General features: G+C 61.8%; 103 protein-coding genes and 5 pseudogenes (1 of these 108 running past the window's edge). 58 read left to right on the forward strand and 50 right to left on the reverse strand.

The annotated features are described in order from the left end of the window. From SO156_RS06395 to SO156_RS06405, 3 genes are all read right to left on the reverse strand, one after another. On the reverse strand, positions 1–436 hold a 436-nt coding region (locus tag SO156_RS06395), incomplete at its 3' end, for an ABC transporter substrate-binding protein (RefSeq protein ID WP_498534214.1). A gap of 505 nt (positions 437–941) precedes the next feature. Continuing rightward, a complete protein-coding gene (locus tag SO156_RS06400; RefSeq protein ID WP_498534215.1) occupies positions 942–1,802 on the reverse strand; it encodes a sugar phosphate isomerase/epimerase family protein in 861 nt (286 codons plus the stop codon). A gap of 261 nt (positions 1,803–2,063) precedes the next feature. Continuing rightward, positions 2,064–3,026 (reverse strand): LysR family transcriptional regulator, encoded by a 963-nt coding sequence (locus SO156_RS06405; RefSeq protein ID WP_498534216.1) that lies wholly within the window; start codon positions 3,024–3,026, stop codon positions 2,064–2,066. 124 nt (positions 3,027–3,150) lie between these two features. On the opposite strand from SO156_RS06405, the gene SO156_RS06410 reads away from it, so the two are divergent. From SO156_RS06410 to SO156_RS06435, 6 genes are all read left to right on the forward strand, one after another. Continuing rightward, the gene (locus SO156_RS06410; protein ID WP_498534217.1) at positions 3,151–3,492 is read left to right on the forward strand and encodes a Dabb family protein; all 342 of its coding nucleotides are present in this window, start codon (positions 3,151–3,153) and stop codon (positions 3,490–3,492) included. Between the two features lie 9 nt (positions 3,493–3,501). Beyond that, positions 3,502–3,789: a YciI family protein gene (locus tag SO156_RS06415; RefSeq protein ID WP_498534218.1), complete on the forward strand. Its 288-nt coding sequence runs from the start codon at positions 3,502–3,504 to the stop codon at positions 3,787–3,789. A gap of 3 nt (positions 3,790–3,792) precedes the next feature. Continuing rightward, positions 3,793–4,869 (forward strand): maleylacetate reductase, encoded by a 1,077-nt coding sequence (locus SO156_RS06420; RefSeq protein WP_498534219.1) that lies wholly within the window; start codon positions 3,793–3,795, stop codon positions 4,867–4,869. Between the two features lie 10 nt (positions 4,870–4,879). Then, entirely contained in the window at positions 4,880–5,665 is a 786-nt protein-coding gene (locus SO156_RS06425; protein WP_498534220.1) for an SDR family NAD(P)-dependent oxidoreductase, read from the forward strand. Positions 5,666–5,686: 21 nt separating this feature from the next. Continuing rightward, a complete protein-coding gene (locus SO156_RS06430) occupies positions 5,687–6,487 on the forward strand; it encodes an SDR family NAD(P)-dependent oxidoreductase (protein ID WP_498534221.1) in 801 nt (266 codons plus the stop codon). A gap of 135 nt (positions 6,488–6,622) precedes the next feature. Further along, entirely contained in the window at positions 6,623–7,663 is a 1,041-nt protein-coding gene (locus SO156_RS06435) for a zinc-binding dehydrogenase (protein ID WP_498534222.1), read from the forward strand. A gap of 70 nt (positions 7,664–7,733) precedes the next feature. Here SO156_RS06435 and SO156_RS06440 read toward each other — a convergent pair whose 3' ends face one another. From SO156_RS06440 to SO156_RS06455, 4 genes are all read right to left on the reverse strand, one after another. Further along, positions 7,734–8,573, reverse strand: a complete 840-nt coding sequence (locus tag SO156_RS06440) for an intradiol ring-cleavage dioxygenase (protein ID WP_498534223.1) — start codon at positions 8,571–8,573, stop codon at positions 7,734–7,736. Between the two features lie 48 nt (positions 8,574–8,621). After that, on the reverse strand, positions 8,622–9,401 hold the full coding sequence (locus tag SO156_RS06445) for an ATP-binding cassette domain-containing protein (protein WP_498534224.1): 780 nt from the start codon (positions 9,399–9,401) through the stop codon (positions 8,622–8,624). Then, complete coding sequence (locus SO156_RS06450) at positions 9,401–10,540, reverse strand: ABC transporter permease (RefSeq protein WP_498534225.1); 1,140 nt, start codon at positions 10,538–10,540, stop codon at positions 9,401–9,403. Before SO156_RS06450 ends, SO156_RS06445 begins: the two co-directional genes overlap by 1 nt. A gap of 61 nt (positions 10,541–10,601) precedes the next feature. Next, positions 10,602–11,555, reverse strand: a complete 954-nt coding sequence (locus tag SO156_RS06455) for a sugar ABC transporter substrate-binding protein (protein WP_498534226.1) — start codon at positions 11,553–11,555, stop codon at positions 10,602–10,604. A 672-nt stretch (positions 11,556–12,227) separates the two neighbouring features. Between SO156_RS06455 and SO156_RS06460 the strand changes: the two genes are divergently transcribed. The 4 genes from SO156_RS06460 to SO156_RS06475 all read left to right on the forward strand — a co-directional run bounded on the left by SO156_RS06460 (position 12,228) and on the right by SO156_RS06475 (position 16,550). Further along, positions 12,228–13,157: a sugar ABC transporter substrate-binding protein gene (locus SO156_RS06460; RefSeq protein ID WP_498534227.1), complete on the forward strand. Its 930-nt coding sequence runs from the start codon at positions 12,228–12,230 to the stop codon at positions 13,155–13,157. Continuing rightward, positions 13,154–14,716, forward strand: coding sequence for a sugar ABC transporter ATP-binding protein (locus SO156_RS06465; protein WP_498534228.1), 1,563 nt, complete (start codon positions 13,154–13,156; stop codon positions 14,714–14,716). The genes SO156_RS06460 and SO156_RS06465 overlap by 4 nt, the downstream gene beginning before the upstream one ends. After that, on the forward strand, positions 14,713–15,747 hold the full coding sequence (locus SO156_RS06470; protein WP_498534229.1) for an ABC transporter permease: 1,035 nt from the start codon (positions 14,713–14,715) through the stop codon (positions 15,745–15,747). The genes SO156_RS06465 and SO156_RS06470 overlap by 4 nt, the downstream gene beginning before the upstream one ends. Positions 15,748–15,827: 80 nt before the next feature. Beyond that, a complete protein-coding gene (locus SO156_RS06475) occupies positions 15,828–16,550 on the forward strand; it encodes an SDR family NAD(P)-dependent oxidoreductase (protein ID WP_498534230.1) in 723 nt (240 codons plus the stop codon). A gap of 59 nt (positions 16,551–16,609) precedes the next feature. Here SO156_RS06475 and SO156_RS06480 read toward each other — a convergent pair whose 3' ends face one another. Beyond that, on the reverse strand, positions 16,610–17,506 hold the full coding sequence (locus tag SO156_RS06480; protein WP_498534370.1) for a LysR family transcriptional regulator: 897 nt from the start codon (positions 17,504–17,506) through the stop codon (positions 16,610–16,612). A gap of 162 nt (positions 17,507–17,668) precedes the next feature. Here SO156_RS06480 and SO156_RS06485 point away from each other — a divergent pair, with 162 nt between their 5' ends. The 3 genes and pseudogenes from SO156_RS06485 to SO156_RS06495 form a co-directional block, all read left to right on the forward strand. Next, the gene (locus SO156_RS06485; RefSeq protein ID WP_498534231.1) at positions 17,669–18,814 is read left to right on the forward strand and encodes a LysR family transcriptional regulator; all 1,146 of its coding nucleotides are present in this window, start codon (positions 17,669–17,671) and stop codon (positions 18,812–18,814) included. Positions 18,815–18,873: 59 nt separating this feature from the next. After that, positions 18,874–19,404 (forward strand): DUF1993 domain-containing protein, encoded by a 531-nt coding sequence (locus SO156_RS06490; protein WP_498534232.1) that lies wholly within the window; start codon positions 18,874–18,876, stop codon positions 19,402–19,404. A gap of 854 nt (positions 19,405–20,258) precedes the next feature. Beyond that, positions 20,259–20,708 (forward strand): annotated as a pseudogene (locus tag SO156_RS06495) (DUF1194 domain-containing protein); the annotation flags it as partial. A 144-nt stretch (positions 20,709–20,852) separates the two neighbouring features. Here the strand turns inward: SO156_RS06495 and SO156_RS06500 are convergent. The 16 genes from SO156_RS06500 to SO156_RS06575 all read right to left on the reverse strand — a co-directional run bounded on the left by SO156_RS06500 (position 20,853) and on the right by SO156_RS06575 (position 39,574). Continuing rightward, entirely contained in the window at positions 20,853–21,017 is a 165-nt protein-coding gene (locus SO156_RS06500) for a DUF2934 domain-containing protein (RefSeq protein WP_498534233.1), read from the reverse strand. A gap of 44 nt (positions 21,018–21,061) precedes the next feature. Continuing rightward, positions 21,062–21,895 (reverse strand): cysteine hydrolase family protein, encoded by an 834-nt coding sequence (locus SO156_RS06505; protein ID WP_498534234.1) that lies wholly within the window; start codon positions 21,893–21,895, stop codon positions 21,062–21,064. A gap of 44 nt (positions 21,896–21,939) precedes the next feature. Continuing rightward, a complete protein-coding gene (locus SO156_RS06510) occupies positions 21,940–22,863 on the reverse strand; it encodes an ABC transporter permease (RefSeq protein ID WP_498534235.1) in 924 nt (307 codons plus the stop codon). Beyond that, on the reverse strand, positions 22,860–23,969 hold the full coding sequence (locus SO156_RS06515; RefSeq protein ID WP_498534236.1) for an ABC transporter permease: 1,110 nt from the start codon (positions 23,967–23,969) through the stop codon (positions 22,860–22,862). The genes SO156_RS06510 and SO156_RS06515 overlap by 4 nt, the downstream gene beginning before the upstream one ends. Then, complete coding sequence (locus tag SO156_RS06520; RefSeq protein WP_498534237.1) at positions 23,962–25,512, reverse strand: ABC transporter ATP-binding protein; 1,551 nt, start codon at positions 25,510–25,512, stop codon at positions 23,962–23,964. The genes SO156_RS06515 and SO156_RS06520 overlap by 8 nt, the downstream gene beginning before the upstream one ends. Positions 25,513–25,514: 2 nt before the next feature. Then, a complete protein-coding gene (locus SO156_RS06525) occupies positions 25,515–26,498 on the reverse strand; it encodes a BMP family protein (RefSeq protein WP_498534238.1) in 984 nt (327 codons plus the stop codon). 107 nt (positions 26,499–26,605) lie between these two features. Then, complete coding sequence (locus SO156_RS06530) at positions 26,606–28,051, reverse strand: YlbE family protein (RefSeq protein WP_498534239.1); 1,446 nt, start codon at positions 28,049–28,051, stop codon at positions 26,606–26,608. Beyond that, entirely contained in the window at positions 28,051–29,649 is a 1,599-nt protein-coding gene (gene fdrA / locus SO156_RS06535) for an acyl-CoA synthetase FdrA (protein WP_498534240.1), read from the reverse strand. The genes SO156_RS06530 and fdrA (SO156_RS06535) overlap by 1 nt, the downstream gene beginning before the upstream one ends. Positions 29,650–29,867: 218 nt before the next feature. Next, positions 29,868–30,827, reverse strand: coding sequence for a carbamate kinase (arcC, locus tag SO156_RS06540; RefSeq protein WP_498534241.1), 960 nt, complete (start codon positions 30,825–30,827; stop codon positions 29,868–29,870). A gap of 4 nt (positions 30,828–30,831) precedes the next feature. Next, positions 30,832–32,340 (reverse strand): acyl-CoA synthetase FdrA, encoded by a 1,509-nt coding sequence (gene fdrA, locus SO156_RS06545; protein WP_498534242.1) that lies wholly within the window; start codon positions 32,338–32,340, stop codon positions 30,832–30,834. Continuing rightward, the gene (locus tag SO156_RS06550) at positions 32,337–33,587 is read right to left on the reverse strand and encodes a YlbE family protein (RefSeq protein WP_498534243.1); all 1,251 of its coding nucleotides are present in this window, start codon (positions 33,585–33,587) and stop codon (positions 32,337–32,339) included. The genes fdrA (SO156_RS06545) and SO156_RS06550 overlap by 4 nt, the downstream gene beginning before the upstream one ends. A 10-nt stretch (positions 33,588–33,597) precedes the next feature. After that, a complete protein-coding gene (locus SO156_RS06555) occupies positions 33,598–33,786 on the reverse strand; it encodes a hypothetical protein (RefSeq protein WP_498534244.1) in 189 nt (62 codons plus the stop codon). A 184-nt stretch (positions 33,787–33,970) separates the two neighbouring features. Further along, on the reverse strand, positions 33,971–34,867 hold the full coding sequence (locus SO156_RS06560; protein ID WP_498534245.1) for an oxamate carbamoyltransferase subunit AllH family protein: 897 nt from the start codon (positions 34,865–34,867) through the stop codon (positions 33,971–33,973). Between the two features lie 60 nt (positions 34,868–34,927). Beyond that, positions 34,928–37,459 carry a branched-chain amino acid ABC transporter ATP-binding protein/permease gene (locus SO156_RS06565; protein WP_498534246.1) on the reverse strand — a complete coding sequence of 844 codons (2,532 nt, stop codon included), beginning with the start codon at positions 37,457–37,459 and terminating at the stop codon, positions 34,928–34,930. Further along, positions 37,456–38,331 (reverse strand): branched-chain amino acid ABC transporter permease, encoded by an 876-nt coding sequence (locus SO156_RS06570; protein ID WP_498534247.1) that lies wholly within the window; start codon positions 38,329–38,331, stop codon positions 37,456–37,458. The genes SO156_RS06565 and SO156_RS06570 overlap by 4 nt, the downstream gene beginning before the upstream one ends. Positions 38,332–38,371: 40 nt before the next feature. Then, positions 38,372–39,574 (reverse strand): ABC transporter substrate-binding protein, encoded by a 1,203-nt coding sequence (locus SO156_RS06575; RefSeq protein WP_498534248.1) that lies wholly within the window; start codon positions 39,572–39,574, stop codon positions 38,372–38,374. Between the two features lie 140 nt (positions 39,575–39,714). Between SO156_RS06575 and SO156_RS06580 the strand changes: the two genes are divergently transcribed. The 3 genes from SO156_RS06580 to SO156_RS06590 all read left to right on the forward strand — a co-directional run bounded on the left by SO156_RS06580 (position 39,715) and on the right by SO156_RS06590 (position 42,817). Next, positions 39,715–40,698 carry a polysaccharide deacetylase family protein gene (locus SO156_RS06580; protein WP_498534249.1) on the forward strand — a complete coding sequence of 328 codons (984 nt, stop codon included), beginning with the start codon at positions 39,715–39,717 and terminating at the stop codon, positions 40,696–40,698. Positions 40,699–40,716: 18 nt separating this feature from the next. Beyond that, complete coding sequence (locus SO156_RS06585; protein WP_498534250.1) at positions 40,717–41,937, forward strand: amidohydrolase family protein; 1,221 nt, start codon at positions 40,717–40,719, stop codon at positions 41,935–41,937. A 142-nt stretch (positions 41,938–42,079) separates the two neighbouring features. Continuing rightward, positions 42,080–42,817 carry a TetR/AcrR family transcriptional regulator gene (locus SO156_RS06590; RefSeq protein ID WP_498534251.1) on the forward strand — a complete coding sequence of 246 codons (738 nt, stop codon included), beginning with the start codon at positions 42,080–42,082 and terminating at the stop codon, positions 42,815–42,817. A gap of 51 nt (positions 42,818–42,868) precedes the next feature. Here the strand turns inward: SO156_RS06590 and SO156_RS06595 are convergent, their stop codons facing one another. Beyond that, positions 42,869–44,461: a gamma-glutamyltransferase family protein gene (locus SO156_RS06595; protein WP_498534252.1), complete on the reverse strand. Its 1,593-nt coding sequence runs from the start codon at positions 44,459–44,461 to the stop codon at positions 42,869–42,871. 253 nt (positions 44,462–44,714) lie between these two features. Here SO156_RS06595 and SO156_RS06600 point away from each other — a divergent pair, with 253 nt between their 5' ends. From SO156_RS06600 to hydA, 5 genes are all read left to right on the forward strand, one after another. After that, positions 44,715–46,019, forward strand: coding sequence for an MFS transporter (locus SO156_RS06600; protein ID WP_498534253.1), 1,305 nt, complete (start codon positions 44,715–44,717; stop codon positions 46,017–46,019). Positions 46,020–46,089: 70 nt separating this feature from the next. Beyond that, positions 46,090–46,866, forward strand: a complete 777-nt coding sequence (locus SO156_RS06605; RefSeq protein ID WP_498534254.1) for a maleate cis-trans isomerase family protein — start codon at positions 46,090–46,092, stop codon at positions 46,864–46,866. Between the two features lie 80 nt (positions 46,867–46,946). Then, positions 46,947–47,720, forward strand: coding sequence for a GntR family transcriptional regulator (locus SO156_RS06610; RefSeq protein ID WP_498534255.1), 774 nt, complete (start codon positions 46,947–46,949; stop codon positions 47,718–47,720). After that, complete coding sequence (locus SO156_RS06615) at positions 47,717–48,502, forward strand: aspartate/glutamate racemase family protein (RefSeq protein ID WP_498534256.1); 786 nt, start codon at positions 47,717–47,719, stop codon at positions 48,500–48,502. Before SO156_RS06610 ends, SO156_RS06615 begins: the two co-directional genes overlap by 4 nt. Next, complete coding sequence (gene hydA, locus SO156_RS06620; protein WP_498534257.1) at positions 48,499–49,953, forward strand: dihydropyrimidinase; 1,455 nt, start codon at positions 48,499–48,501, stop codon at positions 49,951–49,953. The genes SO156_RS06615 and hydA overlap by 4 nt, the downstream gene beginning before the upstream one ends. A gap of 555 nt (positions 49,954–50,508) precedes the next feature. On the opposite strand, the gene SO156_RS06625 is transcribed toward hydA, so the two are convergent. Continuing rightward, positions 50,509–51,423, reverse strand: a complete 915-nt coding sequence (locus SO156_RS06625) for a helix-turn-helix domain-containing protein (RefSeq protein ID WP_498534371.1) — start codon at positions 51,421–51,423, stop codon at positions 50,509–50,511. Between the two features lie 224 nt (positions 51,424–51,647). On the opposite strand from SO156_RS06625, the gene SO156_RS06630 reads away from it, so the two are divergent. Continuing rightward, the gene (locus SO156_RS06630; protein ID WP_458151624.1) at positions 51,648–51,965 is read left to right on the forward strand and encodes a hypothetical protein; all 318 of its coding nucleotides are present in this window, start codon (positions 51,648–51,650) and stop codon (positions 51,963–51,965) included. 80 nt (positions 51,966–52,045) lie between these two features. Beyond that, positions 52,046–52,577: pseudogene (locus SO156_RS06635) on the forward strand (UGSC family (seleno)protein). A 720-nt stretch (positions 52,578–53,297) separates the two neighbouring features. Here the strand turns inward: SO156_RS06635 and SO156_RS06640 are convergent. The 4 genes from SO156_RS06640 to SO156_RS06655 form a co-directional block, all read right to left on the reverse strand. Next, complete coding sequence (locus tag SO156_RS06640) at positions 53,298–54,908, reverse strand: GMC family oxidoreductase (RefSeq protein WP_498534258.1); 1,611 nt, start codon at positions 54,906–54,908, stop codon at positions 53,298–53,300. A 33-nt stretch (positions 54,909–54,941) separates the two neighbouring features. Next, positions 54,942–55,730, reverse strand: coding sequence for an enoyl-CoA hydratase-related protein (locus SO156_RS06645; protein WP_498534259.1), 789 nt, complete (start codon positions 55,728–55,730; stop codon positions 54,942–54,944). A gap of 157 nt (positions 55,731–55,887) precedes the next feature. Next, on the reverse strand, positions 55,888–57,144 hold the full coding sequence (locus SO156_RS06650) for a glycerate kinase type-2 family protein (protein ID WP_498534260.1): 1,257 nt from the start codon (positions 57,142–57,144) through the stop codon (positions 55,888–55,890). Between the two features lie 4 nt (positions 57,145–57,148). Next, positions 57,149–58,105, reverse strand: a complete 957-nt coding sequence (locus tag SO156_RS06655) for a dihydrodipicolinate synthase family protein (protein WP_498534261.1) — start codon at positions 58,103–58,105, stop codon at positions 57,149–57,151. Positions 58,106–58,179: 74 nt separating this feature from the next. On the opposite strand from SO156_RS06655, the gene SO156_RS06660 reads away from it, so the two are divergent. From SO156_RS06660 to SO156_RS06705, 10 genes are all read left to right on the forward strand, one after another. Next, on the forward strand, positions 58,180–59,466 hold the full coding sequence (locus tag SO156_RS06660; protein WP_498534262.1) for a CaiB/BaiF CoA transferase family protein: 1,287 nt from the start codon (positions 58,180–58,182) through the stop codon (positions 59,464–59,466). Continuing rightward, positions 59,463–60,257: a 3-ketoacyl-ACP reductase gene (locus tag SO156_RS06665; RefSeq protein WP_498534263.1), complete on the forward strand. Its 795-nt coding sequence runs from the start codon at positions 59,463–59,465 to the stop codon at positions 60,255–60,257. Before SO156_RS06660 ends, SO156_RS06665 begins: the two co-directional genes overlap by 4 nt. Positions 60,258–60,267: 10 nt before the next feature. Next, on the forward strand, positions 60,268–61,776 hold the full coding sequence (locus SO156_RS06670) for a sugar ABC transporter ATP-binding protein (protein ID WP_498534264.1): 1,509 nt from the start codon (positions 60,268–60,270) through the stop codon (positions 61,774–61,776). Positions 61,777–61,786: 10 nt separating this feature from the next. After that, positions 61,787–63,268 carry an aldehyde dehydrogenase family protein gene (locus tag SO156_RS06675; protein ID WP_498534265.1) on the forward strand — a complete coding sequence of 494 codons (1,482 nt, stop codon included), beginning with the start codon at positions 61,787–61,789 and terminating at the stop codon, positions 63,266–63,268. Further along, a complete protein-coding gene (locus tag SO156_RS06680; protein ID WP_498534266.1) occupies positions 63,268–64,107 on the forward strand; it encodes a Cof-type HAD-IIB family hydrolase in 840 nt (279 codons plus the stop codon). Before SO156_RS06675 ends, SO156_RS06680 begins: the two co-directional genes overlap by 1 nt. Beyond that, positions 64,086–65,117, forward strand: coding sequence for an ABC transporter permease (locus SO156_RS06685; RefSeq protein ID WP_498534267.1), 1,032 nt, complete (start codon positions 64,086–64,088; stop codon positions 65,115–65,117). The genes SO156_RS06680 and SO156_RS06685 overlap by 22 nt, the downstream gene beginning before the upstream one ends. A 52-nt stretch (positions 65,118–65,169) precedes the next feature. Further along, entirely contained in the window at positions 65,170–66,144 is a 975-nt protein-coding gene (locus tag SO156_RS06690) for a substrate-binding domain-containing protein (protein ID WP_498534268.1), read from the forward strand. 79 nt (positions 66,145–66,223) lie between these two features. Further along, on the forward strand, positions 66,224–66,667 hold the full coding sequence (locus tag SO156_RS06695; protein ID WP_498534269.1) for a MaoC/PaaZ C-terminal domain-containing protein: 444 nt from the start codon (positions 66,224–66,226) through the stop codon (positions 66,665–66,667). 21 nt (positions 66,668–66,688) lie between these two features. Then, complete coding sequence (locus tag SO156_RS06700; RefSeq protein ID WP_498534270.1) at positions 66,689–68,287, forward strand: GMC family oxidoreductase; 1,599 nt, start codon at positions 66,689–66,691, stop codon at positions 68,285–68,287. Next, positions 68,287–69,342 (forward strand): LacI family DNA-binding transcriptional regulator, encoded by a 1,056-nt coding sequence (locus SO156_RS06705; protein ID WP_498534271.1) that lies wholly within the window; start codon positions 68,287–68,289, stop codon positions 69,340–69,342. The genes SO156_RS06700 and SO156_RS06705 overlap by 1 nt, the downstream gene beginning before the upstream one ends. Before the next feature lie 1,212 nt (positions 69,343–70,554). Here the strand turns inward: SO156_RS06705 and SO156_RS06710 are convergent. Both SO156_RS06710 and SO156_RS06715 read right to left on the reverse strand, forming a co-directional pair. Continuing rightward, positions 70,555–70,728: pseudogene (locus SO156_RS06710) on the reverse strand (IS110 family transposase); the annotation flags it as partial. Between the two features lie 388 nt (positions 70,729–71,116). Further along, a complete protein-coding gene (locus SO156_RS06715) occupies positions 71,117–71,851 on the reverse strand; it encodes an IclR family transcriptional regulator (RefSeq protein WP_498534272.1) in 735 nt (244 codons plus the stop codon). Between the two features lie 200 nt (positions 71,852–72,051). Here SO156_RS06715 and SO156_RS06720 point away from each other — a divergent pair, with 200 nt between their 5' ends. The 7 genes from SO156_RS06720 to SO156_RS06750 are packed head-to-tail and all read left to right on the forward strand — an operon-like array spanning position 72,052 to position 79,374. After that, complete coding sequence (locus SO156_RS06720; RefSeq protein ID WP_498534273.1) at positions 72,052–73,302, forward strand: 3-isopropylmalate dehydratase large subunit; 1,251 nt, start codon at positions 72,052–72,054, stop codon at positions 73,300–73,302. Beyond that, a complete protein-coding gene (locus SO156_RS06725) occupies positions 73,299–73,796 on the forward strand; it encodes a LeuD/DmdB family oxidoreductase small subunit (protein WP_498534274.1) in 498 nt (165 codons plus the stop codon). The genes SO156_RS06720 and SO156_RS06725 overlap by 4 nt, the downstream gene beginning before the upstream one ends. 29 nt (positions 73,797–73,825) lie before the next feature. Beyond that, complete coding sequence (locus tag SO156_RS06730; RefSeq protein ID WP_498534275.1) at positions 73,826–74,968, forward strand: pyridoxal-phosphate-dependent aminotransferase family protein; 1,143 nt, start codon at positions 73,826–73,828, stop codon at positions 74,966–74,968. 30 nt (positions 74,969–74,998) lie between these two features. Further along, positions 74,999–76,006: an extracellular solute-binding protein gene (locus SO156_RS06735; RefSeq protein WP_498534276.1), complete on the forward strand. Its 1,008-nt coding sequence runs from the start codon at positions 74,999–75,001 to the stop codon at positions 76,004–76,006. A gap of 4 nt (positions 76,007–76,010) precedes the next feature. Beyond that, positions 76,011–77,072 carry an ABC transporter ATP-binding protein gene (locus tag SO156_RS06740; protein WP_498534277.1) on the forward strand — a complete coding sequence of 354 codons (1,062 nt, stop codon included), beginning with the start codon at positions 76,011–76,013 and terminating at the stop codon, positions 77,070–77,072. After that, complete coding sequence (locus SO156_RS06745) at positions 77,069–78,706, forward strand: ABC transporter permease (RefSeq protein ID WP_498534278.1); 1,638 nt, start codon at positions 77,069–77,071, stop codon at positions 78,704–78,706. The genes SO156_RS06740 and SO156_RS06745 overlap by 4 nt, the downstream gene beginning before the upstream one ends. Positions 78,707–78,723: 17 nt before the next feature. Next, a complete protein-coding gene (locus SO156_RS06750) occupies positions 78,724–79,374 on the forward strand; it encodes a threonine aldolase family protein (RefSeq protein ID WP_498534279.1) in 651 nt (216 codons plus the stop codon). Here the strand turns inward: SO156_RS06750 and ku are convergent. Further along, positions 79,337–79,828: pseudogene (gene ku / locus SO156_RS06755) on the reverse strand (non-homologous end joining protein Ku); the annotation flags it as partial. The gene SO156_RS06750 and the pseudogene ku overlap by 38 nt on opposite strands. A gap of 143 nt (positions 79,829–79,971) precedes the next feature. Between ku and SO156_RS06760 the strand changes: the two are divergent. Both SO156_RS06760 and SO156_RS06765 read left to right on the forward strand, forming a co-directional pair. Beyond that, positions 79,972–80,367: a hypothetical protein gene (locus SO156_RS06760; protein WP_498534372.1), complete on the forward strand. Its 396-nt coding sequence runs from the start codon at positions 79,972–79,974 to the stop codon at positions 80,365–80,367. 257 nt (positions 80,368–80,624) lie between these two features. After that, positions 80,625–82,697 carry an ATP-dependent helicase gene (locus SO156_RS06765; protein WP_498534280.1) on the forward strand — a complete coding sequence of 691 codons (2,073 nt, stop codon included), beginning with the start codon at positions 80,625–80,627 and terminating at the stop codon, positions 82,695–82,697. Between the two features lie 50 nt (positions 82,698–82,747). Here the strand turns inward: SO156_RS06765 and SO156_RS06770 are convergent, their stop codons facing one another. The 4 genes from SO156_RS06770 to guaA all read right to left on the reverse strand — a co-directional run bounded on the left by SO156_RS06770 (position 82,748) and on the right by guaA (position 87,785). Next, the gene (locus tag SO156_RS06770; protein ID WP_498534281.1) at positions 82,748–83,686 is read right to left on the reverse strand and encodes a phospholipase D family protein; all 939 of its coding nucleotides are present in this window, start codon (positions 83,684–83,686) and stop codon (positions 82,748–82,750) included. 142 nt (positions 83,687–83,828) lie between these two features. Beyond that, on the reverse strand, positions 83,829–84,563 hold the full coding sequence (locus tag SO156_RS06775; RefSeq protein WP_498534282.1) for a ComEC/Rec2 family competence protein: 735 nt from the start codon (positions 84,561–84,563) through the stop codon (positions 83,829–83,831). A 74-nt stretch (positions 84,564–84,637) separates the two neighbouring features. Next, positions 84,638–85,894: a tyrosine-type recombinase/integrase gene (locus tag SO156_RS06780; protein WP_498534373.1), complete on the reverse strand. Its 1,257-nt coding sequence runs from the start codon at positions 85,892–85,894 to the stop codon at positions 84,638–84,640. A 292-nt stretch (positions 85,895–86,186) separates the two neighbouring features. Next, positions 86,187–87,785: a glutamine-hydrolyzing GMP synthase gene (guaA, locus tag SO156_RS06785; protein WP_498534283.1), complete on the reverse strand. Its 1,599-nt coding sequence runs from the start codon at positions 87,783–87,785 to the stop codon at positions 86,187–86,189. A gap of 153 nt (positions 87,786–87,938) precedes the next feature. Between guaA and SO156_RS06790 the strand changes: the two genes are divergently transcribed. The 3 genes and pseudogenes from SO156_RS06790 (at position 87,939) to SO156_RS06800 (ending at position 89,157) form a co-directional block, all read left to right on the forward strand. Beyond that, on the forward strand, positions 87,939–88,310 hold the full coding sequence (locus SO156_RS06790; protein WP_458143560.1) for a nuclear transport factor 2 family protein: 372 nt from the start codon (positions 87,939–87,941) through the stop codon (positions 88,308–88,310). 178 nt (positions 88,311–88,488) lie between these two features. Next, positions 88,489–88,683: pseudogene (locus SO156_RS06795) on the forward strand (DHCW motif cupin fold protein); the annotation flags it as partial. Between the two features lie 264 nt (positions 88,684–88,947). Then, a complete protein-coding gene (locus SO156_RS06800; RefSeq protein ID WP_027526965.1) occupies positions 88,948–89,157 on the forward strand; it encodes a cold-shock protein in 210 nt (69 codons plus the stop codon). Between the two features lie 334 nt (positions 89,158–89,491). On the opposite strand, the gene SO156_RS06805 is transcribed toward SO156_RS06800, so the two are convergent. Then, the gene (locus SO156_RS06805; protein WP_498534284.1) at positions 89,492–90,793 is read right to left on the reverse strand and encodes an RsmB/NOP family class I SAM-dependent RNA methyltransferase; all 1,302 of its coding nucleotides are present in this window, start codon (positions 90,791–90,793) and stop codon (positions 89,492–89,494) included. A gap of 26 nt (positions 90,794–90,819) precedes the next feature. Beyond that, a complete protein-coding gene (locus SO156_RS06810; protein ID WP_498534285.1) occupies positions 90,820–91,242 on the reverse strand; it encodes an MAPEG family protein in 423 nt (140 codons plus the stop codon). Between the two features lie 198 nt (positions 91,243–91,440). Here SO156_RS06810 and SO156_RS06815 point away from each other — a divergent pair, with 198 nt between their 5' ends. The 9 genes from SO156_RS06815 (at position 91,441) to SO156_RS06855 (ending at position 99,205) form a co-directional block, all read left to right on the forward strand. Continuing rightward, entirely contained in the window at positions 91,441–92,289 is an 849-nt protein-coding gene (locus SO156_RS06815; RefSeq protein WP_498534286.1) for a metallophosphoesterase family protein, read from the forward strand. A 131-nt stretch (positions 92,290–92,420) separates the two neighbouring features. Then, entirely contained in the window at positions 92,421–93,716 is a 1,296-nt protein-coding gene (locus tag SO156_RS06820; RefSeq protein ID WP_498534287.1) for an alanine racemase, read from the forward strand. Positions 93,717–93,723: 7 nt separating this feature from the next. Beyond that, positions 93,724–94,383, forward strand: coding sequence for an amino acid ABC transporter permease (locus SO156_RS06825; protein WP_498534288.1), 660 nt, complete (start codon positions 93,724–93,726; stop codon positions 94,381–94,383). Positions 94,384–94,393: 10 nt separating this feature from the next. Beyond that, positions 94,394–95,044 (forward strand): amino acid ABC transporter permease, encoded by a 651-nt coding sequence (locus SO156_RS06830; RefSeq protein ID WP_498534289.1) that lies wholly within the window; start codon positions 94,394–94,396, stop codon positions 95,042–95,044. Further along, the gene (locus tag SO156_RS06835) at positions 95,031–95,759 is read left to right on the forward strand and encodes an amino acid ABC transporter ATP-binding protein (protein ID WP_458143550.1); all 729 of its coding nucleotides are present in this window, start codon (positions 95,031–95,033) and stop codon (positions 95,757–95,759) included. Before SO156_RS06830 ends, SO156_RS06835 begins: the two co-directional genes overlap by 14 nt. A 47-nt stretch (positions 95,760–95,806) precedes the next feature. Then, on the forward strand, positions 95,807–96,604 hold the full coding sequence (locus tag SO156_RS06840) for a transporter substrate-binding domain-containing protein (protein WP_498534290.1): 798 nt from the start codon (positions 95,807–95,809) through the stop codon (positions 96,602–96,604). 58 nt (positions 96,605–96,662) lie between these two features. Then, positions 96,663–97,007, forward strand: a complete 345-nt coding sequence (locus SO156_RS06845) for a RidA family protein (protein ID WP_458143546.1) — start codon at positions 96,663–96,665, stop codon at positions 97,005–97,007. A 63-nt stretch (positions 97,008–97,070) separates the two neighbouring features. Further along, the gene (locus SO156_RS06850) at positions 97,071–98,099 is read left to right on the forward strand and encodes a succinylglutamate desuccinylase/aspartoacylase family protein (RefSeq protein WP_498534291.1); all 1,029 of its coding nucleotides are present in this window, start codon (positions 97,071–97,073) and stop codon (positions 98,097–98,099) included. A 41-nt stretch (positions 98,100–98,140) separates the two neighbouring features. Further along, positions 98,141–99,205 (forward strand): LacI family DNA-binding transcriptional regulator, encoded by a 1,065-nt coding sequence (locus SO156_RS06855; protein WP_498534292.1) that lies wholly within the window; start codon positions 98,141–98,143, stop codon positions 99,203–99,205. Between the two features lie 3 nt (positions 99,206–99,208). Here SO156_RS06855 and SO156_RS06860 read toward each other — a convergent pair whose 3' ends face one another. The 4 genes from SO156_RS06860 to SO156_RS06875 form a co-directional block, all read right to left on the reverse strand. After that, positions 99,209–99,496, reverse strand: a complete 288-nt coding sequence (locus tag SO156_RS06860) for a hypothetical protein (RefSeq protein ID WP_458143540.1) — start codon at positions 99,494–99,496, stop codon at positions 99,209–99,211. Positions 99,497–99,648: 152 nt separating this feature from the next. Next, the gene (curA, locus tag SO156_RS06865) at positions 99,649–100,671 is read right to left on the reverse strand and encodes an NADPH-dependent curcumin/dihydrocurcumin reductase (protein ID WP_458143538.1); all 1,023 of its coding nucleotides are present in this window, start codon (positions 100,669–100,671) and stop codon (positions 99,649–99,651) included. 252 nt (positions 100,672–100,923) lie between these two features. Continuing rightward, positions 100,924–102,417 (reverse strand): IMP dehydrogenase, encoded by a 1,494-nt coding sequence (gene guaB / locus SO156_RS06870; RefSeq protein ID WP_458143536.1) that lies wholly within the window; start codon positions 102,415–102,417, stop codon positions 100,924–100,926. 186 nt (positions 102,418–102,603) lie between these two features. Further along, positions 102,604–102,852, reverse strand: a complete 249-nt coding sequence (locus tag SO156_RS06875) for a hypothetical protein (RefSeq protein WP_458143534.1) — start codon at positions 102,850–102,852, stop codon at positions 102,604–102,606. Between the two features lie 163 nt (positions 102,853–103,015). Here SO156_RS06875 and SO156_RS06880 point away from each other — a divergent pair, with 163 nt between their 5' ends. Beyond that, complete coding sequence (locus SO156_RS06880) at positions 103,016–104,509, forward strand: MFS transporter (protein WP_458143532.1); 1,494 nt, start codon at positions 103,016–103,018, stop codon at positions 104,507–104,509. A gap of 351 nt (positions 104,510–104,860) precedes the next feature. Here the strand turns inward: SO156_RS06880 and SO156_RS06885 are convergent, their stop codons facing one another. From SO156_RS06885 to SO156_RS06910, 6 genes are all read right to left on the reverse strand, one after another. Beyond that, a complete protein-coding gene (locus SO156_RS06885; protein ID WP_498534293.1) occupies positions 104,861–105,841 on the reverse strand; it encodes a DUF808 domain-containing protein in 981 nt (326 codons plus the stop codon). 77 nt (positions 105,842–105,918) lie between these two features. Continuing rightward, positions 105,919–106,746 carry a potassium channel family protein gene (locus SO156_RS06890; protein ID WP_498534294.1) on the reverse strand — a complete coding sequence of 276 codons (828 nt, stop codon included), beginning with the start codon at positions 106,744–106,746 and terminating at the stop codon, positions 105,919–105,921. Positions 106,747–106,757: 11 nt separating this feature from the next. Beyond that, on the reverse strand, positions 106,758–107,018 hold the full coding sequence (locus tag SO156_RS06895) for a GlsB/YeaQ/YmgE family stress response membrane protein (protein WP_458143526.1): 261 nt from the start codon (positions 107,016–107,018) through the stop codon (positions 106,758–106,760). Positions 107,019–107,041: 23 nt separating this feature from the next. Next, complete coding sequence (locus SO156_RS06900; protein ID WP_458143524.1) at positions 107,042–107,506, reverse strand: YidB family protein; 465 nt, start codon at positions 107,504–107,506, stop codon at positions 107,042–107,044. Positions 107,507–107,756: 250 nt separating this feature from the next. Next, complete coding sequence (locus SO156_RS06905; RefSeq protein ID WP_498534295.1) at positions 107,757–108,437, reverse strand: RlmE family RNA methyltransferase; 681 nt, start codon at positions 108,435–108,437, stop codon at positions 107,757–107,759. A gap of 1 nt (position 108,438) precedes the next feature. Beyond that, positions 108,439–109,515 (reverse strand): Ppx/GppA phosphatase family protein, encoded by a 1,077-nt coding sequence (locus SO156_RS06910; RefSeq protein ID WP_498534296.1) that lies wholly within the window; start codon positions 109,513–109,515, stop codon positions 108,439–108,441. Positions 109,516–109,729: 214 nt separating this feature from the next. Here SO156_RS06910 and SO156_RS06915 point away from each other — a divergent pair, with 214 nt between their 5' ends. After that, a complete protein-coding gene (locus SO156_RS06915; protein ID WP_498534297.1) occupies positions 109,730–112,099 on the forward strand; it encodes a xanthine dehydrogenase family protein molybdopterin-binding subunit in 2,370 nt (789 codons plus the stop codon). A 127-nt stretch (positions 112,100–112,226) separates the two neighbouring features. Here the strand turns inward: SO156_RS06915 and SO156_RS06920 are convergent, their stop codons facing one another. Then, on the reverse strand, positions 112,227–113,027 hold the full coding sequence (locus tag SO156_RS06920) for a hypothetical protein (protein WP_498534298.1): 801 nt from the start codon (positions 113,025–113,027) through the stop codon (positions 112,227–112,229). Positions 113,028–113,137: 110 nt separating this feature from the next. Between SO156_RS06920 and SO156_RS06925 the strand changes: the two genes are divergently transcribed. Next, complete coding sequence (locus tag SO156_RS06925; protein WP_458143514.1) at positions 113,138–113,635, forward strand: YaiI/YqxD family protein; 498 nt, start codon at positions 113,138–113,140, stop codon at positions 113,633–113,635. A 2-nt stretch (positions 113,636–113,637) separates the two neighbouring features. Continuing rightward, on the forward strand, positions 113,638–115,343 hold the 5' portion of the coding sequence (locus tag SO156_RS06930; protein ID WP_498534299.1) for an ABC-F family ATP-binding cassette domain-containing protein. It continues 106 nt past the right edge of the window; only the first 1,706 of its 1,812 coding nucleotides appear in the window; its start codon is at positions 113,638–113,640; its stop codon lies off the right edge, out of view.

Raw genomic sequence — 115,343 nt, forward strand, 5'->3', positions numbered from 1 at the left:
ATTGCTGCGAGGCGGAAGGACCCGTGACGAAGGTCTGCTTGTCGCAGGCACCACCTTCGTAGAGCGATCCATAGAAGTAGGGGATGTTGGCCTTGCGCACGATTGGCCGGATCGCCTCGCGCGACGAGCTGGTGAGACCGGCGAACAGCGCGCTCACGCGATCCCGCAGGATCACCGTGTTCGCGTACTGGGTATATTTGCTCAGCTCCGACTGCGCATCATAGCCGACAACCTCGATCGGCTTCCCGAGCACGCCGCCTTTGGCGTTGATGGTGTCGACGGCCAGCTTCAGGGCATTGTTCTGCTGAATACCGTAGATGTTCAGACCGCCGGTCAGGTCGAAAATGGCACCGATCTTCGTCTGGGCCTGGGCCTGCGCGCCGGCCAGCAGGGCAAGCGCCGCAGAAAGGTAGATACCTAAATAAGCGCGTCTCATGGTGTTCCGCTCCGATATTTTGAGCCGAGCACCAGCCTGGGATTAATTTTGTTCGCTAAAAACGCAAAAACGACGCGCCAAGACCAGATGCCCAGCTACGTCGTTGGAATTTTACGTGCGCGTCCTCGCACGGTGTCACCTGTAAATACTGCACGCCGACTTGTCAATGTGAAAAGAGCGCGCCCCTCGTTGAGCTTTGTGCCTGTTCAACGCGCTCATACCCAGTTGCCGGTCACTTATCACGCATTCTCCGAACGAGAGCCTCTAACGAGCGCACCGTCGACCGCCGAGCCGCAACACCTGGAATATCTTCGCGTACAGGGTGTTCACGTTGGATTTGCGCTGCTGGGCATTTGAAAGCGCTTTCACCGGTCGCTGACGCGAGCCCCGAACCGCCTGTTGCCGATCCCACCGAGAACCGCTGCCGTGAAGGCCCGCAACCCCGCCAGGCGAGCCGAGAACCGACGGCAGACTCCATTTGCAGCGTGCGACTAACAAACCACGCTCAAAGCCTGGCGAACTGAGCCATCGTGCTGTCGAACACCCGCTTCGCCATCTCGTCGAGACCCAGCTTGCGGTGGCGCGCCGACAGAATCTCGGTCCCATAGACGCCCCTGTAACCGGCTGCGCGGATTTCGCGAAGGAATGCGGGAACGTCCAATTCACCCTCGCCACAGAGTTCGCGATGATGAATCGTATCTTCCCACATATCGTCGATGGGCGGTACTTTCAAAGCATCATCTACCTCAACCGCCTTGATATAGCGCGAGGGGATTTTCCGGATATCGGCATAGGGAATGTTCCCGCGCGCGATATGCCAGATGTCGACCAGAAGCCCCCCATTTGGCTGATCGGCGGCGCTCACGATGGCCAAGCCCGTTTCAATGGTCCGCACGTTCGACCACGGCATGATTTCGAGGACGATATCGGCTCCATAGACGGCGGCCTGCTCGCAAAGCTTTGCAAACTCGTCAGCCATGCGCGGAACGTCCGCATGCGTTTCGTGGAATCCGGGACCGACCTTGATATCTCGCATCCCCAATTCTGCTGCGACCTCGAACAGTTGCCGGCGGAACTTGTCCGATTCCACTCGCTTCGCGTCATTCCTGTACCAGTCGAGCAGAAACTCGATTTCCAGATACTTCATTCCGTTGGATTGAAGAATGCGCTTCATTTCTGAAAACCCAATTCGGCTTTCTGTCGCCATCGTGTCTTCGTAGTGAAGACCAAAACCCTTGAACCCGGCGCGCGCTGCCGCCTCCACCCTGTCTTTGAACGGGAATGGGCTGGTCTCAGTCGGCCCCAGCGGGTAAACATCGCCCGAAAGCGCGAAATACGAGATCAGAAGCTCTACGTCGTCAGCCACGGCAAAATCCTCGCGCAAGTTCTAGCGGAAAAGTCAGGTTATGGCAGCCAACGGACCACCAGCTGCCGCTCTGATATCATGACACCAGCCGACATAAAGTGGGCGCCACAGGAAACACTTTTGCGAATTGCGCAAGTAAAAGTCCTCTCGTCGCGTTATCGCGAGAAGCCACCATTGTTGCGCGATTGAGAGGTATGCCGCGGTCATCATGTGCGCTGCCTCGGCAGCGCTCTGCATGAACGCCACGCCGACAGCGAAAATTCAACGACGAAAGCGTCGCGACCGGCTTGATGGGTCACGTCCATCCACGAAGCGGGTCCAGATTTCTTCGTACTTGTGCTCTTGAAACCGCTCGACAAGGAAGTCGATGAATAGCCGGGTACGCGCCGGCAGCTGCGATTTTGTTGGGAAAGCGATGTTCATGGTCAGGCGCGGCAGGTCCCAGTCGTCCAGTACACGCACCAGGCGTCCTGAGTCCAGGTCGTCCTGGATAATGTAGGTCGGTTGCACAAGTATTCCCAACCCTCGCCGAGCGGCCGCGCAAATCAGTTGTCCATCATTGGTGTTGACCATCCCATCGACCTCGACTCTGACTTTGTCGTCACCTTTCGTGAAAGCTAGCTCGTTCCAGCTATCAGCTAACGTATGGAGAATGAGATCATGCCCGCGGAGATCCGCGGGATGCTGTGGAACTCCCCGCTTGCGAAGGTATTCAGGCGATGCCGCCAGCAGCCGACGCGTCTCCGCAAGCCGACGAATCTGGATCGAGCTGTCCGCTTCAACCCGCCGCGTTCTGATCGCCAGATCCAGGCCGTTTTCGATAATGTCGTAGTATCTGTTCGAAGAGACGACCTCGACGCGCACCTCCGGGTAACGAGCGCGAAACTGCTCGACCACGGGCATCAGGTGCAAGAGACAGAAGGAAAGAGATGCTCCCACGCGCAACCGACCGGTCGGAGCCAGCACGCCCGCAGTAACGTTGGCTTCCGCCTCCTGGAGGCTCGTCAGCACGTGACACACATCTTCATAGAATTGCTCGCCTTCGCTCGTGAGAGTGAGACGACGTGTGGACCGCTGCACCAACCGTATTCCAAGTCGGCTCTCAAGGTTCGTTAAATACCTGCTGATTCCCGAAATCGAAAGGCGCAGCCTATCCGCCGCCCTGGTCATGCTCTCACTGTCCGCGATCGCCACGAAGGCCTGCAGTTCCGTCCACCGGTCCATAGCTTTTTGCGTTTCCTGGGAGAGTGTTTTGTCGGCAGCAATCTTTATTCCTCAATCGGCAAATGCAATCTTTTTTTGCGAGCGCGGCTTTTCGATAGCCGACGCGACGCGATGAGAGGATTGAATGAGCTTGTCGAACGGTTCGCTGCCGCGCGAAAGAGAGCGCGTCAAACACATCGTCATGTGGAATCTACTCGGGTCTTCCGAGGAGGAGAAAGCAGCGTCGGTCACTGCGGTGAAGTCTCGCTTTGAACGATTGCGTGGGATTATCCCTGGCATGACTCATCTGGAGATCGGCGTGGATTTCAGCCGGGTCAACTACGCCTGCGATATCGTTCTCTACACAGAATTCGAGAGCCGCGAGGCGCTCACAGCGTACGCAACGCACCCCGCACACCTGAAGATTCGCGACGAGTTGGAAGGGGTGCGGATTGCGCGGCACCAGGTAGACTATGTTTCTGGATAAGGAAGCGAAATGCACTTCGCAGTTCATTGCCTCGATCACAATGAGGCGCTGCTGTTGCGGCTCGAGCATTACGGGGCGCACAAGCGATATCTGGCGGCTGGCGACGTTCGCACCGTGATTTCGGGTCCACTACTTGCCCCGGACGGCGAGACGATGATCGGCTCGCTTTTCGTTTTTGAGGCAGCAACATTGGCCGAAGTGGTGGCGTTTAATGCGAACGATCCGTTCGCGCGGGCAGGTGTGTGGGCCGAGGTGCAGATCCACCCCTTCAGCCTGCGTGTCGACAATCGGTCTTGAGTCATGTCCGATCTTCTACGGACCTTTGTCTACAGTCAGCATCCGTCCCGCGTGATCTTCGGGCGCGGTTCGGTCGCTCGTCTCCCGGAGGAGGTCGACAGGCTCGGGCTAAAGCGAGTTGTGGTTCTTTCCACGCCGCCGCAAGCGTCTGCCGCTGCCCATTTTTCCACGCAGCTCGCGGACAAGTTTGCTGCCGCGTTTTCTGGCGCGGCGATGCATACCCCCGTTGAGGTCACAGAAGCGGCTCTAACGCTCGTGCGAGAGCGCCAGGTCGATGGCCTCGTGGCCTTTGGCGGAGGATCCACCACAGGGTTAAGCAAGGCGCTGGCGCTGCGCACCGACCTGCCGCAGATCGTGGTTCCGACGACCTACGCCGGCTCGGAAATGACTCCCATCCTGGGCGAGACGGCAGCAGGGCAAAAGGTCACGCTCAAATCGCCGAAGGTTCTGCCCGAGGTCGTCATCTACGATGTCGACCTCACCATGTCCCTCCCCTCGTCGCTGTCTGCAACGAGCGGCATCAACGCCATGGCACACGCGGTCGAGGCACTTTATGCCGAAGACAGGAACCCGGTAATCGATCTTCTGGCGATAGACGCCATCGGCGCAATGTTTCGTGCCCTGCCGCGGATATCAGCCAACGGCCAAGATCAAGGCGCGCGAGCAGAAGCGCTTTATGGCGCCTGGCTTTGTGGCATGTGTCTGGGGTCGGTCGGCATGGCGCTGCATCACAAGCTGTGTCACGCCTTGGGCGGATCTTTCAATCTGCCGCACGCCGAGACGCACACCGTCATCTTACCGCATGCGCTTGCCTACAATGCCTCGGCTATCCCTGACGTGATCGCCAAACTGAAGACAGTCTTGACTACGGACGATCCTTCCCGCTCGTTATTCGAGCTCGCTCTCCGAGTGGGAGCACCGTGTGGTCTCAAGGACCTCGGTATGCCGGTCGATGGGATCGATAAGGCGACGGATTTGGTCTTGTCCAGCCCCTACGCAAATCCTCGGCGACCGGAGCGCGAAGCGATCCGGCGATTGTTGCAACGGGCCTATTCCGGACTGCCGCCAGTTATGGAGTGAGGAGAACGCCGTGGCTTCGATCACATTTGCACTTCCTGAAACAGTAATCGTCACCGGGACCGCGTCCGGGCTCGGTCGAGAGATTGCCGCCTTGCTGCTTGAATGCGGGGCGCAGGTGATCGGCGTTGATCTGGCATCTTCCGAGCTCAACGGGAGAGACCGTTTTGCTCAAGTCGTAGGCTCGGTCAGCGAGCAAGCGACGTGGGACCAGGTCACTGTACTGCTCGATGCATCCCGACCGGCGAGCCTTGGCCTCGCCACGTCGGCGGCGATCCTCAACACGGGTACTGTGCCCGATGCGTCGCCCGACCTCATTTCCCGAACGATGTCGGTCAATCTACTCGGTACCGCCCTGGCCATGGCGACGGTTATTCCAAGAATGGAGGCCGACGGCGGCGGCACGATAGTCGCGATCGCCTCCGTCAATGCCGCCGTGGCCGAACAGCAACTGGCGATCTACAATGCGTCGAAGGCAGCGGTGCGCCAACTTGCCCGCACAGCTGCGCTTGACCATGCCCGCACCGGCGTGCGGATCAACGTGCTTAGCCCCGGACCGATGAATGCAGGCCTATTCAAGCGGCATGTCGAGAGTGCCAGAGACGGCGGCAAGTTTCTTCAGACACGCGCAAACCGCCAGCCGCAGGGCCGCATCCTCGAGGCGCATGAGGTTGCACGGGCAGCTCTGTTCCTTCTGTCAACCGGTGCCGGGGCGATCCTGGGGGCGGACTTGATCGCCGACGGAGGCCTAACCGCAGGGTTTGACTTCAGGACCGGCGCGGAAGGTGCCTCAGTCTAATAAAATTGGGAGGAAAGGCGGATGGACACAGGATTGAAGAACCGGATTGCGGTCATTACCGGGGCCGCCAACGGTATCGGGCGCGCTGCGGCCTTGGCGTTCGCCCGCGAAGGCTCACACCTTGGGCTCCTTGATATTAATGCTGCCGAACTGGAGAGCCTTGCTGCCGAGGCGCGCGGACTCGGTGCAACCGTACATACCGCACAGACGGATCTGTCCACCGCTGAGGGCGTGTTGCTTGGGATGCGGTCGGTTCTATCGTCCTTCGAAAACCGGTTGGACATTCTCATCAACAACGTCGGCTCTGGCGCCATTCGCAGCTTCGATGATGTGACTGATCCTGACTGGGAAGCCACCCTCGCGCTAAATTTCATGAGTTATGTCCGTGCGATCCGCTGCGCACTTCCGATCCTGCGCGAGCGCGGTGGCGTGATCATCAACAACGCGTCAGATTTGGCCCGGCAGCCCGAGCCTGTGCCAATTGACTATTCTGTGTCGAAGGCAGCAATCCTGTCGCTGACGAAAGCGCTGGCACGCGCAGAAGGTCCACGCATCCGGGTCAATGCCGTTGCTCCTGGTCCGATCTGGACGCCGTTCTGGACCAAGCCAGGCGGCTTTGCCGAAACAATGGGCAAATACCACAAGATGGAGCCGCAGGCGGCCGTCGAGCATGAGATGAAGCTTCGCCAGCTCCCGCTGCAGCGACTTGGCACGCCTGACGAAGTGGCCAACGTAATCGTTTTCCTCGCCTCTGACCTGGCAAGCTTCGTTACATCCGCGGTGTGGGGTGTCGACGGTGGCTCAATCCGTTCGATCAATTGAACCACCAACGGCCACAAAGAAACACAGTACCAACCTCCTAAACCATCGCGGCATCCTGGGACACACAGGCGTATACCGCGACCAAACTGTGAGGACGCCACCTTGAAAGCTGCAAGATTTCACGCTCGGGAAGATGTGAGGATTGACGACATTCCCAAGCCCGAGGAACCTGGTCCGGACGAGGTTCTCGTCAAGAATCGCTACTGTGGGATTTGCGGAACCGATCTGCACGAGTACGCCGCCGGTCCAATCTTCATTTCATCAGCTCCGAACAGCTTTTCCGGCGCTTCTGTTCCGCAGATCCTTGGCCATGAATTCGGCGGCCGGATCGAGGCCGTCGGACGAGACGTGCGGCATTTGCGTCCGGGTGATCGTGTCGCGATTCAGCCGCATATGGGTCCACCCGACGGCTATTTCGGTACCCGCGGCCTGCATTTCCTCGGCACCAGAGGCGCAGCAACTGGGCTGACCTGGCCCTGGGGAGGCTTTGCAGAATATGCGGTGATGAAGGCTTATGCCACGATCAGGCTCCCCACCAGCCTGTCCTTTGAACAGGCGGCGATGGTCGAGCCAGCTGCCGTCGCAGTTACGGCTGTTGATCGGAGCGGACTAGAACCAGGCGGCTCGATCCTCATCACGGGCGGCGGCCCGATCGGGGCATTGACTGTCATGGCCGCGCACGCCGCCGGCGCTGGCCAGATTTTCCTCAGCGAACCGAACGCCGCACGCCGCAAGCGAGTTGAGGCGCTGGGGCTCCCTGTCATAACCATCGATCCTGCAGCCACTGATCTCACGACCGCCTTGCGCGCAAAGACCTTTGAAGGGCTCGGCTGCGATTCCGCGATCGAGTGTGCCGGCAATCCGCGCGCCATCGTCGACTGCGTCGCTGCCGTTCGCCCTCAAGGCACGGTCGTCCTCGTTGGGTTGACCAATGCGAAAGTGGAACTTTCGCCATTCGACTTGATCGTGCGAGACATCCGTGTTCAGGGATCGCTCTGCTATCCCACGACACTTTGGCCCCGCATCTACGCAATGATTGAAAGCGGCAAGTTGCCGGTCGCCAAACTGATCGACGCGATCATCCCGCTGAACGATCTCGTTGAGGAGGGCTTCAAGCCCCTGCTCGATCCGGCAGGAACGAAGATGAAGATTCTCGTGGATGTCGGCGTCGATTGACAGATGAGATGGACTGAAACAAGGGAGGTGACCCGCAGGGGTCACCTCCCTTCGTCGTCGGTGAGCGATCTCAAACTGATTTCAGCACAAAATCGAAGCTGGCTTTCCACCTCGTGTCCGCGCCCTCGAGAGGTTTGAAATCGACAACGAGGGATTCCTTGACCCCGAAAACCGCATCCGACTCGAGATAGGGATCTCCGGCGACGAAGATGTGCGTGCAGACCCGCTCGCAGCCGTCGGCTCCGACCAGAAAATGCATGTGTGCGGGCCGGTTGGGATGCCTGCCGACCGCCTTGAGCATCTGTCCCACTGGTCCGTCATGGGGGATTGGATAAGAAACCGGCTTGATGCCGCGAAAGCAGTACCGACCGTCCGGCCCGGTGCGGAAAATGCCGCGGTTGTTGAAGGGTGGCTGAATGTCCAGCTGCTGCACATCGTAGTAGCCCTCGTGGTTGTCCGACCACACGTCAAGCGAAGCGCCAGCAATTGGATTGCCGGACATATCCAAGACTCGCCCCTCAAAAAGGCAAGTCTCGCCTTGGCCGTCCAGGTTGATGGAATCGCCCATCGCCCGTTCTGGGGAGCCAGCTACGTGGAACGGACCCAGGACTGTGTTCTCGGTAGCGCCTGCCGGCCGCCGGTGATTGATGGCATCGACAAGCATTGATACGCCGAGAACATCAGACAGCAGAATGAACTCCTGCCGCACATCACTACACATTTGGCCCGTGCGAGTCAGGAATTCGATCGCTGTGAACCACTCTGCTTCATTGAGCTCCACATCGCGGATGAACGCGTGCAGATGCCTAACGAGAGACTCCATGACTTTCCGCAATCGCGGGTCAATGTCTGCGCCGAGGCGCCCACTAACGGCTTCAACGGAGTTGAACTCGTTCAGGTACTTGTTCATTTGCGAGCCTCTGCTCTGGACATTACGCTTCCCAAAGATTCGATGGGCTTAGACCGTTCCTCCCAAGGAAGATTCCAGCTGCGCAAGTTCCTGGCCTCCAGCCATGAGATTCTGAAGCTCGTCCGCCGAAATCTTCCCGCGATCCGCGGTGCCAAGCGTCTTGCCGCGATTGAGAACCGTGAATCGGTCCCCTACGGCCATCGCATGGCGGACGTTGTGAGTGATGAACACGACCCCAATGCCCTTCTTGCGAACCCGGTCGATGGTAGCGAGCACATTCGCGGTTTGGCGTACGCCGAGGGCCGATGTCGGTTCGTCAAGAATGAGAACTTTCGCGCCGAAAAAGACTGCCCGCGCGATCGCGACCGTCTGGCGTTCGCCTCCTGACAATGTACCGACCGCCTGCCCAGGCTCGCGCAGGTTGATGCCCATGTGCGACATCTCTTGCATGGCGACGCCATCTGCCATTTTGAAGTCGATTGTGCGGAAAGGCCAAATCCCCCGCTCTGGTTCGCGCCCCATCCAGAAATTCCGGCTAACGCTCATCAAGGGAATTACCGCGAGGTCCTGATAAACTGTCGCAATTCCGGCGGACATGGCATCGCGCGGGTTGGCAAAGTGAACTGGCTTGCCATTGACCTTCATTTCTCCGTGGGTCGGCGCATGAACGCCAGCCATCGTCTTGATGAAGGTTGATTTGCCTGCGCCGTTGTCCCCCAGCAGGCAGTGGCACTCGCCCGGCATCACATTGAAGGACACGCCGGACAGCGCAATGATGTGCCCGAAATGTTTCTGGATATCGACCATTTCGACGATCGGTACGGCCATCACCTTTCTCCCGTGATCAGTCGGCGGATATAGGTGTTTGCGATCACCGCTCCGAGAAGGATGCTGCCGAGAAAGACGCGGAAGAGTGAGCTTTCGACATTCGTGAAGAACAGTCCCTGCTGCACCACGCCGAATATCACCGCGCCCAACGCCGCGCCGATAACGGATCCATAGCCACCGGTCAGAAGCGCGCCGCCAATCACAACGCAGATAATGGCTTCGAACTCCTTCATCAGGCCTCGATCGGCTGCGGCAGATCCGAATTCGACCACTTGCTCGATGCCGAGCACTGCCGCGCAGAGGGAAGCGAACATGAACATGATGATTTTGACGCGAGTGACCGGCACACCGACGTAGCGCGCGGCCTGCGGATCGCCCCCCGTGGCGAAGATCCAGTTGCCAAACTTGGTTCGTGTGAGCAGCCATTGCCCGAAGATCAACAGACCGATTGCCCACACGATCAGCATGGGAACCCCATCCACGACTGGCTGTCCTGCGCGCGCCCCTCGGGCGAAAGTCGCGATGACGCCGTGATCGCCGAGCCAGTGAAACAAGCCGGTAAGGACCTTACCTCCGAAGAGTTTGGCCAAAGGATCATTCGCAGCAGCATCGCCCATGCCTGAAACGACCGTCTGGCGTGTCAACGAGATCGCGCTCCAGATCGTCAAGCCACGCAGAATGAACATGAACGCAAGCGTCACGATGAACGACGGCAGGCCGGTCCTGACGACGAGAATGCCATTGATCGCACCAAGCGCGCACGCAAGCACCAACGCAAGAAGGATCGACAGCCAGACCGGCAAACCCACAGCGATGGTGAGCAAAGCGAACGTCATGCCAGAAAAGCCCACCATAGAGCCGAGCGACAGATCAAATTCACCAGCGATCATCAAAAGGCAGACACCGACCGCCAGAACGACGAACTGAGCTGACACCGTGCTCCAGCTCATCGCGCCTTCAAGGGTGAACATTGCCGTTCCGCCCGCAAGCACGAAGAAGAACACGAAGACCGCGATCGTTCCACAGATGGCGCCAAGCTCCGGACGGATGATCGCTCGCCGGACTCTCGAGATTTCCTTTATTCGTTCATCTTTTGCCGCGGGCATTTGGTGGGCTGCTGCTTTTGAGGGCGTCGTCATGGTTCAGGATCCCAAAAGAGTGCGGGCTGCGACTGCTCGCAGCCCGCAAGTCACGGGAGGATCAGCGATACTTACCGGCCAGGGATTCGACCAACTGGATATTGTCCTTGGTGACGAAGCCTGGCCCCGACAGAACGGAATTCGCGGGAACCACGCCGTAGCGCAGGTTATTTGTCAGCGTAATGACCGACAGATAGCCCTGCAGGAACGGCTGTTGATCAATGGCGAAGTTAATCACGCCTTCCTTGATCGCTCTTGAGATGTCGGGATTGAGATCGAACGTGGCAAAGAAAATTCGTCCCGCCTGACCGTTCTCCTTCAAGGCTTTAATTGTTGGAATGGCCGTCATCGGCCCTAGCGTCAGAACTGCCTGCGTCTGAGCATTAGCGGCCAGGTAGGCCTTAACCCGGTTGGCGATTTCTGTCGCATCTGTCCCCGAGTCGATCATCTGCTTGCCGAGTTCGACACCGAGGCCGGTTGCAAAGCCTTTGCAGCGCTGCTCGCCGGCCACATTCGGGAAAAGACTGTTGACGCAGAGGAACGACTTGATGCCGGCGGCCTTCGCCTTCTCGCCAGCACCCTTGCCCGCTTCAAATTCGGGCTGGCCGATATGAAGAAGGGCGCCGAGCTTCTTCGACTGCTCGGCCGTTCCGGTGTTCATCGTCACGACCGGAATTCCCTTGTCGACCGCAGCGGATATCTGTCCACCGATGAGATCGAAATCGGGAATAGTGATGATGATTCCGTCCGGGGCCTCCGCAACCGTCTGCTGAATGATCCGCGCCATGTCGGCAAGGTCGCCCGTCGGCGGGTTACGAAACGTCACCGTGGAGCCGGTCTCTTTAGCTGCCAACGTGGCTGCGTTCTTCACGGTATTCCAGAAGGTTTCGCTGTCCGGCGAATGCTCAATCATGACGAATTTCTCGTCTTTCGCGGCGGCAGTCCCCGCCACCCCGAACGCCGCCACCGCAGAAAGAGCAGCGGAAATCAGTGTCAACTTCAGGCTATCGCGCATTCGGCTTCCTCCTTGATAACCGGCTTATCCCGGCATTGCTCTATGATCGACAGCACTCATCGGTGCTGCGGTCCCCTCTTCACGCTTATTCCATGTCGCGCACTGCGGGATAAACAAGGTCAATCGGGAAACACTCTTGCGCACAGCGCAAAAAGCTCGATGCCAACCTGCACGCGCAACGGTGTAGCTGAGTGCGACCGCTCTTGGCGCGAAGGCGCATCGTCGAAGACGTCGATCACGCCCGACGATTTGGTGGCTCTGTACCGGCCCTTCCATCGACGGCCGACGAGCCGAGGTTCGAACGATGTGGCCGGATTCCCGCGGACCGCATGCTGAATAGCGCACGAGCGGCCGACAAGCGGGCTAAAACTGTAAACTCCTGCGCAGCAAAGCCGTGTCTCACGCACGTGACGCCGCAACTGCTCTTTGCGCCACACACAACAGTGTTTCCCGGTCCACCCTCTTTATCCCAAACAACGCAATATCGGATAACCGCTCCCAAGAGGACGGTCGCACATCGATGACGCGTCCGAACAAAAGCAATCACACCGGCATAAGCCGTCAACAAGAGAGGAGCCCATGAATAAGACGCTGAAATTTACACTGGTCTCGACTGTGTTTGCCGCAATGGTGGCACTCGGGGCAACAGGTGCTGCGGCCGCAGATCCAACGATGAAGCTCGGCCTGTCGATGCCAACCCTGAACACGCCGTTCTTCACCGTCCTGGTCAACGCCGCCACCAACGAAGCCAAGGCTGTCGGTGGCAGCGTTGTGCAGACGACCAATGCGAACAGAGACGCAAGTCAACAAGTCACGGACTTCCGTAACCTCATTAATGCGGGAGCCAATGCCATTCTCGCAGGAGTCGTCGATCGCGCCGCCATCAAGCCGGCGCTCGACTTCGCAAAGAGCCGCAACGTGCCTGTAGTCATAGTCGATGACGAACCCTCGGCAGGCGACGTCTACTCAGTCGTCCGTGCCGACAACGTGGCGATGGGCGCCCGGGCAGCCGAAGCACTCGCTGCCGCGATCAACGCAAGGAACGGCCAGGTCCTCGACATTACGGGCGCCTTGACCACAACGAACGGTCGTAACCGCAAGGATGGCTTCAACCAGGAATTCAGGAAGAAGGTTGCAGGTGTCGAAGTCATCGAACAGACGGCTAACTGGGACGGTCCCACCAGCGCAAACGTCGCTTTGACAGTGTTGAGCGGGACTCCCAACATCGTCGGCATCTACCTCGCTACGGACACGCTCTATTACGATCCAGTTGCATCGGCCCTCAAGTCGCGCGGGCGCCTGCTACCCGTTGGCCAACCCGGCCACATTCCCGTGGTTGCCATCGACGGCGGCTCTGGAGCTCTGAAGGCAATCCGCGACGGCTTTCTGGACGCGACTATATCGCAGCCCGTGACCGACTATGCCAAATACGGCGTGCACTACCTCTCCGCTGCCCTCAAAGGCGAGGCGATGAAGGCTGGTCCCACTGACCACAAGAGCACGGTGGTGCAGGACGGCTCTTACTACGTTGATGAGCTGCCCTCGCCGATCGTCACGAAGCAAAACGTCGATGATCCCAACCTGTGGGGCAACGGCCGATGATAACCGCGTCTCGCCCCGCTGCCCCCTCGACAACGGCGAACCCGCTCGCCGCCATCGTGCAGATCGACAGGGCCGTCAAGCGATTTGGGGAGACAGTCGCACTTAATGAACTGTCGCTCACGATCTCGCAGGGCGAGTCGCATGGCCTTGTTGGTCGCAACGGCGCTGGCAAATCGACACTTGTCTCGGTTCTCACAGGCTTGAGAGCCATTGATTCTGGCAGGTTCTTTGTGAACGGCAGTGCCCCGCCAGCACCCAGCGATCGCAACGCCTGGCGAGAGATCGTGTCCTGTGTCTATCAACACCGGACCCTGGTCCCCGACCTGAGCGTCGCGGAGAATCTCTACCTCGGACGGTATCAGGGCAAGCAGACGATCTCCTGGCACGCGTTGAACAAGAAGGCAGCCGCCGAGCTCGATAGCTGGAACATGCCTATCCTGCCGAACGCCAAAGTCAGAGATCTTGGCGTTGGCGAGGCCCAGATGGTCGAGATCGCACGCGCGCTCAGCCAAGGCTCTCGCTTCGTCATTCTCGATGAGCCAACAGCACAATTGATCGCCAGCGAGATCGACCAGTTGATGTTGCGTGTGAACGAACTCCGCCAGCGCGGGGTGACCTTCCTGTTTATTTCTCATCACCTCGATGAGATACCGCAGGTGTGCGACACGGTCACGGTGCTTCGTAACGGTCGTGATGTCCTGCACGGGGACGCGCAAAAGCTCACTACTGCCCAGATCGTAACTGCAATGGTGGGCGACGAGGCGACAGGCATCGCCCTGACCGCGAGCGAGCATGTAGCACGCGCTCCGCTACCGTCTGACGCGCCGGTCGTCCTGGAAGCGCACATCAAAGGCGCAGCGTGCAAGGATACATTCAACCTGTCGCTGCGAGCAGGTGAGGTTGTTGGCCTTGCCGGCCACTCTGGCTCGGGCACTCGCCACCTTGCTCTGGCCCTGGCTGGCCACAATTCGAACTGGACGGGTCAAATTCTTCTTAAGGGCGAGAAGGTACCGCGAGCCTGGAATCCTGGTACCGCAGTACGGACAGGCATCAGCCTGCTCCCAGAGGATCGCATCAAGACCGGCCTGGTCGGCTGCCTTTCCATCGAAGACAACATCACGCTTCCCAGTCTCAAAGCGTTCTCGAGACGTGTGCTCATCGACCGCAAGGCACGGCGTCAGTTTTCGGAAACGAACCGCAGAGACCTCGGGATCGCCTGTCATTCGGTCACCCAGAATGTGAGTGAGCTTAGCGGCGGCAATCAACAAAAGGTTCTGCTGGGTTCCGCCTTGAGTCCGAAACCGACCGTTTTGATTCTGCTGCATCCCACCGCGGGCGTCGACATTGCCTCCAAAGCCACGATCCTGGACATCGTCGAACAGCGCCGTCGGCAGGGTCTGGCCGTGATCCTTGTCAGCGATGAACCGGAAGAACTTGCGTTTTGTGACAGGGTCCAGGTTTGGGTTCGCGGCGAGAACGTCGCTGAGAGAAGCGGTATGAGCGAGGAAGAACTCGTTGCCGCGATGGAGGGTTTCAATCTGCCTTCGGAGAAATCATGAGCAACAGCACACATATCACCCCCCCGGCGCCGACCCTCACAGGCATCAGCGCTGCTCCGAACAGAAGGTCCGTCGGCAATTTGTTTCAGCCTGAATGGGCGATATTGCCGGTGTTGATCGTCGTTATCATCGTCGGCGCGATCTTGAATCCGGCCTTCCTCTCCTTTGACAACATCTACGGCGTCATGCAGCAAGCGAGCGAGCTAGGCGTCCTTACCATGGGCCTAACCCTCGTGCTGATCGCCGGTAAATTCGACCTGTCGCTGGAATCGACCTTTGGGCTCGCTCCAATGCTGGGTGTCTATTGTTTTCTCGACGTCAGCGGCGGCAGCATCGGGCTGACGAACTCGCCAACTTTGGCTCTATTGGCGATCTTCGCCTCTGGTGCCGTGATCGGCGCGTTGAATGGCGTCTTGGTGATATATCTTAGGTTCAACGCTTTCATCGCGACCTTGGCCACACTGATTTTGCTTCGCGGCATCAGCCTCGGTGTGACACACGGCCAGACGCTTTCCGAATTGCCAGCGATGCTGACTGCGCCGGGAGAGGCGAGCATCGGCAACGTGCCGCTGTCGTTCCTCATCGCCTTGAGCCTGCTCGTGATCCTCACGTTGTTTATGTCGCGTCACCGGATCGGGCGGATGCTTTATGCGGTCGGGGGCAATTCCCAGGCTGCGCGTGTAGCCGGAATCCCGGTAGAGCGTGTCCTCATGTGGGTCTTCATTACTGCCGGTGTATTGGCCGCCCTGGCAGGCCTTCTGCAGGCGGGCCGCATCGCCTCAATTCCATCATCGCTCGGGCAAAACCTGATCTTTAACGCCTTCGCAGCTGCCGTGCTCGGCGGCGTCAGCCTTAATGGCGGCCGTGGCACGATGCCTGGCGCCTGCGGCGGGGTACTATTACTCGTGCTCATCCAGGATGTGCTGGTCCTGTCCCAGGTTCCTGCTTACTGGATCAATGCCACGACCGGGGGAATTATCCTGGTTGCACTGCTCATCAGCAAGCTCAGTGGCGCAGACAAAGTTGCTTGAGGTCAATGACTGAGGCAATCGCGCATTTGATAGCGTACTGAATCGGCTCTCACCCGGGCCTGAATTGAGAGGGTAAGGCAATGCGTCTTGCAAACAAGGTAGCGCTGATTACTGGCGGCGCGCGTGGAATCGGTTTGGCAACTGTGAAGCTCTTTGCGAAGGAAGGCGCGAAAGTTCACGCTTGCGATCTCAGCTTCGACGAAGACGTGGCTATAGACGGTGTCGTTCGACATCGATTGGACGTAACCGACTTCGGCAATTGGCAAGCGGTCGTGCGTGAAATCATTGATCAAGATGGCCGCATCGATATTCTCTTCAACAACGCAGGCACCGTCCTGTCCTACGCAGGTATCGAGGAGATCTCCATCGAGGATTGGAACAAGGTCATCGCCGTTAACCAGACCGGACCATTTTACGGAATGAAGATCGTCATTCCGCATATGAAGACGATCGGTGGCGGGTCGATTATCAACACATCATCGATTTGGGGAATTGCTGGTGCGGCGGGTGTTGCAGCGTACGCCGCTTCCAAAGCAGCGGTCAGACATATGAGCAAGAATGCAGCCTTGACCTACGTCGGCGATGGCATTCGCGTCAACTCGATCCACCCCGGCATCATTCGAACGCCGATGATCGATGCGCAGGACGCTCAGATTACCGAATCGATCGTGAACATCACACCAATGAAGCGATTAGGAAAGCCAGAGGAAGTCGCCTATGGCGTGCTGTTCTTGGCGAGTGACGAATCCAGCTACATGACCGGAGCGGAGCTTGTAATCGACGGGGGTTACACCGCGCCGTAGCCAGCAATCGGACGGATCGCAGCGCGAACTGCGATCCAGCGAGCCAAAGGGTCCAAACATCAGTCGAGCGCGCCTGCGTCGGCCTTCGCAATTAGCTCATCGACGACCGCGCGAACCTTCGGGACCAGGTGCCTGGTCCTCGGCCATACGGCGTGAATCTCGACCGTTGCTTTAGAATAGCTTGTGAGGAGAGGAACGATCGCACCTTCGGCGATCGGTTTACGCACAAGTGAGGCAGGCATTTGTGAAAGTCCGCAGCCTGCGATCGTAGCAGCTACGATGGCATCGCCGTCGCCGACCTCATGCGTTGCTGGCGGCGTTACACGCATCAACTCCCCCTGTTCGTCGACAAAAGACCAGGTTGTGCCCCTTCTGTATCCGACGATGCAGTCATGCGATTGCACGTCGTTCGGATACATTGGACTACCATGAGCCTGAAGATAGCGCGGCGAGGCACATAGCAGCAGATTCTGTTCCGTTAACCGCCGTGAGATGAGGCTGCTAGAGTCACGCAGTTCTCCGAACCGGATCGAAAGATCAATCCCCTCTTCCACCGGATCGATAATTCGATCTGTGAAGGTCATCACCAGTCGCAAGGCTGGATACGCCTTGGCTATGTCGAGCAAGAGAGGAAGCAGAACAAGCCTGCCAAAGGCAGCCGGCATATCGATCCGTAACTTCCCGCTTGGCTTGCCATGCTTCGACGTTAATGCACGTTCCGCGTCGCCAATTTCGTCGAGCGCGTGAGAGCAGCTGGCAAAGTAGGCCGCGCCGTCAGGCGTTAAGCTAAGATGGCGGGTGGTCCGATAGAACAACTTTGCGCCCAGCCGCTCCTCGAGCCGGGCAACGCTCTTGCCGACGGCCGATTTTGTTATCCCGAGCTTTTGCGCGGCAATCGTGAAGCTTCCGGAGCGGGCGGCTTCTACGAATGCGGCAACCCCGGCCAATTGCTCCACATGTGCCAATTGGAGACTCCAAGTCTACTATGTTCGGACAACTGAGGCATTTTTCGCATCTTCATTCTACTGTAGCCTTGGCCTTCGTCGCAATCGCCCGCCAGGCGGGATGATGGGCAGAAACAAAAGCGACGTTAGTCGAGGGAGCACCCGGAGGAGACCATGGATCGGTGGAATGAAGTCGAGGTGTTTGTTCATGCCGCCGAACTCGGTAGCCTAACCCGGGCGGCGGAGCAGCTTGCCATTTCTACCTCTGCTGCAAGCCGTCATTTGCTGGCCCTGGAAGAGCGTCTCGACGCTCGCCTGGTCCATCGTACGACACGCCGTCTCCATCTAACTGAAGCGGGAGAGCAGTTCTTTCTGCGGGCCAAAGACCTCCTCTCGAACATGAGAGAGGCCGAAGCCTCCGTGAGCGAGACAGCCATTAACCCAACGGGTACTTTGCGCGTCACCGCTTCGCTGTCCTTCTGTCTGAGGCATCTCGCTCCGTTGATTCCAGAATTCACCCGCCAATATCCAAACATCTCCGTCGATATGGTCGCCGCCAATAGGTACTATGATCTAATCGACAATGGCATCGACCTCGCAATTCGTACCCGGCAATTCGAAGCGGATTCCTCGATAACGATACGAAAACTCGCTGAAACGCGCCGCCTGCTCGCGGCGTCCCCAGGTTATCTGGAAAAGCATGGTGAGCCGCAGACGCCCGCTGATCTCTCCCAACATAAATTCTTGCTCTACACGCTCGCCGACAAGCCATATGAATTTCGCCTTCGCAAGAATGGCGAGGTAGAAGTGGTGCCGGTGCGACCCTTGCTGTCAGCCAACGATGGCCAGATCATTCGCGCCGCCGCGCTTGACGGTCTCGGAATATTGGCGCAGCCAACTTACATTATCCACGACGATCTGAAAGCTGGACGGCTGGTCCGCGTACTGGACGACTGGGATCTTCCAAGGCTCACGATGAATATCGCGTTCCCAACCAAGGCACATCTTCCTGCCAAAGTGCGCCTCTTCATCGAGTTCCTGATCGCTCGTTTCCGGGAGGAAGACTACGAAAGGCACTGGAATGCGACTCAGCTCTCCAAAACACGTGAAGTATCCGACATAGGCGCGGCCCCTCTCCCTCAGACCGCGTCGCTGGACCACGCTTCAGCGACGGAGCTTTCGCATCACCGTGTTCAAGGTCGGGTTCGGCGTTTTCGTGGAGAAGTTACAGGAGTCGCACGCGATCGCAGACTGGCGGTCCAGCCAGACAAGCGCCGCTGTCCAGACCACGATCCGCTTCACCCTCAACGACCTGCCTGAGACAGCGCGGCAATTCCCTCTCCTGTCCTCTTGGAGGCAATCGTCAATGAAAGCAGAGAATGACAGTTTCACTTTACGATCTCAGCGTCTCCAGTTACTTGCAGACCTTGGGAGCCCTTGAAGGCATCTTGAGAAAGGGATTGGCTCACTTCCTGAAGATCGGAATCAATCCCGATTGCATCCTTCAAGAGCGGCTCTACGATGATATGGAGCCTTTCGCTTTTCAGGTGTGGAATACGGTGCACGCTTCGTTGGGCGCCATTCGAGGATTGAGAGAAGGCGCGTTCGGACCGCCGCCGCCCGCTCCGGAGGGTATGGACTTTGCCGGGCTGCAGAAAATTGTTGCTCAAGCACGAGGCGAAATGTTGCAGCTCCAGCGCGACGAGATCGAAACGCTGCAGGGCAAAGACGTCACCTACCGGCTACCGAGCAAGAATATCGTACTGCCATTTACAGCCGAAAGCTTCGTGCTCTCCTTTTCGCTACCCAACTTCTATTTCCATGCGACAACCGCCTACGACATCCTCCGACACAAAGGCGTGCCGTTGGGAAAACGCGATTTTCTCGGCAAGATGCTCATCAAGAGCTGAGAGATGGCAGACTTCTCATTTTTCCTGGAACATCTTTTGAGGTTCTGGGAAATTGATCAACACCCGCCGGAGCGGAGGCCGCAGTCACGAAGTGGGGAGCCTTGCTCCAGGAGGGCCTCATCAGGCTCCAGAGCGGCAGCTTTGCGCCAGGAACTGCCGTAGTTGGAGTCATCCGTAGCTTGTCACCGTAGCTACAAGCGAGCCCCTCTCCAACTCCGATTAAGAAGTTGATTCAACACAACCTGGATATCGCGGTTTGGGGGAGCCCCGTGAGCGATCACAGCCATTGGACAAGATGCTTCTCGCTCCAGTGAACCAGTTCGTTGCCGCTCCCTTGCCTCACGACGTTCTGCCATTCTGCACGCCATAGTGCGCCTGAATACTCTGTCAGCGGAAGGGAAGTGGAATGCCGACTTCCACCGCATTAAGCTCGGCCACAACTTTGGTTAGTCTCTGAATATGAAAGTAACTGGTAACAGCCCCCACCAAAACTACGCTGGGCTGCGCGATTGCACCCGGCCTCACTACTCCCACTCTATCATTTCGAACGACCCTTCGCCGTTGATTTGCAAGGACACATTTTCAAGCCTGACGGACAAATGCCGACGGTATACCCGCCGCAATTTTTTGGTCTTGAATTCACAGTAAACTTTGCGTGGCTGTGAGAGAAGGCTGTTTCGCCAACTATCGAAGTGAATTGATAGAGAATGAGCGCGTGTGCTTAGGAGCGACGGCTAGTCCGGCCTCCCCCTCTCCGTCCGATACCGTCAGCTACTCGTCGTCCAGAGCAAGTCTCGATCGCCGCGAACGTGAACGACAATTGCGACAATTGCATATTTCCGCTTTTCGGGGAGTCCTATTCGATGGATATGGACGAACCTGCCATTCAGCGCGGGGGCTTTGCACATGCCATCGTCTCGAAAGACTTCCTCAGGTGCTGAGGGCCGTTCCGGGCAGCAAGGTGGCCGTGACCTATTTCGAGTGATCGATGTCAGGCGACGAGAAGTCATCATTCCATGGCGCGTGATCGACAGCCCGGAATCGGCGGATGCCGAGGCTGCCGAGATCATGAAAACGCCGGTTCGTCGAGGTTCGAGTACCTCGATTTCCGGCGCGATTTATTTCGTGTGCAGCTGTTTGAAGAGAACCCCTACGCGGGGTTGCAGCGCGTCATCGATATTTCCGGCGATGGGCCGAACAACGACGGAGCCCCCGTAACCGGCGCGCGCGACGCTGCCCTGGAGAAAGGCATCATTATTAATGGCCTCCCGATCATGGTGAAGGAGCCATCCCTCTCGACCATGCACTGCTTGAGATCTCGCGTTTGAGCTACCGACGACCGGCACATCAGCGCTCGCAGTCCTCGTCGAGCAGGCCCGCAAGAGGACGTTTCGAGTTTGGACCGAGCAATCGCTGTTCCATCTCAAAGACGCGCTCAAGCGCCGCGGTTATACGGGATATCGTCCTTCAAGGAGTTCATGTCGAATTATCTCTTCCTTTAACTGATGCTCCGCCTCGAGATACAATTCCCGGTCTCTTCCTTGTGGCATGCCGACTTGTTCCCACAATTGGTAGGCGCGGCGCTCGACGTCCTCCTGTTTCGGACTTAGCATTTGCGCTCCTCCTGGCAAATGAGCGGCAACTGAGGGGCGTGCTCCTATCTGGCATGCTGTTGCGCGAATACCTGGAGCGCATCGATGATGTGCGACGAATGCGTCACGAAACCAAAGCACTTCTTAACGTTGAAGATAGTTGCTTCAACGCAGAAGGTCGGCGACGTCGTTGCGCAGCAGTCTTCGACCAGGAGGCAACCGTAGCCGAGGAAATTTGCGTCGGTGAGCGAATGCAGCACGCATTGATCGGTGTTGACACCGGCAAACAGGATCGTTTTCGTTCCGAGATTGCGCAGAATGCTATCTAGCGGCGTGTCCCAGAAGCCGCTGATCCGGTATTTGTCGACGTGAATGTCCTCGGGCTCCTGTTTCAATTCATCGACAACAGCCGCGGCCCAACTGTCCTTCTGCAACACTCGCGCGCCACTGCCCGGCAACGCCTCGCCAAGACCGATGCCGACGCCCTTTGGTTTGTACAGATGGAGCTGGTTGGGCGCCATGTTCTTGAGATCGGGCCGATTGCCCCAGTTCAGCCAGATGATGTGCACGCCGGCGTTCCTCAACACCGGGAGAAGCTTCTGTAGCGGCCCGATCGGCTCCCGATCGGGCGTGTGATCGACGCCCAGATGGTCGACCCATCCTCCCTTCGCGCAGAAGTCGTTCTGCATATCGACAACGATGAGAACGGTGCGGTGCAGGTCAACCGTCACCGTTTGAGGCTGCGCATCGATCGTAACCACTTTGGGCGGCGGCGGCGCCATCGCCATGTTGACGTTGTTGTTGTCGACCAGCCATTTGTAGCCTGGAGCAGATCCAAGAGGATTTGCGGTGCTGGGCGAAGCGGATTCCGCGGCCCTTGCTAAAGTGGAACTCGTCATCGGACCTTCCTCCCTTGCATATGCTTTCTTGAAGGCTATTACGATCAGCCGCCGCGTTCGAACGGAACGGTCAGGGCTGAGGGCTGTCTACTCTTTCCGACGAAGCCCGCGATGGCGATCAGCGCGAGCAAATATGGCAGCAACAACAGAAGCGCGACCGGCACATCAAGTTGCAGCGCCGGCACCAGGAACTGCAGCGCGGTCGCGAAGCCAAATAGCAGGCACGCCGCTAGCGTGTACCAGGGGTTCCAGCCGCCGAAGATCACGGCCGTGATCGCGAGATAGCCTGCTCCCTTGGTCATGTTCTCGGTAAACGTATTGCTGTCTGCAACTGACATGAACGCTCCACCGAGGCCTGCCAGGATGCCTGCGTACAGCACGCCGAGATAGCGCGTCCTCGTCACGCTGATGCCCGCCTTGTCCGCGGCGCGTGGATCCTCGCCGACCGCCCGCACCGCCAGCCCGAAGGATGTGTACTTCAGGAGCAGCCACGTCACGATGACGAACAGGATGCTGACATAGGCAAGGCCGGTCTGGTTGGCTAACGCTGGCCCGATCACCGGGATACTGGCGAGCCATGGCAGATTGAGCTGCGCGAATCCCGGAATCGGATCGCGCGACAGCGGCCCGAAGATCTCGCGGTAGAGAAACGTTGTTGTTCCCAGCGCCAGGATGTTGAACCCGATTCCGACCACGAGTTGATTGGCCCGCAACGTAACGCTCAGTACCGCCTGAACCCCCGCAACCGCGGTCGCGACCAGTACTCCGGCCGCCACGCCGGCGAGCGGCGAGCCAGTCGCCCATGACGCCAGCGCCGCGGTGAAGGCCGACATCAGCATCATGCCGTCGAGGCTGAGATTGAGGACACCGGCGCGCTCGCTCAGCATCTCGCCCGTTGCGGCGAATATGATCGGGACGGCGAGGCGAAGTCCGGAGCCGATGAACACAGCCATTTGTTCGTCAATCATCGGGGCACCTTCCGGTTGGTGAGGATCGCGGAGCCTGCAATGATGATGACGATCAGGCCCTGGCAGATCAGGACGACGGCAGATGGGACATGCGCCGAGATTTCCATGTTGATGGATCCCGATCGCAGGAAGCCGAACAGCAACGCGCCGATCACGACGCCGACGGCCGAGCCGCGCGACAGCAGGCCGACCACCAGGCCATCAAATCCGTAACCGGACGAGAAATCGCTCGTCAGATAGAACTGCTGGCCAAGAATCATGATCGCACCGCCGAGACCGCCAAGGCCGCCGGACACCGTCATCGCCAGGATGACGTAGAAGCTCGTCCGCAAGCCAGCGCGGCGTGAGGCCGTCGTATTCAGGCCGACGGCACGCAGTCGCAGGCCGAGCGTGCTGTGCTTGAGCACCAGCCACACCACGACGATCGCGATCGCCGCAATCAGCAATCCGATATGAAGCGGAGATCCGTTATCCGGGAAAAGCAGCGGCAGCTTGGTCGAATCCGGGATCTCCGGCGATTCCGGCAATGACGACACATCGCTGATCGGCTTGCGCAGCAGGTGGAAGGACTCGACGGACCAGTACACCAGAGGCAGCGCAATGAAGCTGAGCAGCAAAGTGCTAATGACCTCGTTGGTGCCGCGTGCGGCCTTGAGAAAGCCCGCCAGGCCGCCCCAAACGGCGCCGGCGGCCGTCCCCACGGCGAGCGGGACGGTGAACGCCAGTCCCAGCGGCAGGCCGCCGGCGCCATGCAGGGCCGCGGCCGTCGCGAACATGCCACCCATCGCGATCTGCCCCTCGCCTCCCACATTGGTCAGGTTGGCGCGGCTCGCAAAAATGAAGCCGAGGCCGACCAGCGCGAGGCTGATCGCGCGATTGATCGACGCACCGATGTTGAAATCGCTTCCCGCCATGCCGTCCCAGAAGGCTTCGACCGCCTCGGCGACCGACGCGCCGGTGGCAGCGATGATCAGCAGGCCGATCCCGAGCGCGATCACGGTCGACACCACCGGAACCAGCACCTGCAACGGCACGAAATCGAGTTTGGCGCCCTGCGCGACCCGCGCAAGCTTCGGATTTTTCATGACCATGGCGAACCTAGACATGCGCGTGCCCCGACATCATCGCCCCGATCGCCTCGCGGCTGAACGACCCGGCCGCAAGTTCGCCAACCAGCTTTCCGCGGTAGATCACCGCGATCCGATCCGACACCGCCATCAGCTCCTCGAGCTCGCTGGAGATCAAGAGCACTCCAAGTCCGTCATCGCGGGCGGCGCGGATGCGATTGTAAACGGCCTCGATCGCGCCAACGTCGAGCCCTCGCGTCGGCTGCGCCGCGAGCAGGAACACCAGCGGATCGAGCGAGAGCTCGCGTGCGAGCACCGCCTTCTGCTGATTTCCGCCGGAGAGGCTCGCCATCGAGACATCCGGGCTGCTTGCCCGCACGTCGAACTCGCGCATCATCGCCTCGGCCGCCTTGCGGCGCGCCGACTTGTCGAGCAGCCCGAAACGGCTGAACTTTCCGATCTCCCCGAGGAACAGATTCTCGGCGACCGACAATTCCTTGATGCAGGCCACCGCGTGGCGGTCCTCGGGAACGATGCCGACACCGGCGTCTGTGATCTCCTGCGGCGTGCAGCCGTTCACCCGCGCGCCGCCGACGACGATCGTGCCTTCGCTCTGCGAGGCGAGGCCAGCCAGGATCAGACCCAGTTCGGTCTGACCGTTGCCCTCCACGCCGGCGATCCCGACAATCTCTCCCGCACCGACCGACAGACTGAGGCCGTCGAGCCTCGCCACGCTGTGCGCATCGCGGTAGACGAGATCGAAGATCTCAAGCACCGTTTGACGCCGCCTCTGGGCCGGCGCAGGCTCCTGTATTGCCGGCACCTTGCCTTCGACGTCGATGGCCGCGGCGAGTACCGAACCAGCCGACTGAACATCGCGGCCGACCATGGAGCGCACCAGCGAGCGGATGTCCGCACCGGCCATCGCCACCGTCTCGACGATCCGGCCCTGCCGCAGCACGGTCGTGCGATCGGCCACCCGGCTGATTTCGCCGAGCTTGTGCGTCACCAGGATCACGGACTTTCCGCGCAACGCCACCTGGCGGCAGATCGCCAGCAACGAGTCGATCTCGCCCGGCTGCAGAACGGCGGTCGGCTCGTCGAGCACGAGCAGTTGCGGATCGCCAAGCAGGCACTTGATGATCTCGACCCGCTGCCGCTCGCCGACCGACAGATCCTCGATCAGCGCCTCGGGCGCGATTTCAAGCCCGTATTCCGCTGCAATCTGCTCCATCCGCACGGTGATATCTTGCGGCTTCAGGACCGCGTTGGCGCGGCCCAGCATGAGGTTCTCGGCCACGCTCATATTGGGCACCAGGCTGAAATGCTGGTGTACCATCACGACGCCGCGCTGGAGCGCTTCCGCCGGACCGCGGGGATGGAACGATTCTCCGCCCAGCGTCATCGTTCCGGCATCGGGCCGGTGCACCCCGAAGACCAGGTTGCACAAGGTCGATTTGCCGGCGCCGTTCTCGCCAAGCAGGCAGTGCACCTCGCCGCGCTCGATTCCTAACGAAACGTCGTCGAGCGCGGTGAAAGCGCCGAACCGCTTGGTCAGGCCAGACATTTCGAGAACAGCCACGGTCAACCCACCTTGACTTTGATCTTGTTCGACAGCAGATCGTCCTTGAGCTCCTTGATCTTCGCCTGGATCTCGGGCGTTGCGCCGGTACAGATCTCGATGTCGGCCGAACGCGGCCCCATGGCGAGACCGAACTGCTTGTATTCCGGGTGCCACGTCCCGGCGACAGCCTGGTCGATAGCGTACTCGACCATGAACCCGATGCCGCTGACCGTGTAGGCGATGTAGAGCGGGTTGTTGTCGGAGCAGTAGTTGGTATAGCTCCCAATCATCCTGGTTCCCTTCTCGCGCGCCGCCTGCTCCATTCCGCGCACGCCGAGATTGAGGATGTTGTAGTGAACGTCGGCGCCTTGCGCGATCGCGGCAAGGGTTGCTTCCTTTGCCTTGGCGACGTCGTCAAAGTCGCCTGTGTAGGTCACGAAGCTTTTTGTATCCGGCTTGACGTATTTGGCGCCGTTCGCGAATTCCGTTCCGGTGTTGACGATGGCCGGAATCTCGAGGCCGCCGACATAGCTCACCGCGCCGTTCTTCGACATCATCGCGGCGACCGCGCCGGCGATGAAACCGATCTGGGCCTGCAGCACGTCGTATTGCGCGACATTGTCTGTCGGCTGTCCCGTCGGGCCGACGATGGAAAACTTCACCTTCGGGAATCGCTTGGCGACCTTGAGCACCGACGCCTGGGTCTGCCCGGCAGCGCCGATCACCATATCGTTCTTGCTGGCAAGCGTGACGAGCGCCTGCTCCATGTCGGCGAACTTTACGTTCTCGATCGACGTGATCACGACCTTCTTGCCGTGGTGCTGCTCGGCCGCCTTCATGCCGTCATAGGCCGACTCCATCCAACCATGGTCGGCTCTCGACCCCGGAATGAGAATGCCGATGCGGAGCGGCTTTTCATCGGCGAAGGCGAGCCGACCTGACGATCCGATCCAGGCAACCGAAAGCAGGCCGGTCTGCAGAAATGCACGACGGGTACCGTTCATGTGTTTCCTCCTATTCGTTTCCGGTGTTGCCGCGGTTTTTATTGCGGCATTTTTTGTATCGGCGACGCGACCAGCGACCGCGCCGACGTCTTAGATTCGCAGCAGGGTCATTTCGCAGCCATCGTCGCGAACGCGCCGACGGCATCGACAAAGCACTTCATCGGCGCCTGCACGACGCCCGCGCCGATGATTCCCATGCCCGGCTCCTTGTGCGCAGTTGCGGTGTTGATGACCGGCCGCTTGCTCTCGTCCACGACCTTGCGGATATCGATACCGACCGGAGCGCCGATGAAGTCGAGCATTGGCAAGGTGAAGCCGGGGTTGCGGCCGATCGTGACGTGCGCCATCTCGCGCGAATAGCGCAGGGCGTCCTGCGGCGTGCCGCCGACGAACTGGACCATCGCGGGTGCCGCCGCCATTGCAAACGCGCCGAGCCCAGCGGTCTCGGTGATCGCGCTGTCGCCCATATCGGGATTGGCGTCCGCCTCGCTGAATCCGGGCAGGAACAGGCCGACCGGGATGTCGGCCGGCCCGACGAACCATTGCCCGTTCAGTCCGCTCACCCTGATGCCGACATTGACGCCGTTCCGCGCCATTGCCGTAACGATGCTGCTGAACGGCACGCCGTGCGCGGCATCCATGGTCGCCTTGCAGGCCGCCATCGACAGGCTCAGGAAGAACATGTCGTCCGCGCCGATCGTCCGTAGCGTCTCGTGGACGATGTCACGAGAGATCGAGGACTTGAGCAGCGATTCCGTGACGGCGCGATACAGCAGCAGGGTTGCGGCCGTGTTGCGGTTGTGGACGTCGTCGCCCATGTGCAGCGACTGCGACATCAACGGCTTCAACGGCAGCCCACCGTCAATGCCGACAACGGCGCCCTTCAGACATGGGGCCAGAACATTCTCGATGAGCTTGAGGCCTTCTATCACCTCCGGAGCGAAAGCGCCGAAACGCAGTGTTTTGGCACCGCCCGATTCCATCATCGGTGCATAGGCGCGGTTCCCTGTGTTCTTGTTCAGCACCACGAAGAGTGGCATCGAGGGCGAGATGATCCCGGTCATCGGACCGACCGCGCCGAATTCATGGCACGGCGCAAAGCGAATGCTGCCGCCGGCGGCGAGTTGCTCCGCCTCCGCCGGGGTCGCCGCCCATTTCTCGTAGAGAATTGCGCCGACGACGGCCCCCTTCATAGGGCCGCACATATCGTTCCAGGCGATCGGCGGACCGGCATGCAGCAGCGTCCAGCCCATGTCCGGCCAGACCTCTGATGCATGCGCCGCGACATCGACCCATACCGGCTGCGCGGCCAGGATACGCTCGAGCACTGCCGCATTGGCGCGATCGATCCGCGACCCCAGGCAATCCGCATCGCCGGCATCGCCAACCAGTTGCGCGAGGGACCAGGCGACCTCGGGACTTCCGTCGCCGACCGGCTGCCACTGCAGACGCACCAGCGGAGCACCGCTGCTTTCGACACCACGATCGAGGTCGGCGGCGCCGAGGCTGATGACGGATGTTTTGTTCCGGAGAGCCGAGGGAGCTGCGTTCATCATCGTTCTCCACCTTGCATCGCACGACGCCCAGTGGCGCTGCCGTTCTCCGCCATGCGGCGCGCGATGGCTAGCGCGGAAAGGGCTGCGCCCGTGCTGCTGCCGACAATCTCGGCGCCGGCATCCGCCAGGGTGGCTTTCTGGGTCTCGAAGGGCTGCGGATCCGCATCCGTGCCGCAGACGAAGCAGACCACGGGAAGCTCCCGCCCCTTCGCTTTCGCAGCCGCCTTCGCGCGGCGGATGGCCGGAGTCAGGATTTCCGCCGGATTCGGATGGCTGCCGTAGCCCAGCACGACGTCCAGGACGATGCAGGCAACGGTCGGATCGTCTGCTTCCTTGAGCAGCCGTTCGATCCGCACGCTATAGTCGATCATCGGATGTGGACGCCCCACCGTGAATTCGTCGCTGCCAAGATCGATCGCCGTGTGCCCTTGGCTCTCTTCCACGTCGGCCAGCCGATCGGCTTCTGCAAGCGGCGCGTTCGACCGGGCACGGATACCTGCCGCCTGCCAAATGGTCTGGGCCTCCGAGCAGAACGTTCCGCCGGAATAGAGACCGCGCAGATGGCGCTGCGAGGGTGTCAGCAACTCACAAATCCTCGTTGCCAGCTTTTCAATGGCCTGTTCGTCACTCCCGAGTTCGCGCGCTCCCGCAAGAGCAACGGCCTGCCTCGCGGTTTCCTCGAGCGACGACGTGCGGTGAACATTGCCGGTAGATGCCGCCGGCTCGCCACCGAGGAAGCAGATGACGACCGGCTTTCCGATCGCGCTGGCGCGATCGATCACCCGTTTCTGTACATCTGGTGCAGGAGGCTTGGAGACGATGGCGATAACTTTCGTCTGCTCGTCCGCGGCCAGCAGCTCCAGGCCCTGCAACATGGTGATGCCGCCGACCTGGCTCGATACGTCATGGCTGCCGGTGCCGATGGCCTGCGATATACCCTGGCCATGGCGGTGTATCTGGCACATCACCTCCTGCAGGCCCGTTCCCGACGCTCCGACGAGCCCGATCAAGCCCCGCCGAACGACGTTCGCGAATCCAAGCGGGACGCCGTTGATGATTGCCGTGCCGCAATCCGGGCCCATGACCAGCAACCCCTTTCGCGCTGCAACACGTTTGATGGCCTGCTCCTGTTCGATCGGCACGTTGTCGCTGAATAGCAGTACGTTCAGGCCCTGGCGCAGCGCCTTCAAGGCTTCCGCCGCGGCATAGGGGCCCGGCACCGAGATCAGTGCGAGGTCGGCATGATCGGCAATCGCGATACCGCCGGAGATTGATCGCGGCGGCGCGGCGGCGGTCGCTTCGGTCGACCCGTCCTTCGGCTCTTCGCCGGCGATCAGGGAGTGAATCTCCCGCTCCGCGGCTGCGAGCTTTTCCGGCGAGTCATCCGCCACGACGATCATGATATCGCCCGGCTTGGCGCTATCGAGCGCCGGACTCATCAATCCAGCCTGCTGCAGGAACTCCTTGTTGCTCCGCGTTCCCATCAGCAGCGTCACCCGCTGCACGCCGCTTCGCGCGACCGTGACCTGTGAGATCCGCATCAACGATACGGAATCCTTGTACAGGTTCGCCCTTATGCTGGATTGGATGGCCATTGCCTTGTCGTTCCCTTGAATCCCGCAGGCTGCCGGTTGTACTTGTGTTTGAGCTTCAGCCAGCGGTTAGCTCGATCGCCTGATCAAAACGAGGCGCCAGTCGTGCGTCTCAACTACTCCAACTCGGTGAGCGCCGGCGCCATTGCGGCCTTGAAGGGTCGGCCGCCATCTTGCTCGACACTCAATACAGATTGGCGCCCGCGCCTGCGCCAATCCGGTTATTGAACGACGTGCGTCCCCGTCTCGCCCCGCAGCGCCGCCATGGCGCAATCGAGGTGACTGATGATTGCGCGCTTTCCGCCGCCTTCGAGAAACCGGATGGCCGCATCGACCTTGGGTCCCATGCTTCCAGGAGGAAAATGTCCCTCACGGTGGTAGGCCTTGATCTCCTCGAGGCTGACCTGACCCAGGTCCTTCTTGTTCGGCTTGCCGAAATTCACCGCGACGCGCGGAACTGCTGTCAGGATCAGCAACTCTTCGATGCCCAGCACATTCGCGATATGAGCGGATGTCAGATCCTTGTCGATGACTGCCGGCACGCCGGTGCGCACGCCCTTTGCGTCACGCACCACGGGAACGCCGCCGCCGCCGCCCGCAATGACGATCGTTCCGCGCTTGACCAATGCGTCGACCAGCGAGATGTCGCAGACATGCCTGGGCTTCGGCGATGGTACGACATGACGCCAGCCCCGCCCTGAATCCTCACGCATCGCCCAGTTGAGCTCGGCGCTGATCTTCTTGGCCTCGTCCTCGGAAAAGAACGGTCCGACGAACTTCGTCGGATTCTTGAACGCGGGATCGTCCTTGTCGACCTCTACCTGGGTGAGAAGGCTGGCCACATGTCGCCGATTGCCCTGTTCGCGCAGGGCATTCTCGATCGCCTGCATCAAGAGATAGCCGATGCCACCCTGGCTGTGCGCGACGCAGATGTCCATGTCCATCGGCGGAATTCGGCTCATCGTCAGCATCTGGCGCATCATGATCTTGCCGACGACCGGGCCGTTGCCGTGCGTGATGACCAGTTCATTGTCGAGTTGCGCAAGCGGCAGCAGCGCTTCCGCGGTTATCTGCGCGACGGACTTCTGCTCCTGGGAGGTGCCCCTGATGTCTTCGGGGTGAACCGCATTGCCGCCGATCGCAACCACCAGGCGGCGCGGCACATCATTGAGTGTACGCATTTCCTTACCTCCCTATGTTGGCGATGGCAACCGCGAGCTCGCACGCCTGAGAGTTCGACGGCGCGACGACGATTCCGGCCTGCTCCAGCTTCCGGACCTGTGCAGAACGGCCTTGCGGATCCTGCTCGGTGCCGACCACGGAGGCGATCAGCGCCGGAGCATACTGCCCGCGATCGGCGACGATCCCCGCCAGATGCCCGGCCGGGTCGGCATGCGCGCCGTAGCCGAGAACCAGATCGACCAGGATCACCGAAAGGTCGGGACTCCTGAGCGCGACCCGCAGTGCTTCATCGCGTACCGAGGGGTCGATCATGGGATGCGGCCGGCCGCGGGTATACTCGTCGTCGCCGAGATCGATCAGCCTGTCGCAGCCACCGCACGGCTCGGCGCCAAGCTTGGGCACGCCGGGAATGGCGGCGTTTGATGCCACCTTGCGGCCGGCGGCTGCGAGGATCACCTGCGCTTCGGCGCAAAGCGTTCCGCCCGCGAACAACCCTTCGATCCTGCCCCGGCCGCTCCGACGCGCAAGCCGTGACGCGGTTGCGCTCGCGTCGAACTCTGCTCCGATCTTCTTGTGTCCCAGCGCCAGCTCCGCGGCGCCCTTCAGCGTCGGCGAGAAGCGTGCGTTCGGCGGGAGGTCGATCTCCGAAGCACCGATGAAGCACACGGTGAACGACTTCCCGCTTCTGCCAATCCGCTCAAGGACGGACTTGGCGACATCAGGATGCGGCGGCTTCGAAATCAGCACCACGTGATCGGTTTCCGGATCGGAATCGAACGCATCGATCGCCATCAGCGTGGTGATGCCGCCGATGTCCTTCTTCAGATCGCGCCCGCCGACCCCAATGGCATGAGAGATTCCCGCGCCGGCTTCCGAGATCAGGCACGAGACCTCCTGCGTTCCGGTACCCGACGCGCCGATGATGCCGATCCTGCCGCGCCTGATCTTGTTGGCGAACGCCAGCGGTGCGCCGCCGATCACGGCCGTTCCGCAATCCGGTCCCATCATCAGGAGGCCGGCCGCCCGCGCCTGCTGCTTGAGCGACAATTCGTCCTCGAGGGACACGTTGTCGCTGAACATCAGGACATGGAGGCCGCGATTGAGCGCCTTGCGGGCCTCGGCGGCGGCGAACTCGCCGGGGACGGAGATCAGCGCAAGGTTGATCTCCGGCCTGACCTTCACGGCGGCGGCGATCGAGTGCGGCCGCCAGGCGGCCTGCGCCTCGCCCTTGGTCTTCGGTTTGTCGAGTGACTTGATCGCATGGTCGAGGGCTTCGCGGGCAGCGGACTCCGACTCGGCCTTGACCGCGATCACGAGGTCATTGCCCTTCACGGCAGTGCCCTCCTCCAGTAACCCCGCATTGCGCATGATCGCAGCGTTCGACGGAGTTCCCATCATCAACGCCGCCTCAATCACGCCGGGCGAGCCGGCCACCTCGCGCGACAGTCGCATCAGCGCGACCGAATCGAGATAGAATCCCTTGCGGACCTCGTTCAGGACAACGACGTTCATGACACACCCAAATCCTTGGCGATCGCAACGGTCGCCTGCTGGAAGCACGCCAACGGCGCCTTGACCACGCCGGCACCGACCTGCCCGATACCGGGCTCGCGATGCGCGATCCCTGTGTTGATGACGGGCACCACGCCGGAATCGACGACCAGGCGGATATCAATGCCGGTCGGCACGCCCGCAAAGTCCATTGCGGCGATGGTCCATTCCGGATTCTGGGCAACCGTGATCTCGCCCATCGAGCGAGTGAAATTGCCGGCCTCGGAAGGCGCGCCGGCACCCACGAAGCCTGCGACTGCCGGCGCCGCCGCCATCGCAAATCCACCCAGACCGATCGTCTCGACGATGGCGGAATCGCCCATGTCCGGATTGGCGTCCATCTCGGAATAGCCGGCGAAATACAGCCCCTCCGGCATTTCGACCGGCGCAGTGAACCATTGTTCGCCGAGCCCGCTGACGCGGATTCCGAAATCGGTGCCGTTGCGGCACATGGTGGTGACGATGGTCGAACCACGAATGCCGTTCGCGGGATCAGTGATCGCCTTGCCCATCGCCATCGCGATGTTGAGGAAGAACTGATCGTTCTGCCCAATGAACGCGAGACATTCGGCGAGAACCGCGTTGTCGGTCGAGGTCCGCGCCATCCAGGGCGCGATCTCACGAAGGAAAACGCTCGAGCAGGCGAGATTGCGCTGATGCAGCTCGTCGCCCATCGACAAGCCCCGCGCGACGATCGATTTCAGGTCGATGCCGCCGGCGGCACGGATCGCCTTGCCCAGCGTTGGCCCAAACACGTCGCGCAACCAGGCGAGCCGCTTCAGCACGCTCGCGTCGTTGCCGCCGAAGCGCATCACCTTCCCGAGCCCCTCGTTGATCGCGCAATAGGCGCGGTTGGAGAAGCGCGCGTTCTCGACCACGAACAACGGCATCGACATCGTCGTCATGCCGGTCATCGGGCCCACCGCCCCGAAGTGGTGGTTCGGGTGAAATTCGATCTCGCCACTGGCGGCGAGCTTGGTCGCAGTCGGCAGATCCTTCGCCCATCCCTCGAACACGATGGCGCCCGCGACGGCACCGCGCATCGGGCCGCACATCCTGTCCCAGGAGATCGGCGGTCCGGCGTGGAGGATCATCCGTTCGCGCAAGCCCGGGATCAATTGGCGGGCGGGAACGATGTCGATCAGCCGCGGCTCTCCTTCGAGGATCCGGGTCAGCGCCTGCTGGTTTGCATCTTCGATCAGCTTCATCGGTGCGCCCTCACACACCGAGCTTCGCCAGCAGGGCCGCCATCTGCGGATCTCCGCCCGCCGACGGCTTCCAGTCGACGTGAACGACATCGAGGCCGCAGTCGCGGAGGTCCTTCACGAAGCCCTCAAGCCCGACATTTACAACTGCGACCTTGCGCGCCAGCAACTGCTGATACTGCGGCCTCTCCTGATCCGTCATCGTTTCTGCCCTAACATAGTTCGTTTTTGTTAGGTCGAGTTAATAAGAAAACACTTACTTAGTCAAGGCCCGATTCTCGGGAAATGCGAACCTCGATCGCGAAGGGAATCCCGCTTAAAAAAAAAGTGCTCCGAACTTCGTTCGGAGCAGTTTGGGAGAACTCGAAATTCGATCGGCGACGACGTCATCGCTCGCGAAGGGCGTGGCGCAGGACGATCAGACTGCCGGCAAACGCGTCCAGTCCGGATGTATGCCCGACCGCCGTCAGGGCCGTGAGGGTGCGACGAAATCCGGCGATCTCGCTGCTCATCGTTGCGTGAATGGCAGCGTGCAGTGCCGCCGCGCCGTAACCCAGCGCCGCCGCGCGCAGATGTATTCGGCTGATGTCGTTGGTGCCTTCGAGCAGCGCGCGGCATTGCTCCCACAACGCATCGCGACATTCGATGCGCCCCAACGCAGCCAACGCAATCAGCGCACCGCCGATCAGATCGTCGCCGGACGGCGTAAGCCCCGGACCGAGACCGATCAAGCTCCCAAGCCCCGAGTTTCGATCCGCATCGCCATCGGAGCCAGCCAGGACTCGCTCCAGAGCTGCGAGACCGGGCATGGCAGCCCGAACGAGGAGAGAAGCGTCGCTCGGAACACGTCCGGCGCCGGCCACCGCAAGGCCATCCGAAATCGGATCACTGCCCCAAACCGCATCGACCGCCTCGAGGCCGGATCGCAGACTGCTCTTGGACCAATGCGGCGCAGCCCGCGGCGCCCAGACCGACCGCGAGGCCAGATTTGCGAGCGGCACCCCTGCGATCCACAGAATGGAGTCCGCGACCCACACCGGATCGCCGACCGCCAGTCCCGGCCATCGGAAGTCGCCGAGCACGTGCAACGGACCCGATCCGATGCCGGACTGTCCAACGCATATCCAGATTCCGTCGATGACGGCGTAGAACGAACGCTCGAACACCGCGACGACATGGCCCGCGGCGCGATCCCGAAGCGCCCGATCGGCAAGAAGTCCCACTTCCACACCGGCACAGATCGTCGCTGCAGGCTCAGGGCGCCGCTCGCCTGGCGCGCCCACGCAAGCCGGCTTCCTCCCGTCAGCTTCGCGGCCTCCGACAAACATCCGCCCTCGCCTCCCTCAGCGCGCCTGGGCCGCAATCCGTTGCGGCGCGCCAGCCCGGGCCTCGCCGCCCAGATAGGCCGCCTCAAGCAGCGGATCCTCGGCGATGATGTCGGCAGCGCCGCTCTTCAGGATCGCACCGGTTTCCAAGAGATAGGCCCGGTCGGCCAGCGCGAGCGCGTGGCCAGCCATCTGATCGACCACGATGATGGTCATGCCCTCACTCCGCAGCCACTCGAAGGACGCAAACAGTTCATCGACGACAAGCGGCGCCAACCCGAGCGACGGCTCGTCCAGCATGAAGATCTTCGGTCCGGTCAGAAGCCCGCGCGCGACCGCGAGCATCTGCTGCTCGCCTCCGGACAACAGGCCGGCACGCTGGTCGATACGCTCCTTCAGCCGCGGAAAGTGCACGAACATCGCCTCGATCTCTGCATCGAGGTCGAGGCCCTTGCGCGCATAGGCGCCGAGCTGAAGGTTCTGCTTCACCGTCAGCTCCGGAAATACCTGCCGCCCTTCCGGCACCAGTACGACGCCTGAGCGGGCACGAACATGCGCGGGCATCCTGTCGATGCGGGTCTCGGCGAGCCGGACTTCGCCCGTGGATCGCGGCGGTTCGAGACCGGCGATCGACCGCATCAGGGTGGTCTTGCCGGCGCCGTTCGCGCCGAGCACGGCGACCGCCTCGCCTGGAGCGACCACAAGATCGATACCGTTCAAGGCGCGCGACAGGCCGTAGAACGAATCGAGGGTCTTGACCTCGAGTGCGGTGCCCTGCCGCGCCGGCCGCGGCGCGCGGCTCTTCTCACCCGGCGTGGCGTCGCCAAGATAGGCCTTGCGGACCAGCGGATCGTTGCGGATCGCCGCCGCATCGCCGATCGCGATGCGCTTGCCGCTGTCGAGCACGACGATGAGATCGCTCAGCGACATGATCATCGGCATGTCGTGCTCGACGATGATGACGGCAATCCCGAGATCGGCGATCCGGCGCAGCAGCGCGGTCAGGCGCTGCTTGTCGCCCTTCGATAGGCCGGCTGCGGGCTCGTCGAGCAACAGGATGTTGGGCCGCAACGCCAGGGCGCGCGCGATCTCGACCAGCCGCTTCTCGCCATGGGACAGCGAATCCGCAAGACGATCAACGTCGCCGTCGACACCGGCAAAGCGCAGCAGGAACCGCGCGAAACCCTCAGTCTCAGCGTTGCGCAGCGCGGAGACAATGCCGCCGAGACGTCCGACCCGCTCGGCCAGCAGGATATTTTCCAGGATCGTGAGCGAGCCGAACAGCTGCGTGGTCTGGAACGTGCGCGCCACGCCGACCCGTGCCAGCAAATGCGACGTCATGCCCGTGACATCGCGATTGCCGAGCTTCACCGTCCCCGCCTGTGGCCGATAGAAGCCGCAGAGCAAATTGAGCGCGCTGGTCTTGCCGGCGCCGTTGGGACCGATGATGCTGGTGACGGCACCGGGCGCTGCCCTGAACGATACGCCCTGGACGGCGCGCACGCCGCCGAACGAGATCGAGAGATCCGTTACGTCGAGTCCGGCAGCGCTGTGCGTCTCGAGGATCGCCGCATCGGCATTCGCCGCGATCGCGGGCTCCGCCATGGGCTTGCGCGCCGGCAGATATTTCGCCGCGAGCTGCTCCAGCATTCCGACGATGCCGGAAGGCGCCACCCGCAGCACGAGGAAGAGCAGCACGCCAAACGCCAGCAGCCGGTACTCCGCAAGATCAGACAACGTTTCCGGCAGCAGCACGACCAGCGCCGCGCCTAGCACCGGGCCGAGCGCCGAGCCAGCGCCACCGACCATCACGCCGAACAACAGCAATACCGATTGCAGGAACGGGAACGAGCTCGGACTGATATAGCCCTGCAGCGGCGCGAACAGCGCGCCGGCCAGCGCCATCGCGGCTGCCGAGATCACGAAGGCCACGGCGCGGACATGCACCAGATCGATGCCGAGCGAGCGCGTCGCGACCTCGGTATCGCGGGCGGCGCGCATGGCATAACCCCAGCCGCTGCGCTTCAACCGCTCGAACAGGATGAGGCCGGCAAACACCAGCACGATGCCCGCGATAGCAAGCGAACGCTCGGACAGCGCATAGCCGAACACGGTCGGCGGGGTGCTCAATACCAGGCCGTTGCCGCCGCCAGTGAGATCGCGCCACTCGATCGTGACATGTTCGACGATGAAGCCGAAGGCGATAGTCACCATGGCCAGATACGGCCCGCGCACACGTAGCGCCGGCATCGCAAGCAGGCCGCCGACGATGCTGACCAGGACGATGGCGCCCGCCGTGGCGGCGAGGTAGGGCCAGCCAGCCTTCTCCATCAGCAGCACGGTCGCGTAGGCGCCAATGGCCATGAAGCCGACATGTCCGAGCGAGATCTGGCCCGCGAGGCCAAGCAGGACGTTGAGGCCGATGCAGGCGATCGCCGTCAGCGAGATCGTCGCGATCAGGAACACCGCATAGCTGTCCGCGACCGCGGCATAGCCGATGGCAATCGCGAACGCCGCGACCGCAACGAGAAGGGACGCGCGAGAGATCATACCTTCTTAACTCCAGCTCGGCCGAGCAACCCGTGCGGCATGATGACGAGGATGACGATGACGGAAGCGAACGTGATGATCTGGGTGTAGACCGATCCGAGGTAGTTGGTCGCGAACACCTCGATCAGTCCAAGGCACAATCCGGCCAGCATGACGCCCCAGGCGCTGGCCAGGCCGCCGATGATCGCGGCGGCAAACGCCTTGATGCCGAACAGCGTGCCCATCTCGGACGAGACGTTGAACAGCGGCGCAATCAGCAGCGCGGCGACGCCGGCCAGCATGGTCGACACCGCGTAGCTTGCGGCAATGGCGCCGCTGACATTGATGCCCATCAGCCGTGCGGCGTTGGGATTTTGCACCACGGCAAGCATTGCGACGCCGTGCCGCGTGCGGCGGCTGATCAGATGCAGCGCCAGCGCAAGCAGAAGGCCAACCACGGGAATCAGGAGCTGCAGCGGGTAGACCCCGGCGCCCTCCACGATCTGGATCGGCTTGGCCGCGAGCATCGACGGGAAGCTGCGCGGCTCCTTGCCGAACACGAACAACATCAGATTGTCGACGACGATGCCGACCGCAACGGTCGCCATCAGCCAGTTGTCCGACCCGCGCTGCACGAACGGACGGACCGCGAATCGTTCAATCAGAACGCCGTAAACAGCGCAGACCAGCAACACCGCGGGGATGCCGATCGCGGCCGGCCAGCCCCACACGACGAGGAAGAAGTATCCGGCAACAGCCCCCAGGGTCATCGAGCTGCCTTGCGAGAAGTTGACCGTGCCGGACACGGCGTAAGTGACGTGAAAGCCCAGCGCGAGCAGACCGTACATGCTCCCCAGCGCCATTCCGGTTACTATCGCCGAAAGAAACGACATCGATGATCACCCCGATCTGCTTGCTGGACGACCGCTACCGTCAGTTCTTGAACGGCAGGATGTGGTTGTCTTCGAAACGGGCCCAGATGTAGTCCTGCGCCGTCAGCGCATCGTGCTTGTCCTGGGCGAACGGCTTCTCATAGGTCTTGATCAGGCCTTCCAGCCGGTCGATTCCGTAGAAGCCGTCGCGAATGGCAGTGGGGTCGGTACTACCGGCCTTCTGGATCGCGCGGGCGATCACGTTGATGCTGTCATAGGCGTTGGCGAAACCGACCGCCGGGGTCACGTCCGCGGGGCCTTTGATATCCGGATACTTCGCCTGCAGCCCGGCCAGGACGCGCTTGCCGACCGGCGAGAGCTCGCCAAAGAAGCTGTAGGTCTGGACGAAGATGACGCTCTTTGCGTTCGGTCCAGCAAGTTCCGTGAAGCGGCCGCCGGCCGGTCCCCAATGCGACACGATCGGCGGCGTCCAGCCCATGCGGTCGAGCGACTTCACGACCTGCGAAGACGGGCCGACATTGCCGACGAGAAACAGTACGTCGGCGCCGGCCTGCTTGAGGCGGGACAGCTGAGCGACGACATCGACGTCGTTGGGCTCGAACTTCTCGACGCCGGCCGGCTCGATACCGGCTCCCTTCATGGCGGCGCGCAAGCCGTGCTCGTTCGATTCGCCCCAGGGATTGTTGACGAGGATGAGGCCGGGCTTTTTAGCTCCGTAGGTCTTGCTCGCAAACTGAACGATCGCTTTGTCGACTTCGTCGTCCATCGCGGAGACGCGAAACACGTAGTTGGACGGAGCGCCGTTCTGCGTGATGTTGGTTCCGGCAGCCCATGGTACAACGAACGGCATCTTGACGTTATTGACGAACGGCACGATTGCAAGCTCGACCGGCGTATCGAGGCCGCCGAGCAGCACCGCGACCTTCTCGCGCTGAATGAGCTCCCGTGCGGCGATCAGCCCTTTCGCCGGGTTGCTTTCATCGTCACGGCGTACCAGCTCGAGCGGCCGGCCGAGCACGCCCCCCCTCGCGTTGATGTCCTCGATGGCGACCGTGGCGCCGCGGGTCAACGCTTCGCCGGCGCGCGCCGACTGCCCCGACAGTGCCGTGACCAGGCCGATCTTGATCGGCTCGGCAGCCTGCGCGCGCTGCGCGAGCGGCAGAGAGCCAATGAGAATGGCGAGCGCGCCCTGCAAGACGACGCGGCGCCGCAACCCGGTGATAGCGATACAAGCGTAGTTCATTTCTGCAATTCCTCCCGCTCCGACGGCTCCCGAGCCGCCTCTCGTCCGCTGCCGTCGTTTCCCGGTCTTGACGGAAGTAAAAACTTTCTTCACAAATCCACGAATGTCAAGCGGCGATCGCGCGCCGAACGGAGATTGCAATGCAACGGGAGATTGGGGTGGGACCGAAGCGAGTCATCTCGCGTGCCATTCATGGCGATGCAACATGCGAACAAGCGGCGTATCCGGCACCCGGTCTTGTCTCGCACAACCGCTACAGCTACAGCGCAATCACGCGGCGCCCGAACTTCGCGTGGCCGAACAGGAAGAGGCTGGCCGTCTACGTCGCGCTCAACCTCGAGCATTTCGCCTTCGGCGACGGGCTGGGCGCCGAACTCTGCCCAGGCGGTCCGCAGCCGGACATCCTCAACTACGCATGGCGCGACTATGGCAACCGGGTCGGTGTGTGGCGCCTCATCGACTTATTCGACGAGTTGAAGCTGCCGCTCTCCGTCCTCGCGAACAGCAGCATCTATCACTACTGCCCGGAAGTCATGGAGGCGTTCCGCGCACGTCGCGACGAGGTCGTCGGCCATGGACGCACCAATTCTGAACGTCAGGGCGTGCTTTCGCCTGCCGAAGAGCAGCGACTGATCGAGGAGGCGACTGATATCATCGCGCGTGCCGAGGGGAGACGGCCGCTTGGTTGGCTCGGTCCGTGGATCTCGCAATCCGCTGTAACGCCTGACCTTCTCGCCGAAGCGGGCTACCAATACCTGCTCGACTGGTGCATGGACGATCAGCCGGTGTGGTTCTCGGCGAGGGGTGGCGGGCGCATTCTTTCCATCCCCTATCCGCAGGAACTGAACGACATCCCCTCGATCGTCGGGCGCAAAGACAGCGGCGAACAGTTTGCGACAATGATCGCGGACACATTCGAGGAGATGTTGGCGCAATCCGGAAAGCAGTCGCTGGTGATGGGCATCGCTCTGCATCCGTATCTGGTTGGCCAGCCGCACCGACTGCGGCCGCTGCGACGCGCGCTGCAAGCGATCGTCGCAAGGCGCGAGGATATCTGGATCACCACCGCAGGCGAGATCGCGGCATTTTCGCGCGCCCTGCCCGACGGCATCGTCCCGACCTAGCCAAACTGGAGAACTCCCTTGACCGCTATCGACACACTCTTTCAGAACGCTCGACTGGCAGACGGCCGGATTGTCGAAATCGCCGTCGGCGACGGCAAAATCGCCGCGATCACGCCGTCCCCGCAAAAATATGGCCCAGTCGGCGAAACCCGCGATCTCGGCCAGCGCCTCGTGCTGCCTGGCATGGTCGAAGGTCATATCCACCTGGACAAGTGCTTCATCGGCGACGACTGGAAGCCGCATCGTCAGTGCACCGCGGGCTTCAGCGTGCGGGAACGGGTCAAATTCGAGAAGGAAGCGCTTGCCAGCGCCAAGCCTATCGCAGTCCGGGCGGCGGCCCTGATCGACCTTTGCGTCGCGCACGGCACGACCCACATGCGCAGCCATGTGGATGTCGACGCCGAGGTCGGCCTGCGACATTTCGAGCCGATCGCTGCCGCGCGGGACGCCCACCGGGAGAAGGTTTCGATCCAGATCGTGGCGTTTCCCCAAAGCGGCATTCTGACATCGCCGGGGACGGCCGAATTGCTCGAAGAGGCCGTTCGCGCCGGCGCCGATCTGGTCGGCGGCCTCGATCCCGCAGGCCATGACGGTGACGTCGACGGACATCTCGACGTCATCTTTGGAATCGCCGAACACCACGGCGTAGGCATCGACATTCACCTGCATGACGGCGGCTTGCAAGGCATCTCGGAGATCGAGCAAATCGCGCGACGGACCAAGGCATCGGGCCTTGGCGGCAAGGTCACGATCAGTCACGCCTACGCGCTCGGCGAAGTGGCGCCTGACGCGGCTCAACGTACCGCGCACCAGCTTGCCGAGGCCGGCGTCGCCATCTTCACCAATGCGCCAGGTGCGCACGCATTCCCGCCTGTGTTGCTGCTTCGCGATGCCGGCGTCAATGTGTTCTCCGGCAACGACAATATCCGCGATTCCTGGTGGCCCTACGGCGACGGCGACTTGCTCGAACGCGCGATGCTGGTCGGCTATCGCTCCGGATTCAACAGCGATGATGAATTGGCTGCGGCCTTTGACATGGTGACAACCAATGCTGCACGCGCGCTTGGCCTCAAGGATTACGGCTTCGCTCCCGGCGGGAGGGCGGATTTCGTCGTGCTGGATGCGCAGCATGTCCAGGAAGCGGTGGTCGCCCGTCCCTCGCCGCGCGATGTCTACAAAGATGGCCATCTCGTCGCGGGCGGCGGCGCGATGGTGGCAGCCGGTGCCCAGAAGCAGTGAACATGGAGGAAACGCTCTTGACGAACAGCCGCAATGCCGATCTCAATCCCTGCAGCTTGCGCCGGGAACTGGTCCGCAGCCCCAAGTGGCCCGATGTGGAGGTGCCTTGCGTGAATAACCGAGCCCAGTCAAGGTTGACGCCGTGACAGAGACGACAGCACAGACCAGTTCCCCCCGCAGTACCGCACGCGGAAGGCGGCCTCGCGACTCCGCGCTCACCAAGGAGGCGATCCTGCGCGCGGCGACCTTCGAGTTCTGCCACAATGGCCTCGGCGGCGCACGCGTTGAGGCCATTGCGCAGCGCGCCAAGGCCAACATGCGCTTGCTCTATGCCTATTTCGGCGACAAGAACGGGCTCTACATTGCGGTCCTCGAGGACGTCTACACCGAGATCCGCGCGGCCGAACAGCGGCTCAAACTGGATGATCTCGAGCCGATCGCGGCAATGAGCGAGTTGATCGATTTCACATTCACGTTCTTCGGGGAGCACCAGAACTATATCGCCCTGATCAACACGGAGAATCTTCAGCGTGGACGTCACATGCGCAAATCGCGCAAGATCGCCGATCTCACTTTGCCACTGGTTGCGAGCATCGAAAGCATTCTTCGCCGCGGCGTGGCAGCAGGCCTGTTTCGCCGAGACGTCGATCCGATCCAGCTCTATGTCTCAATCACTGCGATGAGCTATTTCCACGTATCCAATCGCTACACACTGTCGGCGATGTTCGACAAGGACCTCAGCGCTTCGGATTGGGTTGCGCAACGTCGTGAGCACGCGCAGGACATGATCCTGACCTGGCTGACGGCCCCCGTCGGCGAACGCAAGCACAAGACTGCGGGATCGAAAGCGACAGCCCGCAGCAGCAAGCCATCCCGCTAGGGGGCGATCCGCACGGAAAGGTACCGTGCGGATCATGGCCGGTGAATGCCCTCAGCGGGTCGCAACGACGCCGTCGCTGCGCGGATCGCTTGCCCCCTCCATCAGCCCATCCGGATGCCAGACGATGGCTCCGGCATGCCCCATGAATTCCTCGAACGGGCCCACGACCTGGATATCGTGACCCAGCGTGCGCAGTCTATCAATGACCGAGGGATCGAATCGGGATTCGATCTTGAGGTTATTGTTCTCCTCCCCCCAGGTGCGGCCAAGCAACCAGCGCGGCGCGGTGACCGCGGATTGCAAGTCCTGGGAATGCAGCGCGTAGCGACTGAAGACCGCCGCCTGGGTTTGCGGCTGCCCCTCCCCGCCCATCGTACCAAAGGACATCAGCCGTCCGTCGCTGAGCTCGGCCATCGCGGGCTGGATCGTGTGGAACGGCAAGCGCCCCGGTTCGAGCCTGTTGGTGTCGGTCTCGGCGAGGCTGAAGCTTGTCCCGCGATTTTGCCAGGTGACCCCGGTCTGCGGAAGGATGACGCCCGAACCGAACTCCCAGTAGACGCTTTGGATGAAGCTGACGCTCAGCCCACTGCGATCGGTCGCAGCGAGCCAGACCGTATCGCCCTGGCTCGGCGGATCAGGCCACGGCGCCGCGCGATCTTCGGACACCACCCGATGGAGCGCGCTGAGCGATTCCGTGGTCAGATAGTCTGCCGCCGGCCGCTTCATGTAGTCGGGATCCGTCACGTAGCGATTGCGAACTCGGAATGCAGCTTTCGTGCATTCGACCAGCCGATGCAGATGATCGACACCGTCGGCCTCGCCCGCCATGCGCCCGGCATAGAGCGCCAAAATCAAAAGCGAGGCCAGGCCCTGCGTCGGCGGCGGCATGTTGAACACCTTGTGGCCGGCCGCCTCGATCGCGAGCGGCGCCACAAGCGATGCCTGATGTCGCTCGAGATCAGCGAGCCGAAGCGGACTGCCCAACCGCTCCAGGTCAGCCGCCATCGAGCGCGCCACATCGCCGCGATAGAAATCCGACAGACCCGCGTTTGCCAACCGCTGCAGCGTCTCGGCGACGCGAGGCTGCCGCAGCCGCGTGCCGACCGCCGGCGGGAGGCCTTGCGGCAGATAGACATCCGCAAAGCCCGCCACATCCTGGAGTTCGAGGCGCTTACTGCGGACGTTTTCGTGCAGGGTCCTCGTTACAGCGACGCCTTCCTTCGCATGCCGGATTGCAGGCTCGAGCAGGCGCGCCAGCGGCAACCGCCCGCCATGATGGTCGCGACTGAGCTCATGGGCCTTTTGCCAGCCGTCGACGGTGCCCGCGACAGTGAGTGCGGCCAGGGGGCCGCGGCCCGGAATGCTGCTAAAGCCCCTGTCGCGATACCAGGCGCGATCGGCCGCCATCGCGGAGCGTCCGCAGGCCTGAATTCCGACCGGCGTCGAGCCGGAGCGGCCGACGAGCCAAAAGCTGTCACCGCCGAGGCCATTCATATGCGGATATACCACGGCAATCGTTGCAGCCGACGCGATCATGGCCTCAACGGCATTGCCGCCTTCCGACAGAACGGCAAGTCCGGCTTGCGCCGCAAGGTGGTGCGGCGCTGTCACCATGCCGCCATAGCTTCGTTTCGTCTGCAGCATCACAAAACTCCCCTGATGCAGATAGTAATAATGTTCTTACTTATATTGTCAATCGTTTTGCGAGCTCCGAAACATCAGTTTTTAAGTTATAAATACACGCCATATCAATGACTTATGATATATTGTATGCAATATGCAATTTGTCGATTGTGCGCGACCCACGTTTGCCGTAGACGGGAAGACACCCACGCCTCCGCCACAGAGCGGACACGAGACAACAAGGATGGGGAAACCAAACCGATGGAGGATGCGAATGGACGGACGTGCGACGACGGCGGATGGTGTATTGGCGCTGAGGCGGACCAATGTCCGCTGGAGAATCTTCTTCCTGATGCTCTTCCTGATTGCGATCAACTACATCGATCGCGCGTCACTCTCGGTCGCGATGCCGTTGATCGCGAAGGAATTCAATCTCGATCCCGCGACCCAGGGCTTCATCCTGAGCTCGTTCTTCTGGACCTATGCGTTCATGCAGGTTCCGGGCGGCATGCTCGCCGACCGGTTCAAACCTCGCATTATCATCGCCGTTGCGACGATCGGCTGGGGCTTCTTTCAGGCGATTGCGGCCACATCGACCAGCTGGGTGATGCTGGCGCTAACGCGCCTTGGCCTCGGCGCGACCGAAGCGCCGATCTATCCGGCCGGCGGCAAGCTGAACGCAATCTGGATGACGCAGAACGAGCGCGCGCGCGGCGCCACCCTTCTGGACGGCGGCGCACCGCTCGGGGCGGCACTCGGCGCGATCGTCATCGCATGGCTGATCGCGGTGTTCGATTCCTGGCGCGCGGCCTTCCTGGTGGCTGGTATCGGCACGATCTTGTGCGGTCTTTTGGCCTGGTGGTACATCCGCAACGCGCCGCGCGAACATCCGTCCGTTGACGACAACGAGGCGCGTTTCATCGAGGCGGCGCATGCCGAGGAAGACGCCCGGGCGCCGGCGTCGCGCGGCGGCGGCGCGGCGGCCTATTTCCGCTATCGCTCGGTCTGGCTGATGTGCTGCGGCTGGATGTTCTTCAACACCGTGTTCTATGGCCTGCTGACCTGGATGCCGAACTACTTGTTCAAGGTGCACGGCTTCGACATCAAGACCCTCGGCGGCGCCTCCTTCGTCATCTTCTTCGCCGGCTTCATCGGCGAGCTTGTCGGCGGCTTCATCGGCGATGCCTGGCGCACCCGTGGCGGAACACCTAACCTCGTGTTCCGCACGCTGTTCGGAGTCGCGGCACTGATCGCCACCGTCTCCGTCTTCGCAGTCGCTTATGTTCGCGATCCGATCGCTGTTGTGGCGCTCTTGTCGACGACGCTGTTTTTCCTGCGCTGGTGCGGCATGTACTGGGCGATCCCCTCCATGCTGGCGACGCGGGACCGCGCCGGATTCCTCGGTGGTTGCATGAATCTTGGCGGTAACATCGCCGGCATCACGGTGCCGATCATTGTCGGCTTCATCGTCCAGCTGACCGGATCGTACTTCCTGGCGTTGATGTTCTTCGCCGCGGCCGGCGTGGCGCTGTTCGCCTGCTCGACGGCGATCGACTACAGCCGCAAGCTTCCGGTCTAGCGGCTGCCGCCATCACGCTTTCCCGGATCGTTCCGGGGAAGCTGCTCTTGAGAGGACAACGGAGTATGAGATGACACGACGCGTTCGCCTCGGGATGCTGACCCCCTCCTCCAACACCGTGCTCGAACCGGTCACGACCGCGATGCTTGCCGGCCTGCCCGAAATCTCCGCGCATTTCTCCCGATTCAAGGTCACGGAAATCGCACTCACCGAGCAGGCGCTCGGCCAGTTCGACGACAGCGAGATCCTGCGCGCTGCCGAACTCCTCGCGCATGCCAAGGTTGACGCGATCGCCTGGAACGGCACCTCGGCGAGCTGGCTCGGCTTCGACCGCGATGAGCGGCTGTGTGAACGCATTCGCGCCGCCACTGGCATCGCGGCCTGCACGTCCGTGCTGGCATTTCGCGAGATTTTCGAGCGTACGGCAACGACGCGGATCGGCCTCGTCACGCCCTACCGCAGCGACGTCCAGTCCAGGATCATGACGAACTGGCAGGCGGCGGGGTTTCGTTGCAGCGCAGAACGGCATCTGAAGCTGCAGGACAATTATTCCTTTGCCGAAGTGCGCGAGGACGCGATCGTCGATCTCGTGCGTGCGGTGGCACGGGAGGGCTGCGATGCAGTGGCGATCGTTTGTACCAACATGCGCGGCGCCGGCCTCGCCGAATCGCTCGAGCGGGAACTCGGCATTCCCGTCTATGATTCGATCGCGGCCACGGTGTGGAAAAGCCTGGCGGTCGCAAACATCTTCCCCATGCGCGTCAAGGGATGGGGCAGCCTGTTTCGGGACGATCGGCTGGCGCGGCCGGCGGCTGCCGGAGGGCGCGCCGCGACGCAACCGGGATGAGAGACATCAGTGACCGGCCCGCGAACTGATTTCGATATCGTCTCGGGATGCGCACGCTATAAGTGCCCGGGGAGGACGTGATGGTGCAACGTAAGAAGACAAAGCTAGCCGTCCGGTGCGGTCGCTCGGCCATCGGGAGCAAACGTCTGCGGCTGCAGCGCACGGGTCTGCACGAGGAAACGATGGATCGGCTGCGCAGCCTGATCGTTCGTGGCGATCTCGCGCCGGGCGAAACCCTGGTGGAGGCCGATCTGTCGGAGGCGCTCGGGATTTCCCGCACGCCGCTGCGCGAAGCGCTGAAGCTCCTGGCCTCCGAAGGGTTGGTCGAGCTGCGCCTCAACCGCAGCGCGATGATCGCGCCGCTGCGTCAAGTAGAGATCGAGGAAATCTTCGAGGCCGTAAGCGGCATCGAGCGCATCGCCGCCGAGCTTGCCGCGCTCCGCATGACCGACGGCGAACTGGAGAAGCTCGACAATCTGCAGGAGCGGATGGAGCGTCTGCACGATACCGGCAAGCTGCGCGACTACTTCGAGCTCAATCAGCAGATCCACGGCTTTATCGTTACCTGCTCTCGGAACCGGGCGTTGAAAGCAACCCATGACTCTCTGCTCAGCCGCGCCGAACGCGCCCGCTTCTTCGCCTTGTCGTCGCAGGAGCGGTGGGACGAATCCGTGAAGGAACACCGCGCGTTGCTCGCCGCGTTGAAACAGCGCGATGCCGCGCGCGCCGGGCGGCTGCTGGCGAACCACGTGATCCGGACCGGAATCGTGGTCAGGGAGATTCTCAACGGCCGGTTCCAAGGCGCAAATCAGCCGATCGATAACGCCGCGGCGCAACAAGAGGAACGTCCATGAGGATCCTTCTGCTCAACCCGAATACCAGCCGGGAGGTGACGGATCTTCTGGCGTCCGCAGGTCGCCAAGCGGCTTCACCGGGTACTGAGCTCGTTCCGCTCACCGCGCCCCGCGGCGTGCCCTATATCGCAACCCGGGCCGAGGCGCAGATCGGCGGCGCGATCGCGCTCGAACTTCTCGCGGAGCAGCAGCACGAGTTCGACGCAGCGATTATCGCAGCGTTCGGTGATCCGGGCCTGTTCGGCGCCCGTGAGCTGTTCGACATTCCGATCGTCGGCATGGCGGAGAGCGCGATGCTCACTGCCTGCATGCTGGGCCGACGCTTCTCGATCGTCACCTTCGCGCGAGCGCTTGGACCCTGGTACCGGGAGTGCGTCGAGATGCACGGGTTGCGCGAGCGCTGCGCGGGCATCCGCATGCTGGACGGCACGTTCCGCTCGATTTCAAATGTCCAGGAGGAGAAGGAAGCGCTGCTGATCGAACTCGCCAACCGCGCGGTCAGCGAGGATGAGGCCGACGTGATCATCCTGGCTGGCGCGCCGCTCGCAGGCCTCGCGGGCAAAGTCAGATCCAAGATTCCTGTTCCGGTCGTGGATCAGGTCGCGGCCGCAGTGAAGCAGGCTGAGACGCTGGTGGCGCTCGCGCCCAGGAAGGCAACTTCCGGGACATTCCGTCGGCCGGATCCGAAGCCAACTGTCGGACTGCCGGATGCGCTCGGCCGTCGCATCGAGCATCGCGACCAGATCGAACAAGGCGAAACACTCAAGGAGAAGCGGCAATGACCAGCCTCGATGTCATCATTCGCGGCGGCACTATCGCCACCGCCTCCGACACGTTTCAGTGCGACGTCGGCATCCGTGATGGACGCGTCGTGGTGCTGGGTCACGAGCTTGGCGCGGCGCGCGAGGTGATCGATGCCGACGGTATGCTCGTCCTGCCGGGCGGCATCGACAGCCATGTCCATTTCTCCCAGCCGTCCGGCGCCGATATCGTGATGGCGGACGATTTCGAGAGCGGCACGCGCTCCGCGGCGTTCGGCGGCAACACAACGGTGCTGCCGTTTTGCCTCCAGGAAAAGGGGCACTCGCTTCGCGAGGCCGTGAAGCAGTACCACAAGCTTGCCGAAGGCAACTGCTACATCGACGTGTCCTTCCACCTGATCATTTCCGATCCGACCGAGCAAGTGCTTGGGCAGGAACTACCGGCGCTGATCCAGGACGGCTACACGTCCTTCAAGATTTTCATGACCTACGACGATCTCAAGCTGTCGGACCGCGAGATTCTGGAGGTGATGGCGGTGGCACGCGAAACCGGCGCGCTGGTGATGGTGCACGCCGAGAACTACGATGCGATCCGCTTTCTGACCGATCGGCTCGAGCACGCCGCGAAGACCGAGCCATACTATCACGCCGTCTCGCGCCCGATCGTCGTTGAGCGCGAGGCAACGCATCGCGCGATCTCGCTTGCCGAGCTGGTCGATGTTCCCGTCATGATCGTCCACGTGTCGAACCGCGAGTCGATGGACGAAATCCGGCGCGCCCAGCAGAAAGGGCTGAAGGTCTTCGGCGAGACCTGCCCACAATATCTCACGCTCACCGCTGAAGACCTTCAGGGGCTCAACATGGAGGGCGCGAAATACGTCTGCTCGCCGCCGCCGCGCGACGAGGCGAGCCAGGCCGCGTGCTGGGAAGGCATACAGACTGGCGTGTTCTCGGTGTTCTCATCCGATCATTGCCCATTCCGCTACGACGACCCGCAGGGCAAGCTCGCGCCCAAGGGGCGCACCAGCTTCCGCTGGGTGCCGAACGGCATCCCGGGCGTCGCCACGCGGTTGCCGATCCTGTTCTCCGAAGGCGTAGTGAAGGGACGCATCGATATCAATCGATTTGTCGCGCTCACCTCCACCAACCATGCCAAGACTTACGGACTCTACCCGCGGAAGGGAACGATCGCTGTGGGCAGTGACGCAGACATCGCTATCTGGGATCCGAACAAGCGCGTGGTGATCACGCACGATTTATTGCAGGACGGCTCGGACTATACGCCCTATGAAGGGCGCGAAGTCACCGGCTGGCCGATCCTGACAATGGTCAGGGGACGGGTCGTGGTCAGAGAGGGAGAACTGCTCGGTTCGCGGGGACATGGTTCGTACCTGGCGCGCAACAAGTCTTTTCTTGCGACCGGCGGGCAAGCAGCGAGGGGAGACAGCCGCACAGCGGACTCGGCGTATTAGATGATGCCTTTCCAGCGGTTGCCGTCGGACTGATAAGCTGTCTACGAAAGGCCAATCAGGCTGACCCGCCTTGCTGCCGATCGTGGTCTATGCCGCCTAGAAGCGGCTGCGGGAGACGCTGATCAATTTTTCGTAGAACGCTATCAAGCTCACGCAAGCCGGCAGCGTGCAGTTCGTGGTGCACTACCGCAGCCCGGTCGCCGAATATCCAGCAAGCGTGTACCAGGGCGCAAGCACACATCGTCGAGAAGAGGATCGGTAACCGTGGCAAAAAATGCGTGATAACTCTTTGCCAAGGCGTCATAACCTTGGCGTTCGAATGCCCGCAGTCGCTCCGCCTCGCTGCTCGACAGTTCTGCTGGAGACACAGCAATCCCCCCTCGGACGCAAGACCGCTCGATGGTAGCAGCTCCCGGGTACCGGTGAAATCTGGATCTCCCGCATTGGCCCCTTCGGCGACCTCGAAATCCGCAGTGACGTCTGCTTTGCGCCAAAAAGAGAGCCGCCCTCAACGCGCTGAGACCTGATGATCCGACTGCCTCATGGAGAAGTTTCTTAGCGCTTACGCAGCTCCGACGGGCTATGCCCAAATCGCCGCCTAAAGGCGGTGCTGAAGTGCGATGAGCTCCTGAAGCCGCAACGATAGGCAACCTCGGTCACCGACAAGGACCTCAACTCCGGACGGGTCAGCATATCGTAGCAGCGCTGCAGACGGCGGTCCAGGATCCACTCGGAGACCGACACCTCCGTGAGCCTGAAGAGATAATGCAGGTGCCGGAGCGAGACACCGTTGTTCTTCGCGATCCTCTCCAGCGAGAGATCCGGATCGATCAGGTGCTCCTCGATCCAGGCCTTGACGGATCGCAGGCGCGCCTTCTGGGCGGTCGCATCTTCCGAAAGCTCATCCCTGTCGCCCATGTCCAAGGCAAGCGCCAGGACGTCCATGAGCTCATCGCCCAGCCGGGCGCGCGCGACCTCATCGAGCGGCGAGCCTTCGGAGGCGAGCGTCGCACAGAACTCGGCCGCAATCCGCCCCAGCTCCCGTCCCGTCGCCATGGTCATCGCGACAGGGATCTTGCTCGCGTTAAACCGCGAGGCGAACTCCACGCGCGGAATCTCCAGATACAGCGACCGCACCTTGCCCATGCACTCCAGGTCATAGGCCTCGGAGGCCGAGAAGATCGCGCCGACGCTGGGATTGGTGAGCAGCGCCCGCCCGGCCTGGAGGACGTTGATTTGTCCCTGCTGGACGAACTCGACATAGTAGCAGTCCTTGTCGAGCTTCGCGATGTGGCGCTCGCGCCGCGTGATGCGCTGCTCCGACAGCAGGACGTCTGTCATCGTGACGGCACCGAACTTCGCTTCACGGATGAAGCCCTGATAGTCCGAGCGCTTCTCCGCGTTGACGTCGAAGCACCCTGAACGCGCGGAAACCGATGGTGCTATCGGCTTCTCGGATGGCCTTCGTATCCGCTCGGCCTAGCTTAGCGCGGTGTGCAACCAGGTGAAGGTCAACTGTCAGTTTACTTTTGGCTGGCGAGCTGTGCGTTGTACTCGCGTAAAAAAGTAAGCAAGTCTGCCAAATGCAGTTTTTTCCCTTATCGGGCCCCCGGGCGACGTCCAGGACCGTATCGCGTCGTATCGGCGCTGATATCCTGATGCTAGATTTCAGAACGGCAGCGCGCGGTGACCTCATGTACATAGTCCTTCGCAAGTACACCAAGGTTCGTTCGGTTGCGGACGCTGCTCGCCGCGCCAAGAGCGGCATCGGTCAGATCCTGAGGCAATCGCGCGGATTCAGATCTTACTACGTGCTGGATGGGGGCGGCGGCGTTGGTGTCGCTGTGATGATATTCGAGGACCGCGACAGCGCTAATGCAGCGAACGCTAAGATACTGGAGTTTGTTCAAGCAAGTCTGCTTGACCTCGATCTTGGAGATCCCGAAATCACTGCCGGGGACGTTTTAGTGAATATAGAACCTGATGTGTCCTCGGTCACAAAGGATTCGTAATCGCCCCGAGTTTGTGTGGGGTGCCGCCCCTATCAGCTGCTGTCGATCTCATCAACCAGTTCGCCAAGGTGAACTACTACGTGAACGGATCCTTCTCGAAAGACGCCGAGCCGGAACTGATCGCCGAGATCGCAGCGAACAACGACCTCGTTCTGACTGCCATCGGCGATTGCGGATCCTGCTGTTCCTGCTGCATCGGTAACGCTCGAGAAGCTCGGCCTGCCATCGGCCGCCATCATCACCACGGAGTTCGAGAAGGAGACTGTGCTGATCCGGACCGCGATCGGCATGGAAGGCTCTATCCCCGTAGTCATCGATCACCCAGGCCGAGATCGAAGCTCGCGCGGCTATGGTCGCCGAGAAGGCACCAAAGGTCTGGCTCGGCAAATAGTCGCCCCCTTCCTCCCGGACTTGGGCCCGGACCTCGAAAGAGCCGGGGCCCTTTTTGCCCTCACTTCAACCACGGTCACCCGCACCGCTGGCCGAGCCCGCCGCCCCGGTAGCGCAACCCCAACTGAGACCGACCTCAAACAGAGTGCTCGGAACGGCTCCAACGCTTCTACACGATGTGGTTCGATGGTGTACTCCGTCGGCCAAAACGCGATGGATTGACAAGCTCGTTCGAGCTAAGTCGAGACCACATCTCTCTTCGCCATTGAGCGACGCGCGCAAAGCTCAGACCTACGCTAAACTTCGCTATAGCACCCGGCAGCACTACCCACTCAATCATTTAGGACGACACTATCGCGTTGATTTGCAAGCACAATGCGCCAATGCTGGCAGTCAGATTCCGACGGTATATCCGTGCTAACGTTTTGATCTTGAATTCACAGGAAAATTCGTGCTGCTCGGAGCAATGGCTCCTTCGGCAATTATCGGAGTCAATCGACTAGGTGGACGCGAGAGCTTGGCCGTAAGAGTCACCGCCACACTCGCGCCATCGCTTCCGATACCGTCAATGATCAGGAAAACCCTGGTTGGCTTGTGAGGTGATAGCTCGCACCGCTCACCGGACCACTCCGTCCCTGGACACCTCGGTCAGCTTTGCGCCAACAGCTTCAGCTCTATTCGATTGGCGGGATGGCGCGCAACCAGGCAACGAGAGCGTTCAGATTCTGCTCATCATCTTGCTAACTGGAATCTGGATCTCATCGGTGTCCGAACGGCCCCGTGCTACCTGGAGGAAGGAGTCTCGACGACGCCGATGGGGGTCAATGTTCGACCAGCATTTACATGTTAGCTATTTCGGTGAGCCGATAGCGAATCTGATCGTTGACGAAATGATGGCCGCGAAGGCGCGGAGCGACTACTTTTCTCCCTCAACTTGTGTGCTCAGACGGCTGTTCGGATCGTTTGCGACGGACCGGCGGCCATCTCTTTGATCAGGTCGGCACCTTTCTCGCCAATCATCATAGTGGGACCATTGGTGTTACCGCTTGTCAATACCGGCATGATCGATGCATCGATCACTCGCATCCGGTCTATGCCATGGACCTTGAGCTTCGGGTCGACGACCGCCATCTGGTCGATCCCCATCTTGCACGTTCCAACCGGATGGTAGTCGCAGCAGGCATACTGGCGGATATAGCCCATGATCTCGTCGTCGCTCTGCGCGTGCAAGCCTGGCAGCCGCTCCTTCTCGATGTATCTGGCGATGGCACTCTGCGACAGCACCTCGCGAATGATCCTGACCGACTTAAGTGCCATCGAACGGTCGTAGGGATCGCTGAGATAGTTTGGATCGATTAGCGGTTCGTCAGTTCGATCGGATGATCGCAGCTTAATGCTGCCAACGCTCCTTGGACGAAGAAAGGTCGAGTTGACAGTAAAGCCGTAGCCATCGAGCCGCGTCTGGCCGCCGCGGACGACCAGGGCCGGCGCAATGTGGATCTGCAAGTCGGGACGGTTCGCACCCTCCGTCTGAAAGAAACCACCACCTTCGACGATGACCGAGGCTGCCGGTCCACTTCGATAGAGCAGCCAGCGCAATCCATGCAGCAGCGCATTAGGATAACGGTCCTGCCGATCGTAACTAATGGGCTGCTTCAGAGTAATGTGCACGTTGGTACAGAGGTGATCCTGTAGATTGCGACCGACACCCTTCAAGTCCGCAACAGGCGTGACACCGAGTGACTTCAATTCGTCTGCGTCGCCTATGCCCGACAGCATCAACAGGCGCGGTGAATTGACCGCCCCCGACGAGACGATAATTTCACCGGCGCGCAGAATCTCGCGACCACTGCCCCTGGCTATTTCAACCCCAACGGCACGCCCGTTCTCGATGACGACGCGCAACACGCGTGCATGCGTCCTTACGGAAAGGTTCGGCCGATTCCGGCGGATGGGATGAAGGTATGAGACAGCCGCTGAGCGGCGACGTCCGTGACGGCACGTCACTTGGTAGAATCCCGCTCCATACATGGAATCACCGTTGAAGTCGGGATTGAAAGGTAGACCCCACTGCTGCGCCGCACGCACAAACGCGCGGGTGAGCTCATGGACACCAAGTTGGTCCGATACCCAGAGCGGACCGCCTTCGCCGTGGTAACGATTTGCTAGTCGATCGTTGTCTTCCGACTTCCGGAAATAGGGCAGCACGTCCTCATAGGCCCAGCCGTCGTTGCCGAGGGCGGCCCAGTTGTCGTAGTCCTCCTTCTGGCAGCGGATATAGATCATCGCATTGATTGAACTGGAGCCGCCAAGCGTCTTGCCCTGCGGGTACCACACCACGCGGTTGTCCAGATTTTTCTGCGGCACAGTGTGAAAGCGCCAGTTGACGCCCGGCCCAAATAGCTTGCCGAGACCAGCAGGAATATGAATCATCGGGTTCCAATCCCGGCTCCCGGCCTCAAGCAGCAAGATGTTGACGGAAGGATCTTCAGACAGCCGGTTGGCCAACACGCAGCCGGCAGAGCCTGCTCCGACGATGATATAGTCCCACATAGCTCCTCCCCGACCTCACTCTGATGATCTGGCCTAGCGGTCCTTGAAGACTGGATTACGCTTCTCTGCAAATGCCTTCAGTCCCTCGATGCGGTCCGCCGTGTTGAATGCCTCCACGGTGAGCGCATGCTCGACACGCAATCCCTCCTCCAGCGGATGCTCAAAAGCTGCAAGGACCGCTCTCTTGGCGAAGGGCGTGATCGCGGTGGATTGGGCTGCGATCGACGATGCTATCTCCATTGCGCGCGGTAGCAGCCGATCGGCCGCCACAACCTCGCTAACCAACCCCTTGCGTTCGGCAAGAGCGGCATCGACCATTTCCCCGGTCAGGATCATCTGCATCGCAAACGACTTACCGACCAGCCTCGGCAAACGTTGCGTTCCACCATCGCCGGGAAAGGAGCCGATCTTGATCTCAGGCGCGGCGAACCGCGCCTGGTCGGAGGCGACGAGAATGTCGCAAAGCAGCGCGAGCTCAAGCCCTCCGCCGAGCGCATGGCCATTAACCGCAGCGATAAGCGGCTTGGGAAAGCGCTCGATGGCGCGCCATCGGGCAAGGCGTTCGGAGTCAGCGTAGGAGGCCAGGCCGCGTCCCAGCATGTCGAATATGTCTGCGCCAGCTGAAAAGGCCCGGCCTGCCCCGGTGAGGATCACGCAGGCGACATCGCTGTCGCCTTCCGCTTCGCTCAACGCGCCGACAAGCTCCTGAAGAAGCTGCTTCGAGAGAGCATTCAGTTTGTTCGGGCGGTTGAGCCTGAGGAGCAGAATGCGACCGGTCCGCTCCGCAAGCACTAGCGATGCATCGGTCTGGGCTTCAGACATGTTCGAGCCTCGCTGCAATTGAAGCCGCCGAAGGCAAGCGGTTGCTACGCAGCAGCTCCGAAATCTTCTCGGCGGTTTCGCTGTTGGGATGACTGACCCGCGCTTTGAAGGGGATCGTGAGCGCAATCAATCGCGATGTGCGGAATCTGTAAACCATCTACTGAACCAAGATTGCCCGAAAGTCGTTCACGTTGGTGCCCGTTGGCCCAGGAACAAAGAGATCGCCCAACGCACTGAAGGCCGTCCATGCGTCGTTGCGCGACAGCAAGCCGTCTGGATCAAGACCGAGGGCTCGCAAGCGCATCACCGTGGTGCCGTCAGCAAATGCGCCAGCGTTGTCTTCTGTGCCGTCAATGCCGTCGGTATCTGCCGAGATCGCAAAAATATTGTCGATGCCCGCGATCTTGGTGGCGAGCGAGAGTAAGAATTCGGTATTCCGACCGCCCTTCCCTCGACCGCGAACCGTCACCGTCGTCTCTCCTCCGGAGAGGAGCACGACCGGTTTGCGAAACGGACGATCGCGTTTTTGAATTTCGGCCGCGAGGGCTGCGTGAAATAGGCCGGCGTCCCGTGCCTCCCCTTCTATGGCGTCCGATAGAATTAAAGCCTCGAAGCCTTGTTCACTTGCCTTGCGTAACGCGGCCTCAAGCGACAGGCAAGCGGATGCAACGAGATGAGTTGTGGTCGTCATGAAACAAGGATCTGACGGTCCCGGTGCAGAGCCGTCGTTGGCGATGTGATCGCGTATTGCCGCAGAAAGCTCGATGCGATAGCTCTCGGCGGCTTTCAGCACCTTCTGAGGCGTGTCATCCACCGGGAGCGTTGGTCCAGATGCGACATGCGCCAAAGTATCTCCAGGAATGTCGGAGACGATGAGACTGACCAGTTTTGCCGGGTAGGCCGCGGCAGCTAGCCGACCGCCCTTGATCTTGGAGAACCGCCGGCGAATAGCGTTCATCACTGAGATTGGCGCGCCGGAGCGTAGCAGCAGTTGGTTCAACTCGATCTCGTCTGAAAGGCCAAATCCATCTGGTGGTGCGGCCAAAAGCGCCGAGCCGCCGCCGCAAACAAGCGCGACCACGAGGTCGTCCGGCGTCAAGCCGCGAACACGTTCAAATACTCTTGCAGCTGCGGCAAGCCCGGCCTGGTCCGGAACAGGATGGCCCGCCTCGAGAACCTCGATACGCTTGCAAGGCGCGCCATAGCTATAGCGCGTAACAACTGTACCTTCGATGCTCCCTGGCCAGACATTCTCGAGCGCTTGGGCGAGCTGGGCAACGCCCTTGCCCGCGCCGACAACCACCGTGCGGCCCTTTGGTACCGGCGGCAGGAAGCGGCCGATAACCTTCACAGGGTCTGCCGCGCTGACAGCAGCGTCGAACAGCGCGGCAAGTAAGCGTCGTTCGTCGTGCACTTTCTTACTTTCGATAGAGGTTGTCAGCGGTCAGGCCAGCCTTCTCCAGCAGAGCAAAAATTCTCTGCCAATCTTCCTGTGGGATCGTCTGCAACGGGGCGAAAACGTTCGGCGTGGCGAAGCGCCTGAAGTGGAAAAGCACATGCTTCATCCGGGCTTGCCAGTTGACGTAAGGGGCGCCGTAGAAAGCGTCGACCAAGAGGCTCATCTCGGCCAGAAGCTCGCGCTGCAGCTTGGGATTGGGCGTGTCCGAGGTATAAGCGTCGAATAGCGCGCGTTGACGATCTGCAATGACGCTGCCAGCACCCGAGATAATGCCCCTTGCACCCATGGCAATTGAGGCGCCGAGCCACTGCGATTGGCTGGTCAGAACGTTGACAGGCTTGGAGAGACCGTGGAGCGCCTCGATCGTCCGCTCGTGGACGCGCGCATCAGAGCCGAGTTCTTTGATCGCGACAAGATTCTCGACGCGATCGCATAGCGAGACAAGCGTATCGAAATCATACGAGAGCGACGTTGTGAGCGGGAATTGGAAGAGGATGGCTGGCAGGGATGTCGCCGAAGCAACGTCGCGAACGAATTGCGCGCCCAGCTCAGGGCGGGCGTTTCCACCGAACATCAGAGCGTTTGGTGGGAAAATGAGGATCGCCTGTGCGCCTGCTCTCTCAGCCGCCTTGGCCATGTCGCGCGCAAAGTGCGTTGCTTCAGCATAGACGCCGGCGATGATCGGAATCTGATCGCCAACCTCCTCACAGGCCGTCGCGATGCCCCAGATCTGCTGCTCCAGCGTCAGAGCATGAACCTCGGCCGCATGGCCGTTGACGACGATGCCAGTGAGTCCTTTGACGTTCGCCAGATCTCTGAGATGGCGGCGATAATTCGCCTCGTCAATTTTCCCATCGCCCTGCAAAGGCATTAGGCAAGCGGGCATGACGCCGACGGGTTTGAACATGACTTTCATTGAATCCTCCGTGAAATCGATTTCTTATTTTTCTATAAAAAGCACATCACTCCGTGGGCCGCAACCAGAGAACCGTGGAATATTTCGTGATAAACACGCATTCTTTCCGCTTGACGACGGCCCTTGGCTATGAAATGGTTTTCATAAATACAAATCAAGCCATTGGGAGGAACCGGATGCTCGAAGGCATTCGCGTCATCAGCCTTTGCCACTATCTGCAAGGCCCGGCCGGCGCGCAGTATCTCGCGGACATGGGAGCCGACGTCATCAAGGTCGAACCCATCGGGGGCGCCTATGAGCGTCGTTGGTCGGGAGCCAGGGTGTTCGTCGGGGACGTTTCCGGCTTTTACATCTGCGCAAATAAGAACAAGCGTTCCATCTGCATCGATCTCAAGTCGGCTGAAGGCAAAGCCGCATTTTTGCGGCTTGCTGCAAGCGCCGACGTAGTCATGGAGAATTTCCGTCCTGGAACCCTCGATCGGCTCGGATTGAGCTACGAGGTTCTGAAAGCGACGAAGCCGGACATTATCTTTGCATCGGCTAGCGGCTATGGCGCGGACGGCCCCTATTCCGAGTTCCCCGGACAGGACCTTCTTGTTCAGGCGCGCACTGGTCTGGTCTCGGCGACCTCCGGCCAGCGTCCGGGCATTTTGCCGGCTGCTGCAGGCTGCGCCGTCGTGGACCAGCACGGGGCGGCGCTCTTCGCGCTCGGCATCCTCGGCGCGGTCGTTCGAAAGCTTCGCACCGGACAAGGCACAAGGGTCGAGTCCAGCCTGTTCAACGCCGGAATCGATCTGCAGCAGGAGGCCATCACCAACTACTTGAATGGTCACAAGACGCCTGAAGTGTTCAATCGCGATCCTCATCTCGCGACGTGGTTCCATGAGGGCCCGTACGGCATCTACGAAACGGCTGACCACCGCCACATCGCAATGTCGTTGAACGCGCTCGAGCTTCTGACCAAAGCCCTTGGCCCATCCGATCTGCCGTCCGAAGGCGATCTGGACGCCTATTTGGAACGAGATCGCATCGCAGAGGATGTTGCGCGGCGCGTAGCGCGCTTGACGCTTGCCCAAGTCGAGGAAGCTCTGACCCGAAACAAGGTTTGGTATGCGCCGGTCAAGAACTACTCCGAGCTCGCAACCGATCCGCAAGCCCTCCACAACGGCATCTTCCGGAAAGCGGAAGTCAATGGTCGCCAGGCCGTTCTGGTCAACCATCCCAATCGGTACGACGGACAGGTTCCTCAGGTGCGCCACATCGCGGAGCGCCCCGGACAAGACATGCAATCTATTCTTTCTCAGGGTGGCTTCTCGGCGGACGAAATCTCGGCGCTCACTAAGCTAGGGGCGGTCGCATGACAGGAACGGTCATCGCAGACCGCGAGACCGTGCGCCAGGTCGCGTTGGTCACAGGAGCACGACGGGGCCTCGGCAGAGGTATCGCTTACTGCTTGGCAAAGGCAGGCTTCGATCTCGTCCTCAACGACATTGTTGAGGACGATGAAGCGCAGGCGACCGTCGAAGGAGTCAGAAAACTCGGCGCCAAGGCAAAATTCCTTCGGCACGATCTTGCCGACGTGCCGAGCCATGCTGCGTTCGTTTCCGAAGTGATCGGCTGCTTTGATCGTCTCGACTGCCTCGTCAACAATGCAGGCATTCAAGTTCCGCGTCGCGTTAGCATTCTCGACGTGCAAGCGGACGAGTTCGACCTCGTTGTTAACGTCAATCTCAGAGGGACATTCTTCCTTACCCAAGAAGTTGCCCGTTGCATGAAGGCCAGTGACACGGACGGCGGTAGTCGATCGATAATTTCGATCACATCTTCAAACTCCGCGTTGGCATCAACCGACAAGGCGGCCTACTGCCTCGCCAAATCTGCACTTTCGATGATGACCTCGCTCTTCGCGCTCGAGCTCGGCGAGCACAACATTCAGGTTTACGAGATCCGCCCCGGCCTAATGGCAACCGATATGACCGCCATGGTCCGCGATAAATATGCGGATTACGTCGATCGCAACACTTTGTTCAAGCGCTGGGGCGAGCCTGATGACGTCGGCCGCGCGGTTGCATCACTTGCGACCGGCGCAATCCCCTACTCCAGCGGGGAAGTCATCAACATCGACGGCGGCATGCATATTCGCCGGCTTTGAGGGACTAGCCATGAACGCTCTCGCAGGAAGTGCAAATCCCCCTATCGCGCTGCGGATGGAAGGTATCTCGAAGCGCTTCAGGGGCGTTTCCGCTCTTGATGACGTAAGCTTCGACCTCAAAGTCGGAGAAGTATTGGCGCTTGTCGGCGAAAACGGCGCCGGCAAGTCCACCCTTATGAAGATACTCTCCGGCGCTCATCACGCGGATAGCGGCACCGTCGAGCTCTTTGGCGAAATCGTTGAGCACGCCACGCCCCACCAGATGCTCGACCGCGGTGTGGCGGTCATCTACCAAGAGCTTCTCCTGGCCAGCGACCTGACCGTCGCCGAGAATATTTACCTTGGCCGATTGCCAAAAACCCGCTGGGGCTTGATCGATTGGCGTTCGGCGAATGACGGCGCCAGGAAGGCCATTGAGCGGCTTGGCTTCGACATCAAGCCGGACACAAAAGTCCGCGATCTGAGCGTCGCCCATCGCCAGATCGTTGAGATTGCTAAAGCAATGTCGCGGTGCGCGAAGATCGTTGTCCTTGATGAACCCTCCGCCGTGCTAGGTGATTCTGAGCTTGAAAAGCTTTTCGCCATCATCGCGAGGCTCTCGAAGGAGGGTGTAAGCTTCATCTACATCTCGCATCGGCTCGAGGAAGTCTTTGCCATCTCCGGACGTACGGTCGTACTCCGAGATGGGCGACGGGTTGGCGTCGAGGAGACCAAGAAGCTCAACAAAGACTCACTGGTCCGAATGATGGTGGGTCGTGAGCTAGCTAGCATCTACCCAGAGCGGAAACTAAAGATTTCCGACCCCGTCCTCATCGTCGAAGGGTTGGCCAACCGTAGCTTGAACGACATCTCCGTCGTCGTACGAAAGGGTGAGATCCTCGGCGTATGCGGCCTCGCGGGAGCCGGGCGCACTGAATTACTCCGAGCGCTCTGCGGGGCGGATCACGCGACAGCTCGACGCTTTGTCAAAAACGGAATGGCACAATTGCCGTCGTCGCCGAAGGACGCGCTCGCCCACGGCATTGGCCTGCTTCCCGAGGATCGTCGCCATCAAGGGCTGTTTATCAACCAAAACATCGCCTTCAACATCTCCATTGCCAAGCTGTCGACCGTCGCGAAGGCAGGCGTTCTTTCGCTAAAAGCGGAGAGCGCAATGGCGAACGGATACATCCAGTCGCTGCGCGTCAGAACGCCAAACGCAAAGCAAACGATCGGCAATTTGAGTGGAGGCAACCAGCAAAAATGCGTGCTTGCCAAGTTACTCAACGCCGATTGCGCCGTCTTACTCGTCGATGAGCCGACTCGCGGCGTCGATATCGGTGCCAAGCGGGAAATCTATCAGCTCTTGGTCGACCTAGCTGACAAGCAAGGCTTGGCTATCGTCATGGTCTCGTCAGAGCTGCCAGAAATCATTGGTCTTTGTGACCGCGCCATCGTGATGCACGAAGGGCGAGTAACTGCCGAATTGCCGCGCGCAGATCTTACTGAAGAGAAGATCATGCACGCCGCGACCGACTAGGAGAGCGAATATGCGGGAGTATGCACATTTCATCGACAACGATTGGCGGATGAACTCAAACGTAAAGTCCATCGATCGCGCCAATCCTGCGACGAATGCCGTCACGGCTCGCTTCGCGCAGGGCGGCCAACAAGAGATCGATATGGCGGTCGCAGCGGCGCGCAAGGCGTTCGATGCCGGCCCCTGGCCGCGGATGTCGGCGCTGGAACGTGCAGCCGTTCTCTTCCGCTGGGCCGATCTTATCGACCAAAATGCCGAGAAGCTGATCGATATTGAAGTCGACGAGGTCGGCAAGCCGCGCCGATTTGTTCAGGGCGACATTGGTGCGGCCGCCGCCTTCACCAGACATGCCGCTTCAATGGCGTCGCAGTCCCATGGCGAGGCTTATACAAACCTTCCGTCCGGGAAGACCGGTCTTGTGCTGCGGCAGCCCGTTGGTGTCGCCGGCGTGATCGTCCCCTGGAACTTCCCGATCGAGATCTTCGCGAAGAAGGTCCCCTTCGCACTGGCCAGCGGCTGCACCGTGGTGGTCAAGCCCTCCGAGATGACGAGCGGCTCGGCGCTGGAAGTGGCGCGCCTGGCTTGCGCGGCTGGCCTACCGCCAGGAGTTCTTAACATCGTTACCGGAGAAGGAAGCGAGGCCGGCAGCGCGCTTACCACGCATCCCGGAGTCAATATGGTCAGCTTCACCGGCTCGACCGTGGTTGGACAGCGCATCATCCGGGCGAGCGCCGACAGCGTGAAGCGCGTGACCCTCGAACTAGGGGGGAAGTCGGCGAACATCGTCTGCGACGATGCCGATCTCGATAGCGCGCTGGAAGGTACGCTAAAGGCGATTTTCGCGTTTCAGGGGCAGTGTTGCGTAGCTGGTTCGCGCCTCTTTCTTGCCGAAGGAATTGCAGATGAATTCATTCGCAAGCTGACTGATCGAGCGGTGGCGCTCCGTGTGGGCGATCCGAGCGCGATCGAAACAGATCTCGGCTCGATGATCAGTGCACCGCATACCGCTAAGGTGATGGGGTACATTGATCGCGCCAGGCAGAGTGGCATGAAGCTTGTGGTCGGCGGCGACCGACGCACCCCCGGCGCCGGCTTGTCCGATAATTTTGTCACACCCACGATCTTCACCGACGTCAATCCAGGCAACGAGCTGTTTACCGACGAAGTGTTTGGGCCGGTGCTCAGCATTACCCGCTTTCAGACGCCAGACGGTGCGATTGAACTCGCTAACCGCACCCACTACGGATTGGCCAACACCATCTGGACGACAAGCCTCGAGACGGCGATGAACGCCAGCAGGCGCCTTGAGAGCGGCATTGTGTGGGTCAACACAACGTTGGACGGGGCACCCCAATTGCCGTTCGGCGGCATTAAGTCGTCCGGCTTCGGGCGTGAACTGGGGAATGCCGGTTTCCAGGATTTCACGGAGCTCAAGACAGTCATCCTGTCGTCGGCGCCTTGCGCACCGATCTTCCCAAAGGACCATCGCTAATGCGCGCCTCAAACCGACACCTCCTGGCGCTTGACGTCGATCGGACGTTGCTGACGGACGACTTCCGTTTGTTGCCGAGGGTCAGTGATGCCGTCCAGCGTGCGCGTAAGGCGGGTGTCAACGTCGCCTTGGCGACCGCTCGTGGACCCGCCGCACTCGGCGTCATTCTTAAGGATCTCGGCGAGATAGATTATGCGATCTGCTTTGGCGGCGCTCTGATTCTGCAGCGCGAACAGGGTGCATGGTCTGCAATCCACTCCTCTAGCGGTTCAGAGAATACGATTGAGAGCGCCAAGGCAGCATCCATTGCCGCCCAGTGTCTAGCGATGGGGCTTTCTGTCGCGGCCTATGGACGAGACGATGTTTACGTCGAGGATCGCGACAGCAAGCTTGCCGACGACTTCGCTCATCTCGGCGATAACTACGTGGTCTGCGAGTTCGCTAATCTTCCGGAGCCGTTATTCAAATTCCTGGTGATCAGCTCTCTAGCAGAGACCAACAAGCTCGGCTTGTTGCAGGCCGCGCTCGTTGACGAATTGTCCTGCGCAATGTCGCACGTCAATTATCTCGAAGTCGGGCGGCGTCACGTGACTAAAGGCAGTGGCCTCGCAGAGCTCGCCAAGAGCATCGGTGTTGATCAGCAGCACACCGTCGCGATTGGTGACAGTGAAAACGACCTTCCCATGCTGGCTTACGCCGGTCTCTCAATCGCAATGGGAAATGCCTCGCAGAAGGTGCGCGACGCTGCGAAGTGGACGACGGCGAGCAACGCAGACGTAGGTGTGGCTGTCGCGATCGAGAGACTTTTCAAGGAAACATGGCGTTTGGCCAACGTATAGGCAGCGGAGGAGTTATGACAGTGCATATCGCAGAGAAAAATGTGCCCCTCACGACTGCGTCGTCGGGGATCGGGCGGTTCATCCAGCAGCGCTTGGCAATCAGCGGCCTCTTTCTGGCTCTGATCGCACTCATCCTGATCTCTTCAATGATCTCTAGCGCGTTTCTCAGCCCGTTTAATCTGATCAACGTGCTGCGTCAGGTCGCTCTCTATGGGATCGTCAGTATCGGCCTGACATTTGTGATCTTAACGGCAGGCATTGATCTGTCGGTCGGCTCGATCGTCGCGGTTGTGTCCGTTTCGACGGCTATGATGCTGAACGCAGGCGCCCCGATTCCGCTCGTCATTCTGGGCGCGCTCGCAATCGGCACGACGTTCGGCGTCGTGAACGGCGTTGGAATCACGCTGTTCAAGATGCCGCCCTTTATTATGACGCTCGGTACGATGGTGATGCTCCGGGGGTTCGCTCTGACCCTGTCCGACGGCCGACCGATTGACGTCACGTTTACGGCTGGCGACTTCAGCTGGATTGGTCGATCGAGTGTCGCCGGTCTTCCAGTAGCCGTCTGGATCTTCCTGTCTGTCGCCATGATCGCCTTTTTCGTCCTGCGCTATACTGCGTTTGGTCGCAACGTCTATGCAGTCGGATCGAACGCAGAGGCCGCGCGCCTCTCCGGTATCAACGTGACCGCGGTCCAATTGGGGGTCTATACGATCTCCGGGCTGCTCGCAGGCCTGACTGCGCTCGTGTTCGTCTCCCGCCTAACGGTCGGCGAACCGACGGCTGGCACGGGCCTTGAGCTCGAGGCGATCGCGATTGCGGTGATCGGCGGTGCAAGCCTCTTCGGCGGGATCGGCAGTGTGGTCGGAACGACCATCGGTGCCTGCATTCTCGCGGTACTCGCAAACATGATGAATCTCATCGGCATCTCGCCGTTCACGCAGCAGATCGTGAAAGGCGCGATCATTATCGTAGCAGTTTCGTTTGAAGTCTTGAGGCCCCGTCGGTGAGCGGGAATTGCGACCTCGCCTTTGTACATCGTCTTTAACCAAGGAGGAATACATGCTGCCATTTGTGTCTGTGATCCGGGTTCTTGCCGGAGCTAGTGCGCTTGCCACTCTTCTCGCGGCGACCAGCGCTTTCGCAAGTGACGACGTCATGAAGGGCGTTGATCTTACGAAGAAGTGCAAGATCGGGTTCAGTCAGGGAACGATGAACCATCCCTGGCGTGTCGCCATGGTGGAGGGAAACCGCAAATGGGCGGCCGAGCACCTTCCGAACGTTCAGCTGATTGTCACCGACGGCCAAAATGCGTCGAGCAAGCAGGTTTCCGACGTCGAAAGTCTGATGGCCCAAAAGATCGACGTACTGATGATCAGCCCCCTGACGGAGGCAGCTCTCACCCCCGTCGTGAAAGATGTGATGTCGGCGAATATTCCAGTCGTCGCACTCGACCGTAAGGTCAACACGCCCGTAACGACCTATATTACGGCGCAAAACGAGCCTATCGCGGGACAGGCTGCAGAGTTCTTCGTCAAGCAACTCAAGGGCAAAGGAAACATCATCGAAATCGAGGGGACTGCGGGGGCAAGCGCGGCCGTCGAGCGTAAGAAGGGTTTTGACGACGTAATCGCCAAGAACTCCGGCATGAAGATCGTTGCCACGCAGAACGCAGACTTCTTGCGTGAAAATGCAGCCAAGTTCATGGAGGACGTGCTGCAGCGGTTCCCGTCCGGTCAGATCAGCGGCGTGTACGCGCACAACGATGAAATGGCTCTTGGTGCAATCACTGCGATCGAGGCCGCGGGCCGGCAGAAGGAGATCATGGTGACGGGTCTGGACGGGCAAAACAACGCCATCCAGGCAATCAAGGATGGCAAGCTGTTTGCCACGTTCACCTTCCCTTACGTAGCCCCAGAAGGCATCGAATATGCTTATCTCGCCTGCATCGGAAAACCGGTGAAGGGGAATGTGATCCTTCAGTCGAACACCATCACAAAGGACAACGTGAACGACTGGATCGGCAAAGGGTTCTGATCGGTCGGAGTGAGCGGGTCAGGACAATTACCGCCCGTCCCGCTCATTCCTCATTCAGAAAAGCAAGCGAGGGACGAATATGAAGGATTTCTATTTATCAGTCGGTCAGTCGGTAAGCTTTAGCAAGACCGTAAGTGAGAGCGATGTGTACCTGTTTGCCGGTATCACCGGGGACCTTGCCCCCGTGCACGTCAACCAAGCGCTCATGGAGAAATCGGCTTATGGGAGGCGTATCGCCCATGGTGCGCTGCTGGTTGGCTTTATGTCGACCTTGTCGACGATCATCGTAGCCCAAGCCGAGGATGCGCACACCAAGGGCGAAACGCCAGTTGCGCTCGGTTACGATCGCATTCGGTTCACTGGTCCCGTCTTCTTCGGTGACACCGTGACGCTGACATATACGATCACCGAGGTCGATACCGTGCGCCGCCGCACCGTGGCGAAGGTTGAGGCGCGCAATCAGCGGGACGAGACCGTCGCTGTTGCGACCGGACTTCTGAAGTGGGTGAAGAAGGCTGATTGAGCGATGACAACCCGAGGCAGCGTGAGTTCGGCCGACTATATTGTTGTTGGAGGCGGAAGCGCCGGTTGTGCCGTTGCAGCGCGCCTGAGCGAGGATCCCAACTCTCGCGTCCTGCTCATCGAAGCGGGAGCTCGAGATCGGAGCCCTTACATCCACCTGCCGGTCACCTACTACAAGACGACAGGGCCGCAGTTCACCTGGGGGTTCAAGACGACCGAGCAGCGTCAGCAAGATAACATCGTAACACCATTTGCGCAGGCTCGCGTGTTGGGCGGCGGAAGTTCAATCAACGCGCAAGTGTACATGCGCGGGACGCCAATCGACTACGATAACTGGAAGAACAACCTCGGCTGCCCCGGTTGGGGCTACAGCGATGTCCTGCGGTACTTCAAGAAGGCAGAGGACAATACTCGGTTGGCGGGGGAGTTGCATGGTGTCGGCGGCCCGCTCAAGGTATCCGACCAAGCCTATACGCATCCGCTCACCTACGCATGGCTGAAGGCCTGCCAACAGGCCGGATTGCCCTACAATTCTGACTTCAATTCAGGCAATCAGGCCGGCTGCGGGCTCTACCAGGTGACCAACCGCAGCGGGCGTCGGTCCAGTGCGGCAAACTGCTATCTGCACCCGGTGGAAGGCCGAGCAAATCTCACGGTCCTGACCGATGCGCAGGTCCTTCGGGTAATTTTCGATGGTAAGCGGGCTTCTGGCGTCGAGGTGCAAGAGTCTGGTGCGACACGCAAGGTCACCGCAAATCGCGAGATCATCCTGACCTCGGGCGCGATCGGCACGCCCAATCTCTTGATGCATTCTGGGATTGGCGATGTGAATGCCCTCTCCGCTTTGGGCATCAATGTGATCGCTAACAGTCCGGAGGTCGGTCGAAATCTGCAAGATCATCTCGACGTGTTCATGATCTATGAGCTGACCGGACCTCATAGCTACGATAAATACAAAAAGCTCCATTGGCAGATCTGGGCGGGCATGCAGTTCGCTCTCTTCCGATCAGGCCCGGTAACGTCAAACGTCGTGGAAGGCGGCGCCTTCTGGTGGGTCGACAAGGCCGATCCCCAGCCTGACGTCCAATTTCACTTTTTGGCCGGCGCCGGTGTCGAGGCCGGTATTGAGGATGTCCCGGGCGGAAACGGGTGTACTTTGAACGCCTATTTGACGCGGCCCCGTTCCCGGGGAACCGTTTCCCTTGCCAGCAGCGATCCGAGGACGTTTCCAAGGATCGACCCGAACTACCTGTCCGACCCGGAAGACTTGGCAAAAACGGTTGACAGTGTCAGGCTTGGCCGAAAAATAATGGAAGGCAACAGCCTGGCGCCTTATTTGAAGCAGGAACATTTTCCAGGGGTAAATGTCCAAAGCCAGTCAGAACTCGAGGCATTTGTCCGCGCCCAGGCGAGGACGGGCTATCATCCGGTCGGAACGTGCCGAATGGGTAGCGACGTTCGATCTGTGGTCGACACTCAGCTGCGGGTGAGAGGTGTCGATGGTTTGCGCATCGCCGATAATTCGGTCATGCCAAAGCTCGTCTCTGGCAATACCAACGCGACTGCGATTATGATCGGTGAGCGAGTAGCAGACTTTATCAAAGGCAATGAACGGAACTGATGTCGGATCAATCGGATAAGAGTGACAACCGACGTGTAAGCATTGCCGACGTCGCGAAATTGGCTGGGTGCGCACCTGCAACAGTTTCGCGCCGGTTTAACAATCCCTCGGTCGTTAGCCGCACCGTCATCGTCGCGATCGACGACGCGATCGAACAGCTTGGCTATGTTCGAAATGAATCGGCTCGCTCTTTAAGGTCAAGCCGGTCGCGATTGGTTGGCGTTATCATTCCAACACTTCGGCACTCGATCTATGCGGAGATGATCGCTGGCCTTCAGCATGTGTTGGAGAAGAGCGGCTTTTCGCTCATTCACAATACCTCCGAGTATGATCTCGACGAGGAATACAAGCAGGCGCGGACCCTTGTCGAGCGAGGCGTCGAGGCAATTGTTCTGGTCGGCACACGTCATCGTGCAAAGACCTTCGAGCTGATTGCCGGCCATAACATCACCTTCGCGGTCACATATGCGCTGCAGGATGATTTTGGCTTTACTAGCGTGGGCTTCGATAATCGGCGCGCCGCCGCGCTCGCGGCCAACAAGCTCTATGATCTCGGTCACCGGAAGTTTGGCATGCTTGCCGGCATTACGGCGAACAACGATCGCGCACAGGCGCGCGTGGACGGGTTCGTTGAGGCGCTGACGGCTAAGGGGATCGAACGGGCGAACATCGTCGTGCACGAGGCGCGCTACCAGATCGGCGATGGCCAGAAGGCGATGGCAACTCTTCTGGACTCGGCACCAAATATCACGGCGCTATTTTGCGGTAGCGACGTCCTGGCTATTGGGGCTGTGCATGAGTGCCGGCGGCGACGTATCGCCGTTCCCGAGAGGCTTTCGATTATCGGCTTCGACAATCTTGAAATATCCGGTTATGTCGATCCGCCTCTGACGACGTTAAACGTGCCGGCATATGAAATGGGCACGGAAGCCGGTCAGTACATCGTGCGAAGCGAACCGGGAAAAGCGATGAAGCGACGCATCGAACTTAACGTCGAATACGTCGAACGGCAAACGACTGCGAAAGCACCCACTCTAATCCGTGAGCGGGTGTAGAAGCGAACTGTTCGCGGCGCAGATCCGCCAATAGCGACAGTTTGGTGTGAATGCCGATCGAAAATTGCCCCGAATCGGCGTCGTCGGGGCCTCCTCCAGGCCGTTGATTTCGTTGAATTGTGATGATGGACCTGTGTGTACCGAAAACCTCCGTGCCGAACTCGACCACCTGCCTGGTCGGCACGCCGAAGAGCACGGCCGAACGCTCGGCAGCCGTAATACAGGACCACGCGGGTGATGTTCGCGGTGCTGGAGATCTAGGACGCGGACCCGGGCGAAGCCCGCCGCTAGGATGCCGGCAGCCATCAGGATGACCAGGTCAACCGACCAAGAGTGACCCTTTCCGCCGATTAGATCGAAGTGTCTGGAGCGGCTTTCGTCCCGGAATGTTTGAAGGCGCATGGCACGCATCTCTCTGCGCGCGTTGGACGTCGTTCAATCGTGAAGGCGGTAGGTTGCGATCGCATTTCGCGCGATGAGCGATCACGGCCACTGGACGAGATGCTTCTCGCTCCAGTGAACCACTTCGTTGCCGCTCCCTTGCCTCACGACGTTCTGCCATTTTGCACGCCATAGTGCGCATGAATACTCTGTCAGTGGAAGGGAAGTGGAATGCCGCCTTCCACCGCATTTAAGCTCGGCCGCAACTTTGGTCAGTCGCTGAATATGAAAGTAACTTGAAACAGCCCCCACCAAAACTACGCTGGGCTGCGCGATTGCGCCCAGCCTCACTACTTCCACTCTATCATTTCGAACGACGCTGCGTCGTTGATTTGCAAGCACGAATTTCTAGATCTGACGGACAAACGCCGACGGTATCCCCGCCGCAATTTTTTGATCTCGAATTTACGGGAAAATTCGAGCCGCTCGTAATGTTGGCGGCTCCGATACCTATCGGAGTCAATCGACTGATCAGGTGGCCTGCGTAGACAAGACTGCGATACTCGCTCAAGCGCGGCACACCTACAAATACCGTCAAGAACGCAACTGGACCTCGCGATCGCCCGGCCACCGCGCAACCAGAATAGTCCGCTTTGCGCCAGAAGCTGCCCTCCTCGCGACTTCGCAGCTGACCCATTGCAGACCTTACAAGGCATCGACCCATCAGCGAAGTTGCGCCACGTCCGATGGAAGTCCGCTTATCGCGGCAGAGCAGACCAGATTTGCTCAACCGGAGTTCTTCGCCGTTTGCCCCCTCAGCGGACATGATCGTTGGGTGCCGATCATGCAAGGCGATATATTGGCGAGCCGCGCTTCCACTTGGCCACGCGACCGCTTTTGCCGTAGCACGATGGCACCGCGTGCATCGTGGCCCACGACGTGGAACGAGTTTTTGCCGATATCGACGCCGATCGCGGCGATCGCAGTGCTGGGTGTCTTGGACATGGCGTGCTCCTTGTCTTGGCGCCTCAGACCTCTACTTTGCTCAGCAGCTGAACTAGGAGTTTGATCGGCCCAGCTGCAGATGACGCTTGGGTTGTGATACCGGCAACTATGGGCAGGTTACTGGCGGTGCTCCTCGCAAAACGGGGGGTGGCGGAAGGCATTATGATCGCTCGCAAACTTCATCAAGGAGCGCGCGCAGAATCGCGGTGGTGACGGTCTCAAACATGAAGTGCCCTAAAGGGAAACCCGATACGAGCCCGTTTTTCAGGCCTGGTAATTCAGGCATGTTTAGGACCGCGAATTGCCGCTTGCACAGGGTGTCGACCTCAGTGAGGGTCGACCGAACGTGGTTAGGGCTGGTGGTGGCTTGGTGGGGCCGGAATCTACGTCACAGCGCGCCGGTTTCGGCCGACGGCAGGTTGATGATCCGCAAGCTGCCGGCTTCGCGGGGCAGCGGCGCGCCCAGCACAAGCGAGAGCCGATGCGAGGCATCGGTCAGCCGCGACGCCAATGCCTTGAGGTCGGCCTGACGTATGCGCTCGACCGGGCCGCTGACGGTCATGGCGCCGACCAGGGCGCCCTCGTGACCGAACACGGCGGTCGACAACGAGGCAGTGACGGTGTCGTAGACTCCGGAGCTGACGAAGACGCGCGCACCTTCACCAACTCGGTCGCTCCAGCGCGCCGTGCTCAGCACCTGCCCCGTCGACGTCAGATCGAGCGACGCAAGAGACGTAGGGCGCGCGACGTCGCGGACGAGTTGTGGCGAGTCCACCCGGAACAAGCACAGCCGCTGATCGCGCTCGCGCACGTGAAACGCACTGCTTTCGAGTGTTTGCTGACTGAGTTGCTGCAGCGCCGGCAGCACATGATGTTCGAGATTGAAATTGGCGCGATAGGTGCTGCCGAGCTGAAAGGTCTTGGCGCCGAGTGCATAACGACCATCGCTGAGGCGGACGACGTAACCTGCCTCGTCCAACGATACCAGCGAGCGCATCACGGTCGGCTTCGCGAGGCCCGTGATCTTGGCGATCTCGGCCAGACTTCGTGTGCCGGATCCGATGAAGCTGTCGAGGATCACCAATGTCCGCTGCACGGTGGCAACGCCTTGTGTCTTGAGCATGGACCTTCCCGTTTCGCCGATTTCGGTTGACCGCAGCTTCCTGGCCGTTACATTAGGCGTAACAGCGTTCCATTTTCAATGAGGGTCTGCATGGCCGCGGGCTTCAGGATCCTTTCCCGCAGGCGGGCTTTTGCGGGCGAATGGGCGCGCGCTATTGCGGACGCGGATCGCGGCGGCTGCGAGCTGTCTGAGGTTTAGCGATGGCCGGGCGTACGATCTCCGAGAAGATCCTCACCCGAAAGTCAGGGCAGCCGGTGCGTGCGGGCGATCTCGTCGTCTGCGAGGTCGATTGCGCGCTCGGCACCGACGGCTCCGTCCCCATGGCGCTCGACCACTTCAAGGCGATGGGTGGCGAACGCCTGCGCGATGCGTCCAGACTGGTGCTTGCACTCGACCATTACGTGCCGCCGACGAGTGCGCAGACCGTCGGCCTGCATCGCGTGATTCGGGACTTTGCTGAAAAACACGGCGTCACCTTGCATGAGGCCGGCGCGGGGATCGGTCACCAGCTCATCGTCGAAACCGGTCGTGCGCTACCCGGCGGGTTGGTGGTTGGTGCCGACAGCCACGCCGTCACTTACGGCGCGCTGAATTGCTTTGCGATCGGGATCGGCTCGTCCGATCTCGCCGCGATCATGCTGTGCGGCCGGATCTGGCTGCGCGTGCCCGAAACGATCCGCGTCGTCTTGACTGGAGCGCTGACGCGCGACGTTTACGCCAAGGACATTGCCTTGGCGCTCGCGGGCCGGCTTGGCGCGGATGGCGCGGCCTATCAGGCGCTCGAATTTGCGGGACCAGGCGTCGCCATGCTCGCACTCGAGGATCGGCTGGTGCTGAGCAACCTCGCGGTCGAGATGGGCGCGAAGAACGGAATTTTTCCGGCTGATGCGGAAACCACCGCGTACTTGCAGGGGCGCACCGGGCAAGCTTTCGAGCCGGTCGCGCCTGATCCGGATGCCCAGTACATCAGGACCGTGGAGATCGCGCTTGATCAACTCACACCGCAAATCGCGTTGCCGCATCTTGTGGATCAGGTCGTTCCACTCGCAGACGCCAGCGGCACGCCGATCCAGATGGTCTATCTCGGTACGTGCACCGGCGGCCGCTTGCGCGATTTCCACCGGGCCGTTGACGTGTTGCGGGCCGGCGGCGGCGTTGCACCCGGCGTGCAGCTGGTGGTCACGCCGGCCTCGCGCGAGGTGGCGACCGACGGAACGCTGGATGCGCTGGTGGGATTCGGCGCCACCGTGGTCGAGCCGGGTTGCGGCTCCTGCTACGGCACCTGCGGGGTGATCCCGGGCGACGGCGTCTCTGTCATCTCGACCGCGAACCGCAACTTCAAAGGACGGATGGGCAACGCCAAGGCGTCGATCTATCTCGCCTCCCCCGCCGCTTGTGCAGCCGCCGAGACCCGCGGTGTCGTCACCGATCCCGGCGAGGTGTCGCGATGACCGTCTTGCGAGGACGCGCACGGCTTGTCGGCGACGACGTTAACACGGACTCGATCATCAGCTCGACGCGCAAGCGAGAGAGCCTCGATCCTGATGTGCTCAAGCAGTTCCTGTTCGAACATGTCGACCCGACCTTCGCAGCCTCGGTGCAGCCCGGCGACATTCTGGTGGCGGGAAAGAATTTTGGGTGCGGCTCGGCGATGGAAGTTGCGGTCACGACGGTGCTCGGCGCCGGCATTCCGGCAGTGATCGCAAAAAGCTTCTCACGCACCTACTACCGCAACGCGATCAACAATGGCTTGCTGCCGCTGATCTGCGACACCGGCAACATTCGCGCCGGCGACGTTCTTGTCTCCGATGAGACAGGCGCGATCCGCAACGCCCGCAGCGGCGAGACGCTGAGGCCGGAGCCTCTTCGAGAAATTATGAAGGCGATCCTCAGTGCGGGCGGCCTCGTTCCCTACATGCGCAAAAATGGTGACTTCATAATATGACGACAAACACACCTTTAGCGATTCCCGCGATGGGATATCGTCTTCGGCTTCCCGGCCCGACGGAAGTGCCGGAAAGGGTACGGCAGGCAACGGCCGGGGTGATCGTCAACCATCGCGGCCCCGAATGCAAAACCGCGATCGGCGAGACCGAGGAGATGATCCGCCCGGTGCTGGGCACGACCAACCGCGTCATGTTCTTTGCAAGCTCCGGGACGGGCGTGATGGAAGCCGCGCTCGTCAACGTGGCCGGGCCTGACAGCCGGATCATCGTGGTCGAGCACGGCCAGTTCGGCGAACGCTTCACTTCCATCGCCAAGGCCATGAACATCACGGTCGACACCGTTGCGACCGAGTGGGGCAAGGCCATCGACATTGCCGCTGTGGAGGGACGCTTGCGCGAGCACACCTATCGCGCCGTCGTCGTCGTCCACAATGAGAGCTCGACCGGAATGGTGGCCGATCTCTCGGCACTCGGTGCGCTGGTGCGGGACCGGCCGACGCTGCTCATTGCCGATTCCGTTAGCGGCCTCGGCGGCATCGCGATGCGGCAGGATGAATGGGGCGTCGATATCGTCGTCTCGGCCTCGCAGAAGGCGCTGATGTGCCCGCCGGGCCTTGCGCTTGCCAGCGTCAGCCCCAAGGCATGGCGCGTGATCGAGCTAGACGAGAAGCGCCCCGTGTTCTTCTGGGATTTCCGCCGCGCGCTAAAATCCGTTGAGCTGAACGAGACTCCGTTCACAACGCCGGTCGGCCTGCTCTACGGCCTGCGCGAAGCCCTGATGATGATGCACGAGGAAGGCCTGCCGAACGTCCATGCCCGTCACGAACTTCTTTCCGGCGCACTGCGCGCCGGCGGCGCGGCGCTCGGGCTTGCGGATTTTTGCGAGCACGGACCGCGCTCGAACACGGTCGTCGTCTTCAAGGTGCCTGACAGGCTCGAGGGCGGAACGATCGTGCGGAGGCTCTATCAGGATCATCGCACGGTCATCGCAGGCGCGCGCAACCGTCTCTCGGGAAAGGTCATCAGGCTTGGCACGATGGGTGCATTCAGTGCCTCAACCATTCTGACCGACTTGCTTCATCTGGAAGACGTATTGACGAAGTTAGGCCTGCCCGTCGAACCTGGTGCCGGCGTCAAAACCGCCACCGAACACCTCGCCAAAAACAGATAGGCAACAGCAAAACCGAAGAAGGCGAACACGATGAGATATCCAGCCTCAATCCTCGCTCGTGGCGTCGCGCTCGCCGTCTCGCTCCTTGCAGCCGGATCGGCCTGGGCCGAGCAGCACGTCGTGCTCTATTCGGCCAACGACGACACCGTGAACAAGCTTGTCGCCGATGGCTTCGCCAAGGCGACCGGAATCAAGGTCGACGTGGTCTCGACCGGATCAGGTGTCCTTGTCCGCCGCATCACATCCGAGGCCGCCAATCCGCAAGGCGACGTGATCTGGGGCGTCAGCGCGACGATCCTGCGGCTGGCGAGCCCTTACCTTCAGTCCTACCAGGCCAAAGGTCGCGACGCCGTGCCGGCGCAATTTCGCGATCCCGGGGATCTCTGGCTCGGCACCAACATCCAGGTCGTCGTGATCGGACAGAATACCAAGGCGATCGACAAGGCTGACGGACCCAAATCCTGGGCCGATCTCCTAGATCCCAAATGGAAGGGCAAGCTCGCCTTCACCGACCCCAGCAATTCCGGCTTTTCATATGCGGCAGCCACCCTGCTGCTCTCGCAATGGGGCGATAACGATGCAGCCTGGGCCAAGATGAGCCAGCTGCTTGCGAATGCGAAGGTGCTCAATCGCTCGACGCAGGTGTTCGAAGGCGTCGGCAGCGGCGAATATCCGCTCGGCATTACACTCGAATATGCCGGCTTCCTGTGGTCCCACAATGGCGCGCCGGTGAGCGTCATCTATCCAGCGGAGGGTACGCATGCCGTCGTCGAGGGCGCAGGCATCCTCAAGGGCGGTCCAAACACCGATGCAGCCAAACAGCTCATCGACTATCTCGCCAGCAAGGACGTCCAGGAGATGTTGCTGAAAGCAACGTTCCGCCGCCCGGCGCGTCAGGACATCGAACTCGGCACTGTTGCGCCTGGCATGCTACCGTTCTCCGATATCAAGGTGCTGCCTTACGACGACGCCAAATGGGAAGCGGCGCGGCGCGACACACTCGCGCGACTGAAGACGACGATCCAGGATACGCGCTGATTTCATGACGACGATCCGCATCGAAAACCTGACCCGCGGCTTCGGTGCGGTGCGCGCGGTGGACGACATTTCGCTTACGATCGAACATGGCGAGCTATTCACGCTGCTCGGGCCATCGGGTTGCGGCAAGACGACACTGCTGCGCATGATCGCCGGCTTCGTCGACGTCGAATCCGGATCGATCTCCTTCGGCGACAAGCGCATCGACGGCCTGCCCGCGCATCGCCGCGACACCGGCATGGTGTTTCAGAACTACGCGATCTTTCCGAACCATACCGTGGCCGAGAACGTCGCTTACGGCTTGAAGGCGCGAAAAATCCCTGCGGCCGAGATCAGGTCGCGCGTCGACAACGCGCTCGAGCGGGTGCGGCTCGCCGGCTATGGTCCGCGCTCGCCGCACCAGCTCTCCGGCGGTCAGCTGCAACGCGTGGCCATCGCCCGCGCGCTCGTCATCGAACCCGCGGTGCTGCTGTTTGACGAACCGCTGTCCAATCTCGACGCGCAGCTGCGGACCGAGATGCGCATCGAGATCCGCCAGTTGCAGCAGGCGCTCGGCTTGACCGCGATCTATGTGACGCATGATCAGGAGGAGGCGCTCGCGATCTCCGATCGCATCGCTGTGTTGCGGCAAGGCAAGGTCGAGCAGGTCGACACACCCGAGCGCATCTATCGGACGCCACAGACCGCCTTTGTGGCCCAGTTCCTCGGCTCGACCAACATGGTGCCCGGCGTCGTGAAAGCGTTCGATGGCCGCAACACTCAGGTGGCTGCAGCAGGGACGGAATTCACGGTGCGGGGCGAGGTCGGCTCGCCCGGCGCAAAGGTTCTGCTGTCGCTTCGGCCGGAGGCCTTACGGTTAGCTGATGGCTCCGACGGTCCGCGCGTTCAAGCCCAGCTGGCGTTGCGCGAGTTTCTCGGCCCGGTGCGACGTCTTCACGCCACGTTGCCTGACGGAACGCCGCTTCGGATCTCGGCGCTCGGTGGCGCGTCATCCGATGCCTTGCCCGGAACACCGCTTGTGCTTGCCTACGACCCCGCCCAGGTCATTGCGTTCCCCGCGCCATGAAACGCTTCGCAACCATCGTTGCCCTGGTGTCCCTGGTGTTGCTCGCGGTTTTTCTGCTCTACCCGCTGGCGCTGGTGCTCGATGCGAGCATCCGGGTCGACAGCACGGGTACTTTCACCTTCGCCAACTACGCGGCGATCATGAAGAGCCGCTACTACCTCGGCTCCATCGGCAACAGCCTGCTCGCGGGAGCACTGGCGACAGCTTTCGCTTGCGCGATCGGCATCCCGCTCGCTTTCTGCCTTGCCCGGATTGACGTGCCGGGCCGCGCGCTTTTGCTGACGCTGGTATCGCTGCCACTGGTGCTGCCCTCCTTCGTCAGCGCCTACAGCCTGGTGCTGCTGTTCGGCCATGCAGGCGTCGTCACCACGGCGCTGCGCGGGATCGGCATTCCGATCGGTTCGACCTACGGCATGCCCGGCATCGTGATCGTGTTCACGCTGACGCTCTATCCATATGTGGTGATGCCCGTGCTCGCCGGCTTCCAGGCCGTTGACGCCTCGATGGAGGAAGCCGCTCGCAATCTCGGTGGTTCGCCGTCTTACGCCGTTCGCACCGTGCTGGTGCCGATCGTGATGCCGGCCATTCTCGCGGGCGCCCTCCTGGTCTTCATTGAGGCACTGGAGAATTTCGGCGTGCCCGCCGTGCTGGCCGAAGACCGGCCATTCCTCGCCGTCGACATCTTCAAGCTGTTCGCCGGCGAATCTGACGCCAACCCGGCCGCGGCGGGTGCCCTCAGCGTGCTCCTCATCGCCTGCACCGCGCTCGCGCTGCTCGTCCAACGGCATTATCTCGGCAAGCGCCGTTTCTCGACCAGCGCGCGGAGCGCGCCCGCAAAGCTGGCGCTGACGCCGGGATTGCGACTGCTCGCGACGATCATGAGCTGGGGCATCGTGATCGTCTCGCTGCTGCCTTTCGCAGCGGTGCTGATGGTCTCGGTGCTGCGCTTCCGCGGCCCCGTCCTAACCTGGGAGCTTGGACTGGACAACTACGCCACCCTGCTCTCCGGCTCCTTCCGGCCGCTGCTCAACACACTGACGCTTGCCAGCATCGCCGCCGTCGCGACGATGCTGATCGGTGCTCCCATCGGCTACGTCGTCGCCCGGCATCGTTCCCGCCTGTCCGGGCTGCTCGACTTCATCGGCATGGTGCCGTTTGCGGTCTCCGGCACGATCCTGGCGATCGGGCTGATCGTCGCCTTCAACAGCGGACCTCTGATCCTGACCGGCGGCTGGCTGATCCTTGTGATCGCCTATGTCGTCCGCAAGCTGCCTTTTGCTATTCGCTCATCCTCGGCCATCGTGCATCAGCTCGATCCTTCGCTCGAGGAAGCTTCGATCAATCTCGGGGTCTCGCCGACCAGAACATTCGCGGCGCTGACGGTGCCCCTGATGGCAAGTGGCCTCGTCGGTGGCCTCGTCCTTGTCTGGATCACGGCCGCATCCGAGCTGAGTTCGACGATCGTGCTCTATTCGAGCCGCTGGGCGACCACGACCGTCGTGATGTACCACGCGATCGAAGGCACCGGGGCCGGCCTTGCGGCCGCTGCAGCCGCGGTGCTCATCCTCGTCACCGCGATCCCGTTGCTTCTCATCAACCGGCGCACCAGCAAGCAGGAAACGACCGTCATCTGACGGCAGGACAGGACGTCATGACCGAGGCAACCCGCACGCTCCCCAACTTTCGCAGCGACAATGTCGCCCCGGTTGCGCCCGAGATTCTCCAGGCGATCGCGGACGTCAATCGCGGAGCGGCGGCGTCCTATGGCGACGACGACTATTCGGCGCTGCTGAACCGGCGCTTCTCGGCTCTGTTCGAAACCGATGTCACCGTGTTTCCGGTGCCGACCGGCACTGCGGCCAACGCCTTGTCGCTCGCAAGCTGCGTGCGACCCTATGGCGCCGTCTACTGCCACGAAGAGGCCCATATCCACACGGCCGAAGGCGGCGCGACCGAGGCCTTCACCGGCGGCGCAAAGCTCCACGCCATGCCCGGCAAGCATTTCCGGCTCGAGCCATCGATGCTGCGCGCGGCGCTGGCGGGCGCCGGCTGGGGCATCCGCAATCGCGCCCAGCCCGACGCGGTATCGATCACCCAGGCCAGTGAGTACGGCACCGTCTATTCGCTGGCCGAGATCGCCGAGATCGGAACCATCGCGCTTGAGCGAAATCTATCCGTACACATGGACGGCGCCCGCTTCGCCAATGCGTTGGCCAAGCTCGGCTGCACGCCAGCCGACATGACCTGGCGGGCCGGCGTCGACATCCTGTCAGCCCCTTCTCCATCGGCTCGAGCGCGATGATGTGCTCGCGGCTGGTGAGCACGACCCGGCCGATTGCGACCTTGTTCATCTCGCGGAGGGTCTCGCGGATCACTGCGAAGGCGTCGTGGCCTACCTTGCCGTCTGGGCACAGATAATATGGACGGATCAGGTAGCGCGGATCGATCTCCGCTTTGTCCACGAACTCGTCGATGTCGATCGTGCGGGTAGATTCCAAGGCGACGTTCTCAAGCTCTTCCTTGCTGACCTCGATGAAGGTTTCCTTGTCGAGCGCATAGCCTTTGACGATGTCCTCGTTGGCCACTTCCTCGCCTGTGTCGGCATCGACCTTCAAATATTTGATGCGGTGGCCGGTCTGCCTGTTGAGCTGGTTGAACGAGGTTTTCTCGCTCTCGGAGGTAGCGGGATAGAGCGCGACCGGACAGGTGACGAGCGACAGGCGCAGAAAGCCTTTCCAATTGGCGCGAGGGGCCATGTACGCGGGTACTCCGTTTTCGGGGGCGGCTCGGATTCAAGACGAACAAGTAGAGCTGGTTCCGACAATCCTGGCGACCCGACAGTGCAAATTTTTCGCTCGGCCGTCTCGACTCTTATGTTCTTGTTATGTTCTATTCGGTTATGACCGATCGACCCGCCAGTTGGCGCATGCCAAGCAGGAAAGAGATGGAAAAGATGGCCTCCGCTGTCGTGAGAAAGGCTCCGCCGGCACCCGCGTTGGCTCCGGACGACGACCTGCCCCCAGAATACTGGCAGGCACTGCTGGAAGACGAGCACGCCGACGCCCGAACGCCAGCAACTTCCAGCGCCGCTCTACGCCTGGCCGAAATGTCCCAACACCTTCTGAGGGTGAGCTGCCGGCGCTGCGGCCGAACGGTCGAGATCCAGAAAGTCGACGCCATGCGGCTCTACGGCGAGCGCGCGGTTTGGAAGGAGGTTGGGCTTCGTCTGCTGGACGACACCTGCACGCAAAGGACCGGCCGGCACGAAGAAGACGGCTGCTGGCCATCCTATTAGTCGTTCAGCGAAACGGCGCCACGGATCACAAGCGCCCCCCATTCCGCTCTCTGGAGGAAACAGCAAGACTCTCGCCAAGAAGCTCATGAGGACCCGCGCGATGATCGTCATGGCGCCGCGGAGAAGAGAGCAACATCATGGCTTGAGACACGCTCTCCCTCATCGCTGCCGGCGAAAGAGCATGAGAAGTTCTCGTTATCTCGTTGCGGTTCCAAGGAGAATCATCGAGCGTCGAAATTCGACAAGGGGGACAATTCGTGCTCGCGACGACGGCAGCATCCTATCTCGAAGCGCTCAATCCAGAGCAGCGTCGAGCCGTCGAGCACGGCGTCAGCGCCGATGGTCATGTCGGCGGCCCCCTCCTGGTTATCGCCGGCGCCGGGTCCGGCAAGACCAACACGCTTGCGCACCGCGTCGCTCATTTGATTGTCCGCGGCGCCGATCCTCGCCGTATCCTGCTCATGACGTTCTCGCGCCGCGCGGCATCCGAGATGTCGAAGCGGGTGGAGAGGATCGCGCGCAAGGTCCTCGGCGACAAGGCCGGCATCATGAACGAAGCGCTGAGCTGGGCCGGCACATTCCACGGCATCGGCGCTCGGCTGCTTCGAGAGTATGCCGAGCACATCGGCCTCAATCCCGCTTTCACCATTCACGACCGCGAAGACTCGGCGGATCTGATGAATCTCGTCAGGCACGAACGCGGCCTGTCGAAGACCGAAAGCCGCTTCCCTGCAAAAGGCACCTGTCTCTCGATCTACTCGCGCTGTGTGAACGCCGAGACCGAGCTCGTAGAAGTGCTCGGCGCATCCTATCCGTGGTGCGCCGGCTGGGCCGCGGAGCTGAAGGAGCTTTTCGCGGCCTATGTCGAGGCCAAGCAGAAGCACAACGTTCTCGATTACGACGATCTGCTGCTCTACTGGGCGCAGATGATGTCCGATGCCGCCATCGCCGACGATATCGGCGGCCGCTTCGATCATGTCCTGGTCGACGAATACCAGGACACGAACCGCCTGCAATCATCCGTTCTGCTCGCCCTAAAGCCCGGAGGACGCGGCCTCACGGTCGTTGGCGATGATGCGCAATCGATCTATTCGTTCCGCGCCGCCACGGTCCGCAACATCCTTGATTTTCCGGCGCAGTTCAGCCCGAAGGCGGAGATCGTCACGCTCGATCGCAACTACCGTTCGACCCAGCCCATCCTTTCGGCCGCGAACGGCGTCATCGATCTCGCCAAGGAGCGCTTCACCAAGAACTTATGGACCGAGCGGACTTCATCGGCGAAGCCCCGCTTGGTTGCCGTGCGCGACGAGGCCGACCAGGCCCGCTACATCGTCGAGCGCATTCTCGAAACCCGCGAGGAAGGCGCCCTCCTCAAGCAACAAGCGGTGCTCTTTCGCACCTCCTCGCACAGCGGGCCGCTGGAAATCGAACTCACCCGCCGCAACATTCCGTTCGTGAAGTTCGGCGGCCTGAAGTTTCTCGACGCCGCCCACGTCAAGGACATGCTCGCGCTGCTGCGCTTCGTGGAGAACCCGCGCGATCGCGTCGCCGGTTTCCGCGTCCTCCACCTGTTGCCGGGCATCGGCCCCGCCTCCGCGCAGCGCATCCTCGACAGCATGGCGGAAGCCGCCGACCCTCTCACGGCCCTTATCAGTTTGCCCTGCCCGCCCCGCGCCGGCGAGGACTGGGCCAGCTTCATCGCGACGATCGGCAACCTCCGTTATTCGGAGTGGCCGTCCGACCTGGACCGCGCCCGCCTCTGGTACGAGCCGCATCTGGACCGGATCCACGAAGACGCCGAGATCCGACGCGCCGACATCGTGCAACTCGAACAGATCGCCAGCGGATACGCGTCTCGCGAGCGCTTCCTCACCGAACTCACTCTGGACCCGCCGGATGCGACCAGCGACCAGGCGGGAGTGCCACTCTTGGACGAGGATTACCTGATCCTGTCGACGATCCACTCGGCCAAGGGACAGGAATGGAAGTCGGTCTATGTGCTGAACGTGGTCGACGGCTGCATGCCGTCGGATCTGGGAGCTGGCACCTCAGCCGAGCTTGAAGAGGAGCGCCGCCTGCTGTACGTCGCGATGACGCGGGCAAAGGACGATCTCCATCTGGTCGTGCCGCAGCGCTTCTTCACACACGGTCAACGTTCTCAAGGCGACCGGCACGTCTACGCGTCCAGGACGCGTTTTATTCCTGAGAAGCTGCTTGGGTTGTTCGAGCGCACGAATTGGCCGATAGCATCATCTGGCCTGGCCGCGCGCGGCCACAGCCAAGGTCCACGGATTGACATCGGGGCTCGCGTGCGAGGCATGTGGCGCTAGGCCTCAACGTGCCTTCTGCGCTGGTCGCGCCGGTGTGGAGCTCGGCGCTGCTATCGAACCCGCGTCCATCTGCGGTCGATGATCTCGGCCATCGCGGGATCCAATTTCAAAGCGCTCATATGCTTCACGTCACGCGGAAATCCGGCTTCCTTCAGGATGCGCTGAAATCTCGACCAGTTGACCTCGTTGGACGCGCCGGCGGGATGCTCCGTGTAAAACCGATTATAGACCGGCTCTGGATCCTTGAGCAGCACCCGCACGCGCCGGGTAACTATGGACCGTTTGCGGTCCCGCGAATTCCAGATCTCGATGAGCGTATCGCCGGCACGGCACTCCCTTCCGAAGCGAGACTTCTTTCCCCATTGAATCAAACCTAAATTGTCCTCGTTCGTTCCGAGGCGTTCCTTTAGCTCTCGGGTCCTGCGATCGATACGCTTCTGCTCCTGCTCGGTCGGATCTTTCGCCGCCTCTCTCACACCGAGTATCCATGTCGCTTTCCCAAGCCGGCGGACAGGATTGGACGCGCGTCGCCCGCCCGTGAAACGGCCCGTTCGCACCACCTCGATGGCGCACAGCTTCTGGACGTCATGGGTGCTTAGCTTCGTTCGCACCGTCGAAAGTTTCCTGATGAATGCGGCCACGCCGGATACGACGACCGGGTTATCGGTGAGGACGGATGCTTCGATAAGGTTGGACCCGGACATGTTCGCGGAACCGACGATCGCGTGCTTTCCGAACAGCGCGACCTTGGAGTGCAGGCCCTCTCGGCTGTAGATAATGACGCCGGCGCCCTGCAACTTGCGCAGCAGTTTGGCGTCCGTCTGTCCCGATCGGATGGCTCGCGGCGATGCGTCGGTCACGAGCACATCGCCGGTGCGTAGCCCGATATCGTCCGTCGTCACGTAGGCGATAGCAATCTTCCTGGTGGGCGCAGAACGGGCGCGCTTGGCGACCTCGCGCCAGATCTTGTCTGTGAGTACCTCATTCAACAGGCGCCTCCTTGGTTCGCGCCGAGTAAGTTGCTGGAAAGCAAGGGAGACGACTTCACGCTATCTAAACTTTCGTGCAGAAATGACATGCCGCGGTCCACGATGTGAGAGTCTCGTACCATGGGCGTGACGTCCTCAGGTATCAACGAGGATATGACCGCCGGCCCTGGTAACGCTGCCGCAGCGTGTCGTTGTTGATGTTGAGCAGTCGTCTTTTCTTAGACACGTAGCGCTTCGTCGAGGAGACTTCTTCCGAATCCGACTTGAGGTTCACGGCAAGGAAGTCGCCCGTATGGTCTCCGATGGACCTGACCACAACATCGCCGGTCTTAGTGGTCATAAGGTCGATCCCCTGCTTCCAAAGAAGCTCCTTTATCTCATCGCGAGGGTGGTCGTACTGGTTGTCGTAGTTCGAGGAGCAGATGGCCAGGCTGGGTTCGAGATGCGAAAGGAAGGGCTTTGTAGTAAAGCCGTTGTGGGCCCCATGATGGGCAAGAATCATGACGTCCGTCTCTGAGCGGAGAATCCGAGAGCGCCGTAGGCGGGCGGAAATCAGAGAGCATTCGACGTCGCCCAGGCTGAGCACGTTGAAGCTGCCCTTCCTGAAGTGTTTGACGGTGGAGTTGTTGTTGGCGCACTCTTCGTCAATATGCTTCGGATTGTAATAGGTGTTGCGGTAGGCGACGGCCGACGCCTTATCCAGCGCCTCAATGTACTTCGGGGTGATGTGCTCGATGTCGGGTATTCGATTGCGAGGAGCTCGACGGCTCTGATAATCGGCTATGATCTCGAGGCAGCCTTCCCCATGATCGCTATAGGGATTGTACCCAGGGCACTCGATTTCAGCCGGACGAATGAGCTCCAGAAGTTCCTGCAATTCGTGCTTGTTGCAGTGGTCAGAGTCCCACCGTGCTCCGCATCCGGACGTGAAACAACGACGAAGCCGTCCGGTCAAAGTGCCGCATCGAGCTCAACGATCGGCATCGAAGGCGGAATGAGAACTGGCAGATATCTTTGACCCCCAACCCAGGCGTCGATGATGTTCGACCACTCTTGCAGCATATGCCGACGCTGCGGCCCGTACTCCGCCTTGTTATAGACACCGCGTGACGAGCGACCGTCTTCATGAGCCAAGCATTTCTCGATCCAGTCGCTGTTGAACCCAAGTTCGTTGAGCAGCGTTGATCCCGTCCGTCTGAGATCGTGTACCGTAAAATGCTCGAGGGGCAGCCCTTCGTTCTTAGCGCGCTCGACGACCGAAACAGTGACACGATTGAACGTGGCTCGCGACATCGGGCTATCGGCGTCGTAGCGCGACGGAAGCACGTATCTTGAGTTGCCGGCGCAGGTCTTCAGCGCAATGAAGATATCGAGCATCTGACGCGAAAGGTACACGTTGTGCGCCCTCGACCGCTTCATCCGCTCCTTTGGGATGGTCCAGACAGCATTCTCAAAGTCGACCTCATCCCAGGTCGCATCTTGCAATTCGCTCTTCCGCACCATCGTGAGAAGATAGAGCCGCACCCCTAACCGGATCGTCGGCAGCGTGGCCACGTGATCGAGCTGTTTGAGCATGATGCGGATTTCGGCAGGCGAGAGCGAGCGATCTCGGGGCACGAAATGCGCAATCGACGACGGACCGACTTCGTCAGCCGGATTGGCGACCTTTTCGCCATGCAAGATAGCAAACCCATAGATCTGCTTGACGATATCGCGGACGTGAATTGCGGTTGCCGGCGCACCTCGTTCGACGATTGCGGCGCAATGCTTCCGCAAGTCGTCCGGCGCAATTTCGGAAAGTAAACGCTTCCGCCATGGCGGTAGTAGTTCGCGCTCGAAGATCGAACGGCGCATGGCGCGGGTGCTGTCAGCCATGGGAGCAGCGGTGAGCCACTTTTCACCAAACTCACCGAAGGCTTTCGCTTCCATCAGGCGTCGTTTTGCGCGCTGCTTTTCAATGGCTGGAGACCGCCCCTCCTTGATGGCACGCCTGGCATCGATGCAGAGCTCTCGCGCTCGAGCAAGCGACAAGTCGGCGGGACCATATTTTCCGAAGGTGACGGTCTCTCGGCGCCCGTTCATCCGATAGTCGAGCCGAAACGAGATCGAACCCTTCGTACTGACGAGCGCATACATGCCGTCCCGGTCAGTCACCTTATAGGATTTTTCCTTTGGTCTTAGATGCTTAAGCGCCGCGTCCGTCAGCATTTGCTCGCCTTCTTTGCTCGATACCGTCAGGCCAATTTCGGCCCCCGACTTCAAGAAAAGTGACGCCATTTCAGTTGGTTAGACCAAATAAAATACCGTCAGCCCTCATTTCGAGCTGACGGTATCGATCAAAACAGGTTGGGAATAAGGATGAAGGTGCCGTCAGCCAGTCCGACACAGGCGAACATGGGCCACCGATAGTCGACGATAGTTGTCGACAGGATTTATTTTTAAATACAGCGAGTTAGAGAGTGGTGCTGGGCATATCCGGATAGCATGGAGTGGCCCCGAATTATTCCCACTCAATCGTCCCCGGCGGCTTGCTGGTCACGTCGTACACCACCCTATTCACGCCCTTCACCTCGTTGATGATGCGCGTGGCGGTCTCGCCCAGGAATTTCATGTCGAACTGGTAGAAGTCCGCGGTCATGCCGTCGGTGGAGGTCACCGCGCGAAGGCCGACGACGTAATCGTAGGTGCGGCCGTCGCCCATGACGCCGACGGTCTTCACGGGGAGCAGCACGGCAAAGGCCTGCCAGATCTCGTCGTAGAGACCGTGCTTGCGGATCTGGTCGATGTAGACGGCATCGGCCTTGCGCAGGATGTCGAGCTTGTCGCGCGTGATGTCGCCGGGGCAGCGGATAGCGAGGCCCGGGCCGGGGAACGGGTGGCGGCCGACGAAGATTTCGGGCAGGCCGAGCTCGCGCCCTAACTCGCGCACCTCGTCCTTGAAGAGCTCGCGCAGGGGCTCGACGAGCTTCATGTTCATGCGCTCGGGCAGGCCGCCGACATTGTGGTGCGACTTGATCGTCACCGAGGGGCCGCCGGTGAAGGAGACGCTCTCGATCACGTCGGGGTAGAGCGTTCCCTGCGCGAGGAAATCGGCGCCGCCGATCTTCTTGGCCTCGGCGTCGAACACATCGATGAAAAGGCGGCCGATGGTCTTGCGCTTCACTTCCGGGTCGGTGACGCCTTCGAGCTCGCCGAGGAACTGCTTCGAGGCATCCACGTGCACGAGCGGGATGTTGTAGTGGTGGCGGAACAGGTCGACCACCGTCTTGGCCTCATCGAGGCGGAGCAGGCCATGATCGACGAAGACGCAGGTGAGCTGGTCGCCGATCGCCTCGTGGATCAGCACCGCGGCCACCGCCGAATCGACGCCGCCGGAGAGGCCGCAGATCACCCTGCCCTTGCCGACCTGGTTGCGGATCTTCTGGATCGCCTCCTCGCGGAAGGCGCGCATGGTCCAGTCGCCGCTAAGCCCAGCGATCTTGCGGACGAAGTTGCGGATCAGCTTGGCGCCATCGGGCGTGTGCACCACCTCGGGATGGAACATCAGGCCGTAATATTTGCGCTTCTCGTCCTGGATGATGGCGAACGGCGCATTCGGCGAGGTGCCTGCAACCGTAAATCCCGGCGGCATCCTGGTGATGCGGTCGCCATGGCTCATCCAGACCTGGTGCTTGCCGCCGAGCTTCCAGGTGTCCTCGAACAGCTTGCTCTCGGCCCTCACCTCGACATCGGCGCGGCCGAACTCGCGGTGGTGGCCGCCCTCGACCTCGCCTCCTAACTGGGCCGCCATGGTCATCTGGCCGTAGCAGATGCCCATCACCGGCACGCCGGAGGCGAAGATCAGTTGCGGGGCGCGGGGCGATCCCTCCTCATGCACCGATTCCGGTCCGCCGGAGAGAATCACCGCCTTCGGCTTCATCTCCTTGAAGGCCTCTTCGGCCTTGTTGAACGGAACGATCTCGCAATAGACGCCGTCCTCGCGAACGCGACGCGCGATGAGCTGCGTCACCTGGCTGCCGAAGTCGACGATGAGAATCTTGTCGTGCGCCGAGGCCACATGGGGCGACGACGGGGAGCGGTCGTGCTGTGCTGCTGTCATGGCAAGCAAATACGCGACGCCGTGCCTGCCCGCAACCGCGCGCGGATGCGCGCCCACATTCTTCTTTGGGCATGGACAGGAGCGATATAGGTAAGTACTATTGACCTAACCAATTTGTACCCCTCCAGACAGGGACAGATCAGGGAGGACGCGATGCCACATCACCATCAACCCTCGGAGCTTGCCGCCCTGGGGCGGACATGGATCGAGGCCTGGAATTCGCGCGATCTCGAACGCGTGCTCGCGCTCTATGACGATGCAGCCGGGATGACCTCGGACCGCATCCAGGCGCTCGGCATCGACGCAAGCGGAACTCTGCACGGCAAGGCGAGCCTGCGCGCCTATTGGGGCAAGGCGCTGGCGCTTTTGCCGGACCTGCACTTCACGCTGATCGATGTATTCGTCAGCCCGGACAGCGCCGTGGTGTTTTATCAGAACGAGCGCGGAAAGAAGATTTGCGAGTACCTGCGGGTGAACGCCGAAGGACGTATCGTGCAGGGCTCGGCGAATCATTTGGAGCACTAGAAGAGCAGGTCATTCCGGGGCGGTGCGAAGCACCGAGCCCGGAATCTCGAGATTCCGGGCTCGCCCTTCGGGCGCCCCGGAATGACGGTGGGACCTGAGCTCGCGCTGTGCAGCACCGTATGAACGCAACGACAGGACCACCCAATGAAACTCCCCACTTCGCCCTTCACCGTCACCGCCGGGCTACCTCGCCGACCACTGGTGCGACCGCGGCCACGTGCTCTATGTGCTCCAGGGCGAGCTCGACACCGAGCTGCGCGACGGGCGCAGCTTCAAGCTGACGCCGGGAATGAGCTACCAGGTCTCGGACTTCGGCGATGCTGCGCACCGCTCATCGACGGCGACGGGCGCGACGCTGTTCATCGTGGATTGACGGAGGCCGGCGACGCCGTAAGAGGCTACCGCGCAGCGCGAAATAGAAAAGTCATACGATTCGCGACCCGCGTGTGGCGCCTTGAACTAGCCCCATTATTTCGCTATGTTAGCGTAATCGATACTTGGCCGAACGACTGGGCCGCTTCGCCTCGTTTTTGACGGGCGCGCACGTTTCAGAGATTTCTCCAAAATCGACCAATCCGGATCTGGGCGCATCGGTGCGTACCGGTCCACGTGCGTACTATCAACAAAGGATATTCCCATGGCTATGGGCACCGTGAAGTGGTTCAACAATCAAAAGGGCTTCGGTTTCATCCAGCCGGATGACGGCGCGAAGGACGTTTTCGTTCACATCAGCGCGGTCGAGCGCGCTGGTCTCAGCACCCTCAACGAGGGCCAGAAGGTGTCGTTCGACATCGTCGCAGACCGCCGCAGCGGCAAGTCTTCGGCTGACAACATCCGCGCCGGCTAGTCCGCCCGCGCAACGCGCCACAGCGCTCTGACCACGGACGTACTGGCAGAGCGTGAGGTATCAAGCCCCGCCACCGAGCTTCGGTGCGTGGGGCTTTTTGTATTGGCGGAACGGCGGTGCTGCGCCGCGTACCGCTGTCATTCCCCGTGACCCGGCTACGCCAAGGCTTCGCCGGGGCGTGAGATCTTGGCTCGCCGAAGCTTCAGCGTAGGCGGCAAGCGGGGAATCCAGTACGCCGCGGCTTGTCCGTATCCGTCGCTGTCTCTGATCGCCCGATCAAGTCGGGCGATGACAGTCGAAAATGCGGCTCGCGATTCGCCCTTCGGCAGTGTGGTTACGCAGCCTTCTTCAGCACCGAAACGAAGAACCCGTCCGTGCCCGTACGCCTGGGCGTCAACAACCAGCCCTCGGACGTCCTGAGCGCGGCCCGCGCAAAGTCCTCCGCCTTGTCCCAGAGCACGCTCGCGGTCTGCTCACTCGGCACGACCGAGAATTCCGGATGTCGCGCCACGAACGCCCTCACCTGCTCACCGTTCTCCTCCGCCAGCACCGAACAGGTGATGTAGGCGATGCGGCCGCCCGGCTTCACCAGCGGCACGGCGCGCGCGAGTACCTCGGCCTGGTCCCTCAGCCGGATCTCCAGGGCGCCCGGGCGCATGCGCCATTTGGCGTCGGGGTTGCGGCGCCAGGTCCCGGTTCCCGTACAGGGGGCGTCGATCACGACGAGGTCCGCGGTGCTGCGGATGTCGGCGAGCGGATCTGCCTCGCCCTTGGGCGTGCGGATCTCCGCGTTGTGGACGCCTGCGCGCGACAGCCGCTCATGGATCGGGGCGAGCTGGCGCTTGTCGCGGTCGGTCGCGATCAGGCGACCCTTGCCCTGCATGAGGGCCGCCAGCGCCAGCGTCTTGCCGCCGGCGCCGGCGCACAGATCGATCACCTGCTCGCCGGGCTTTGCGGCCGTGAACATGGCCGCAAGCTGCGAGCCTTCATCCTGCACTTCAATGGCGCCCTTGATGAAATCCTCTTCCGACTGGATGCCGGGATTGCGCGCGTCGGCGCCAAGCTCGATGCGCAGCCCGTTCGGCGACCACGGCGTCGGCTGCGCCTTCAGATGAAATAATCGGCCGAGAACCTTGTCACGACTGCCTTTCAGCGTGTTGACGCGCAGATCCAGCGGCGCGCGGCTTGCCATCGCAGTCGCTTCCGCTGCCCGATCCTCACCAAAGACTTTGGCAAGGTACGGATCGAGCCAGTCGGGATAGTCGCCGGCAACCGCAGCCGGTGCGTCCTCGAGGGAACGCGATGCCAGCGCAGCCTGCTCGGCGTCGCTCAACGGCTCCGGCGCATAGCGGTTGCCGTCGAACATCGCGGCCATGGTCGGCGTGTCCATGTCGCGCTCCAGGCGCAGCATGCCGATCACGCGGGCGCGCGAGGTGTCGGAATCCATGAGATACGCGCTGGAGGCGTAGCGGCGCAGCACGTCCCAGACGAGGCCGGCGATCGCCGCGCGGTCGCCGGAGCCGGCGAAGCGATGCGCGGTGCCCCACTCCTTCAGCGCCTTCGCCGCGGGCACGCGGTCTTTCTCGATGGTGTCGATCAGTTCGATGGCCGCGGACAGCCGGGCAGCAGGGGTCATTTGAATCTTTCAAATCAGATCTGAAATCAGATCAGCAACAGAATCTTCAGCGCGAAGTAGATCCACATCGCGAGCAGCACAAGCATGCCGGCGAGCCAGACGGTCGAGCGCCGGCCGAGATCGTTCGAGTTGACGAAGACGCCGGCATGGGCGAACCGCACCACCACGAACACCCAGGACATCAGCACGATGAACAGATCGGCATGGCGCAGCGGCAGCGCCAGCGCGATCAGCACGTAGAACAGCACCGGCAGTTCGAACTGGTTGGCAAAGCAATTGGCGATCTGCGTGGCGCGCTTCGGCCAGTTCGGCTCGCCGAGCGCGATGTCGCGGATCTTGGTCTCCCCGGAGACCAGTGTCTCGCGCCGCGCCAGCGCCATCCAGATCAGGAGCGCGAAAGTCAGCGCGACCTGAGCGAAGACCGGCAGCAAAACCATTTGTACGGACATCGGAATCCTTCCGCTTGATGCGGTGGGCGAGACCGTCATTAGCCGCCACCGCTGGCCCTGACAATCAACGACTTGAACCGCCGTTCCCGCATCTGCGCCCAACTATCGGTAGTTGAAGCGATTTTGGCCTTTTCCTCCTGCGCGACCCGCGAATGTGACCGTCATGGTTCCGACGTCTGTCGAAGCTAGAATGGCGCCATGTCCGAATTCCGCCTGACGCAGATCTCAGACACGCATCTCGGCCGCCGCTTCCCGGGCCTCATCGCGAACTTCCATCGCGTCGCCGAGCACATCGACGCCGCGCGGCCTGATCTCGTCATCAACACCGGCGACGTCTCCTTCGACGGACCGACCAGCCGCGACGACATGGAGTTCGCAAAGACCCTGCACGACGCCCTGCCCGTGGCGTGCCGCTATCTGCCGGGCAATCACGACATCGGCGACAACCCGACCGCGGTCGGGCCCGCACCCGCGCCTCCGGTAGACGAAGCGCACCGCCGGCAATTCCGCGCCGTCTTCGGCCACGACCATTGGCAGTTCGAGGCGGCAGGCTGGTGTTTTATCGGCCTCAACTCGCTCGTGATGAATTCGGGACTTGGGTTCGAGCCCGAGCAGTTCGACTGGCTCGCCTCGCAATTGTCGCGCGCAAACGGCAAGCCGATCGCGCTGTTCGTGCACAAGCCGCTGTTCCTGAACAGACCCGACGATCCTGAGACCGTCGATACCGCGATCCGCTACGTGCCCCAACCGGCGCGGCAGCGCCTGATCGAAATGATGGCGCGCGCTGACCTCCGCCTCGTTGCGAGCGGCCACGTCCATCAGCGGCGCGACTTCACCTATGGCCACACAAGGCATGTCTGGGCGCCCTCTGCCGGCTTCGTCATCTCCAGCGATACGCGTCAGGTGCGGATCGGGACCAAGGAGACCGGTCTCGTCGAATACCGCTTCCAGCCCGACAGCTTTGAGGTCCGGCACGTCAGGGCCGCCGGGCAGGTCGATGTCGACATCGAGGAATTGCTGGCGCAGATGGGCCAGCCTCATCCTTAGGCGCCTTTCCCTACTTTGATACCGCAATGCCTCACGTTCGTGACGCGACGATCGAAAACTCCTAATGACAACGTTGTCATTTCCGTCATATCGTCGTCACCGGCGATTGAGCGCCGCGAGACGGAGTGACAATGCAATCGTTTTCCCGGTGGGGCGCCCAGCGCCTTTCTGCGACCACGAGGGGCATCCCCCTGGTCGACGGCCTCGCCACCGAGGAGATCGGAAGCCAGGGCTGGCGGCCCTCCCGCGGCGACCTCGCACTCCCCGCCCTCACCCTGGATGATGCGGCCTTTGCCACCAACCGCGACCTCTTCCTGCGCTGGTGCAGTGGCGCCGGCGTTGCCGTTGCCCCGCACGCCAAGACGCCGATGTCGCCGGAGCTTGCCCGCTCGCTGCGCGATGCCGGTGCCTGGGGCACGACGGTCGCCAACATCCAGCAGGCCGCCGTGCTGCTCGCCCATGGCGAACGGCGCCTGCTGCTCGCAAACGAGATCGGCGGCCTTGCCGCCGGGCGGCGGCTCGGCGCGCTGCTGAGCGCTTATCCAGACGTTGAGTTTCATGCCTTCGCGGACTCGCCCGCTGCGGTCGCTTCGCTAGCCGAAGCCGCGCATCTGTCGGGCCGCAGCGACATATCCGTGCTGGTCGAGCTCGGCGCGGGCCGCGCCGGCGCGCGCGACCAGGCAGCGGTCGAGGCTGTGATCGCGGCGGTGCTCGCTGCGAAGCGCCTCTCGCTCGGCGGCGTTGCCACCTACGAAGGCGCAGTCGCCACGCCGGACACCGAGGAAACCGCGCAAGCCATCGCGAGGCTGATGGCACGCACGATCGAAGCCTTTGCGCTGGTACGGAACGCCGCTCCGTCGCGGTCGCTGATCCTCAGCGCCGGCGGCTCTGCTTATTTCGATGTCGTCGCAGCAGCGCTCGTACCGGTCGCGCAGCGCGACGGCAACGCCAGCATCGTCCTGCGCTCCGGTGCGCTGTTCTTCGGAGATCACGGCATCTATGCGCGCGCCTTCGCAGAAGTAGACCGGCGCGGTGGCCTCGTCATCGACGGCGTGCGCCGCTTCGCAGCAGAAAGCTTTCGCCCTGCCCTCACACTCTGGGCCGAGGTGCTGTCGCGTCCCGAGGCCGGGCTCGCGATCTGCGGCTTCGGGATGCGCGATACCTCCTTCGATCAGGGCCTTCCGGTCGCGCTCCGCGTCTACCGCGATGGCGTGGAGCAGCGAAGCCTTGCTGAGGGGCTCTCCGTCACCCGGCTCAACGACCAGCACGCCTTCGTCGCCCTCGCTGAAGACAACCCGCTCGCCGTTGGCGACATCCTCGCCCTCGGCATCTCGCATCCCTGCACCTGTCTCGACCGCTGGCGCGTGATCTATGGCCTCGATGCAGGCGGCACCGTCACGCGTGCGCTCACCACGCAGTTCGGCTGAGCGGCACATGAACTTCCTTCCGCTTTGGCGCTATCAGAACCAGTTGATCGACGGGGCGATCGTCACGCTCGAACTGACCGTGATATCGGCGCTGTTCGGGCTGTTGATCGGCGTTGCCGGCGCCGTCGCACTGAAGGGCCGCGTGAAATCGCTGCGCTGGCTGGTGCGCGGTTACATCGAGCTGTTCCGGAACACGCCCTCGCTGATCCAGGTCTTCATCGTCTTCTTCGTGCTACCGACCTTCGGCCTGAAGCTGCCGGCGTTCGAGGCCGCGTCGGTGGCCCTGTCGCTCTATTTCGGCGCCTATTCGGTCGAGATCATCCGTGCAGGCCTCGATTCCATTCCGAAGAGCCAGGTCGAGGCCGGCCACTGCCTCGGCCTGTCCGGCTGGCAGGTGTTTCGCCACATCGTGCTGCCGCCGGCGCTGCGCAATGCGTATCCGGCCATCACCAGCCAGTTCGTGCTGCTGCTGCTCGGAACCTCCCTCGCCTCGCAGGTCGCTGCCGATGAGCTGTTTCACGTCGCAGGCTTCATCGAGAGCCGCACCTATCGCAGCTTCGAGGTCTATGCGGTGATCTGCATCGTCTATTTCGCGATGGCGATGTCGTTCAAGGCACTGTTCGCGCTTGTTGGCGCGGCCGCCTTCCGCTGGCCACGGCGGCGCTGAGGGAAAAGCGATGCGATCCTTCTCCCTCATCGATCTCATCTCACTCGTTGCAGCGCTGCGCTGGACCGTCGTGCTCGTCGTGCTCGCGCTCGCCTTCGGCGCGCCGCTGGCGCTCGGGCTTGCCATGGGCCGCATCAGCCGCTTTGCCGGCCTGCGCTGGACGATGGCCGCGACCATCCAGGTGATCCAGAGCGTGCCGCTGCTCGGCCTGCTGTTCTTCTTTTATTTCGGCATGCCGGTGTTCCTTGGCATCCAGGTGCCCGCACTCGTTGCGGTCACCGTCGCCTATACGCTCTACACGGCCGCGTTCCTCGGCGAGATCTGGCGCGGTGGGCTCGAGGCCGTGAAGCAGGCGCAATGGGAAGCAGGCGCGTGCTTGGGACTGTCGTTCTGGCAGCAATTCCGCCACATCATCGCGCCGCAGGCGCTGCGGCTGTCGCTGCCGCCGACCGTCGGCTTCCTGGTGCAGCTCATCAAGGGCACCTCGCTCGCCTCGATCCTCGGCTTCGTCGAGCTCGCCCGCGCCGGGCAAGTGGTGAGCGCGGCGACGTTCCAGCCGCTCCTCACCTACGCGCTCGTCGCCGCGATCTATTTCGCGCTCTGCCTGCCCCTCACGCTCTGGTCACGCTCCCTGGAGGCCCGCCTCGATGGCTCTCGTTGAAATCCGCGACGTGCACAAGAAGTTCGGTCGGGTCGACGTGCTCAGGGGCGTGTCGCTCGAGGTCGAGGAAGGCGAGATCGTCACGATCATCGGCCGCTCCGGCTCCGGCAAGTCGACGCTGCTCCGCTGCATCAATGCGCTGGAGAGCGTCGATGCCGGCGAAATTCGCGTCGAAGGGCAAAAGGTCCACGCCGGGATGCCCGACCTCAAGAAATTCCGCCAGCACGTCGGCATCGTGTTCCAGGCCTTCAACCTGTTTCCGCATCTGAAGGTCGAGCGCAACATCACGCTCGCACCACTCCTGACCGGCCGCATCGACAAATCGAAGGCCCGCGCGTTGGCCCTTGACGTGCTCACCCGGGTCGGTCTTGCCGACAAGATCGATGCCTGGCCGGAGCAGCTCTCCGGCGGCCAGCAGCAGCGCGTCGCGATCGCCCGCTGCCTCGCCATGGCCCCGCACCTCATGCTGTTCGACGAGGTCACCTCGGCGCTCGATCCCGAGCTCGTCGGCGAGGTGCTGAAGGTGATGGAGGCGATGGCCAAGCAGGGCATGACGATGATCCTCGTCACCCACGAGATGGGGTTTGCCCGCAACGTCGCCGACCGCATCGTCTTCATGCATCAGGGTCGCGTCTGGGAACAGGGCCCGCCGGCAAAGCTGTTCGCAAACCCCGAGACGTCAGAGCTCGCAAGCTTCATCGCATCGGCGAAATGAGCGTCGTCCCACCAATCCGGCCATCGTGCCGCCACCAGGAGAGAGTCATGAGAAAGCGGAAGTCCCTCTTCACGATCGCAGCAGCGGCGCTTGCCGTCCTTGCCGCAACAAGCCTCGCCAAGGCCGACAAGCTTCAGGACGTGCTCGGCGCGGGCAAGCTCCGCGTCGGCATCCTCACCGACGCCGCGCCCTGGGGTTTCAAGGACGACAAGGGCGAGATCGCGGGGCTTGATGCCGACCTCGCCAAGCTGATCGCTGCCGACATGGGCGTGAAGCTCGAGCTCGTCCCGGTGACGGGCGCGGCGCGCATCCCGAGCCTCTTGTCCGACAAGATCGATCTCCTCATCGCCGGTCTCGGCGCCACGCCGGAACGCGCGCAGCAGGTGATGTTCTCGCAGCCCTATGCGGTGGTGAATCTCGGTGTCTACGGCGCCAAGTCCATTCCGGCGGCAACAAGCAAGAAGCCGGACAATCTGGAGGGGCGCACCGTTGCGGTCGCCAAGGGCACGACGCTCGACGTCTGGCTCACCGACAACGCGCCGAAGGTGAAGCTGGTCCGTTTCGAGGACACGCCGGCTGCCATCGCCGCCTTCCTCGCCGGACAAGCCGATACCTTTGCCGAGAACAGCGCGATCGCGATCAAGGTGCAGGAGCAGAACCCGACCAAGGAGGTCGAGCTGAAATTCCTGATCCGGCAGTCGCCGGCCCATGTCGGCGTGCGCCAGGGCGAGCAGAACCTGCTCAACTGGATCAACACCGACATCTTCACCAACAAGCTCAACGGCAAGCTCGGCGCGCTGCAGCTCAAATGGTTCAAGGAAGAGCAGACGCTCCCGACCCTGTAATTCAGACAAAGCTCCCGCGCCGTGCGCGGGAGCACATCTTCACGAGGAGAATTTTCAGATGATCAAACGTTACGTCGTCGGCTCGCGCATGAGCCAGGCCGTCGCTGCCGGCGGCCTGGTGCACATCGCCGGCCAGGTCGCCGATGACCGCAAGGCAGGCATCGTGTCGCAGACCCAGCAGGTGCTCGCCAAGATCGACGCGCTGTTGAAGGAAGCCGGCTCCGACCGCTCCAAGCTCGTGGCGGTCAACGTCTTCCTGCCACACATCATTGATTTCGACACCATGAACTCGGTCTACGACGCCTGGATCGATCCGGCCAACCCGCCGGCGCGCGCCTGCGTCGAAGCCCGCCTCGCCGATCCCGACCTGCGCGTCGAGATGACCGCGGTCGCCTTGCTCTAGAGGCACCGCTCTTTCTTCCAACCTTCGGCCGGCGTCGGCGACGGCACGGCCCTGAGGCCATCCATGCATACCGGACTTTTTCACGAGATCGATTTCGAGAAGGACCAGAAATGGTCCGGCCATCTCGGCATTCCCTTCTCGATCGATCGCTCCCCCTACTTCCAGCTCAAGATCCCGATCTTCCGGATCAGGAACGGCGCCGGCCCAAAGCTACTTTTGATGGCCGGTAATCATGGCGACGAATATGAAGGCGAGATCACGCTGACGCGGCTCTATCGCCGGCTCGATCGTGCCGCCATCAAGGGTGAGATCACAATTCTGCCCTTCGCCAACCTGCCCGCCGTGATGGCGGCGCGCCGGCGCTCGCCGCTCGACGAGGGCAATCTCAACCGCGCCTTTCCGGGCGATGCCGGCGGCACGCCAACCTTTCGCCTGGCCCACTTCCTCGAGCACGAGCTGTTTCCGCGCCACGACGTCGTCTTCGACATCCATTCCGGCGGCACCTCCATGGCGCATGTGCCCTGCGCGCTGATCGAGCGCCAGGGACCACCCGAAATGTTCGGCCACGCGCTTCGCCTGATGGAAGGGTTAGGGATGCCCTTTGCCTTCGTCGCCGAAAATGGCGCCGCCGCGCCGACCTCGATGGCGGCGGCGGCGCGCGCCGGCGCCATCGGGCTGTCAGGTGAGTTCGGCGGCGGCGGCACCGTCACACCGCAGACCATGGCGTTCACCGCGCGCGCCGTCGATCGGCTGCTGCTCGCGCTCGGCATCGTGCAGGCACCGGTGCTCGGACCTCACGCGCCGGTCGAGCGCGATACCGAATTGCTGGCCCTGCAAAGCCACGCGCAAGCGGTGTTCGCGACCCGGCGCGGCTGGTTCGAGCCGGCCGTTTCGGTCGGCGCACTCGTCAAGGCCGGCGACATCGCCGGCTGGTATCATGATTTCGAGCGCCCTGAAGTGCCCGAAGAGGTGTTGCGCTTCCCCGCCGACGGCATCGTGATCTCGCAGCGCCTGCACACCGACAGCCAGAGCGGTGATTGCCTGGTCCAGGTCGGCCGCGCCCTCACACGCGAGGAGGTGCTGGCGCGCTGAGCTTTGGCGACGACACTTGCTTCAACCACCCTAGGGATTCGATGACCGCTCCGGCAACGGCGACCTACGATGACGTACTGCGCATTCCGGCGCCGCCCGGCCGCGGCGCTGCGGGTGGACGGCCGCCGCGCATCGAGGAGGTGGCGGAGCGCGCAGGTGTCGCGCCGATCACGGTATCGCGGGTGCTGCGTCATCCCGAGAAGGTCAATCGCGAGACGCGCGAGCGCATTCTCGAGGTGATCGAGGCGACCGGATATGCGTCGAACCCGCATGCCCGCGCGCTGCGCTCGGGCCGGTCGAACGTGGTGGTCGCCTTCGTCTCCAACATCCTGAGCCAGCAGTTCGGGCTCGCCGTGCGCAGCTTCGCGGGCACGCTGGAGCCGGAGGGTTTTGAGGTGCTTGTCGGCCAGACCTCCTACTCCTATGCCAAGGAGGTCGCGATGATCCAGTCGCTGCGCGGCATCCGTCCCGCGGCGGTGATGTTCACCGGCGTGATCGAGCTTCAGGAGAACCGCGCGGCGCTCGCCGAGCTCGGCATCCCCGTGCTCGAGACCTGGGCGTTTCCGCGCGATCCCATCGACATGCTGGTTGGCCTCTCCAACACCGATGCCGGCGCTATGGCGGCACGGCGACTGGCGGACGCCGGTCATCGCCGCGTCGCCTTCATCGGACGCAGCGGCGGCCGCGGTGCGCTCCGCCGCGACGGGTTTCGCGCGGCGGCAGCGAGGCTGGGCCTCGAAATCGTCCAGGAGATCAGCCTCGGTGAGATCACGGGCCTGGTCGATGGCCGCGCTGCCTTCACCACCCTGCTCGACAGCAGCGTGAGCGTTGACGCCGTGTTTTGTGCCAACGATCTGCTGGCGACCGGTGCGCTGATCGAGGCGCGATCGCGCGGCCTGACGGTGCCCCGCGATCTCGCTGTGCTCGGCTTCGGCGACAACGACGTGGCGAACCAGATCACGCCTGGCCTCACCACCATCACCTTCGATGCCGCCGCGATCGGCCGCATCGCAGGCGAGCTCTTGCTGGCCCGCCTGTCCGGCGCGCCGAGCGCCGAGCCGCGACGCGCGGTCGAGCTGTCCTTGGTCGAACGCGGCAGCGTCTAACGCTTACGCGACGTCCCTCAGATCCTGCTGGATCGCGGCCAGGAGCGATTGCAGGGCGTCGCTGTTCACGGGCTTTGCGCTCGCGGCCACCCGCGGTGCGGGGCGCTTGGGGAAGACCGGCCGGGCTGGAAATGGCGACGAAGCCGGCGCTGCGGCTGCCGTGCTTTCGGGCTCATCGTCGCTGTGAACGAACTTGCCGTGCAGCACGTCGTCGTGACGGCCCATGATGAACATGGTCGCCCAATAGCCGGCGGCCAGCAGAATTACGCTGAAAATACCAATCTCTAACATCATCACACCTGAAATATGCGCGATGATTCAATGCCTTCCCCGGCCCGTCAATGAACGGAGGGTCATACCCTCGGCTTTTACGGGCCGGTGTTGCCGATCGGCGACTCTTTATTAACCATTGCCGACCCCCGAAGGGGCCGGCAATTGGCGCATCAGGCGTTGTCCGGCCCGACCCGGACGAGTTGCTTGCCGAAATTGGCGCCCTTCAGGAGGCCCATGAAAGCGCCGGGCGCGCTGTCCAAGCCCTCCGTGACGAACTCCTTGTACTTGACCTTGCCCTCGCGCACCCAAGCGGACATGTCGCGCAGGAAGTCGCCGTGGCGAGCGGCGAAGTCACTGACGATGAAGCCGCGGAAGGTCAGCCGCTTGGTCAGGATCGCACGCATCATGCTGCCTGCCCATTTCGGCGGCTTGGCCTCGGTGTCGTTGTAATGCGCGATCAGGCCGCAGACCGGCACGCGCGCGAAGGCATTGAGTTGCGGGAAGACCGCCTCGAACACCGCGCCGCCGACATTCTCGAAATAGACGTCGATCCCCTTCGGGCAGGCGTCCTTCAGCTTGGCTGCGAGATCGGGATCGCGGTGATCGATGCAGGCATCGAAGCCGAGCTCTTTGACCACGTAATCGCACTTGTCCTTGCCGCCTGCGATGCCGACCGCTCGCGCACCCTTGATCTTCGCGATCTGGCCGACGGCCGAACCCACCGCGCCCGAGGCACCGGCCACGACGACGGTCTCGCCGGCTTGCGGCTTGCCGATATCAAGCAAGCCTGTGTAGGCCGTCATGCCGGGCATGCCGAGCACGCCGATCGAGGTCGAGATCGGCGCCAGCTTCGGATCGACCTTGATCAGTCCCTTGCCGTTCGAGACCGCATGCGTGAGCCAGCCCGCGCGCGTGCGCACGATGTCGCCCTTGGAAAAATCGGCATTGTTGGAGGCCATGACCTCGCTGACCGTCTCGCCCTCCATCACGCCGCCGATCGGCACCGGCGCGGCATAGGACGGGCCTTCGCTCATGCGCCCGCGCATATAGGGATCGAGCGACAGCCAGATCGTCCGCAACAGCACCTCGCCCGCGCCTGGCGTTGGGACTGCGAATTCCTCGATGCGGAAATCGGACGGCTTGGGCTCGCCAACGGGACGCGCGGCGAGAACGATGCGTTTGCCTTGGGACATGATGGCTTCCTCCTGATTGTCTTTCGACGCGAACGGAAGCGGAGCAAGCGAGGCACGTCAACACAAAAGGAGTAGAGCACGGTTGCGCTGCCCCTTCGCTTCTCTCGTGTCCCGGACGCGCTGCAGCGCTCTTGCGCTGCTGCGCAGAGCCGGGACCCAGATGGCCACGAGCGACCAAGCGGAAAGATGGGCCCCGGCTCTGCAACGCATCGTCGAAGAGACGCTGCGCTTTGTCCGGGGCACGAGAGCGAGCTAGCCCCCGCCCGGATAGTTCGGGGCTTCGCGCGTGATGGTCACGTCGTGGACGTGGCTTTCGCGCAGGCCCGCGCCGGTGATGCGGACGAAACGCGCCTTGGCATGCAGCTCGTTGATGTCGCGCGCGCCGACATAACCCATCGCGGCACGTAGGCCGCCGGCGAGCTGATGCATGACGTTGCCGACCGGACCCTTGTACGGCACCTGGCCCTCGATGCCTTCAGGCACGAGTTTGAGCGTGTCCTTGATGTCCTGCTGGAAGTAGCGGTCGGCCGAACCGCGCGCCATCGCGCCAACCGAGCCCATGCCACGATAGGCCTTGTAGGAGCGGCCCTGCCACAGGAAGACTTCGCCTGGCGTTTCATCAGTGCCGGCAAGCAGCGAGCCGACCATGGCAATGTCGGCACCGGCCGCCAACGCCTTGGCGAGGTCGCCGGAGAACTTGATGCCACCGTCGGCGATCACGGGAATGTCCGCCTTCTTCGCCGCTTCCACCACATCCATGATCGCGGTGAGCTGCGGCACGCCGACGCCGGCGACGATCCGCGTGGTGCAGATCGAGCCCGGGCCGATGCCGACCTTGATGCAGTCCGCGCCCGCATCGATCAGCGCCTGCGCACCGTCTTCGGTCGCAACGTTACCGGCGACGACCTGAACCGAGTTGGACAGGCGCTTGATGCGGTTGACGGCGTGGAGCACGTGACGGGAATGGCCGTGCGCGGTGTCGACGACGACGAGATCGACGCCGGCGTCGATCAGCCGCTCGGTACGCTCGAAGCCGGTATCGCCGACGGTGGTGGCGGCGGCGACCCGCAGGCGGCCCTGCGCGTCCTTGCAGGCGAGCGGATGGGCGACCGCCTTCTCCATGTCCTTCACGGTGATCAGGCCAACGCAGCGATACTGGTCGTCGACGACGAGCAGCTTTTCGATGCGATGCTTGTGCAGCATCCGCCTCGCTTCGTCCTGGCTGACATTCTCGCGCACAGTGACGAGATTTTCGTGCGTCATCAGCTCGGAGACTTTTTGCCGGCGATCGGTCGCAAAACGCACGTCACGATTGGTGAGGATGCCGACCAGCTTGCCCGGCGTGGTCTTGCCCGCGCCGGTGACGACGGGAATGCCGGAGATGCCGTGATCGCTCATCAGCTTGAGCGCGTCGTCCAGCGTGGCATCGGGGCTGATGGTGAGCGGGTTCACCACCATGCCCGACTCGTATCGCTTGACCTGCCGCACCTGGGCGGCCTGCCCTTCGGGATCGAAATTGCGGTGGATGACGCCGAGGCCGCCGGCCTGCGCCATGGCGATCGCCATGCGGGCCTCGGTGACCGTATCCATGGCGGAAGCCATGATCGGGATGTTGAGCGGAATGGCGCGGGTGACGCGGGAGCGGATGTCGACCTCGGATGGAAGCACGTCCGAGAGGCCCGGCTTCAACAGCACGTCGTCGAACGTAAAGGCTTCGCGGATGCCTTGAAGTTGCACCGTGGCCATCTGCCAACTCCTTCCTGCGGCCGTGCCGCAAATGCTTATGGATGAGCGCCGCCCTCGGCGTACCTTGCGGCAGCACCGTCGAATCGGAGCCCATCGGTGGGGTTGACGCCGGTCGATAGCACGGCCGGGTGACGAATCAAAGCAATTCGGCCCGATTGCCAGCCATGCACAGGCTTTTTTGCCTCTTTAGCGCCGATAACCCGGCGGCGGGCCGTGCTGGCGGATCGCGTCCACGACCTCCCGATGCCGCCGGTCCTCCCGCTTCATGTGCACCGCGATGATCGCATGCGCCGACGGGACCAGCAGCAAAATGTGAAAAATCAGGCCGAAAATCACGCAAACCACGCACAGGACGAGGTTGAAGATCGCCGAGAATGGTTGCCCGTTCAGGAGCAGCCCGATCGGCGGCAGAAGCGCGGCAAGGATGTAGATCATTCGCGGGATCTCCGGCACCCGGTGCCATCCTGGACACACAGTCGGGGTCGCACCGTCACGCAGGATTTAGGTGCTATGCGCGGTTCCGCAATGGTCTCGGGGCCGCGACGGTGTTAAGCCGCATTGCTCGCCTCTTCCTTCTGATTTCCATTAAATATCGGTGATGTCGGTCAACAAGCAACGCGTGATCCCGCTGATCGTGGCGACCGCCCTGTTCATGGAAAACATGGACTCGACGGTGATCGCGACCTCCCTGCCCGCGATCGCTGCCGACATCGGCACCAGCCCGCTGACGCTGAAGCTCGCGATCACCTCCTATTTGCTCTCGCTGGCGGTCTTCATCCCCGCGAGCGGCTGGACTGCCGACCGATTTGGCGCCCGGCTGGTGTTTGCGATTGCCGTCGGAGTCTTCATGGTCGGCTCGGTCGGCTGCGCGCTGTCGGGCTCGGTAGCCGACTTCGTGTTCGCGCGTATCCTTCAGGGCATGGGCGGCGCCATGATGACGCCGGTCGGACGGCTCGTGCTGCTGCGCTCGATCGACAAGAGCGAGCTCGTCAACGCCATGGCCTGGGTCACCGTACCTGCACTGATCGGTCCCGTAGTCGGCCCGCCGCTCGGCGGTTTCATCACCACCTATGCGTCGTGGCACTGGATTTTCCTGATCAACCTGCCGATCGGTCTGCTCGGCATCTTCATGGCGCTGCGCTACATCGATCCCATCAAGAGCGAGGCCCAGGAGCCGTTCGATCTCAAGGGCATGATGCTCGCGGGCATCGGGCTTGCCGGCATCGCCTTCGGCCTGTCGGTCGCCGGCCTCAATCTGCTGCCCTGGAGCACCGTGCTCGCGCTGGTCGCGGGCGGCGCGATCTCGATGACGCTCTACGTCGTGCATGCGCGGAAAACCGGATCGCCGGTGCTGGACTTTTCGCTGCTGAACCTCGCGACGCTGCGCGCGGCCGTCATCGGCGGCTTCATGTTCCGGCTCGGCATCGGCGCACTGCCATTCCTGCTGCCGCTGCTGATGCAGATTGGCTTCGGGCTGACGCCGTTCCATTCGGGCCTCGTGACCTTCGCCTCCTCGCTTGGCGCGATGGGCATGAAGGCGCTGGCCGCGCGCCTCATCCACACCTTCGGCTTTCGTAACCTGATGACGATGAACGCGATCATCAGCGCGTTCTTCCTCGGCGTGTGTGCTCTGTTCACTGTTACGACCCCGCTGCTCATCATCATGGTCATCCTGGTGGTCGGCGGTTTCTTCCGCTCATTGGAGTTCACCGCGATCAACACGGTTGCCTATGCGGAAGTCGAGGCACCGCAGATGAGCCGCGCCACGACGCTCGTCAGCGTCAACCAGCAACTCGCGGTCTCCGCAGGAGTCGCGGTCGGCGCCTTCTCGGTCGAATCGACGATGTGGTGGCGCCACGTCGCCGAGATCGACGCCACCGTGTTCGGGCCCGCTTTCATCGTGGTGGGGCTGACCTCGGCCGCGTCGGCCTGGTTCTTCTGGCAGATGCCTCGCGATGCCGGCCACGAGATCTCAGGCCGCAAGGCGGTGGAGATCGCCAGCCGCAAGGGCGCAGCCAAGAGCGCGGCGAGCGCCGCCGTCAAGGTGGCGACGGAGGATACCCAGGACATGCGGGATCAGCGGCTGGGTTAGTGCCTCAGCTCGTCATTGCGAGCGTAGCGAAGCAATCCAGCCTCGGATAAAGTTCTGGATTGGTTCGCTACGCTCGCAATGACGGAGCTTGTGGGGCCACAAGCCGCCCCCTCGCAAAAAGCCGGAAAACAACCCCATGCAAAGTAGCGGGGAGCGCGGAGATGACACATTGCGCGTTTTCCGAAATCGCTTGACGCGTCGGGCAAATCACCAGCAATATGCGATCGTGGCGCAATTCGCGAAAGTCTATCGGCCCCCGCCCGAAACTAGCGTGCGCGTACGCTCATAAAACGGGATGCTTGGTGCCGACGCACCTGATGTACGCTTGTTGCGGCGTGATAGCGGCAACTTCTACCAAGTACGTTGCAAAAACCTCCACGCAGGCGCGACGGCAAATCTGATAGCAGGGATCGATATGCTGCCAACCAACAACCCCATGATCCCCGAGAGGACGGTTTCGACGGTCCATTTCGCCACCACGGCAACGGACGGCAACGCGTCACCTGCAGCTTCGGCAGCGGATCCGATGGTGCGGCCGATGAAGTGCACATCGTATGCCTCCAATCCGTGGACAATAATGCTGCCGCCCACCCAGATCATGGCCGCCGTGCCAACAGCGCCGAGAAACACCAGAAACCCGGGCATACCGCGAACGAGCGCGCGTCCGAATGCGCGGCTCGTCGCACCGCCAATTGAATTTCCATTGTGCTTTGCAAGAGCGACGCCAACGTCGTCGGCCTTCACGATCAAGGCGACCACGCCGTAGACCGCGATGGTGATGCCGATTCCGACGACCGCCAATACCAGCGACTGCATCCAGAAACTCGCATCGGGAACAGCCGCCAACGTAATCGCCATGATCTCCGCAGAGAGGATGAAGTCGGTTTTGACGGCGCTGGCGACTTTCTCGTCTTCGAGTGCTTGCGCGTTCATCCCAACTATGCGCGCCTGTGCTTCATAATTGTGCGTCTCATGAGACGCGAAGGCTTCCGCGACCTTTTCGGTTCCTTCGTAGCAGAGATAGACCCCGCCCAGCATGAGGAGCGGTGTCAGTATCCCCGGCAGAAAGTAGCTGATGGCCATGATCGCTGGAAGCAAGACGAAAAGCTTGTTCCGAAGCGAGCCGGCCGCAATTCTGGTTACGATTGGCAATTCCCGCTCGGCCGAGAATCCGAATACATATCGCGGTGTAACGGCTGTATCATCGATCACGACAGCGGCCGCTTTGGCACCCGCTCTGGTAGCTTGAGCCGCCACATCGTCTAGAGACGCAGCTGCCACCTTCGCGATCGCGGCGACGTCGTCGAGCAACCCTAGCAGCCCGACGCTCATCGCAAGTCCTTCTGTGGCTCGCAGTCAGCAATCCCAAGCCCGCGCTGCACGTGAGCCGATCGTGTTGTCGGTGGCAACTAGTCAGCCCCTTCATCAGGAATATTCAATACCGTGCCGCAGGCCTTGCAATGCACGGCATCGATATCATGGCGCTGCAGGCCGCAAACCGGGCACGGGAAACGCACCTTTGCGGGCGCCAACAATGCTTTGGCAAGATTCAAAAAAAGCGTCACGCCGAAGATCATTATAACAACAGTTATCAGGCGACCAATCGTTCCTGGCAAGGTGATGTCACCAAAGCCGGTCGTCGTCAGCGCCGTGACAGTGAAGTAGAGTGCATCAGCATAATTAGCGATCTGCATGTTGTGAGATTTCTGGGTCTCGTAGACTACTCCCGTCATCACGAAAATGAACACGGCGAGCTTTGCGACGGCAAAGACGACTTCCTCGTTTTGCCGAAAGAAGGAACTGTCGGAGCGGAGCCGCGCCACCATCCGAACGTCGCGAAGCAATCGCAAGGTTCGAAGCGTCCGCAGGAAACCGCCAGCTTCTCCCGCAAACGGCGCAAGAAAGGAAATGATCACGACGATATCCGTCCATGTTGACAGACGGACGAATTCCTGGAGCGGATGCCGGCTGATAATCAACCGCGCCGAGAAATCAGAAAGAATCAAGACACCGAACACCAGGTCGATCGATTCGATAGCCCTGCTGCGAGGCAGGAACGACGTCACAATGATAAACGACACCGTGACGACATCGAGCAGGAGCAGGGCGTACCTGAACCGCACCCCGCCGGAAGAGTCGCCCTCATATAGTTGCCGAATCCCGCTCTTCAGTAACTCGAATGGGCTGGCGACAGTGTCAAGCAACCCATCCTTGTCTGGGGTTTGAGGAAGCGCCATCGCCGATCAGATCATGCAACTCGACGCTTCCCGGCAAAGAATCCGTATATCGCTAACAGGATGATTGCCCCGACAACTGCACCGATGAAGCCCGCACCTTCACCCGCCTTATACCATCCGAGTGCCTGTCCGAGGTAAGACGCCACGATCGACCCCACGATGCCCAAAATGGTCGTCAAAACGAACCCTGACGGTTCATTGCTCCCGGGCATAATGAACTTCGCAACGACGCCCGCGAGAAATCCAACAATGATGGTCCAGATGATGCTCATGGTGCTGTTTCCCTATGCGGTGATCAGGAGTCCCGAGGAGGCAAACGACCGTCCGGCGTATACTTATCGACGGCTGTTGGCAGTTCCCGCGAAAGTCGGGCAAGAAGCTCTTCTTGCGACAGGCCGGTCTGCTTTACCAGCGTCGCCAAAACGTCCTGACCTATCGCTTGCTTGAGCTGAGGAGGATCTATTTCTTTGTTGGGGCCGGGACCTACCCATGAATCGGCAGCTTCTCCCTGTCCGTTTTTCGTGAATTGATCGAGCAACTCGCTAAGACCACCACCAAGAAGGCTTCCGACGCCTCCACCGCCCAGCAAACCGCCGAAGACATTTGACAGATCGCCTTGTGCCTGCGGCTGTCCGCCGCCGGTCTTGGACGAGCCGCCCGTCGCGTTGTTGAACATTTCCGTCAGCTTGTCCCGGTTCTGGTAACCCGCAAGGGCAAGCATTCCAAGGAGCGCAGTCATCGATGGCATGCCACGGCTCATTTCACCCTCCTTGTGATACGTTTCAGCTCATGGATAATCTGGTCGGTGTACCTCAAATTTCGGCAGGATCGATCTGGTCGACGGTAGTGGGCCTTTGACGGGTGCGGTTCTTGATCTGAATCAATGAAGCAATGTTCTTCGAGTTGTGGTCGTGGCCTGCGCGCCAATGGGGCAATCGCGTTACCCTCCGCCAATTTCCCGTCTGCCCCGAACAACGGACATCGTTAGATCCGGCCGGTTGGTTCGCGCCCTAGTTGGCGCCGCGAAATCCCGTCGCCAACACATAGCGCTCCGACGAATCCTGCCTACTCGCCGCCGGCTTCACGTGCCGCACCGTCGCAAAATCGCGCTTGAGCTGGGCCAGCAGCTCGGCATCGGCGCCGCTCTGGAACGTCTTGGCCAGAAACGTCCCGCCGGGCTTGAGCACGTCACACGCGAAGGCGGCTGCGGTCTCGACCAGGCCGACGATGCGGAGCTGGTCGGTCTTGCGGTGTCCGGTGGTGTTGGCGGCCATGTCGGACATCACGATGTCGGCGCCACCGCCCAGCATCGCCGTCAGCTTGTCCGGCGCGTCGTTGTCCATGAAGTCGAGCTGCGCGAAGTCGACGCCGGGGATCTCCGGCATTTCGAGCAGGTCGATCGCCACGACCTTACCCTTGCCATCGACGGAGCCGACGCGCTTGGCTGCGATCTGGCTCCAGCCGCCCGGTGCTGCGCCGAGATCGACCACGGCCATGCCGGGCTTCAGTAGGCGGAACTTGTCGTCGATCTCGAGCAGCTTGAACGCGGCGCGCGAGCGATAGCCTTGCGCCTTGGCCTTGGCGACGTAGGGATCGTTGAGCTGGCGCTCGAGCCACAGCTTTGACGAGAGCTTGCGCTTGCCGCCGGTCTTGACCTGGACGTGCAAGCGGCCGGTGGTGTCCTTGGCCATCTCACCAGCTCCTGAGCGCGCCATCCTCGCGCATCATCTCGACCAGCATGCCTTCGCGAAGACCCCGGTCGGCGACGCGCAGGCGCGGCAACGGGAAGGCGCGGCGGATGGCATCGAGGATGGCACAGCCGGCGAGCACGAGATCGGCGCGCTCGATGCTGATGCAGTTGTTGTTGGCGCGCTCCTCATAGCTCATGCCGAGCAGCTTCTCGATGGTTGCCGTGATGTCGGCATTGTCCATCCAGATGCTGTCGATGCGGCGGCGGTCGTAGCGCGCCAGATTGAGGTGAATGCCGGCGAGCGTCGTTACCGTGCCCGACGTGCCGAGCAGGTGCATACCGGCAAGATCGCGACCATGTTCCTCGGCAAAGGGCGCGACATGCCGGGCGACCTCCTCTTCCATCGCCGCGTAGGTCTCGCGCGTTACATCCCGGCCGCCGAACTGCTCGGCGAGCGTGACGACGCCCAGCGGAATCGACATCCAGGCCTTGATGCGCGGCTGCGGATTCTCGTCGGTCGGGTCGCGCTCGATCCGAACCAGCTCGGTCGAGCCGCCGCCGATGTCGAACAGGATCGCACCGCGCCCCCTGGGGTCGACCAGCGGCGAGCAGCCGAGCACGGCGAGCGCGGCCTCGGTCTCGCGGTCGATCACCTCGAGCTCGATGCCGGTCTCGGCCGCTACGCGGCTGCGAAAGCCCTCCGCGTTCGACGCGGCGCGGCAGGCCTCCGTCGCGATCAGCCGCAGCCGCCGCGCTTTGCGCAGCTCGATCTTGTCGCGGCAGATGCTGAGCGCCGCGATGGCGCGCTCGATCGCGGCCTCGCTGATGCAGCCGGTGGCCGAAACGCCCTCGCCGAGCCGGATGATGCGTGAGAAGGAATCGACCACGCGAAACCCGTCGCTGGTCGGACAGGCGATCAGCAATCGGCAGTTATTGGTGCCGAGGTCCAGCGCCGCATAGACGCCGGTTCCCGACAATTGCGCAGGGACGGCCGGTTGGACGGCCAGCGCCGCCGTGGCCATCGCCCTCAGCTCTCCGTGCGGCGCAAGGCCGTCGCGGAGCCGCGTGTGGTCATTCATACAAACGGTCTTTCCACGGCCCGACAGGGCCGATCCGGAATTGCTTTTTCGCGGGAAACTTTAGCAGCGCTTGGGCCTCACGCAACAACCCTTCACAATGGGACCATGCCTATTCGTGCGTTGTCGTGAACGGGCCCGTGCGTTATCTGAACGGGGTCCGGCCCCTCCACCGCCCGCGAAAAACGCGCAAATGCCGGCTTTTCAGGTCACTTTCATGCAAGAACACACCAAATCGTCCTCGCTCGAAAACGCTATTGCACTGCAAAAATACGGCGTCGGACAGCCGGTCCGTCGCAAGGAGGACGATACGCTGGTGCGCGGCATGGGCCGCTATACCGACGATTTCAACCTGCCGAGCCAAACCTATGCCGTGATCGTTCGCTCGACCCACGCGCATGGCGTGATCCGCGGCATCGGCATCGAGGCGGCCAAGGCGATGCCGGGCGTGCTGGGCGTGTGGACCGGCACGGACCTTAACGCCGCCGGCTACGGCCCCTTCACCTGCGGCCTGCCACTGAAGAACCGCGACGGCTCGCCGCTGCTTCAGACCAACCGCCAGCCGCTTGCGACCGACAAGGTCCGCTTCGTCGGCGATCCCATCGCCTTCGTGGTGGCGGAGACGCTGGCCCAGGCGCGCGACGCCGCGGAAGCCGTAGAGGCCGATATCGAACCCCTCCCCGCGGTCACCGATCCCGAGGAGGCCGCGCAAGCCGGCGCGCCGCAGCTTTACGACCACATCCCGGGCAACGTCGCACTCGACTATCACTTTGGCGATGCCGAGAAGGTCGAGGCGGCCTTCGCCAGCGCCGCGCACGTGACCAGGCTCGACATCGAGAACACCCGCGTCGCCGTGGTCTCGATGGAGCCGCGCGTGGGGCTCGCCTCCTACGACAAGAAGACCGAGCGCTACACCATCCAGGTGCCGACGCAGGGCGTTTCGGGCAACCGTGCCAATCTCGCCAAGAACCTGAAGGTGCCGAACGAGAAGGTGCGCATCCTCACCGCCAATGTCGGCGGCTCCTTCGGCATGAAGAACATCAACTACCCCGAATACATGTGCATCCTGTTTGCGGCGAAGGCGCTGGGCCGTCCGGTGAAGTGGACCGATGAGCGCTCGACCAGCTTCCTTTCCGACAGCCACGGCCGCGCCCAGAAGATCCACGCCGAGCTGGCCCTCGATGCCGAGGGGCATTTCCTCGCAGCGAAGCTCTCCGGCTATGGCAATCTCGGCGCCTACATCACCGGTGTCGCGCCGAGCCCGCTCTCGCTCAACACCGGAAAGAATTTCTCCAGCGTCTACCGCACGCCGTTGATGGCGGTCGACATCAAGACGGTGTTGACCAACACCACCTTGATGGGGGCCTATCGCGGCGCCGGCCGGCCTGAGGCGAACTACTACATGGAGCGGCTGATCGACCGCGCCGCCGACGAGATGGGGATCAGCCGGCTGACCTTGCGCAAGCGCAACTTCATCAAGCCGAACCAGATGCCGTTCCCGGCCTCCTCAGGCGTGACCTACGACAGCGGCGACTTCCAGGCCGTATTCAACAAGGCGCTGGAGCTGTCGGACTACGAGAGCTTCTCCAAGCGCAAGAAGGAGAGCAAGAAGAGCGGCAAGCTGCGCGGCATCGCGATCGGCTCCTATCTCGAGGTCACCGCTCCTCCCGGCGTCGAGCTTGGCAAGATCGTGTTCGATCCCGATGGCACGGTGCAGCTCATCACCGGCACGCTCGACTACGGCCAGGGCCACGCGACGCCGTTCACGCAGGTGCTGTGCGCGCAGCTTGGCGTGCCCTTCGAGAACGTGAAACTCGTGCAGGGTGACAGCGACATCGTCCACACCGGCAACGGTACCGGCGGCTCGCGCTCGATCACCGCCAGCGGCATGGCGATCGTGGAAAGCTCTCGCCTCGTCATCGAGAAGGGCAAACGCGCCGCGGCGCACTTCATGGAAGCGTCCGAGGCCGACATCGAGTTCGCCGACGGCCGCTTCACCATCGCCGGCACCGACCGCAGCATCAACATCATGGACCTGGCCAAGCGCCTGCATGACGGAAAGGTGCCGGAGGGCGTGCCCTCCTCGCTCGACGTCGACCACACCACCGAGCCGGTGCCATCAGCCTTCCCGAACGGCTGCCACGTCGCCGAGGTCGAGATCGATCCTGACACCGGCGTGGTGGAGATCGTGCGCTACAGCGCGGTGAACGATTTCGGCACGGTGATCAATCCGATGCTGGTCGCGGGCCAGCTCCATGGCGGCGTCGTCCAGGGCATCGGCCAGGCGCTGATGGAGCATGTCCGCTACGACGAGAGTGGTCAGCCGATCACGGGATCGCTGATGGACTACGCGCTGCCGCGCGCGGAAGACGTTCCGTTCATGAGCGTCGGCGATCACCCGGTGCCGGCGACGAGCAATCCGCTGGGCACCAAGGGCTGCGGCGAAGCGGGCTGCGCAGGCAGCCTGTCGACGGTGGTGAACGCAGTGGTCGACGCGCTGTCCGACTACGGCATCAAGCACATCGACATGCCGCTAACGCCGGAGCGGGTGTGGCGGGCGATTCAGGACGCGAAGGGGGCGGCGTAAGGCCTACGCTTTCTCTCCGTCGTCATGGCCGGGCTTGACCCGGCCATCCACGCCTAAGGGCACCAAGAACGTGGATGCCCGGGACAAGCCCGGGCATGACGATGGGTGCCGATGTGCCCTTCCCGCGTTACGCCGCCGCCTCCTCGCGCGGCTGGTAGATCGCGACATGCTGGCAGTGGGCGAGCGGCGTCTTGCCGTTGGCGACGACGAGCGCGTCGAATTCGACGAAGCGGTGGCCCTTCTTCTCGTAGTTCGCGGTAACTTTTGCGCGCGCGGTGATCTCGTCGCCGGCGCGCGTGGCCGACAGCAACTGCATGCGGCTTCCAACGTGGATCCATGGTCCCAGAACGGTGTTGTCGACCAGCACGCGGTTCATGACGCGCTGGATCACGCCTGGATGACCAAGCCCTTCCCGCGCGAAAATCGGATCGGTCTCCCTGACCTCAGTGAGGTATTCCGCAGCAGCCTGCCCCGCCCAGCGGCGCGGCGTGATGCCGAACCATTTGCCGACCTCGAAGGTGGCCGAATTGACAGGTTTGCGCTCGGCGACGGCGGGGACCTCGACATAGTCGCTCAAGGCGACCGCTGGCGCAGACTCGGCCGGCGACGCCGTTCCCGTCGCGCAGAGCTCTCCGCGCGAAAACACCTCGATCGTGAGCACGCCGTTGTGCTCGACCGCGTCGACGTCGGCCATCTCGCCGTCATAGACCGGCTTGACGAATCGCGCCTCGATCAGGCCGCGGGCGAGAAAATCGCGGCCCCAGCGGACGACCGGCACGTGCATCATGTAGGCCATGACGTCGACGCCGGGAACTAGCCCGCCAGAAAAGCCGAAGCGGCGCGCCACGGAGTCGTCGTGCATCTTGTTTTCAGATTGTTTGGCGGTGTTGTAGGCCTCAACACGGTAGGTTTCGAGCCGGGTCGGCATGCTGTCGCCTTTGCCCCTGATTTTTGTTGCTTCAGAGGCCGATCGTAGGCCCGCAGGAACAGCGGTCAATCCCCTCGCCTTTGGGCGGCGAATGCGGTACCACGCGGCCGATGACGAGCCCCCCAGCCACGCCCCGCATCTATGTCGACGCCGACGCCTGTCCGGTCAAGGACGAGATCTATCGCGTCGCTGTCAGGCATGGCGTGCCCGTGAGCGTCGTCGCGGGCAATTTCATCCGTGTGCCCCAGGACCCGCTGATTGAGCGTGTCGCAGCGGGCGCCGGCATGGACGCTGCTGACAACTGGATCGCAGAGCGGGCCGGTGACGGCGATATCGTGATCACCGCCGACATCCCGCTCGCGAGCCGCTGCGTGAAAACGGGTGCCGACGTCATCGCGCCGAACGGCAAGCCGTTCACCGAGGAATCCATCGGCATGACGCTCGCGGTGCGCAACCTGATGACGGATCTGCGCTCGGCCGGAGAAGTCACCGGCGGCCCGCGATCGTTCGCGCCGCGCGATCGTTCAGCCTTCCTGTCCGCGCTGGACCAGACCATCCGCCGCATCCAGCGCCGCCGCGCCGAGCAGGCCGCAACGGTCAAGGGCTGATCATGGCGCCGCCGCTGATCCAGCTGAAAGACATCCGCCTCACATTCGGCGGCACACCTTTGCTCACGAGCGTCGAGCTCAACGTCGCGCCAGGCGAGCGCGTCTGCCTGATCGGGCGCAACGGCTCGGGCAAATCGACACTGCTCAAGATCGCGGCCGGCCTCGTCGAGCCCGACGGCGGCACGCGCTTCGTGCAACCGGGCGCGACGATCCGCTATTTGCCGCAGGAGCCGGATTTCGGCGATCATGCGACCACGCTCGCCTATGTCGAGGCCGGGCTCGCGCCCGGCGACGACCACCATCAGGCACGCTATCTGCTGGAGCAGCTCGGGCTCACGGGCGAGGAGAATCCGGCCAATCTCTCCGGCGGCGAAGCCCGCCGCGCGGCGCTGGCCCGGGTGCTGGCGCCCTCGCCCGATATCCTGCTGCTGGACGAGCCGACCAACCATCTCGACCTCACCACCATCGAATGGCTGGAGCAAGAGCTCGACAGCCGGCGCAGCGCGCTGGTGCTGATCAGCCACGACCGCCGCTTTCTTTCCAATCTCTCGCGCTCGACCGCCTGGCTCGATCGCGGCAGGATCAAGCAGATTGATCGCGGTTTTGCCTCGTTCGAGGCCTGGCGCGACGAGGTGCTGGCCGAAGAAGAGCGCGACCAGCACAAGCTCGACCGCAAGATCGTCGACGAGGAGCACTGGCTGCGCCACGGCGTCTCGGGCCGGCGCAAGCGCAACGTCAAGCGGCTCGCCAATCTGCATGCGTTGCGCGCGCAGCGGCGCAATTATCGCGGCACGGCCGGCAGCGCCAACCTCGCCGCGGCGGAAGCGGAAGCCTCCGGCAAGCTGGTGATCGAGGCGAAGGCCATCACCAAGGCCTATGGCGAGCGCAGGATCGTGGAGAATTTCTCCACCCGCATCCAGCGCGGCGACCGGCTCGGCATCATCGGGCCGAACGGCGCCGGCAAGACCACGCTGGTCAACCTCTTGACCGGCGGGACGGAGCCGGACTCCGGCACCGTGCGGTTAGGAGCCAATCTGGAGATGGCGACGCTCGACCAGCACCGCGAAAGCCTCGATCCCAAATCGACGCTCGCCGAGGCGCTCACCGGCGGCCGCGGCGACCACGTCATGGTCGGCGGCAAGCCGAAGCACGTGGTCGGCTACATGAAGGACTTTCTGTTCGCACAGGAGCAGCGCGGCACGCCGTTGGAAGTGCTCTCGGGTGGCGAGCGCGGCCGCCTGATGCTGGCGCGCGCGCTGGCCAAGCCCTCGAACCTTCTCGTGCTGGACGAGCCGACCAACGATCTCGACCTGGAAACGCTCGACGTGCTCGAGGAGATGCTCGGCGATTACGAGGGCACGGTGATCCTGATCAGCCACGACCGCGACTTCCTCGACCGCGTCGTGACCTCGGTGATCGCGCCCGAGGGCAACGGCCGCTGGATCGAATATGCCGGCGGCTACAGCGACATGCTGGCGCAGCGCGGCGCCGACCTGAAACGCGAGACCGTGAAGGCGCAGGCCCCTGCCGAGAAGAAGGAAGAGCGTCCCGCCGTTCCTACGTCCGCACCAAAACGGCGGCTGAGCTTCAACGAGAAGCATGCGCTGGAAACGCTACCGAAGAAGATCGACACCCTGCATGCCGACATCGGGAAATTGCAGCGCGTCCTCGACGATCCCAACCTCTACGCCAAGGATCGCAAGAAATT

It is taken from the genome of Bradyrhizobium sp. UFLA05-125, assembly GCF_059803515.1.

Bases quoted from the DNA above. Each gene is read 5' to 3' on its own strand.
- SO156_RS06405 (WP_498534216.1), bottom strand. From the start codon at position 3,026: ATGGACCGGTGGACGGAACTGCAGGCCTTCGTGGCGATCGCGGACAGT.
- SO156_RS06410 (WP_498534217.1), top strand. From the start codon at position 3,151: ATGAGCTTGTCGAACGGTTCGCTGCCGCGCGAAAGAGAGCGCGTCAAA.
- SO156_RS06415 (WP_498534218.1), top strand. From the start codon at position 3,502: ATGCACTTCGCAGTTCATTGCCTCGATCACAATGAGGCGCTGCTGTTG.
- SO156_RS06420 (WP_498534219.1), top strand. From the start codon at position 3,793: ATGTCCGATCTTCTACGGACCTTTGTCTACAGTCAGCATCCGTCCCGC.
- SO156_RS06430 (WP_498534221.1), top strand. From the start codon at position 5,687: ATGGACACAGGATTGAAGAACCGGATTGCGGTCATTACCGGGGCCGCC.
- SO156_RS06440 (WP_498534223.1), bottom strand. From the start codon at position 8,573: ATGAACAAGTACCTGAACGAGTTCAACTCCGTTGAAGCCGTTAGTGGG.
- SO156_RS06445 (WP_498534224.1), bottom strand. From the start codon at position 9,401: ATGGCCGTACCGATCGTCGAAATGGTCGATATCCAGAAACATTTCGGG.
- SO156_RS06450 (WP_498534225.1), bottom strand. From the start codon at position 10,540: ATGACGACGCCCTCAAAAGCAGCAGCCCACCAAATGCCCGCGGCAAAA.
- SO156_RS06455 (WP_498534226.1), bottom strand. From the start codon at position 11,555: ATGCGCGATAGCCTGAAGTTGACACTGATTTCCGCTGCTCTTTCTGCG.
- SO156_RS06460 (WP_498534227.1), top strand. From the start codon at position 12,228: ATGAAGCTCGGCCTGTCGATGCCAACCCTGAACACGCCGTTCTTCACC.
- SO156_RS06465 (WP_498534228.1), top strand. From the start codon at position 13,154: ATGATAACCGCGTCTCGCCCCGCTGCCCCCTCGACAACGGCGAACCCG.
- SO156_RS06470 (WP_498534229.1), top strand. From the start codon at position 14,713: ATGAGCAACAGCACACATATCACCCCCCCGGCGCCGACCCTCACAGGC.
- SO156_RS06475 (WP_498534230.1), top strand. From the start codon at position 15,828: ATGCGTCTTGCAAACAAGGTAGCGCTGATTACTGGCGGCGCGCGTGGA.
- SO156_RS06485 (WP_498534231.1), top strand. From the start codon at position 17,669: ATGGATCGGTGGAATGAAGTCGAGGTGTTTGTTCATGCCGCCGAACTC.
- SO156_RS06490 (WP_498534232.1), top strand. From the start codon at position 18,874: ATGACAGTTTCACTTTACGATCTCAGCGTCTCCAGTTACTTGCAGACC.
- SO156_RS06500 (WP_498534233.1), bottom strand. From the start codon at position 21,017: ATGCTAAGTCCGAAACAGGAGGACGTCGAGCGCCGCGCCTACCAATTG.
- SO156_RS06505 (WP_498534234.1), bottom strand. From the start codon at position 21,895: ATGACGAGTTCCACTTTAGCAAGGGCCGCGGAATCCGCTTCGCCCAGC.
- SO156_RS06510 (WP_498534235.1), bottom strand. From the start codon at position 22,863: ATGATTGACGAACAAATGGCTGTGTTCATCGGCTCCGGACTTCGCCTC.
- SO156_RS06515 (WP_498534236.1), bottom strand. From the start codon at position 23,969: ATGTCTAGGTTCGCCATGGTCATGAAAAATCCGAAGCTTGCGCGGGTC.
- SO156_RS06525 (WP_498534238.1), bottom strand. From the start codon at position 26,498: ATGAACGGTACCCGTCGTGCATTTCTGCAGACCGGCCTGCTTTCGGTT.
- SO156_RS06530 (WP_498534239.1), bottom strand. From the start codon at position 28,051: ATGAACGCAGCTCCCTCGGCTCTCCGGAACAAAACATCCGTCATCAGC.
- fdrA (WP_498534240.1), bottom strand. From the start codon at position 29,649: ATGGCCATCCAATCCAGCATAAGGGCGAACCTGTACAAGGATTCCGTA.
- arcC (WP_498534241.1), bottom strand. From the start codon at position 30,827: ATGCGTACACTCAATGATGTGCCGCGCCGCCTGGTGGTTGCGATCGGC.
- fdrA (WP_498534242.1), bottom strand. From the start codon at position 32,340: ATGAACGTCGTTGTCCTGAACGAGGTCCGCAAGGGATTCTATCTCGAT.
- SO156_RS06550 (WP_498534243.1), bottom strand. From the start codon at position 33,587: ATGAAGCTGATCGAAGATGCAAACCAGCAGGCGCTGACCCGGATCCTC.
- SO156_RS06555 (WP_498534244.1), bottom strand. From the start codon at position 33,786: ATGACGGATCAGGAGAGGCCGCAGTATCAGCAGTTGCTGGCGCGCAAG.
- SO156_RS06565 (WP_498534246.1), bottom strand. From the start codon at position 37,459: ATGATCTCTCGCGCGTCCCTTCTCGTTGCGGTCGCGGCGTTCGCGATT.
- SO156_RS06570 (WP_498534247.1), bottom strand. From the start codon at position 38,331: ATGTCGTTTCTTTCGGCGATAGTAACCGGAATGGCGCTGGGGAGCATG.
- SO156_RS06575 (WP_498534248.1), bottom strand. From the start codon at position 39,574: ATGAACTACGCTTGTATCGCTATCACCGGGTTGCGGCGCCGCGTCGTC.
- SO156_RS06580 (WP_498534249.1), top strand. From the start codon at position 39,715: ATGCAACGGGAGATTGGGGTGGGACCGAAGCGAGTCATCTCGCGTGCC.
- SO156_RS06595 (WP_498534252.1), bottom strand. From the start codon at position 44,461: ATGCTGCAGACGAAACGAAGCTATGGCGGCATGGTGACAGCGCCGCAC.
- SO156_RS06600 (WP_498534253.1), top strand. From the start codon at position 44,715: ATGGACGGACGTGCGACGACGGCGGATGGTGTATTGGCGCTGAGGCGG.
- SO156_RS06605 (WP_498534254.1), top strand. From the start codon at position 46,090: ATGACACGACGCGTTCGCCTCGGGATGCTGACCCCCTCCTCCAACACC.
- SO156_RS06610 (WP_498534255.1), top strand. From the start codon at position 46,947: ATGGTGCAACGTAAGAAGACAAAGCTAGCCGTCCGGTGCGGTCGCTCG.
- SO156_RS06615 (WP_498534256.1), top strand. From the start codon at position 47,717: ATGAGGATCCTTCTGCTCAACCCGAATACCAGCCGGGAGGTGACGGAT.
- hydA (WP_498534257.1), top strand. From the start codon at position 48,499: ATGACCAGCCTCGATGTCATCATTCGCGGCGGCACTATCGCCACCGCC.
- SO156_RS06630 (WP_458151624.1), top strand. From the start codon at position 51,648: ATGTACATAGTCCTTCGCAAGTACACCAAGGTTCGTTCGGTTGCGGAC.
- SO156_RS06640 (WP_498534258.1), bottom strand. From the start codon at position 54,908: ATGTGGGACTATATCATCGTCGGAGCAGGCTCTGCCGGCTGCGTGTTG.
- SO156_RS06645 (WP_498534259.1), bottom strand. From the start codon at position 55,730: ATGTCTGAAGCCCAGACCGATGCATCGCTAGTGCTTGCGGAGCGGACC.
- SO156_RS06655 (WP_498534261.1), bottom strand. From the start codon at position 58,105: ATGAAAGTCATGTTCAAACCCGTCGGCGTCATGCCCGCTTGCCTAATG.
- SO156_RS06665 (WP_498534263.1), top strand. From the start codon at position 59,463: ATGACAGGAACGGTCATCGCAGACCGCGAGACCGTGCGCCAGGTCGCG.
- SO156_RS06670 (WP_498534264.1), top strand. From the start codon at position 60,268: ATGAACGCTCTCGCAGGAAGTGCAAATCCCCCTATCGCGCTGCGGATG.
- SO156_RS06675 (WP_498534265.1), top strand. From the start codon at position 61,787: ATGCGGGAGTATGCACATTTCATCGACAACGATTGGCGGATGAACTCA.
- SO156_RS06680 (WP_498534266.1), top strand. From the start codon at position 63,268: ATGCGCGCCTCAAACCGACACCTCCTGGCGCTTGACGTCGATCGGACG.
- SO156_RS06685 (WP_498534267.1), top strand. From the start codon at position 64,086: ATGGCGTTTGGCCAACGTATAGGCAGCGGAGGAGTTATGACAGTGCAT.
- SO156_RS06690 (WP_498534268.1), top strand. From the start codon at position 65,170: ATGCTGCCATTTGTGTCTGTGATCCGGGTTCTTGCCGGAGCTAGTGCG.
- SO156_RS06695 (WP_498534269.1), top strand. From the start codon at position 66,224: ATGAAGGATTTCTATTTATCAGTCGGTCAGTCGGTAAGCTTTAGCAAG.
- SO156_RS06705 (WP_498534271.1), top strand. From the start codon at position 68,287: ATGTCGGATCAATCGGATAAGAGTGACAACCGACGTGTAAGCATTGCC.
- SO156_RS06715 (WP_498534272.1), bottom strand. From the start codon at position 71,851: ATGCTCAAGACACAAGGCGTTGCCACCGTGCAGCGGACATTGGTGATC.
- SO156_RS06720 (WP_498534273.1), top strand. From the start codon at position 72,052: ATGGCCGGGCGTACGATCTCCGAGAAGATCCTCACCCGAAAGTCAGGG.
- SO156_RS06725 (WP_498534274.1), top strand. From the start codon at position 73,299: ATGACCGTCTTGCGAGGACGCGCACGGCTTGTCGGCGACGACGTTAAC.
- SO156_RS06730 (WP_498534275.1), top strand. From the start codon at position 73,826: ATGGGATATCGTCTTCGGCTTCCCGGCCCGACGGAAGTGCCGGAAAGG.
- SO156_RS06735 (WP_498534276.1), top strand. From the start codon at position 74,999: ATGAGATATCCAGCCTCAATCCTCGCTCGTGGCGTCGCGCTCGCCGTC.
- SO156_RS06740 (WP_498534277.1), top strand. From the start codon at position 76,011: ATGACGACGATCCGCATCGAAAACCTGACCCGCGGCTTCGGTGCGGTG.
- SO156_RS06745 (WP_498534278.1), top strand. From the start codon at position 77,069: ATGAAACGCTTCGCAACCATCGTTGCCCTGGTGTCCCTGGTGTTGCTC.
- SO156_RS06750 (WP_498534279.1), top strand. From the start codon at position 78,724: ATGACCGAGGCAACCCGCACGCTCCCCAACTTTCGCAGCGACAATGTC.
- SO156_RS06760 (WP_498534372.1), top strand. From the start codon at position 79,972: ATGACCGATCGACCCGCCAGTTGGCGCATGCCAAGCAGGAAAGAGATG.
- SO156_RS06780 (WP_498534373.1), bottom strand. From the start codon at position 85,894: ATGCTGACGGACGCGGCGCTTAAGCATCTAAGACCAAAGGAAAAATCC.
- guaA (WP_498534283.1), bottom strand. From the start codon at position 87,785: ATGACAGCAGCACAGCACGACCGCTCCCCGTCGTCGCCCCATGTGGCC.
- SO156_RS06790 (WP_458143560.1), top strand. From the start codon at position 87,939: ATGCCACATCACCATCAACCCTCGGAGCTTGCCGCCCTGGGGCGGACA.
- SO156_RS06800 (WP_027526965.1), top strand. From the start codon at position 88,948: ATGGCTATGGGCACCGTGAAGTGGTTCAACAATCAAAAGGGCTTCGGT.
- SO156_RS06805 (WP_498534284.1), bottom strand. From the start codon at position 90,793: ATGACCCCTGCTGCCCGGCTGTCCGCGGCCATCGAACTGATCGACACC.
- SO156_RS06810 (WP_498534285.1), bottom strand. From the start codon at position 91,242: ATGTCCGTACAAATGGTTTTGCTGCCGGTCTTCGCTCAGGTCGCGCTG.
- SO156_RS06815 (WP_498534286.1), top strand. From the start codon at position 91,441: ATGTCCGAATTCCGCCTGACGCAGATCTCAGACACGCATCTCGGCCGC.
- SO156_RS06820 (WP_498534287.1), top strand. From the start codon at position 92,421: ATGCAATCGTTTTCCCGGTGGGGCGCCCAGCGCCTTTCTGCGACCACG.
- SO156_RS06825 (WP_498534288.1), top strand. From the start codon at position 93,724: ATGAACTTCCTTCCGCTTTGGCGCTATCAGAACCAGTTGATCGACGGG.
- SO156_RS06830 (WP_498534289.1), top strand. From the start codon at position 94,394: ATGCGATCCTTCTCCCTCATCGATCTCATCTCACTCGTTGCAGCGCTG.
- SO156_RS06835 (WP_458143550.1), top strand. From the start codon at position 95,031: ATGGCTCTCGTTGAAATCCGCGACGTGCACAAGAAGTTCGGTCGGGTC.
- SO156_RS06840 (WP_498534290.1), top strand. From the start codon at position 95,807: ATGAGAAAGCGGAAGTCCCTCTTCACGATCGCAGCAGCGGCGCTTGCC.
- SO156_RS06845 (WP_458143546.1), top strand. From the start codon at position 96,663: ATGATCAAACGTTACGTCGTCGGCTCGCGCATGAGCCAGGCCGTCGCT.
- SO156_RS06850 (WP_498534291.1), top strand. From the start codon at position 97,071: ATGCATACCGGACTTTTTCACGAGATCGATTTCGAGAAGGACCAGAAA.
- SO156_RS06855 (WP_498534292.1), top strand. From the start codon at position 98,141: ATGACCGCTCCGGCAACGGCGACCTACGATGACGTACTGCGCATTCCG.
- SO156_RS06860 (WP_458143540.1), bottom strand. From the start codon at position 99,496: ATGTTAGAGATTGGTATTTTCAGCGTAATTCTGCTGGCCGCCGGCTAT.
- curA (WP_458143538.1), bottom strand. From the start codon at position 100,671: ATGTCCCAAGGCAAACGCATCGTTCTCGCCGCGCGTCCCGTTGGCGAG.
- guaB (WP_458143536.1), bottom strand. From the start codon at position 102,417: ATGGCCACGGTGCAACTTCAAGGCATCCGCGAAGCCTTTACGTTCGAC.
- SO156_RS06875 (WP_458143534.1), bottom strand. From the start codon at position 102,852: ATGATCTACATCCTTGCCGCGCTTCTGCCGCCGATCGGGCTGCTCCTG.
- SO156_RS06880 (WP_458143532.1), top strand. From the start codon at position 103,016: ATGTCGGTCAACAAGCAACGCGTGATCCCGCTGATCGTGGCGACCGCC.
- SO156_RS06885 (WP_498534293.1), bottom strand. From the start codon at position 105,841: ATGAGCGTCGGGCTGCTAGGGTTGCTCGACGACGTCGCCGCGATCGCG.
- SO156_RS06890 (WP_498534294.1), bottom strand. From the start codon at position 106,746: ATGGCGCTTCCTCAAACCCCAGACAAGGATGGGTTGCTTGACACTGTC.
- SO156_RS06895 (WP_458143526.1), bottom strand. From the start codon at position 107,018: ATGAGCATCATCTGGACCATCATTGTTGGATTTCTCGCGGGCGTCGTT.
- SO156_RS06900 (WP_458143524.1), bottom strand. From the start codon at position 107,506: ATGAGCCGTGGCATGCCATCGATGACTGCGCTCCTTGGAATGCTTGCC.
- SO156_RS06905 (WP_498534295.1), bottom strand. From the start codon at position 108,437: ATGGCCAAGGACACCACCGGCCGCTTGCACGTCCAGGTCAAGACCGGC.
- SO156_RS06910 (WP_498534296.1), bottom strand. From the start codon at position 109,515: ATGAATGACCACACGCGGCTCCGCGACGGCCTTGCGCCGCACGGAGAG.
- SO156_RS06915 (WP_498534297.1), top strand. From the start codon at position 109,730: ATGCAAGAACACACCAAATCGTCCTCGCTCGAAAACGCTATTGCACTG.
- SO156_RS06920 (WP_498534298.1), bottom strand. From the start codon at position 113,027: ATGCCGACCCGGCTCGAAACCTACCGTGTTGAGGCCTACAACACCGCC.
- SO156_RS06925 (WP_458143514.1), top strand. From the start codon at position 113,138: ATGACGAGCCCCCCAGCCACGCCCCGCATCTATGTCGACGCCGACGCC.